This is a genomic window from Micromonospora sp. CPCC 206060 (assembly GCF_036906895.1).
In the GTDB taxonomy this organism is placed as follows: Bacteria; Actinomycetota; Actinomycetes; order Mycobacteriales; family Micromonosporaceae; genus Micromonospora.
Genome location: NZ_JBAKHU010000013.1, coordinates 1 through 114932 on the forward strand (window position 1 = coordinate 1; position 114932 = coordinate 114932).

Sequence of the window (114932 nt, forward strand, 5' to 3'; positions counted from 1 at the left end):
CCCCCGCCGCCCGCCAACCCCGCCCCGGCTAGCCTGCGACCCATGACCGGTTACGACTGGATCAGCTTCACCACCGACTACGGCCTCTCCGACGGGTACGTGGCCGCCTGCCACGGAGTGATCGTCCGGCTGACGCCGACCGCACGGGTCATCGACATCACCCACCTGGTACCGCCCGGTGACGTATCGCGGGGGGCCGAGGTGCTGGCCCAGACGGTCGGCCACCTGCCACCAGCCGTCCATGCGGCGGTGGTCGACCCCGGGGTGGGTACCGACCGGCGGGGCGTCGCGCTCCGCACGCCCGGTGGCCTGCTGGTCGGGCCGGACAACGGGCTGCTGCTCCCGGCGGCGGACGCCCTCGGTGGGGTGACCGACGCGGTCGACCTGACCAACCCGGACTGGCTGGCGCCGCAGGTGTCCCGGACGTTCCACGGTCGGGACGTGTTCGCCCCGGTAGCCGCGCGGCTGGCGTCGGGTGCGCCGCTGGCGCAGGCCGGGACGGCGCTCGACCCGGCCGCCCTGGTACGCCTGCCCGAACCGTTGGTCCGGATCGCCGACGACTGGGTCGAGGCGCCGGTGGCGACCGTCGACCACTTCGGCAACGTTCAGCTCGCGCTCGCCGGCTCGACCCTCGACCGGTTCGGCGGCACGATCCGGGTGGCGCGGGCCGGCGGGTCACCAGCGGGGGATCGCACCGCCCGACGGGGCGGCACCTTCGGCGACGTACCCCCAGGCGAGCTGGTGGCACACGTGGACTCGGCGGGCCGGGTGGCGCTCGCGGTCAACGGTGGCCGGGCCGCCGACCTGTTGGCCGTCATGGTGGGTGACCGGTTGCGGCTGTACCGGTCGACCGTGGGAGACCACCCGGACGACACGATGGACTGAGGGTAGCCTGCCCGTGTCGCGCGGTAGGTATCTGTGAAATGCTCTCCGACGTGGGCGCGCACTCGATGGACACCGCTGCCTGTCCCTGCTGTGGCTTCCGTACCGGCTGCGGCACCTGCCCGGTCTGCTTCTGGACCGACGACGGCCAGAGCGACGCCGACGCCGACGTGGTACGCGGCGGCCCCAACGGCGACCTGAGCCTCTCCCACGCCCGGCTCAACTTCGCCATCTACGGGGCGAGCCATCCCCGCTACCAGGATCTGGTCCGACCGGCCCGGCCGGACGAGCAGCCCTGAGCCAGGATGGGACCGTGCCCGAAGGCGACACCGTCTGGAACACCGCCCGCGTCCTGCACCGCGCGCTGGCCGGCGCCCGCCTGACCGGCTCGGACTTCCGGGTACCGCAACTGGCCACCACCGACCTGACCGGCGCCACCGTGGTCGGGTCGGTGAGCCGGGGCAAGCACCTGTTGCTGCGCCTGACCGGCCCGGACGGCGCTGCTCCGCGTACCCTGCACTCGCATCTGCGAATGGAGGGTGCCTGGCGCGCCTACGCCCCGGATGAGCGGTGGGCGGCCCGACCGGCCCACCTGATCTGGGTGGTGCTGCGCACGGCCGACGCGGTGGCCGTCGGCTACCACCTGCACGAGCTGGCACTGGTCCCCACCGCCGAGGAGGATGCCCTGGTCGGCGGGCTGGGGCCGGACCTGCTCGGCCCGGACTGGGACGTCGACGAGGCGGTCCGCCGGATCCGCCGCGATCCGGACCGGAGCATCGCCGAGGCGCTGCTGGACCAGACCAACCTGGCCGGAGTCGGCAACCTCTACAAGTGCGAGCTGCTCTTCCTGCGGGGAGTGTCGCCGTGGACCCCGGTGGGTGCGGTACCCGACCTGCCCGGCCTGGTCAGCCTGGGTCAGCGACTGCTCGCGGCGAACCGGGGCCGGTGGACCCAGAGCACCACCGGCTCGCTGCACCGGGGGCAGACCAGCTACGTCTACGGGCGGCGGGCGCAGCCCTGCCGGCGGTGCGGTACGGCGATCCGCAAGGCCGAGCAGGGTGAACGGATCACCTACTGGTGCCCGACCTGCCAACCTGATCCGCCAGGCGGGACCGGTGAGCAAAATAGGACGATTGGGTAGTTCCTAACCTCTATCCGGGCATCGCATGCTGCTATCAGGCGCTCACCCGTGGTCAGCGAGCGCTGTCGGGTCGACCTCCGGTGGCGACGACGCCCGGCCGGTCGTGCCCCCGCATCCCGGGGAGTGCCATGGCAATCTTGCGCAAGCTGCTGAACATCCGAATGGCCCGGACGGCCCGCGCCGACCTCGTACCGGCGGCCCGGACCGGTGACGGGCAGCCGGAACAGCCCGGACCGGACCGGCCGGGCCGGGCCACCGCCCTGGACCCGTCCGCCGTGCCGGGCTACTTCGGGCCGGTGCCGTACGTCGCGTACAGCCCCCGGCCACGGCTGGACGGCCATGGCCGGGTCGTCCCCGGCACCGGCATCCGGAAGTTCGTCGACACGCTGCCCCTGCCCACCCGGGACGTCCGCGACGGACCCGGCAACCGGCTGCCGGTCGCGGTCCCGGACACCACCAGCTACCCCGGGTGCGACTACTACGAGATCGGGCTGTGCGAGTACCGCCAGCGGCTGCACCGGGACCTGCCGGCCACCCGGCTGCGCGGGTACCGGCAGCTCAACATGGGTACCGACACCGACGGGCACAACACCGTCCGCCCGCCGGAACGGCCGTACCACTGTGGTCCGGTGATCGTGGCGCACCGGGGCCGGCCGGTCCGGATCAGGTTCGTCAACCAGCTCCCCGTCGGGCGGGCCGGGGAGCTGTTCCTCCCGGTCGACGAGACCCTTCCCGGTGCCGGGCCGGGTCCGTTGCCCGCGCCGGCCCGGTACCCGCAGAACCGGGCGGTGCTGCACCTGGCCGGCTCCGCCACCGGCTGGATCAGCGCCGGGCTGCCGACCCAGTGGTTGACCCCGGCCGGGGAGGTCACCCCGTACCCGGTCGGGCCGGGGTACGCGACCGTGCCGGACATGCCGACGCCCGGCCCGGGTGCGGTGACGCTCTACCACCCGAACGAGCAGAGCGCCCGGCTGATGTGGTTCCACGACAACACTCTCGGCCTGGCCCGGCTCACCGTCCACTCCGGCCAGTTGGGGCTGTACCTGCTGGATGATCCGGCCGAGCGGCGGCTGGTCGCCGACGGGGTGCTGCCGGCGACCCAGATTCCGCTGGTCATCGAGGACAAGACGTTCGTACCGGACGACTCCCAGCTCGCCGTCGAGGATCCGGTCTGGGACCGGGACCGGTGGGGCAGCACAGGATCGATCTGGTATCCGCACGTGTACCTGCCGAACCAGAACCCGTACCGGTCGGACGGCCGCAACCCGGTGGGCCGCTGGGACTACGGCCCGTGGTGCGCGCCGGAGCCGGGCGGCAGCCACCAACCGGGCGGGCCGGAGCACCTGCCGGTACCCAACCCGCACCACGACCCGGTGGCCGGCTCGGACGAGCCGCCGTTGGCGCCGGGCACCCCGCACCCGTCGGCCGCGCCGATGGTGTTCGGCGACACTCCCCTGGTCAACGGGGTCGCGTACCCGTACCTGACGGTCCGGCCCACCGCGTACCGGTTCCGGATCCTGAACGCCTGCGCCGACCGGTACCTGAACCTCCAGCTCTACCGGGCTGCCTCGGACGGTCCGATGTGGCAGCCGGACGGCGCCCTGGGCGACGCCGGTGCCGGGGAGGTGCCGATGGTCGGGGCGGTGCCGGCAGCCGGACGGCCGGCCGGGTGGCCGACCGACGGCCGGGCCGGTGGGGTGCCGGACCCGGCGGCCCGGGGACCGGCGATGATCCAGATCGGCTCGGAGGGGGGTCTGCTCCCCGCGCCGGTCACCCTGGTCAGCCAGCCCGTCGACTTCGGGTACGACCGGCGCGAGGCGACCGTGCTCAACGCGACGCGGTTCACGCTGCTGCTCGCCCCGGGCGAGCGTGCCGACGTGGTCATCGACTTCTCGTCGGTGCCGCCGGGAACGAACCTGATCCTCTACAACGACGCGCCGGCCCCGCTGCCCGGTTTCGATCCCCGGTACGACCACTACACCGGTGGACCGGATCTCACCGGCACCGGCGGCGCCCCACCCACCATGGCGGGGTACGGCCCGAACACCCGGACCCTGCTCCAGTTCCGGGTGGCGGGTACCCCGACCGCCCCGTTCGACCTGGAGACCCTCGCCGAGCGGCTGCCGGCGGCGTACGCGGCCGGCCAGCTCCCGCCGATCGTGCCGCAGCCGGCGTACGACCGGGCGTTCGGCACGGTCACGCCGGTCGACACGTATGTCCCGGCGCACGCCACCGCCGTCACCTTCACCCCGGCCGGGGCAGCCACCCCGGTGACCCTGCCGCTGGCCGGCAAGGCGGTGCTGACCGGTTTCGAGGCCGGACACGGGCGGGTCGCCGGCCGGCTCGGCGTGGCACTGCCGGGCGCCGGCCGGTACGCCCCGGTGTTGCCGTTGGGGGCGCACGATCCGGCCACCGAGGTGCTGCACCCTACCGGGCCGGGGGTGCCGGTCGGCAGCGCGGACGACGGTACCCAGTTGTGGCGGATCAGCCCGTACGGCCGGCAGACCGAGGTGCTGCACTTCCCGTTCGACGTGCAGGTGGTCAACCGGGTGGGCCGGGACGGCCTGATCCGCCCACCGGACGGCAACGAGTTGGGCTGGAAGCAGGCGGTCCGGGTCGATCCGCAGCAGGACGTGGTGGTCGCCCTGCGCCCGGCGCCACCGCTCCTGCCGTTCCGGCTCGGCGACAGCGTACGGCTGCCCGACCCGACCCGGCCGCCGGACGCGGCGGTCCCGCCGGGGGCCGGGAACCGGCTGGCGAACCTCGGTTGGGAGTACCGCTGGCAGGTCGGGCCCACCGGACACCGGGGTGGTGACGCCAGCCGTCCACTGGTGCTGCGGGTCACCCCGCCGGCGCCGACCGGACTCACCGGTACCCCGGCTCCCGGCTCCCCCACCGCCCTGCCGGCGATCATGCTGACCTGGACCGGCAGCCGGAGCGGGGACCGTCCGGCGGCGACCGGGTTGCTCCTGCAACGGGCCACCGACGCCGGGTTCAGCGCCGATCTGACCACCGTCCGGCTGGCCCCGGGTACGGCCCGGTACCCGGACCCGACGGTCGTCCCCGGGGTGGCGTACCACTACCGGGTCCGGGCGGAGACCAGGGCCGGCTACTCGGCCTGGTCGAACAGCGTGTGCGCGGTCGCCGAGTTGTCCCCGCCGAGCGGGTTGACCTCGGTGGTGCCGCCGGTGGCACCGCTGCGGGTGGCCCTGCACTGGACGAACCGCTCGTTCGCCACCGGAGTGGAGGTGCAGCGGGCCACCAATCCGACCTTCACCAGCGGGCCGGGTACGACCACGCTCGGCGTCACCGACCGGTACCCGGACGGCACGGTCGCTCCGGACACCACCTACTACTACCGGGTCCGTACCACGTATCTGGGCGCGGCGTCGCCCTGGTCCAACGTGTCGGCAGTGGTCACCCCGGCCGTTCCGCAGGTACCGACCGGCCTCACCGCGACCGGGCACGGTCCGGTGCCGGACAGCGCCACGGTCCACCTGGGCTGGTCCGCCGACCTGCCGGGCGCGGGAGGTGGTTTCGTGGTGCAGCGTGCCGCCGATGGGCGGTTCAGCCGGGGCGTGGTGACGTTCACCGTGACCGGGCGGGGTTTCCACAACACCGGTCTGGCCCGGGGGTGCACCTACCACTACCGGATCCGCGCCTTCAACGTCGTCGGCACCTCCGCCTTCAGTAGTCCGGTCGCCGTGACCACCCCGGCCTGACCACCCCCGCCCTGACACCCCACGCCCGTCGATCATGGACTTGTGGTGGGGAATAGACACCGGTACGCGGCTTTTGTCACCCACCACAACTCCATGATCGACAACACGGGTGGCGGGCGGACCTCTAGCGCGTACGCCCGGCTTGGCAATATTCTCCGATGCACGCGCAGGCAGTGGCGCTTCTTTACATCCCCGTGGAGCTTCCACACACCCCCGGGCCGGTCTGCGGCCACAGAGGAGAGTCCATGATCTTCGATCACCCCGAACTGGACCGCCGGACGCTGCTGCGGGCCGGTCTCGGCGCCGCTGCGATCGCGGTGGTCGGCACCGAACTCGCACGCCCGGCCGCCGCGTACGCCGCGTCCACCCCGGACCTCGACTGGATCATCAGCTGCGACGAGTGGGGCGCCCGCCCGCCAGCGGCGCCGTTGGCGACCAGCGCCATCCCGACCAACAAGATCATCCTGCACCACATGGCCTTCCCGAACACCCCGGACCTCTCCGAGGCACAGGCAATCAACCTGGCCAGGACCTGCCAGAACCTGCACATGGACGGTAACGGCTGGTCGGACACCGGGCAGCACTTCACCGTCAGCCGGGGCGGGTACGTGCTGGAGGGACGACGCGGCAGTCTGGCGACCCTCACCGAGGGCGAACGCCAGATGGTCTCCGCGCACTGCCCCGGCGAGAACGGCCGGGCCATCGGCATCGAGAACGAGGGCACCTACGTCACCGAGACGCCGCCGCAGACACTGCTCGACTCCCTGGTCCGGCTCAGCACCACCATCTGCCAGCAGTACGGGCTGCACGCACACGACATCTTCGGCCACTGGGACTTCCGGGCCACGCTCTGCCCCGGCGCGGCGTTCTACCGACTGTTCCCCGCGCTGCGGCGCCAGGTCTTCGCCGCGCTCGGCACCGACCTCGCCGACGTGCCGGCCCGCCGCTGGCCGGACATCTGGCGGTTCGTGGGTGGGCCGGTGGTGCGGGTCGCCCAGTACCTGCTCGCCTTCCGGGGTTACCCGGTGACGGTCACCGGCGCCTTCGACGCGGCCACCGTCGCCGCCGTGCAGGACTGGCAGGCCCGCAACGGCATCCCGGTGGACATCGACGCCACCCTCACCGCGCCCACCTGGGAGACCCTTGCCCCGGAACTGGACAGGGAGGCGACCGGCCTGCCGGTCAGCGCGGTGCAGTACATCCTCAACGTCAAGGGGTACGCCGACGTGGCCATCACCGGCGTCTACGACCACCCGACGAAGAAGGCTCTGCAGGACCTCCAGGAACTGCACGGGCTCGACACCAACGGCAAGGTCGGCACGAGTACCTGGTGCGCGCTGGTCGGCGGGGTGGTCCGGCAGTCGTTCCAGCCGGCCTGACCGGCCCGGCCGTCTTACCCCGTGGCGAGCCGGCCTGACCCGGCCGGCCGTCTCGCGACGGGGTGGCGGACGGGCGCTAACGGGGGCCGTACGCGGTGGCCGAGGTCCGGGTCGGGTCACCGACCGCGCGGAACTCGGCCAGCGCGGCGGCCACCCCGTGCAGCAGGTCGGTGGCCTCGGTCAACCTGGCGGCAGCCGGGTGCGCGCCGGCCGGCCGGCTCTCCTCAGCCAGGTAACCGGCGGCAGCGACCACCAGCGCCTCGTACGCGGCGACCCCGTTCTCCAACTGCGCGACCAGCTCGCGGTGCGCCCCGGCCAACTCCGTCCGGCCGTCGGCCGGGGCCAGCCGCAGCGCCCGTTCCACACTGGCCACCCGGTAGGCCAGGTCACGCAGCGAGTGGTCGGCCTCCGCCGCCTCCTGCACCACCGGCTCGGCCGGACCGCTGAGCCGGGATGCCATCCCGGCCAGGGTGAGCGCGGCCCGGTCCAGCCGGGCCCACGGGCCGGCCGCCGACGAGCCGCGCAACGCCAGCCGGGCCCGCTGCCGGCGTACCTCGGCGAGCAGCCCGGGACCGGCGGGGAGCCGTTCCACGGTGGCGAGGATCCGGGCCCGGGAGCGGGCCGCCGCCTCGGCCGGGGTCAGCTCCGGCGGCGCCGGCCGGGCGGCGAGGGCCCGCAGGTCCAGCCAGCGCCACAGCGCCAGTACCACGGAACCACCGGCCGCACCGGCCCAGGCCGCATCGGGCAGCCCGAGACCGGCGTACGGGGTGAGGATCGCGGTGGCGCCACCGAGACCGCCAGCGGCCACGCTCCACCGCCGGGCCGACCGGCGCAGCCGGCCCAGCCGCCGGAAGTAACGGGCCCGTTCGTCCGCCATGCTCCTCACCCCTCCACTGCTCTACCGCCGGTCAGCCGGCGGCGTTGGGATCGCCGGTCGACCGGTTCTGGGACAGGCTGGCCCGGATCTCGTCCAGCCGGGCGGCGGCGGCCGGGTCGGCGGACACGGCCCGCTCCACCGCCGGGCGCTCCGGCGTCCCGGCCAGCTTCTCGCCGGCCATGCTCGACCGGATCTGCTCCAGCCGGGACGAACCCGCCGAGTCGAGGCTGGCCTTCTGGATCTCCAACATCCGGCCCTCGACCGAGTTGCCGGCCAGCTCGGCCCGGCCCATCGCGGTCGCGTACCGCCGCTCGATCTTCTCCCGCACCTCGTCGAGCGAGGGGGTGTTCGCCGGGGCGGCCAGGGCCGACATCGACTCCAGCGAGGCGGCCACCTTCTCCTGCATCTTGGCCTGCTCAAGCTGGCTGAGCAGCTTGGTCCGCTCGGCGAGCTTCTGCTGGAGGATCATCGAGTTGTTCTCCACTGCCTTCCGGGCCTGGGCTGCGGCACCCAGCGCCTGGTCGTGCAGGGTCTTGAGGTCCTCGGCGGCCTGCTCGGCCGAGACGAGCTGGGTGGCCAGGGTCTGGGCGGACTGCTCGTAGCCCACCGCCTTGTCCTCGTCGCCCTCGGCGCGGGACCGGTCGGCCAGCACGAGGGCCTGCCGCGCCATCGCCTGGAGCCGCTCGACCTCGGACATCTGGCGGGAGAGCTTCATCTCCAGCTGACGCTGGTTGCCGATGACCGCCGCCGCCTGCTGGACCAGTGCCTGGTGCTGCCGCTGGGCCTCCTCGATGGCCTGCTGGATCTGTACCTTGGGATCCGCGTGCTCATCCAACCGGGCGCCGAAGAGCGCCATCAGGTAACGCCAGCCCTTGATGAGAGGGTTCGCCATCTTCGCGGTATCTCCCTAGTTGCGTGCTCCGCCGTGACCGTGCCGGCGGACCCGCAGGGCCGGCCGCACGACCATGTCTCCATCGTCCCAGCCGGGCGCCACCCACGGCGCCACCCGCAACCGGGGCCGGCGCCACCGCGTCACCCGTGGATCAACCCTACGCGCCGACCGGTGCCCGGGCCACGGAGCCGCCCGACAGCGGCGAACGGCCGGGCCGCTGCGGTGGGGCCGGCCGGCCCGGGCAGGTTCGGGTCACCTGCCGAAGACCGACCGGAAGCGGATCTCACCCACCCGTCGGACCCGCCCGACGACCGTCCGGAGATCAGCACCGGGCCGGCGGCCAGGCCATCCGGCGGCTGTCCAGATTCCGGGACCGGACCACCGGTGGTCGCCCGGTTCGGGACCGGACCCACAGGGTCGGATCAGGCCGCGCAGACCACGTCGCGGTGCTTGTCGGCGGGACGCACCCGGCGGGTCGTGCGGAGCGTCGCCTTGAGTGGAGAATCCTGCCGGACCGCGACAGAGACCTTTCCGTCGATTGCCACCTGCCGTACCCCACTGGCACCGACCGGACGGACCGTCCGGTCGCCCCGGGCCGCGGTGACCCGGGTGGCCGGCTCGGTACGGCCCGACTCGGTCGACTGCTCGGGCACCGGCACCAGCACCCCGGGCAGTTGCTCGGCCAGGGCGACCGTGTCGCTCACCTCGCGCAGCAACTCGGAGAGTCGGGCCCCGAGCGCGTCACAGATCGCGGCCAGCAGCTCGCTGGACGCCTCCTTCTGACCTCGCTCGATCTCCGAGAGGTAGCCGAGACTGACGTTCGCGGCGGAGGAGACCTCCCGCAGGGTCCGGTGCTGACCCTGCCGGCGCGCCCGCAGTGCGTCACCGATCAATCGGCGTAGCAGGATCATCGCACCTCCCCTGACGGGACTCTGCCCGGCACGGGTCACCGACGTCGGGAGGCGATCCGCCTCCGGCGCCGGGACCTCGCCGGTGCCTTCCCGCAACCGTACCCGCTGGCGGCCCCGGTGACATCCCACCGGATACGGGAAACAGTAGTCCGTCCGCCACTCACCGCTGTCCCACCCCGGCCCGGGGTGCCTCATGGATGCGGTCGGCCAGCATCCGCAGCGCCTCGGTCACCGTCGCCGAGCGGATGAACTCCCGCCCTCCGTCGAGGTCCAGTTCCCGAACCGTGGTACCGGTCGGTCCGGCAGCCGCGATGAAAACCAGGCCCACCGGCTTGCCACCCTGCGGTTCCGGACCGGCCACCCCGGTGGTTGCCAGGCACCAGTCGGCACCGCAGCGGTCCCGTCCCCCCTCGGCGAGCGCCGCCGCCACCTCCGGGTCGACCGGGCCCCGCTCGGCGAGCAGCTCCGCCGGTACCCCGGCCAGCCCGGACTTCAACTCGGTGGCGTACACCACCAGGCCGCCGCGGAACACGCTGCTCACCCCGGCCACCTCGACGATCGCGGCAGCGAGCAGGCCACCGGTGAGCGACTCGACCGCCGCGAGGGTCTCCCGCCGCTCGGCGAGGCTGTGCACCACCGCCGCAGCCGGACTGCCCACCGGGTGCGCCCCGTTCGCGTCGTGCTCCATGCCCACCCTCCCATTGCCTCCCGCTGCTTCCCGTTGCCGACGGGCTAGCCGACGCCCCGGCGGAGGCGTACCGCCTGCACCACGTAGTCCAGGCCGGTCGCCAGCGTGACCAGGAGCGCCGCCGCCATGATCCAGGGACCGACCGCGACCAGGCCGGCCGGGACCGGCCAGAGGTACCAGACGATCGCGAGGATCTGCAGCGCCGTTTTGGCCTTACCCCCACGGCTGGCCGGGATCACTCCGTACCGGATGACCCAGAACCGGATCAGCGTCACCCCCCACTCCCGGACCAGGATCAGGCCGGTCACCCACCAGGGCAGCTGGCCGTACCAGGAGAGCAGCACCAGGGCGGCGCCGGTCAGCGCCTTGTCGGCGATCGGGTCGGCCACCTTGCCGAACGAGGTGACCAGCGCGAACCGCCGGGCGATCCAGCCGTCCACCAGATCGGTGACCGAGGCGAACGCAAAGGTCAGACAGGCGATGATCCGCCAACCCGAATGGACCATCTCGGAGGCCACGACGAGCGCCACGAAGACCGGTACCAGCGCCAAACGCAGGGCGGTCAGCGCGTTGGCGGCATTGAGCACCGGCACCGGGGCGACCACGGCAGCCGGCGTCGAGTCGGTTGCCTCGGCCACCGGCGTCACCTCGTTCCGCTGGGCGCCGCAGAGATCATCTCGTCCGGTACGGCAATCAGGTCGACGCCTTCGGTACCGGTGACCGTGGCGCGGACCAGGTCACCGGGGCGCAGTGCCGACAGGTCCACTCCACCGGTCGGTGGCGCAACCAGCGTGGTCGACCCGTCCACCTCGGGTGCCTGGTGGGCGGCCCGGCCCTCGACCGTCCCGTCGTCGACCGAGTCGACCAGCACCTCCACGGTCGTACCGAGCCGCTCCTCGGCCCGCTGCGAGCAGAGCTCGTCGGCGAGCGCGCTGAGCCGGTCGTACCGGCGCTTGATCGTGGCGGCGGAGACCTTGCCGGGCAGGTCGGCGGCCTCGGTGCCGTCCTCGTCGCTGTAGTCGAACATGCCGATCGCGTCCAGCCGGGCGGCGGTCAGGAAGCGGACCAGCTCGTCGACGTCGGCCCGGGTCTCGCCGGGGAACCCGACGATGAAGTTGCTCCGGGCCCCGGCCTCGGGCGCCAACTCCCGGGCGGCGGTGAGTAGTTCCAGGAACCGGGTGGTCGAGCCGAACCGGCGCATCCGGCGCAGCACCGGCTCGCTGGAGTGCTGGAACGACAGGTCGAAGTAGGGCGCGACCCCGGGCGTGGTGGCGATCGCCTCGATCAGGCCGGGCCGGGTCTCGGCGGGCTGGAGGTAGCTGGCCCGGACCCGGACGATGCCGTCGACCGCCGCGAGCTGCGGCAGCAGCTTCTCCAGCAGACGCGGGTCGCCCAGGTCCTTGCCGTAGGAGGTGGAATTCTCGCTGACCAGGACCAGCTCGCGGACGCCGCTCCTGGCCAGCCACTCGGCCTCGGCGAGCAGCTCGTCCGGCGTGCGGGAGACGAAGGCGCCCCGGAATGCCGGGATGGCGCAGAACGCGCAGCGCCGGTCGCAGCCACTGGCCAGCTTCAGCGAGGCCACCGGACCGGAATCCAGCCGGCGGCGCAGCACCCGGCGCAGGTGGGCCGGGGTGTGCTCGTCGGTGGTGGGCTGCTGCGGGGTGCCGTGCCCGGGCAGCACGACTGCGCTGTCCCGCCGGGAGACCGGGGTCAGCGGGAGCAGCTCCCGCCGGTCCCGGGGAGTGTGCGCGTCGATCCGCTCACCGGCGAGTACCGCGTCGAGCCGGGCACCGATCTGCGGGTAGTCGTCGAAGCCGAGCACCGCCTGCGCCTCGGGGAGGCTGTCGGCCAGTTCCCGGCCGTACCGCTCGGCCATGCAACCGGCCGCGACGACCTTGGCGCCGGTGTCGGCGGCGGCCAGCAGGGTCTGGATGGAGTCCTGCTTGGCCTTTTCGACGAAGCCGCAGGTGTTGACGAGGACCACGTCGGCGCCCTCGCCGTCGGTGGTCACCTGCCAGCCGTCGGCGTGCAGCCGGGCAGCCAGCTCCTCCGAGTCGACCTCGTTACGGGCACAACCGAGGGTGAGCAGCGCGACCCGACGGCCGTCCGCAGCGGAAGGGGAGGTGGCAGACACCATCCGAGGGTACCGGGCCGGTCCGACAGGGCCGGAGACGGCGTACGTACCCGGGCCGGCGTGCACCCGGGCCGGCGTGCACCCGGGCCGGCGTGCACCCGGGCCGGGGTCATCGGCCCGACCGTCCCGGGCTCACCTGCCGGGCACGCCCGCCCGGGCCAGCTCGGCGAGGAGCAGCACCTCGGTACCGGCCAGGCCGACCGAGCAGAAGACGGTCAGCTGCTCCGGCCCGGTCCGCCCGGGGACCGCGCCGGCCAGCACCGCACCCAGCTCGACCAGCCGTTCGGCGTACGGCGGATCGGCGGCGAGCAGCGGCGGGTCGTAGGCGAACGCCTGCGGTCGGCTGTCGGTGACCAACACGTCGGCGGTGTCGAGCAGGTCCCGACCGAACTCCGACCGGTTGCGCTGCTTGAAGCCGACCAGGTTGACGTGGGTACCCGGGGCCAGGTCGGCGGCGCAGACGACGGGGGTGACACTGGTCGTGGCGAGCACCACGACGGCCCGGTCCCGGACCGCCTCGGGCGCGCTGCCGACCGCTCGGACCGCGAGCCCCAGCTCGGTACGGGCCCGGGCGGCGAACGCTTCCCGTCGGCTCCGGGTCGGGCTGAACACGGTGACCTCGCGTACCGGCCGGACCGCGGTGATCGCCCAGAGCTGGGCCCACGCCTGCCCACCGGCACCGACCAGCCCGACCGTGGCGGCGTCCGGCCGGGCGAGCGCGTCGACCGCCACCGCACCCAGTCCACCGGTCCGCCGGGACCCGATCTCGGCACCGACCGCGACCGCCCGGACCTCGCCGGTCGTTGCGTCGTGCAACACGACGACCTGCTCACCGGCCGGGTGCCCGAAGGTGTCGTACGACCGGAAGCCGTACCACTCGTCGGTGAGCTGGCCGGCGGTGAGCACCATCCGTCCACCGGCCAGGGACGCGGCGGCCCGGGGCGGGGCGACAAGTCGGCCGGACCGGGCGGCGAGCAGAGCGGCCCGCATCGCGGCGACCGTGGTGGGGGCGTCCAGCCGGTCCCGGATCTCGTCATCGCGCAGCAGCACAGTCATGGGGACCAATCTTCGGAGTTGAAGCCGACTTCAGGTCAAGTACCCGGTGACGTTGCCCACCAACCTGTCGGGCGACCTGCTCCAGGCGGGGCTGCCGGCGTGGATGGTGGCCGGTGACCGGCCCGGGACGACCCGGTCCGGTGCTACCTTCGCGGACACGTGGCGGGCCGGAAGAGGAGGCGTCGATGGCCTGGGTGGTGCTGGTGCTCTCCGGCGTCCTGGAGACGGTCTGGGCGATCGCGCTGGGTCGCAGCGCCGGGTTCAGCCGGCCACTGCCCTCGGTCGTCTTCGTGGTCGCCCTGCTGCTCAGCATGGCGGGGCTGGCCTGGGCGCTGCGGAGCATCCCGATCGGCACCGGGTACGCCGTCTGGGTGGGCATCGGTGCGGTCGGCACCGCCCTGGTCGGCATGGTGGCCCTCGACGAGCCGGCGACCGCACCCCGGGTGGTGTGCCTGCTGCTGGTGGTGGCCGGCGTGGTCGGGCTCAAGGTCTTCCACTGACCGTCCGCCCCGGGCGCAGTTGCGTGCCGACCTGTGGATCATGGAGTTGTGGTGGTTGATTCACCCCGTTAGGCGAACTTTGCGGGGCACCACAACTCCATGATCGGCGAGGACGGTCGGGGTGAAGCGGGGTTCAGTCCGACCCGACGACGACGTTGGCCGCCTCGATCTGCTCGCGGAGGATGTCGGCGTGCCCGGCGTGCCGGGCCAGTTCCTGGATCATGTGCGCGTAGATCCAACGCAGGGACAGGTCGCCGAGCCGCTCGTGCGGCACCACATGGTCCAGGGGGTAGCGCGCCGCGTTGCGCCGGGACACCGCACAGGCGGCGTCGTACTCGGCGAGCACGTCGGCGACGGTCTCGTCGTCCCGGACGGCCCAGCTGCGGTCGTCGGCGCTGGCCAACCCGTCGATCTGGTCCCTGGGAATGCCCAGCAGCCGGTGCTGGAACCAGTTCCGCTCGACCGCGCAGTTGTGCTTCACCAGCCCGATCAGGGTGGTCAGTGACGGCACCAGCCGGCGCCGGGCATCGGCCTCGGAGACCCCGGTGAGGGTCTCCTTGAGCTCGTCACGGTAGAAGTCGACGAACGACTCCAGCATCTCCCGCTCGTGCGCAGCGGTGACGTTCCTCGGGGACGGTGCGGTCATGCCGGGATGATCCCCGCACCGGGTAGGTGCCGCAAGATCATTCCTCGCCCCGCAGACCGGCCAGCGCCTCGTCCAGTTCATCCGGCTTGACCAGTACGTCCCGCGCCTTGGAACCCTCGGAGGGACCGACGATCCCCCGGGTCTCCATCAGGTCCATCAGCCGACCCGCCTTCGCGAAACCGACCCGCAGCTTGCGTTGCAGCATCGAGGTGGACCCGAACTGCGAGGTCACCACCAACTCGACCGCCTGCACCAGCAGGTCCAGGTCGTCGCCGATGTCCTCGTCGATCTTCTTCTTGCTGTCCTGGGCGGGGGCGAGCACGTCCGAACGGAACTCCGGCTCCCGCTGGTTCTTGCAGAACTTCACCACGTCGGCGATCTCGGCCTCGGTGACCCAGGCGCCCTGGATCCGGACCGGCTTCGAGGCACCCATCGGCAGGAAGAGGCCGTCACCGCGACCGAGCAACTTTTCCGCGCCCGGCTGGTCCAGGATGACCCGGGAATCGGCCAGCGAGGAGGTGGCGAACGCCAGTCGGGACGGCACGTTCGCCTTGATCAGACCGGTGACCACGTCCACCGAGGGGCGCTGGGTGGCCAGGACGAGGTGGATGCCGGCGGCCCGGGCGAGCTGGGTGATCCGGACGACCGAGTCCTCCACGTCGCGGGGCGCGACCATCATCAGGTCCGCCAACTCGTCCACGATGACCAGCAAATACGGGTACGGACGGATCTCGCGCTCGCTGCCCGGCGGCGCCTTGATCTCGCCGTTGCGGACCTTGCGGTTGTAGTCGTCGATGTGCCGGACCCCGTTGGCGGCGAGGTCGTCGTAGCGCATGTCCATCTCGCGGACCACCCACTCCAGCGAGTCGGCGGCCTTCTTCGGGTTGGTCACGATCGGGGTGACCAGATGCGGGATGCCCTCGTACCCGGTCATCTCGACCCGCTTCGGGTCGATCAGCAGCAGCCGTACCTCGTCCGGGGTGGCCCGGGTCAGGATCGAGACCAGCAGCGAGTTCAGGCAGGACGACTTGCCGGCACCGGTGGCCCCGGCGATCAGGATGTGCGGCATCTTCGCCAGGTTGGCCACCACGTAGCCGCCCTCGATGTCCTTGCCGAGGGCGGCCAGCATCGGGTGGAGGTCGGTGGTGGCCGCCCGGGAGCGGAGCACGTCCCCGAGGGCGACGTTCTCCGGGTCGGTGTTGGGGATCTCCACCCCGACCGCGCTCTTGCCCGGGATCGGGCTGAGGATCCGGACGTCCGGTGACTTCACCGCGTACGCGATGTTGCGGGAGAGCTGGGTGATCCGCTCGACCTTCACCCCGTGCCCCAGCTCGACCTCGTACCGGGTGACCGTCGGGCCCCGGGTGAACCCGGTCACCGCGGCGTCCACGTCGAACTGGTCGAAGACCCCGGCGAGGGCGCCGATCACCTCGTCGTTGGCCTTGCTGCGGCTCTTCGGTGCGGCACCGGAGCGGAGCAGGTTGGCCGGGGGCAGGGTGTAGTCGCCGGACAGGCCGGTGATGGCGAGCTGCTCCGCACGGGTCGGTGCCGCGGAGTGCTCCGGCGGCTCGACGACCCGGCGGGCGGCGGGCACCTTCGTCCCCGGTTTGCGGGGCAGCGCGATGGTGTCCTGCATGTCGGGGCCGCCGTCGTACCCGTCCGGCTCGTCGGGGTCGATCGGCTCCGACGGCGCCGGCCGCCGCTTCGCCGGGCTGCGGCGGGTCCGGGCCGGTTTGGCCTCCTCCGCCTCGGTGGCCGCCGCGTCGGCGGAGCCGGTGCCGGCGGAGCCGGTGCCGGCGGAGCCGGTGCCGGCGGAGCCGGTGCCGGCGGCACCGGGCACGATCACCCCGGCGAGCAGGCCCAGCCGCTCGGGGATCTTGTTGATCGGGGTGGCGGTCACCACCAGCAGGCCGAACACCAGCAGCAGGAGCAGCAGCGGCACCGCGACCCAGGCGGTGAACGCCCCCTGGAGCAGGTCACCGACACCGGCACCGACCAGGCCACCGGCATAGTCCCGTTGCGCGTTGTCCACCGGATCCTGCCCGATGTGCAGCAGCGACGCGGTGGCCACCAGCATGGACGTCCAGCCGACCAGTCCCCGCCCCCGGTGGGCCGGGTCGCCCGGCTCCCGCATCAGCCGGACCGCGCCGATCAGCAGCAGCAGCGGCAGTACGGCGGCGATCGCACCGAGGAAGAGCCGGATCGTGTCGGCCAGCCGGGCACCGACCGGGCCGGCACCGGAGAACCAGACCGCCACCGCGCTGAGGATGGCCAACCCGAGCAGGAGCAGACCGGCGCCGTCCCGCCGGTGCTCGGGGTCCAGCTCGCGGGCCGAGGCGGCCTGCCGGCCGGCGGCGCGCACCGCCCAGCCGACCCCGTGCGCCACGCCCATCCACACCGCACCCAGCGCGCGTCCGACGTAGACCGCCGGGCTCGGCCGGGCCGGCTTCGCAGGTTTGCGCCGCGCTGCCGGGGCGGCCTTCTTCGCCGGTTGCCGGGCACGACCGGTCGCGGCACCACGCGGCGACGCGCCGCGTCGCCGGCTCGCCTGAGAGGTACGGCCCGCCATAGAGTCACCGTAACGGCGCGACCCGGGTAACCGCCGCTTTTGCGGGTCGTGTCCGCGTGCCGCAGCACGTGCTCCACCCTGGAGCGTGGTATTTACCACAGCCAGTTGCGACAATCGCCGCAGAAGGGACTTGCATGGCACCCCCGGGCTTCCAGGACCTCCCGGACGGGCCCGTCGGCGGCCACCCGCACACCCTGCTCCCGTTGACCAACGAGCTGATCGCCACCGTGCTGACCAGCCGGGGATACACCTTCCACACCGACAGCGACGGTGACCTGGTCGGTCGCTGGGACGACCACGTCATCTACTTCTTCCGGCTCGGCCCGCAGGGGGAACTGCTCCAGGTGCGTACCACCGCAGCGACCAGCTTCCCGATCGAGGACGTCCCGACGCTCTACGCCCACTGCAACGCCTGGAACCACGACCGGCTGTGGCCCAAGGCGTTCGTCCACGTCGACGACCACGGCACCGCCCGGGTGTGCGGTGAAGTCATCGCCGACCTGGAACGCGGCGTCACCACCCACCAGCTCGACCAGTTGCTCGAACGCGGCATCGCCACCGGCTGCCAACTGGCCGCCGCCGTCGCCACCTGGAAGTCGGCCCGGTGACCGGCACCGAACGGCCGGACCGGTTGGCGGCGGAACTGGCGCAGGCCCGGGACCTGCCCGACGGCGACGAGAAGTTCGTCGAGCTGGAACGGATCGCCGCGGACGCCGACGCCGCCGGGGACGTACGGCTCGGCTTCGACGCCCGGTGCGCCCTGCTCGACGCGTACACCCACCACGGTGCCTGGTGGCGACTTCGGGAACCGCTCGTCAACTGCCTGGCCATCCTGGACGCCGACGCCGAAGCCGACCGGGACGGCACCGGCCCGGCCCGCTTCGACGACGAGGACCGGGCGCTGCTGCGCCACCACCACCGCCGTACCGTGGCCGCCTTCACCGGCAGCAGCCGGGTGGGGCTGGCCCAGAGCGGCACGCTCCTCGACGATCTGGAGAACCGGCTCCGGGACCAGCAGCGCAGCCTGGCCGTCGTGCACGAACTGCGCTGCCGGATCGCCGACCACCTCGGCGACGAGCCGGCCGCCCGGCACTGGCTCGACCGGTGGCGGGCCGGGACCCCGGACGACGACACCGGCTGCCCCGGCTGCGCCACCGCACACCAGGTGGAGCTGCTGGCCGGTTGGGGGCTGTGGAGCGTGGCGGCGCAGACCGCCGAGGCGGCGCCGGTCGACCCGCATCGCTGCCCCGACCAGCCGGAACGCACCCTGGTCGCGCTGGTCCTGCCGTACCTGCGGCTGGGGCGGGTTGAGGAGGCCGGCCGGGCCCACGTCCGGGCGTACCGCCGGCACCGTCGGGAACGCAACGCCTTCCCGCACCTCGCGACGCACCTGCGGTTCTGTGCCCTGACCGGTGACCACATCCGGGGCCTGGACATCCTCGGCGAACAGCTGGGCCGGCTGGACCAGCCGTACGACGAACTGTCCGCGATGGAGTTCGCCACCGCCGGGGCCCTGGTCTGCCGGCTGGCCGAGGAGGCCGGGCTGGGCCGGTGGCTGGTCGCCCGGCCGGGGTACGGCGAACGGGCCGCCGCCGAGCTGACCGTCACCGCGCTCGGCGCCGAGCTGCACGCCACCGCCCGGGACCTGGCCGGCCGGTTCGACGCGCGCAACGGCACCGGTCACCAGTCCGGCCGGGTCGCGGCCTGGCTGGCCGAGACGCCACTGACCGGCCCGCAGCGGCTACCGGACGAGGAGGATCTCGACGGCGACGACGAGCCGGCCGGGGCGTCCGGGGAGGCGAGGGCGGCGGGGTCGTCCGGAAAGGCGGGGGCGGCGGGGACGGCACCCACCGGCCGGGTGGACGACGTTCCGGTACCGCTGAGCGTCACCGCGATCACCGCCGTGCTCGACCGCCGGGGCGACGTGTACCGGGTGGACGCCGACGGCACCGTCGGTGGCCGGTGGGGCGATGCGGTCGTCCAGTTCGAGCTGACCGGTGAGCGGGACGAGATCCTGCACATCCGGATCGTCGCCGGCCGGCGGCTGTCCGGCGACCGGCTCACCGAGGCGTACGAGTTCTGCAACGCCTGGAACCACGACCGGCTGCTGCCGAAGGCGTACGTGCACCAGAGCGGTGACGGCGAGCTGGTGCTGGCCGGCGACGTCACCACCGACCTGGCGTTCGGGGCGACCCGCGCCCAGCTCACCGTGCTCATCCACGCCGCGCTCGCCACCGGTGTCGAGTACGCCACCGCAGTCACCGCGCTGCCGTAGCCGCCGCACATCCCGTCCGGCGGCGGCCTCCGGTGGCGGTGATGTCCGATAACCGCGCGCCGGATGGCTGCCAAGGGTGATCAACTGTCAGCATGACCACCACAGTTGACCGGGCCCGCCTGCTGCACGGCCTGCACCGCGGCCCGGGACCCCTCGTCCTGCCCAACGCCTGGGACGTCGCCAGCGCCCGGATCATCGAGGCCGCCGGCGCCCGGGCCATCGCCACCACCAGCGCCGGGGTGGCCTGGAGTCTCGGCGCACCGGACGGCGACGCGTTGGGTCGGGACCGGGCCGTCGACCTCGTCGCCCGGACCGTCGCCGCCGTCGACGTCCCGGTCACCGCCGACATCGAGAGTGGCTTCGGCACCGACCCGGACGGCGTGGCCGAAACCATCCGGGGCGTACTCGCCGCCGGGGCGGTCGGGGTGAACCTGGAGGACGCCTGGCACGACGGTCCGGCATCGCTGCGCCCGGTCGCCGAGCAGGCCGCCCGGATCGGGGCCGCCCGCCGGGCCGCCGACGCTGCCGGGGTACCCCTGTTCATCAATGCCCGGGTCGATGTCTACCTGCGGAACGTCGGTGACCCGGAGAACCGGCTGGCGGAGACCCTGGACCGGGCGGCGGCCTACCTCGCCGCCGGGGCGGACGGGATCTTCGTGCCGGGTGTGCTCGATCCGGCGGTGCTCACCGCCCTGGTCGCCGGGATCGACGCACCACTCAACGTGCTCGCCGGGCCGGGGGCACCGACCGTCGCCGAGCTGGGGGCGCTGGGTGTGGCCCGGATCAGCGCCGGATCGGCTCTCGCCGAGGCGGCGTACGGACTGGTCCGGCGGGCCGCCGGGGAACTACTCGGGTCCGGCTCGTACGACACGCTCCGCGACGGGATGGACTACCCGGAACTGAACGCCCTGCTGCGGTAACCGGCGCCGGGGTGTTAAGAAGGGCCCCTTCCTTTACCGAAAACGTTAAGAAGGGGCCCTTCCTTACATCTAGACCTCGACGACGGTGGGCACGATCATCGGGCGGCGCCGGTACGCGTCGTTGACCCAGCGGCCGACGGTACGCCGGACGATCTGCTGCAACTGGTGCGGGTCGGTGACCCCGTCGGTTGCGGCCCGGTTCAGTGCCTCGGTGATCAGCGGGACGACCGGGTTGAACGCGGCCGGGTCCTCGGAGAAGCCCTTCGCCGAGACGGTGGGCCCCCCGACCACCTTGCCGGTCACCGAGTCGACCACCACGGTCGCGGCGATGAACCCGCCGTCGCCGAGGATCCGCCGCTCGGTGAGCAGCGACTCGCTGACGTCACCGACGGCGAGTCCGTCGACGTAGACGTACCGGCTGCGGACGTGCCCGACCAGGCTGGCCCGCCCCTCGACGAGGTCGACGACGTCGCCGTCCTCGCAGAGCACCACCCGGTCCGGGGCGACCCCGGACTCGATACCCAGCCGGGCGTGCGCCCGCAGGTGCCGCCACTCGCCGTGCACCGGCATCAGGTTGCTCGGCCGGACCACGTTGAGCAGGTAGAGCAGCTCACCGGCGGGGGCGTGGCCGGAGACGTGCACCTTGGCGACGTCCTTGTGCACGACCACCGCGCCGGCCCGGCAGAGCCGGTTGATCACGCGGTAGACCGAGGTCTCGTTCCCGGGTACCAGCGAGCTGGCCAGTACCACGGTGTCGCCGGGAGCGATGGTGATGTGCCGGTGGTCGCCGCTGGCCATCCGGCCCAGCGCGCTCATCGGCTCGCCCTGCGAACCGGTGGACATCAGCACGATCTGCTCCGGCGGCAGCGTGGTCGCCTCGTCCAGGCCGACCACCAGGCCGGCCGGGATGTTGAGCAGGCCCAGGTCGCGGGCGATGCCCATGTTGCGGACCATGGACCGGCCGATCAGCGCGACCTTGCGGCCGTGGTCGGCGGCCGAGTCGAGCACCTGCTGCACCCGGTGCACGTGCGAGGCGAAGGAGGCCACGATGATCCGCCCCTTCGCCTTCACGAAGATCGAGTCGAGCACCGGACCGATCTCCCGCTCCGGGGTGACGAAGCCGGGGATCTCCGCGTTGGTGGAGTCCGACAGCAGCAGGTCCACGCCCTCGGCACCGAGCCGGGCGAACCCGGCCAGGTCGGTGATCCGGCCGTCCAGCGGGAGCTGGTCCATCTTGAAGTCACCGGTGTGCAGCACCAGGCCGGCCGGGGTCCGGATGGCCACCGCGAGGGCGTCCGGGATCGAGTGGTTGACCGCGAAGAACTCGCACTCGAACGGGCCGAGCCGCTCCCGGCCACCCTCCCGCACGGTCAGCGTGTACGGCTCGATCCGCCGCTCGGCGAGCTTCGCCTCGACCAGGGCGAGGGTGAACTGCGACCCGACGAGCGGGATGTCCGGCTTGTGGGCGAGCAGGTACGGCACCGCGCCGATGTGGTCCTCGTGCCCGTGGGTCAGCACGATCGCCTGCACATCGGCGAGCCGGTCCAGGATCGGGGTGAAGTCCGGCAGGATCAGGTCCACGCCGGGCTGCTCGACGTCCGGGAAGAGCACGCCGCAGTCGACGATCAGCAGCTTGCCGTCGTACTCGAAGACGGTCATGTTCCGGCCGATGGCGCCCAGACCGCCCAGCGGAATGATCCGCAGACCACCCTCGGGCAGAGCGGGAGGCAGCTCGGCGTCGGTGTGGATCTCGCTCATGCCGACAGCTCCAGACCCGCCGCGACGAAGTCGGCGCGCAGCTGGGCGGTCTCCGCGTCGGTGGCGTCCATCAACGGGGAACGGACCGGACCGGCGGGCAGGCCGAGCACGGTGAGGCCGGCCTTGACCAGGATCACGCCCTGGGTGCGGAAGATCCCGGTGAACAGCGGCAGCAGCCGGCGGTGCAGGGCCAGTGCCGTGCCGGTGTCCCCGGTCTCGTACGCGGTGATCATCTGCTTGGTGAGCGCCCCGGTGAAGTGGGTGGAGGTGCCGACCACGCCGACCGCGCCGATGGCCAGCGCGGGCAGGGTCAGCGCGTCCTCACCGCTGTAGAAGGCGAGGTCGGTACGGCTGGTGACCCAGGACGAGGCGACCATGTCGCCCTTGGCGTCCTTGACCGCGACGATCCGCTCGTGCTCGGCGAGCCGGACGAACGTCTCGGTGTCGATCGGCACACCGGCGCGGTGCGGGATGTCGTAGAGCATCACCGGCAGGCCGACCGCGTCGGCCACCGCGGTGAAGTGCCGGACCAGACCGGCCTGTGGCGGCTTGTTGTAGTACGGCGTCACCACCAGCAGCCCGGTGGCGCCGGCCTTCTCGGCCGCGACGGCCAGCTCGATGGTGTGTCGGGTGTCGTTGGTGCCGACCCCGGCGACGACCTGGGCCCGGTCACCGACCGCCTCGACCACGGCACGGATGAGGCGGTCCTTCTCCGAGTCGGTGGTGGTCGGGGACTCGCCGGTGGTGCCGTTCACCACCAGCGCGTCGTTGCCCTGCTCGTCGACCAGGTGACCGGCGAGCCGGGCGGCACCGTCGAGGTCGAGCGAGCCGTCCGGGGTGAACGGGGTGACCATGGCGGTGAGCAGTCGACCGAACGGTCTCGGCGCGCCCGGGTCGGAAGCGGCAGGGTGGTCGTGCGTCATGCTGACAACCTATCGGACCGGCCCACCGGCCCCACCAGGGAAGGGCTCAGGACCTCCGGAGGACAGGGGGTCAGGAGCGCTCCGCGTAGGGGCTGACCGCGACCTCGGTGCCGTCCGGCAGGGTGGAGATGACGAAGTCGGCGAAGACGTTCGGCGCGACCCGCTGCAACTGACGCAGGCACTCCACCGCCAGCTCACGGATCTCCACGTCGGCGTGCTCGGTGGCCCGCATGCCGATGAAGTGCCGCCAGGCCCGGTAGTTGCCGGTCACCACGATGCGGGTCTCGGTGGCGTTGGGCAGCACCGCCCGGGCCGCCTGCCGGGCCTGCTTGCGACGCAGGGTGGGGTTCGCCACATCCGCGAAGCGCTGCTCCAGGCCGGCCAGCAGGTCGTTGTACGCCTGGACGCTCGCCTCGGCCGCCTCCACGAACCGTTTGTGCAGCTCCGGGTCCTCGGCGATCACCGCCGGCTCGACCATGGCCGCGTCCGACTCGGGGACGTACCGCTGGGAGAGCTGCGAGTAGGAAAAGTGCCGGTGCCGGATCAGCTCGTGGGTGAAGGAGCGGGACACCCCGGTGAAGTAGAACGAGACGCTGCCGTGCTCCAGCACCGACAGGTGCCCGACCTCCAGGATGTGCGCCAGGTAGCCGGCGTTGGTGGCGGTGGCCGGGTTGGGCTTGCGCCAGGACTGGTAGCAGGCCCGCCCGGCAAACTCCGCGAGCGCCTGACCACCGTCGGCGTCGGTGGACCAGGGGACGTCCTCCGGCGCTTCGAAGTGCGTCCATGCAATGAGCTTGACCTGCGGCGGGACCATTTCCGGCATGCCTGCGACTGTAGTAGCCGCCGCCCGGGCGACGACCGACCGGGTCGGGGCGGCGTGGCGCCCGACTCAGCCGTCCCGCCCGCCGTCTGCGGTGACCGGTTGATAGTGGGTCAGACGTAGAGCGCGGTGACCGGTTGATAGTGGGTCAGACGTAGAGCGCGGTGACCGGTTGGTAGCGGGTCAGACGTAGAGCGCGGTGAACGGCGCCCAGGGCAGGTTGCGGGCCACCGAGAAGGCCAGCCAGAGGGCGAGGAAGCCGCCGAGCACCTTCGGGCTCAGCTCCAGCTGGGGCAACCGCCAGCCGAACGCCTGCCGCCCCGCCCAGGCGACGAAGAGGTAGGCCAGGAACGGCAGGGCGAAGATGAACAGGAAGTGGTGCCGCGCCGCAGCCGGCAGGTCACCGTGCAGAAAATACCACAGGGCACGGGTGCCGCCGCAGCCCGGACAGTCCAGCCCGGTGGTGAGCTTGAGCAGGCAGGACGGCGCCGCGTCGGGCGCCGACCGGGTGGGGTCGCTGACCAGCGCGTACGCCACGCCGGCCGCGACGCAGCCGAGAGCTGCCAGCGGGACCGCCCAGCGCGGGGAACGGTCGTAGAGACGGGTGACGAAGCGGGTGAACCGGTCCGGTTCGGCCACCTGGTAGGCCGGCGGGTACGCGTGGGAGTGCGGGTCGAACCCCGGGTACGGCTGCCCGGGCTGCTCCGGGGCGGCGGATCCGGTCTCCGGGCTCGGCTGGGCAGCCGGTCCACCAACGCTCGTCATCGCCCACTCCACCTCGTCGGCCAACTCCCGCTCACCGTACACCGGCGGTGCTGGCCAGCGTGGCGGCCAGCGGACCGGCGAGGTCCCCGGCGGCCGGCGGGGCGACCGCGTCCAGGCCGAGCCAGCCGGCCAGCCGGTACAGCTCGGCGGCGAGGGCAACCGCGGTCTCCCCCGGATCGGCGCCGGGCTCGACCCAGGCCGCCGGCACCAGCAGCACCCGGGCCTTCCGGTCGGCCTTCAGGTCGACCCGGGCGGTGAACCGGTCACCCTGCAAAAAGGGCAGCACGTAGTAGCCGTGCACCCGTTGCGGGGCCGGCACGTAGATCTCGATGCGGTAGTGGAAGCCGAAGAGTCGCTCGGCGCGGCCGCGCTCCCAGATCAGCGGATCGAACGGGCTGACCAGGGTGTGCGGCCGGGCCCAGCGGGGCAGCCGGGCGGCGGCGTGCAGGTAGGCCGGCTGCGGCCAGCCCGCCACCGTGACCGGCACCAGCTCCCCCGCCTCGACCAGCTCGGCGACGGCGACCCGGGTGGCGGCGGCCGGCAGCCGGAAGTAGTCCCGCAGCTCCGGCTCGGCGGCCACGCCGAGCGACCGGGCGGCGACCGCGACCAGGGCGCGGTACGCCTGGGCGTCGGTCGGGGTGGGCGCGTCCAGCACCGCCGCCGGCAGCACCCGCTCGGCCAGGTCGTAGCGGCGGGCGAAGGAGCCGGTCCGGTCGGCGGCGGTCACCTCGCCGGCCCAGAAGAGGAACTCCAGCGCCCGCTTCACCGCCGACCAGTTCCACCCCCAGTTGCCGGTCTCCCGGGGCGCGTCGTGCTCGATCTCGGCAGCGGTGAGCGGCCCCCGGGCGGCGACCTCGTCCCGGACCCAGGCCACCAGTTCCGGCTGCTCCTCGGCGATCCGGCGCATGCCGCCCCAGGCCGAGGTGCGGGCCGCCGCCATCCGCCAGCGCAGTGCCGGGTGCAACTCGACCGGGACCAGCGACGCCTCGTGGCCCCAGTACTCGAAGAGGCTGCGCGGCCGTCGGTAGGCGGCGGCGTCGAGCAGCCCGGTCGGGTAGGGGCCGAGCCGGCTGTAGAGGGGCAGGTAGTGCGCGCGTTGCAGGACGTTGACCGAGTCCATCTGGATCAGGCCGACCCGGTCCAGCACCCGGCGCAGGTGGCGGCGGGTGGGCGCCCCGGTCGGCGCGGGGTCGGTGAACCCCTGGGCGGCCAGCGCGATCCGCCGGGCCTGGGCGAGGGAGAGCGATTCGGGTACGGCCATCGCCGGGCACCCTAACCGACAGGTACGACAACCGGGGCGCTCCCGGAACCGACAGGTAGTACGACAACAGCGCCGGTTCCGGTGTGCCGGGCTGGACCGGCGACCCGGCGGAGGACTACAACCATCAAATGGTGATGATCCGCCCGGAGGAACCGGACGACGCCGAGGCGGTCGCCGCAGTGCACGTACGCGGCTGGCGGGCCGGGTACGCGGGGGTGATGCCGGACGAGGTGCTGACCCGGCTGAATCCGGTGGCCTGGGCGCAACGCCGCCGGGACGCGGGCACCGCCGAGCCGGACCACCCGTTCCGGACCCTGGTCGCGGTCGTCGACCGGCAGGTCGTCGGCTTCGCCACCTTCGGTCCGTGCCGCAACAACCAGGACCACGACGACCTGGACCCGACCCACGGGGAACTGCTCAGCATGTTCGTCGATCCGGTCCGCTGGGGGCAGGGGATCGGCCGGGAACTGATGCGGGCCACCCGGGCCGGGCTGGCCGGGCAGGGTCGGGCGGAACTGCGGCTCTGGGTACTGGCCGACAACCAGCGGGCCCGTCGTTTCTACCAGCGGAACGGGTTGACCGCCGACGGGGAGCGGATGACCTACCGGGTGCCCCTGACCGGTGGCCGGACGCCGGTCGGGCTGGTCGAGCTGCGCTACACGGCCCGGCTCGAGGTGGCCTGAACCGGGGCGGGCTCCACCGGGCCGGCCCGGACGTACCCCCGGATCGGCAGCGCCACCAGCAGTGCCACGCTGATCCAGACGTACAGGTTGCCGCCGAGGAAGCCGTCCACCCCGGTGAAGTCCTTCTCCCAGAGCCAGACGAACCGGCTGATCAGGAAGGCGTACCCGACGGCGGCGGCGCCCAGCAGCACCCGGCGCCGGAGGCTGCGCACGGGCGCGGCGTACGCGTTGTCGACCAGCAGGATCAGGCCCGGAATCAGCCACACCAGGTGGTGCACCCAGGTGACCGGGCTGACCAGGCACATCACCACACCGGTCAGGGCCAGCCCGGTGGCCTCGTCCCCGGCCGCCACCGCCGCCCGCGACCGGCGTACCCAGACCACCAGGGTCACCGCCACCAGCAGCAGCCAGGCCGTCGTGCTCGGGTGGTCCGGGTTGAGCCGGGCCACCACGCCCTGCAACGACTGGTTGGAGATGAAGGCCAACTCCCCCACCCGGCCGGTGTTCCACAGCGCCTGGGTCCAGAACTCCCGGGACGCGTCCGGGGCGACCGCGCCGGCCAGCAGGGTGACGCCGGTGGCCGTGGCGACGGCGGTCAGGGCGGCCCGCCACCGGCCGGTGACCAGCAGGTAGACGATGAAGATGCCGGGGGTCAGCTTGATCGCGGTGGCCAGCCCGATGCCCACCCCCGCCCAGCGCCGACCCCGGTCCACCCCGCGCAGCAGGTCCGCGCCGACCAGGAAGAGCAACAGCATGTTGACCTGGCCGAAGTTGACCGTCTCGCGCATCGGCTCGAACGCGGCGGCCAGGCAGAGCGCGATGGCGAGGGCGTACCAGCGGGTCCAGCCGGCCCGCCGGGCGACCGGGTCCAGCAGCCACCAGATCAGCACCGCGCTGACCGTCACGCTGGCGGTCACGCTGAACACGATGGCCAGGTTCCACGGCAGGTACGCCATGGGGAACATGGCCAGCGCGGCGAACGGCGGGTAGGTGAAGCCGTACTGCGTGCCGGGGCGGACCCAGTCGTAGATCTCGCCACCGCCGCGGGCCCAGTGCCACAGGGCGCCGTAGTAGACCTGGAGGTCGAAGAAGCCGTGCCGGACCGCCGCCACGAGCAGGAAGGCGGCCACCGCGACGGCGAGCGCGACCACGACCAGGACCTGCCGACCGGTCCGTACGGCACCCTGCGCCACCGTCGTCTCCCTCACCTTGCGTAGGCTCACGCCCCATGGCACTCGGGTACGTCCGCCCGGCGCGTCCCTCCGACGCCGGCGAGATCGCACGCATCCAACTGGCGACCTGGCGGGTGGCCTACCGTCGGATCCTGCCCCGGCACGTGCTCGACAACCTCGACGAGGCGTGGCTCGGGCGGCGGTGGACCGCCGCGATCGAGGCGCCGCCGTCGTCGGCACACCGGGTGCTGGTCGCCGTTGAGCAGGCCGAGCAATCCTATCTGGTGGGGTTCGTCGCTTCCGGCCCGGCCGACGAGGAGGCCCGCGCACCGGAGGAGCCCGCCGAGGCGCTCGGCGCCGGGGTGGTCGCGGTGACGGACCTGCTGGTCGAGCCGCGCTGGGGGCGGCGCGGGCACGGCAGCCGGCTGCTGGCGGCCAGTGTGGACCTGTGGCGGGAAGACGGCTTCACCACCGCTGTGGCCTGGGCGTTCGACGGGGACGAGGCGACCCGGAAGTTCCTCACCAGCACTGGCTGGGAGCCGGACGGAGCGGCCCGGGCCCTCGACGTGGAGGACATGCTGGTCCCCCAGGTGCGACTGCACGTCGCCATCCCGACCGAGCCGGCCGGTACGGAGCAGGCCGGCACCGGCACGGCCGGGACCGGTACCGGCACGGCTGCGGAGCAGGCCGGCACCGCCTGACCGGAAGCCAACGGATCCCGCGCGTTCCCCCTTTTCTGTCACCGGCCTGGCCTACCGTGGGGCGGTACGGGCGGTAGGCGGTGATCAGGGGTGGTCCAGGTGACGTCAGCGGCGACCGGGCAGGTCGGCAACCGGGTGACCGGGCCGGCCGGGCGGTCCGCGCTGGAGGGGCACCGCCGGGAGCTGACCGGATACTGCTACCGGATGCTCGGGTCGGCCTTCGACGCCGAGGACGCCGTGCAGGAGACCATGCTCCGGGCCTGGCGCGGCGTCGACCGGTTCGACGGCCGGTCGAGCCTGCGGACCTGGCTGTACCGGATCGCCCACCACGTCTGCCTCGATCAGCTCAGCAGCCGGCGACGCCGCGCCCTGCCGGTGGATCTGGGCAGCCCGTCGGCGCCGGTGGAGACGGCACTGGGCGGGCCCCGGTCCGACCAGGGCTGGATCGGTCCGGCTCCGGACCGGTCGGTGCTGCCCGACGTCGGGGACCCGGCCGACCTGGCGCTGGCCCGGGAGTCGGTCCGGCTGGCCTTCGTCGCCGCGTTGCAACACCTGCCGCCGCGCCAGCGGGCCGTGCTGATCCTGCGGGACGTGCTGCGCTGGCAGGCCACCGAGGTCGCCGGGCTGCTGGACGACAGCGTCGCCTCGGTCAACAGCGCCCTGCAACGGGCCCGGGCGACGATGGCCGGCCGGTCCGCCGCCGACGGCACGACGCCGGACGATCTGGATCCGGCCCACCGCCGTCTGCTCGACCGGTACGTCGCCAGCTTCGAGCGGTACGACATCGACACGCTGGTCAGCCTGCTGCGGGAGGACGCCACGCACTGCATGCCGCCGTACCGGATGTGGTTGCGCGGCGCGACGGACATCGGGCGCTGGATGCTCGGACCGGGCCGGGGCTGCCGGGGGTCCCGGTTGCTGCGCGTCTCGGCGAACGGCGGTCCCGCCTTCGCGCAGTACCGACCCGACCCGGCGGGTGGTTACCGACCGTTCTCGATCCAGTTGCCCACCGTCTCGGGTGACCGGATCAGCGGGTTCACCCACTTCCTCGACACCCGGCTCTTCCCCCTGTTCGGCCTGCCGCCCCACCTGGAGCCCTGACCACCGCTTGGAGCCCTGACCGCCACCTGGAGCACGGACACGCCCGATCCTGCTGCCGGCGCACCGATGAGTTCCGGTCCGCATCGCGGTCCACCCCGTCGGACGCAACTGTGATGGGAGTTCGATTGACCACGGACACCGCCGTGCCCGACGCGCCGCCGAGGCGGGCCGGGCGACGGGAATGGACCGGGCTGGCCGTGCTGGCTCTGCCGACGCTGCTGCTCGCGCTGGATCTGAGCGTGCTCTACCTGGCCCTGCCCCGGCTGAGCGCCGACCTCGGCGCGGACAGCACCGCGCAGCTCTGGATCACCGACATCTACGGCTTCATGATCGCCGGCTTCCTGGTCACCATGGGTACCCTCGGTGACCGCATCGGCCGGCGCCGGCTCCTGCTGATCGGCGCCGCCGCGTTCGCCGCCGCCAGCGTGCTGGCCGCGTACGCCACCACGCCGGAACAGCTGATCGCCTGCCGGGCGCTGCTCGGGGTGGCCGGTGCCACGCTGATGCCCTCGACCCTGGCGTTGATCAGCAACATGTTCCCGGTACCGGCCCAGCGGGCGACCGCCATCGGGGTCTGGATGAGCTGCTTCATGGGCGGCATGGCGGTCGGCCCGGTGATCGGCGGCGTGCTGCTGGCCACCTTCTGGTGGGGTTCGGTGTTCCTGCTCGGCGTGCCGGTGATGGTACTGCTGCTGGTGACCGCCCCGGTCCTGCTGCCGGAGTACCGGCATCCGGTGCCCGGCCGGCTGGACCTGGCCAGCGTCGCGCTCTCCCTGGCGGCCATCCTGCCGGTGATCTACGGCCTCAAGGAGCTCACCCGGTACGGCTGGCAGCCGCTTCCCGCCGTGGCACTGACCGTCGGGGTGGGGATGGCGGTGCTCTTCGTCCGCCGGCAGCGGAGCCTGGACCACCCGCTGCTGGACGTCCGGCTCTTCGCCAACCGCACGTTCCGCGCCGCCCTGCTGCTGTCGCTGCTCAACGCGCTACTGATGGGTGGCACGTTCCTGCTGGTCAGCCAGTACCTGCAACTGGTCGAGGGGCTGTCCCCGCTGCGGGCCGGGCTCTGGCTGGTACTCCAGGCGGTCGCCATGATCACGGCAACCATGCTGACCCCGCTGATGGCGCGGCGGATCCGTCCGGCCTACGTGATGGCGGTCGGGCAGGTGGTCACCGCGCTCGGTTTCGGGCTGCTCGCCGTGTTGGAGGGCGAGGGGACGCTGCCCGTGGTGGTGGTCGCCTTCGTCCTGGCGGCGGTCGGCATCGCGCTTCCCTCCCAGCTCGTCACCGACCTGATCGTCGGTGCCGCACCCCAGGAGAAGGCCGGGTCGGCGGCCTCGGTGTCGGAGACCAGCGGCGAGTTCGGGGTGGCCCTGGGGGTGGCCGCCCTGGGCAGCCTGGCGGCCGTGGTCTACCGGGGACGGCTGGCGGAGACACTGCCCGGCGGACTGCCGGCGGAGGTGGTCGGCCGGGCCCGCGACGGGCTCGCCGGTGCCGTCGAGGTGGCCGCCACGCTGCCCGCCGGGGCCGGTGCCGAGCTGCTCACCGCCGCGCGGGCGGCGTACACCGCCGGCCTGAACACCACCGGCGCGATCGGCGCGGTGGTGCTGCTGGCACTCGCGGTCGTGTCGGTGCGGTTGTTCCGCACGGTCCGGCCGTACGACGGCGTCGCCGGGGCGGCCGAGACGCCAGGGACGCCCGGGACCCCCGGGCCGGACCGGGTCCCCGCCGGGGCGGACCGACCGGTGGGCGACAGCACCGACCAATGACGAGAACGGAGGCAACCATGTTCGGCGACACGAAGGCGTTCAGCGGTTTCGCGGTGGACGACCCCGCCCGGGCCCGGGAGTTCTACACCGGCACCCTCGGCCTGCGGGTGTCCCAGATCGGCGACCTGCTCAAGCTGCACCTCGCCGGTGACCGCGACATCGTGGTCTACCCCAAGGCGGACCACGTCCCGGCCACCTTCACGGTGCTCAACTTCCCGGTGCCCGACGTCGACCGGGCGGTCGACGAGCTGACCGCCCGCGGGGTGCGGTTCGAGCGGTATCCCGGCCTGCCGCAGGACGAACGGGGAATCATGCGCGGGAACGGGCCGACCATCGCCTGGTTCACCGACCCGGCCGGCAACATCTTCTCCGTCATCGAACAGGACGGCGCGCGGGGCTGAGCAACCCGGACGGCGCGCGGGGCTGAGCAACCCGGACGGCGCGCGGGGCTGAGCAACCCGGGCCGGTGCGGACGGGACACCGCACCGGCCCGGGTTTGGCGCGACCGGCATAGGGCGGTGGAGGCGAGGCGGGGTCTGGCCGAGGGTGGCAAGGCGGCGGAGGAGGCCATGCCGGTGTTGCATGGCCGACGACGACAACGTCGCCAGCCGACGTGGCGCGCCGCAGCCCCGACAGCCCTGTTGCCGGACGCGCTTACTCCTTGTCGACTCCCTCGTTGGCGCCCCGGACGAAGTAGCGCTGGAAGACCACGAAGAGCACCGCCACCGGGATGGTGGCCAGCAGCGCCGCGCCGAGCTTCAGCGGATACTGGGTGCCGGCCCCGAGCGAGCCGCTGACCAGGTCGGCCAGTCCTCGGGGCAGGGTGAACAGCGCCGGGTCCTGCACCGCGACCAGCGAGTGCGGGAACTCGTTCCAGGAGCCCTGGAACGACAGGATGGTGAGCGTGATCAGCGCCGGTTTCGCCATCGGCAGCACCACCGACCGGAAAATCCGGAAGGTGCCGGCGCCGTCGATCCGGGCCGCCTCCTCCACACTGCGCGGGATGGAGTCGAAGAACTGCTTCATGATGAACACGCCCGCCGCGTCGGCGAGCAGCGGCACGATCAGCGCGGCGTAGCTGTTGTAGATGCCGAGCTGGTTGAGCACCAGGAACTTCGGGATCAGCAGCACCACCCCGGGCACGGCGAGTACCGCGACGATCGCGGCGAAGACCGCGCCGCGCCCGGCGAACCGCAGCCGGGCCAGGGCGTACCCGGCGAGCGAGTCGAGGAGGACCCGGCCGAGCGTGACCAGGACGGTGACCAGCAGCGAGTTGCCCAGCCAGAGCGGGAAGGCGGTCCCCTCGACGATCCGCTGGAAGCTGGTCAGGTCGACCGGGTCGGGTACCGGGGAGAGCGGGTTCGCCGCCGCGTCCGGCTCGGTCTTGACCGAGTTGGCGATCTGGATCACGAACGGGTAGAGGAAGACCAGCCCGAAGAAGACCAGGATGGCGTACCCGACGAAGGTGGTCGCCAGGCCGCGCGGTGCCCGGCCGCCGGGTGCGCCGGACGCCGGTTGCCGGTGCTCCCGCCGGTGCGGGGCCGCCACGGTCATCTCACCGCCTCCCCGGTACGCGTCGACGCCACCGGGGCCGGCGACCGTCCCCGTCCCGGTCCCGCAGCACCTGCCGCTGGACCAGGGTGAACCCGATGATGATCAGGAACAGTACGAACGAGATGGCTGCCCCCGAGCCGTACTCGAAGTCCCGGAACGCGGTGCGGTACGACAGGTACGCCGGGGTGAGGGTGGTCTTGGCCGGGTTGCCCTGGCTCATCACGTAGACCTGGTCGAAGACCTGCCAGGTGCCGATCAGGCCGAGGGTGAGCACCAGGAACAGGGTCGGGCGGATCATCGGCAGGGTGACGTGGCGGAACCGCTGCCACCGGTTCGCGCCGTCGAGCCGCCCTGCCTCGTCCAGGGTCTCCGGGACGTTCTGCAGGGCGGCGAGGAACATCAGCATGAAGGTCCCGCTGGTGGTCCAGACCACCAGCGTGATGATCGAGCACATCGCCACGCTCGGTCCGGCCAGCCAGTCCCACCAGCTCAGCCCGAGGGCTCCGGCACCGGTCAGGGCGGCCGGTGGCGTGTCGACGCCGAGACCGCCGAGAAGCAGGTGCAGGACGCCCCGGGAGTCGGCGAACCACTGCGGACCGTCCACGCCGAGGATGCCGAGCAGCGCGTTGACCGCACCCGAGTTGGCGAAGAGGAAGAGGAACACCACGCTGATCGCCACCGAGCTGGTGACCGAGGGGAAGTAGAACGCGGTCCGGAAGAACGCCTTCCCCTTCAGCATCCGGCTGTTGACCACGACGGCGAGCAGCAGGGCCAGGACGGTCTGCGCGGGTACCACGATCGCCACGTAGTAGACGTTGTTCCGCAGGCTGGTCATGAAGTCCTGCCGGGCCAGCCCGTCGGCGGTGAAGAGCCGGGTGTAGTTCTCCACCCCGACGAATGGCACGTCGCCGGTGAACGGACTGCCCTGACCGTTCCAGTCGGTGAGGCTCACCCAGAACGCCATCAGGATCGGCAGCAGCAGGAACAGCCCGAGGATCAGTACCACCGGCGCCACGAAGAGCCACCCGGCCAGGTTCTCGCCAGCCCGACCGGTAAGGAAGGGCCCCCGCTTAACGGTTCTGGTAGAGGAAGGGCCCCCGCTTAACACGTCAGTTCCCGGCGAGGGCGGCCTGGGCGTTCTTCTGGAAGCGGTCCAGGACCGCCCGGGGGTCCGTGGTGGGCAGCTCGAACAGGGCGGTGTCGAGGTCCCGCAGGACGCTGTCCATCTTGGGGGCGTTCACCGGTCCCTGGGCGTACGTGGCACCGTTGATGAACGGGCCGTCCGCCGGGAAGGCGGCGGTGTACTGCCCGCGTACCGACTCGCGGGACGGCATCACCCCGAACGCCCGGGCGAACGCCAGTTGCTGCTCGCCGCTGGTCATCGCCTCGACGAACCGGATCGCCTGCTCCTTGTTCCGGCTCTTGGCGGCGATCCCCCAGCACTGGGTGAAGGACAGGGTGCCCTTGCCCTTCGGCCCGGCGGGCAACTCGACGACCCGGTACTTCACGTTCGGGAAGTCGCTCTGCAGGGCCCCCTTGATCCAGTTGCCCTCGATGGTCATCACCGCCCGGCCGCGTCCGAACGCCTCACCGCCCCAGCCGGCGTCGAGCTGCTTCGGGTACCGGGCCAGCCCCTCGGTCAGCAGGGTGCGGACGTACGTCAGGGCCTGGATGTTCTCCGGGCTGGTCGCGGTGGCCTGCTTGCCGTCCGGACTGGTCAGCCAGCCACCGGCCTGTACCAGGAAGGCACCGATCCGGTCCCGGGTGTCGGCGATGGCCAGCGGCATCAGCCCGGCAGCCTTGATCTTGCGGGCGGTGGCGGTGAGCTGGTCCCAGGTGGTCGGTACGTCGGCGTCGGTCAGTCCGGCCTTCGCCCACAGCTCGGTATTGATCACCAGGGCGAGGGTGGAGAAGTCCTTCGGTGCGCAGTAGAGCCGGCCGTCGTAGGTGAAGGTCTTCCGCAGGCTCGGGCAGAAGTCGTCCGGGTTGCTGATCCGGTCACCGTACGGTTCGAGCGCTCCGACGCTGGCGTAGTCGGCGAACCGGGCGGCGTCGACGTAGAAGACGTCCGGTGGGGTACCACCGGCGAACGCCTGGCCGAGCTGCTGGGCGAGGTCCTGTGCGGGGGTGACGGTGGCGGTGTTCCCGGACGAGCCGGCCCACCGGGCGGCGGCGTCCTGCACCGCCTTCGTCTCGGCGGCTCCGGACGAGCCGATCAGGATCTGCAGGTTGGCCGGGCCGCTCTGCTGCGGACTGCCCGTGGAGGTGTCGTCGAATCCGCTGCCGCAGGCGGCCGGACCGAGGAGCGCGACCGCGACGAAACCGGCCACGGCCGCGTGGCGCACTGATCGAGGTGCCATCTCGTACTCCTGATCGGTGGTGATGGGTGGGGGTGTGGTGTGGTGGTCAAGCGCTCTGCCGGACGACCAGGGCCGGCCTGAGCAGCACCTGGGTGGCGCCGTCGGCCTGCGGACCGTCCAGGATCCGGGCGAGCAGTTCCATGCAGCCGGCGGCGGCCCGGCCGAGTGGCTGGCTGACGCTGGTCAACCCGACGGCCTCGGCGACCGGCGTGTCGTCGAAGCCGGTCACCGCGACCGGACGGTCCAGGGCCCGCACCGCGCGGAGCGCACCGAGGGCGAGGGAGTCGCTGGCGCAGACCAGGCCGGTGGGCGGGTCGGCGAGGGCGAGCAGGCTCCGGGCGGCCTGGTCACCCTGGACGATCCCGTCGGAGGTCTCCCGGTCCAGGCCGGCCGGGTCGATGCCGACGGCGCGCAGGGTGGCGCGCCAGCCGGACCGCCGGTCGTCGCCGACGCCGGAGCCGGTGGGCCACCCGATGAAGGCGATCCGCCGGTGGCCGGTTTCCAGCAGTCGGTTGGTGGCCTGGGCCGCGCCGCTGGCACCGTCCACGTCGACCCAGGGATGCTGGTTCGGGGTGTCCCAGGGCCGCCCGAAGGTCACGAAGGGCACTTCGCGCTCGGCCAGCCACACGGTCCGGGGGTCGCCGTGGTCGGTGCCGGTGAGCACGAAGCCGTCCAGGTCGTACGCGCCGAGCAGATCGTCGTAGGTGGCCAACTCGGCGGTGTCGTCGGCGGCGGTGTAGAGCATGATCCGGTACCCGGCGGTGGCAGCGGCATCGGTGAGGCCGTGCAGGAAGCGGTCGAGCACCGAGCCGTTGATCCCGTCGCGGGTCGGCTCGATCCGGGTGGCGATCAGCCGGGACCGGCCGGTACGCATCTGCCGGGCGGCCTGGTTGGCCCGGTAGCCGAGCACGGCGATGGCCTCCTGGACCCGCTGACGGGTCTCCTCGCGCACGATGTGCGGCGCGTTCAGCACGTTCGACACGGTCTGCCGGCTGACCCGGGCGTGCCGGGCCACCGTCGCGATCGTGACCTTCTGCGACACAGATCCCCCTTGCCGTCTTGAACGATCCAAGAGAAGTAGGGCAGGATTAGATCGTTCAAGTTCACGAATGTTTCGCACTTTGCACCGCCCGGAACGATCTGTCAAGAACTCCGTTTCCACGTTGGACAGAACTGGAGCCGCTGTGACCGACCGCGCCCTGCAACCGCTGCTGCACGACCTGGTGAGCGTGGTGCGCGCACCGACCAGCGCGCTCAGCGACGCGGCCGGGCAGATCCGGCCGGCCGGTGTGCAGGGCGTCTTCCATGCCGACAACCGGGTGCTCTCCCGGGCCGAACTGCGGGTGGACGGCCGGGAACCGGAAGCGGTCGCGGCCGCCCCGGACGGCCCGCACGCCGCCCGCTTCGTCGGTCTGGTCCGCTGGCTCGGTGACCCCTCGCCCGACCCGACGGTAAGGATCGAACGGCTACGCCGGCTCACCCCCCGGGGGATCGACGAGGAACTGCACCTGGTCTCCACCGCCGCCGTACCGGTACGGGCCACGGTCACCCTGGATCTGGACTGCGACCTGGCTCCGATCGAGGTGGTCAAGTCGGGCAGCCCGGCACCCCCGGCGCCGGTGCCGGTCAGCCGGTCGGGTGGGTTCCGCTGGGCCGCCGACGGCACCACCGTCACCGTCACCGCGGAGTCCGTGACCACCACGACACCCGCACCCGACGCGGGCCCGGCCACCGGCGCCGGACCGGGGACCGGCCCGGACCCTGCCCCCGGCCCGGACCCTGCCGCCGGTCCGGCCGGCACCGCCGGACCGGCGGGCGTCCGGCTGGCCTGGCCGGTCGACCTGCCCCCACGCGGCCGTACCGTCCTGCGCTGGCGGCTGCTGGTGGACGACCCGAAGGCGGCGGTGGTCGCCCCGACCGCCGACACCACCTGGTCCGTACCGGAGGTGACCGCCGACGACCGTCGGCTGACCCGGCTGGTCCGGCGCAGCATGGACGACCTGACCGGGCTGCGCCTCGCCGACGCCGCCAGCCCGCACGAGGTGTTCCTCGCCGCCGGGGTGCCCTGGTTCCTCACCCTCTTCGGCCGGGACAGTCTCTGGGCGGCCCGGATGCTGCTGCCCACCGGCACCGCACTGGCCGGCTCCACCCTGCGGGTGCTGGCCAACCGGCAGGGCGAACGGACCGACCCGCACACCGGCGAGGCCCCCGGGAAGATCCTGCACGAGCTGCGGCGCCACGACTTCACCCTGCCGGCGGACCGGCTGAGCCTCCCCCCGGCGTACTACGGCACGGTCGACGCCACCCTGCTCTGGATCGTCCTGCTGCACGAGGCGTGGCGGTGGGGCCTGCCCGAGCCCGAGGTGGCCGCGCTCCTGCCACACCTGGAGGCGGCACTCGGCTGGCTCGGCGACCATGCCGACCCGGACGGGGACGGCTTCGTCGAGTACGTGGACACCAGCGGCCGTGGCCTGTCCAACCAGGGTTGGAAGGACTCCGGGGACGCGGTGCGCTTCCGCGACGGACGGCTCGCCGCCGCCCCGATCGCCCTGGCCGAGGTGCAGGGGTACGCGTACCAGGCCGCGATGTGCGGCGCCGACCTGCTCGACGCGTTCGACCGTCCGGGTGGGCAGCGGTGGCGGGATCACGCCGGTGCCCTGGCGCACCGCTTCCGGGAGCGGTTCTGGGTCGACGGCCGGTACGGGCCACAGCCCGCGCTCGCGCTGGACCGCGACAAGCGCCCGGTCGACTCACTGACCAGCAACATCGGTCATCTGCTCGGCACCGGGCTGCTCTCCGGCGCCGAGGCGGCCCAGGTGGCGGAACTGCTCACCACCGACGCCCTGGCCGGCGGCTTCGGGCTGCGCACCATGTCCGCCGAGGACGCCGGCTTCAGCCCGCTGTCGTACCACTGCGGATCGATCTGGTCCCACGACACGGCGATCGTGCTGGCCGGACTGGCCCGCGAAGGGTTCCACCGGGCGGCGGCCGTGCTCGCCGAGGGGCTCCTCGCCGCCGCCGAGGCGTTCGACTACCGGCTGCCGGAGCTGTACAGCGGTGACGACCGCAGCGCCCTGGGCCGGCCGGTACCGTACCCGGCGGCCTGCCGCCCGCAGGCGTGGTCGGCCGCCGCCGGGGTGGCGCTGCTGCACGCGGCGGTTGGCCTCGATCCGGACGTACCGGCCGGACGGGTACGGCTCCGGCCGCTGGCCGGCAGGACGCTCGGCGCGGTGTCGGCCCGGGGCCTGCGGGTGGCCGGCGCACCGGTCGACGTCGCCGTCGACCGGGCCGGCCGGGTGGTCCTGACCGGGCTGCCGGCCGGTCTCCGCGTCGAGCCGGCCGGAGCGCAGTGGCCGGTGGCGCCGCGCGGCTCAGTCGAGCAGGGCGTCCAGGCCGACGGTGAGCCCGGGACGCTGGCGCACTGACCGGACCGCGAGCAGCACGCCCGGCATGAAGGAGACCCGGTCGTACGAGTCCTGCCGGATGGTGAGCGTCTCACCGGTGGTACCGAAGATCACCTCCTGGTGCGCGACCATGCCGGCCGAACGCACCGCGTGCACGCGTACCCCGTCGATGTCGGCGCCCCGCGCCCCCGGCACCTCCTCCTTGGTCGCGTCCGGCACCGGCCCCATCCCGGCGGCGGCCCGCACCTGCGCGATCAACCGTGCGGTGTGGGTGGCGGTGCCGCTCGGCGCGTCCAGCTTCCTCGGATGGTGCTGCTCGATGATCTCGACCGACTCGAAGTACCGGGCGGCCTTCGTGGCGAACTGCATCAGCAGCACCGCGCCGATGCCGAAGTTGGGTGCGATCAGCACGCCCACCCCGGGCTTGCGGTCCAGCCAGCCGCGTACCCGGTCCAGCCGCTGCTCGGTGAAGCCGGTGGTACCGACCACCACGCTGATCCCCTGGTCGATGCACCAGTGCAGGTTGTCCATCACCACGTCCGGCGTGGTGAAGTCGACCACCACCTCGGCACCCGCATCGGAGGCGCTGAACAGCCCGTCGCCCTCGTCGATCATCGCCACCAGTTCGAGGTCGTCGGCGGCGTCGACCGCCTTGCAGACCTCGATACCCATCCGGCCCCGCGCCCCGATCACACCGACCCGGATCGGCTCGGCCGGGCTCTGCCGCTGCTCGTCAGTCACGCCGGACAACCTATCGCAGCGCGTTGCGCCACAGTGCCAGGTACGGCACTGTGCCCACCGGTGGTACGGCAGCCGGCCGCGATGGTGGCACGACGGTAAGTCGCACCGGTGGTACGACGATCAGTCGCCGGTACCGAAGTCGCCCTCGCCGAACGGCCCGACCACAGCCAACGACATCGGCGCGGCGAGCAACTCGGCGGCGAGGCTGTTCACCTCGTCCGCGTCGACCGCGTCCACCCGGGCCAGCAGCTCGTCCACCGAGAGCAGGTCGCCGTAGAGCAGCTCGCCCTTGGCCAGCCGGCTCATCCGGGAACCGGTGTCCTCCAGGCCCAGCACGAACGACCCCTTGGTCATACCCTTGCCCCGGGCCAGTTCCGCATCGGTCAGGCCGTGCGCGGCCACCTTCGCCAGCTCGGCCCGGGTCAGGTCGAGCACCTCGTCCACCTTGCCCGGCGCGCAGCCGGCGTAGACGGCGAAGAGGCCGGTGTCGGCGTACTGGCTGGCGTAGGAGTAGACCGAGTAGGCCAGCCCGCGCCGCTCACGGATCTCCTGGAACAGCCGGCTGGACATGCCACCGCCGAGCACGTTGTTGAGCACGCCCAGCGCGAAGCGCCGCTCGTCGAGCCGGTCGATCCCCGGGCAGCCGAGGACGACGTGCGCCTGCTCGGTCTCCTTCGGCTCGACCACGGTCGCCGCGGTCCGGATCCGCACGGCCGGGGTGTTCGGTCGGTGTCCGGCCGGCCCGGCCGGCGCGGTGTCCAGCGGGCCACCGGCCAGCGCCCGGCGGACCTGCTTCACCACCGTCGCGTGGTCCAGGTTCCCGGCCGCCGCGATGACAATCGAGGGTGCGGTGTACCGGCGGCGGTAGAAGCTCTGGATCTGCCGCCGGGTCATCGGGGTGACGGTCTCCTCGGTACCGGAGATGAGCCGGCCGAGCGGATGGTCGCCGTAGACGGCGCGGGCGAAGATGTCGTGCACCTCGTCACCGGGCTCGTCGTCATGCATGGCGATCTCTTCGAGGATGACCCCGCGTTCGGTCTCCACGTCCTCCGGATTGAGCACCGAGTCGGCGACCAGGTCGACCATCACGTCGATCGCCAGTGGCAGGTCCTCGTCCAGCACCCGGGCGTAGTAGCAGGTGTACTCCTTGGTGGTGAACGCGTTGGTCTCACCACCGACCGCCTCGATCTCCGAGGAGATGTCCAGCGCGGTCCGCTTGTGGGTGCCCTTGAAGAGCAGGTGCTCCAGGAAGTGTGAGACGCCGGCCTGCGCCCCGGTCTCGTCCCGGGAGCCGACCCCGACCCAGATACCGAACGACACGCTGCGCATCGTCGGGATGGCCTCGGTGAGCACCCGCAGCCCGCTGGGCAGGACGGTACGGCGGACGGTGCCGCCCAGCGGATCGCCACTCAGCGTACGGGTGACCGTCCGTCCCTGGCTGTCGGCGGGACGGAGCACTCCCCGTCGGCCCTGGCGGGACGGCGCACGGTCGGACCGGCTCACAGGTACTCGCTCCTAGCTGGACGAGGGGGTGGGATGGTGCGGGCCCGTGGGCCCCGACCGTTCCGGTCGGGGCCCACGGGCCGTACTACTGGCTGTCCGGATGCTCAGCTGTGCCGGCTGCGACGCCGACGCGGCTCGCCACCGCCCTCGCCGCCACCGTCGCCCCGCTCGCCACGACCCGGTCCGCGCTCGCCACGCTCCCGGTCACCCCGGTCCCGCGGGGCCCGGTCGCCGCGGTCCCGACCGGCCGGCCGCTCGCCGCCCTCGGCCGCGCCCTCGGCTGCCGGGGCCTCCTCGCCCTCCGGGCGCACCTTGTCCAGGTAGATCTTGCCGCGCGCGTCGATGTCGGCGATCTGGACCTCGACCCGGTCACCGACGTTGAGGAAGTCCTCGACCCGCTCGACCCGCTTGCCGTCGCCCACCTTCGAGATGTGCAGCAGGCCGTCGCGGCCCGGCAGCAGCGAGACGAACGCCCCGAACGCGGCGGTCTTGACCACCGTGCCGAGGAACTTGTCGCCCATCTTCGGCAGGGTCGGGTTGGCGATGGCGTTGATCCGCTCCACCGCCGCCTCGGCCGACGGGCCGTTGGTGGCGCCGACGTAGATCGTGCCGTCGTCCTCGATGGAGATCTCGGCGCCGGTCTCGTCCTGGATGGCGTTGATGGTCTGGCCCTTCGGGCCGATCACCATGCCGATCTTGTCAACCGGGATCTTGACGGTGGTGACCCGCGGCGCGTAGTCCGACATGGTGGCCGGGGCCTCGATCGCCGCCTGCATCACGTCCAGGATGGTCTGCCGGGCCTCGTGGGCCTGCTGGAGCGCGGCGGCCAGCACGTCGGACGGGATGCCGTCGAGCTTGGTGTCGAGCTGGAGCGCGGTGACGAACTCCCGGGTACCGGCGACCTTGAAGTCCATGTCACCGAAGGCGTCCTCGGCACCGAGGATGTCGGTCAGCGAGACGTAGTGCGTCTTGCCGTCCACCTCGTCGGAGATGAGGCCCATGGCGATGCCGGCCACCGGCGCCTTGAGCGGCACACCGGCGGAGAGCAGGGCCAGGGTCGACGCGCAGACCGAACCCATCGAGGTCGAGCCGTTCGAGCCGAGCGCCTCGGAGACCTGTCGGATGGCGTACGGGAACTCCTCGCGCGAGGGCAGCACCGGGATCAGGGCCCGCTCGGCGAGCGCGCCGTGACCGATCTCGCGCCGCTTCGGCGCACCGACCCGGCCGGTCTCACCGACCGAGTACGGCGGGAAGTTGTAGTTGTGCATGTACCGCTTGGACTTCTCCGGGGAGAGGGTGTCCAGCGACTGCTCCATGCGGAGCATGTTCAGCGTGGTGACGCCCATGATCTGGGTCTCGCCCCGCTCGAAGATCGCCGAGCCGTGCACCCGGGGCAGGACACCCACCTCGGCGATGAGCGGCCGGATGTCGCGCGGGCCACGGCCGTCGATCCGGACCTGCTCGCGCAGCACCCGGGACCGGACCTCGGACTTGGTCAGCGAGCGGAACGCCGCGCTGACCTCCTTCTCCCGGCCCTCGAAGCGCTCGGCGAGCGTCTCCTGCACCCGGGCCTTGATCCGGTCGAGCGCCTCCTCGCGGTCCGCCTTGCCGGCGATCTTGAGGGCCTCGGCGACCTCACCCCGACCGGTCTCGGCAACCGCGTCGAAGACGTCGTCGTTGTAGTCCAGGAAGACCGGGAACTCGGCGACCGGCTTCGCGGCGACCTCGGCCAGCTCGCTCTGCGCCCGGCACAGCTCGCGGATGGCCGGCTTGGCGGCCTCCAGACCGCTCGCCACGACCTCCTCGGTCGGGGCGGTCGCACCGCCGGCGACCAGCGCCACGGTGTGCTCGGTGGCCTCCGCCTCGACCATCATGATCGCGACGTCGCCGTCCGGCAGGGCCCGACCGGCCACCACCATGTCGAAGGTGGCGCGGGCCAGCTCCTCGTGGGTCGGGAAGGCGACCCACTGGCCGTCGACGTGCGCCATCCGGGTCGCCCCGATCGGGCCGGAGAACGGCAGGCCGGAGAGCTTGGTGGACATCGACGCGGCGTTGATCGCGACCACGTCGTACGGGTGCTGCGGGTCGAGCGCGAGGACGGTCTCGACGACCTGGACCTCGTTACGCAGGCCCTTGACGAACGACGGGCGCAGCGGCCGGTCGATCAGGCGGCAGGTGAGGATGGCGTCCTCGCTGGGCCGGCCCTCGCGGCGGAAGAACGAGCCGGGGATCCGGCCGGCGGCGTACATCCGCTCCTCGACGTCCACGGTCAGCGGGAAGAAGTCGAAGTGCTCCTTCGGCTGCTTGCTCGCGGTGGTCGCGGAGAGGACGACCGTCTCGCCGAGCTGGGCGATGACGGAACCGGCGGCCTGACGGGCCAGCCGGCCGGTGGAAAAGGTGATCTCGCGGGTGCCGAACGACCCGTTGTCGATCACGGCGGTACGGTGCTGGGTGCCGAGCTTGTTCTCGGTCATGAGTGAGTCGCACTCCTTCGATCGGGGGGCCCACGACGCGGGAGAGCTGCTCAGACGGCCGGTCTTCGATCGAAGCGCCCGGGATGGTCGGCACGGGTGCCGGTACTCCCGGGGGCCACTACCGGAGACCGGTGCGCTGACCGGCTTTCCGTCGGGTGGTCGCGCTGGCCCCTGTTGTGGTGGTGACGTGGGAACGGGGGAGCGGCCGTCGGCCACTCCCCCGTCACGTCACCTGCGCAGGCCGAGCCGCTCGATGAGCGACCGGTAGCGGTTGATGTCCTCTTTCTGCATGTAGTTCAGCAGCCGGCGGCGCCGACCGACCAGCAGGAGCAGACCACGACGGCTGTGGTGGTCGTGCTTGTGCACCTTGAGGTGCTCGGTGAGGTCGGCGATCCGCTTGGTCAGCACGGCAACCTGGACCTCGGGCGAACCGGTGTCGCCCTCGACGGTCGCGTACTCCGCGCGGATCTTGGCCTTGGCTTCCTGGTCGAGCGCCATTTTCTCCCTATTTCAGTGGGTTGTCGTTGATGTCCGACATCCTGTCGTTGGACCGGATGCGGACCCGGCCTCGCACCCGCGGCGTCGTGCAGGCACGCGAGGACGGCCGTCGGTAAGTCGACGTCTCCGCCAGATTACCAGCTCTCTCCGGAATCGCCCGACGAAGGGCACCTCAGCGGCCCGATCCGGGCCACCGGAGCCGTCAACCGAGCACCTGGCGGGTCCGCGCCACGTCCTTGTTCATCTGGGCGATCAACGCGTCGATGCTGTCGAAGCGGCACTGTTCCCGCAGGTGCGCGACGAACTCCAGCGCCATCCGCTCACCGTACAGATCGCCGGAGAAGTCCAACGCGTGGGCCTCGACCCGCCGCTCCCGCCCGGAGAAGGTGGGATTGGTGCCGATGGAGATCGCCGCCGCCAACCGCGGCCGATCGCCACCCCGCTCGGCGGAACGCAGCAGCCAACCGGCGTACACCCCGTCGGCCGGTACCGCCGCGTACCGGTGGCAGAGCAGGTTGGCGGTGGGGAAATCCAGCTCCCGGCCGCGCTGGTCGCCCCGGACCACCACGCCCTCCAGCCGGTGCGGCCGACCCAGCGCCGCCGTCGCCGCGCCCACGTCCCCCGCCGCGATGCAGGAGCGGATGTACGTCGAGGAGAAGACCGTGCCGTCCGCGCTGACCAGCGGTGCCCCCTCGACCCCGAAACCGAAGGTCCGCCCCAGCCTCTCCAGCAGGGCCACGTCACCAGCCGCCCGGTGCCCGAACCGGAAGTTGCTCCCGACCATCACGAGCGTGGCGTGCAGGTGCTCGACGAGCACGTCGTGCACGAACGCCTCGGCGGAGAGCCGGGAGAACTCCGGGGTGAAGGGCACCACGCAGAGCCCGTCGACGCCGAGTTCCTCCACCAGTGCGGCCTTGCGGGCCGACTCGGTGAGCACCGCCGGGTGCGAGCCCGGCCGCACCACCTCGGCAGGGTGCGGGTCGAAGGTGACCACCACCGACCGGACGCCCAGTTCCCTGGCCCGTCGTACCGCGTGCGCGATGGTCGCCTGGTGCCCCCGGTGGACCCCGTCGAAGACGCCGATGGTGACCACCGATCGGCCCCACCCGCCCGGTGTCCGGTCGTGACCCCGCCAGCGCTGCATCCGTCCCCTCCCCGTCCGTCGTCCCGACCCGCCGGGACGATCCCTCCGCCGCCAGGTCGGCGGACGGACGTGCTGTGCGTTCCGGTCAGGCCGGGGCGAGCACGATCTCCGCGCGGGCCCGACCGCCCCGCTCGCTGACGATAGCGATCAACGCGCCGGCCGGATCGAAGACGGCGTACGGGCCGGTGATCCCGGCCACCGTCAGTGGTCCGCCGTGGGAGAGCGCCGCCGCCTCGTCGGCGCTGGCGTCCCGGCGCGGGAAGAACCGGGCGGCGGCCGCGGACAGCGGCAGGTTCACCACCTCGGGGGCCCGTTCCTCCAGCTCGGTCAGGGTCGCCGCCTCGGCCAGGGTGAACCCGCCCACGGCGGTCCGCCGCAGCGCGGTGAGATGGCCGCCGACCCCGAGGGCCAGCCCGAGGTCCCGGGCGACGGCCCGGATGTACGTGCCGGAGGAGCAGGTCACGTCCACATCGACGTCGATCACGTCGGGTCCGTCGCGACGGATGGCGAGCACGTCGAGCCGAGAGATGGTCACCCGACGGGACGGCAGCTCGACACTCTCCCCCTCGCGGACCCGCTTGTACGCCCGCTGCCCGTCGATCTTGATGGCGCTGACCGCGCTCGGTACCTGGTCGATCTCGCCGCTCTGGGCCGCGAGGCCGGCCCGGATCGCGTCGTCGGTCACCGTGCCGGCCGGGGTGGTGGCGATCACGTCCCCCTCGGCGTCGTCGGTGACGGTGGCCTGACCGAGCCGGATCGTGGCGGTGTAGCTCTTGCCGGCCCCGATCACGTAGGTCAGCAGCCGGGTGGCCCGGCCGACCCCGATCACCAGTACCCCGGTGGCCATCGGGTCCAGTGTGCCACCGTGCCCCACCCGCCGGGTACGCGCCAGCCGGCGGATCCGCGCCACCACATCGTGCGACGTCATGCCGCCGGGCTTGTCGACCACGATCAGACCGTCAGTGCTCACGCCCGCCAAGCCTGCCAGAACCCGTTTCCCGGGTTCCAATCGGGCAACCGACACGACCCGGAAGTCGGTGGAGGCCGGCACGCGATCGATGCGAGGATCATCGCTGCTTTCCGCGCCGCGCCGACCGCACCCCGCGGCCCCTCCCCGCCCACTGCGCCTCAGGGACACATGAACAGCGACGACGCCACCCCCGACCGGTCCACCGGTACGGATCCGGCCCCCGCCGGTACGACGCGCATCCCCGACACCGCGACCGGCCGCCGGCCCGACGACACCGAGCCGGCGCGACTGGCGGTACCGGACTGGATGCGCCAACCCGAGCAGGAGCATCCGCTGACCGCCACCGAACGGGTGCGGCTCGGCTGGGAGCACCACTTCGGGCGGACCCTGGGGGTGGTCGGCGGCCTGCTCGTCCTGGCCCTGCTCGCCGGGGTCGGCTGGATCGGCTACCGGGTCCGGCAGCACTTCGGGACCGGGCCGACCGCAGTGGCGGCAACGCCCACCGCCGGGCCGGACGGGAGCCCGGCACCCGGCAGCGACGCGGAGCACTGGGCACGCTACCGGGACCGGTGGGCCGGTACCCCGGCCCAGACCTTCCCGTCCGGCGCCGCCGGCATCGTGCTGCCGCCGGCCCACGCGGTCGGCCCGTACACCGCCGCACAGGTACGCGACGGGCTGGCCCTGGTCCGCCGGGCACTGGTCGAGGCGCGGCTCGGTCCCCGGATGCTGGCCGGCGACAACGGGCCGTTCCTCGCGCTGATGGCTCCCGACGCCCGAGCAGACCTGCGCAAGGAGTTCACCAACGCCGTCGCCCTGAACTACGCGACCCGGATCGGCGGCAAGACCCGCTGGGTGCGGACCGAGACTCCCCGGGTCAAGGGGACCGTCACCTACCGGCCCACCGTGGACGAGTACGGCGTCCGCGTGCTGGAAATCACCACCAACTTCGTCTGGGTCTATCCGTTCGACGTACCGGCGACCGATCCCCGGGACGCCCTGGTGGTCATGCACGACAAGGTGGTCTGGCACGTACCGCACCGCAACGACGTACGGACCGGTTCCCGGGGCCTGTGGCTGTGGTCGGCCACCTCCTACGGATACAACGTCGACTGTGCCGCCTTCCGGCGCGGCTTCCTCGACGTCAGTCCGCCGCTGCCACCGGTCGTCACCGGCTCGACGACGACCCAGACGAACCCCGACGTCTACTACGACCCGCAGCACCCGCTGGACTCGAAGGACCGCTGTTGAACCAGAGCGCCACCGCCCCGGTGCCCCACTGCCACCCCCGATGGAGCAAGACCACCCGCGATGAATGACGGACCGCGCACGCCCCCCGGCACCGACGTCCCGACCACAGCGGCAGCACCGGTTCCCGGGCCGGTGGCCGACCGTCATCCGGTACGGCTGCCGGACTGGTTCCGGGACGCCCAGACCGAGAAGCCACTCGATCGGCGGGACCGGCTCCGGGTATGGCTGGCCAACCGCGACCGCAAGGTGGTGGCCACCGTCACCATCGGCCTGTCGGTCCTCCTCCTGGTCACCGCAGGCTGGATGGTCTCACGCGTCAACGCCCTGCCCCGGGCTGCCGAGCCGGAGCCGACCACGACGGTCGTACCGACCAGCGCGGTCGGCTCCACCGGGCGGAAGGTTGACTACTTCGCGGGCACCCCGGCGGCGGCGTACCTCCCGGGGGCCGCCGGCATCACGACGCCGCCGGCCCGGGCCGAGGGCCCGTTCACCGCCGCGCAGGTCCGCGATGCGCTGGCCACGGTTCAGCAGGCCCTGACCGAGGGGCGGCTCGACCGCAGCATGGCGTCCGGGGACATCGAACCCTTCGTCGCGCTCTTCGCCCCGGCCGCCCAGCCGGAGATCCGCGCGGACTTCACCAGCGACGTGTTCCTGAACTACGCGACCCGGATCGTCACGGGTGCCGACCGGCCCCGGGACGGCACCCGGGCGAAGGGTCGGCTCACCTACCGGGCCACCCGGGGCACCGACGGCGTCCGGGTCCTGGAGATCACCACCAACGTCACCTGGGTGTACGCCTTCGAGGTGGTGGAGCCCGCCGGTGGTGCCGGCCTGGTCGCGGTACGCGACGAGGTGGTCTGGCACGTCCCGCACCCGGCGGACGTGCCGGCGCCCTCCCGGGGGCTCTGGTTGGTTTCGGCGCGAGCGGTGCCGAACAACGTCGACTGCGCCGAGTTGAAGCGGGGCTTTCTCGACGTGGCACATCCGTTGGACCTGCACCTGCCCGACCAGAAAGCGCAGGCCGACGCGGTGTACGACCCCGAGCAGCCGCTACCCACGGCGGCGGCCTGTTGACCGGGTCAGTGGACGGCCGGGGAGAACCGGTGGACGTACCGGCTCTGCCAGGGTGTCTCCACGGCATGCGGGCTGTAGTGCCGGCGCACGTAGGCCACCGCCTGGTCCGCCGGCACCCCGTCGAGCACCGCCAGACAGGCCAGCGCCGTACCGGTCCGGCCCCGGCCACCTGCGCAGGCCAGCTCCACCCGGTCGGTACCCGCCCGGTCCAGGGCCTCCCGGAACATCTCCCGCGCCTGCGCCCGGTCGCTCGGCAGCCAGAAGTCGGGCCAGCGCAGCCAGCGGCTCTCCCAGTCGACTGTCGGCGGCTGCTGACCGAGCAGGTACACGGCGAAGGTCGGTGCCGGTCCCGGTGGCAGCGGCCGGCTCAGGCCTCGGCCCCGGACCAGCCGCCCCGACGGCAGGCGAAGCACCCCCGGACCGGTCGGCTCCCACGCATCGATCACCGGACCACCCTATGCCCACGCATACGACGACCGAAGGACGGCGATGGCTGACGGACGTACCCCGCTGCCGGAGTGGCTGCGCAACCCCGAGCCGCCCCGGATGACCGTCGGACGCCGGTTGTCGACGTGGGTCGATGGTCGGCCGCGGCTGCGGGCCGCCCGCCGCGCCTGGTGGGCCCGGCGCAGCCGGACCCGGTGGTCCGAACGCCATCCGGTGCCGGCGGCGATCATCTCGTTCGTCGTCGTCGGGGTGACCGCCTCGGTGCTGGTGGCCGGGGCGCTCTATCTCTTCTTCCTGGCGAAGGAGAGTGGGCGCTGAGTTCAGCGCACCGCGCCGACCACCGCCCAGCGCCCCGACCGTAGCCGCAGCAGCAGCGCCACCAGCCGTACCACGACGAAGAGGGTCAGCCCGGCCCAGATGCCGCCGAGGCCGAGGTCGAACGCGTGGGCCAGCCAGATCGCCGGCAGGAAACCGCCGAGCGCCGCGACGATGGTCAGGTTCCGCAGGTAGCGCACGTCACCGGCACCGATCAGCACCCCGTCCAGGGCGAAGACCACGCCGGCCAGTGGTTGCATCGCGACGAACCATGGCCAGGCGACCAGCGCCTGGTCGCGTACCTCGGCATCGGAGCTGAACCACCCCGGGACCACGCCGGCCCCGGCGGCGATGAGCAGCGCGAACCCGATGCCGCAGAGCCCGCCGAGCAGCGCGGTCCGGCGGGCCAGCGCCCGTGCCCACGTGTCGTCACCCGCGCCCAGCGCGGCACCGACCAGCGACTGGGCGGCGATGGCCAGGGCGTCGAGGGCCAGCGCGGTGAAGAACCACAGTTGCAGGGCGATCTGGTGGGCCCCGACGGCGGCGGCGCCGAACCGGGCCGCGACCGCGGTCGCGGAGAGGAAGCTGGCCTGGAACGCGACGCCCCGGATGAGCAGGTCCCGGCTGAGTACCAGTTGCGCGACGATCAGCCCCGGTAGCGGCCGCAGCGGCACCCGTTCGCTGATCAGGGCACCGACGAAGAGCAGCCCGGAGATGGTCTGGGCGATCGCGTTGGCGACCGCAGAGCCGACCAGGCCCAACCCGGCGGGATAGACCAGCAACGGGCAGAGCAGTGCGGAGAGCAGATTGGGTCCGAGTACGAACAGCAGCGGGCGGCGGGTGTCCTGGACGCCGCGCAGCCAGCCGTTGCCGGCTGCCGCGAGCAGCAGGCCGGGGGCGCCGAGCGCCGCGATCCGCAGCCACTGCGCGGCGGCGTCGGCCACCTCGGATCCCGGGCCGGCCAGGGTACGCGTCAACGGCCCGGCCACGACCTGGAGGGTGAGCGCGATGAGCAGGCCGACGGTGAGGGCGAGCCAGGACGACTGCACGCCCTCGGTGACCGCGGCACCCCGGTCGCCGGCGCCGAACCGGCGGGCGGCCCGCCCCGTCGTGCCGTACGCGACGACGGTGCCCAGCCAGGCGGCGAGGGTCATCACCTGACCGCCGATGGCGAGGGCGGCCAGCGGCACCCGGCCGAGATGTCCGACCACGGCGGTGTCCACCAGCACGTACAGCGGCTCGGCGGCGAGCACCACCAGCGCGGGCAGGGCGAGCGCGGCGATGCGACGGCCGGTGGCGGCCACCGGCGGGTGCGTGGATACGGGCGGCGACGTCACGTCGACGATCCTGGCAGTACGCCGTAAGGATCGCAATGCGTCATGCCACTTACGGCCCAGCTACCCGGACCGACCGAGCCTTCAGGCGTGGACGGTCGACGGGGCCGGTGGCACCCCGAGCGCGGTACGCCCCGATGTCACCGGACGACCGGCGAGGTCACTGGCGGCGGTCCATCGAGGTCTGCAGGGCGCGACGGGCCTGCTCGCGGGCCTCGTCGGTGGTCTTGTTCTCAGGCTTGGGCATGGTGGCCACGGCAGGGGTCCTTCCAGGGTGCGAGCCGCCGTGTGGCGGCCCGTCTCGGGTCGTTGCGGAAACGCCCTCGCAGACCCTCCGGGATCGCCGGAGCAGCCGGCCGGGCAGCGCGCGCCCGGGTCGGTTGACCCTGGTGGTGGCCGGGGTCCGGGTGAGGCCCCACCACCGATGGCCGACACCGCAATCAGACGTCGACCTGCCCACCCAAGCTATCGTTCAGGTCCACATCGTGCCCATCCTTCCCGTCATATGGACAGGCCGGGCCCAGGTCCGGGTGGTCCCCCAGACCCGCAGTAGGGATCCGCCCCACCGGGCCAGGCACCGGCCGACCGGGCGGTCCAGCAGACGGGTCAGGGCGGGGTCCAACGGGCGACCCAGCGCGGCGCAGGGCAACTCAGCGGGCAAAGAAGTGCCAGCCGAGCCACCACCAGAAGCCGAACACCCCGATCCGGCCGACCGGAACCGGACCGACCTCGTAGCGCATGACGTAGGCACAGAGATCACCGAGCGTGGGGATCCGCGACCCCTCCCGGCGGGCCGCCCACTCGACCACCGCGAAAAGCGCCAGGGCCGTCAGGAAGCCACCGATGGCCAGGGACCGCATCATCGGCGCACCAGTCCCCAGAACGCGGAGAGCCAGGCGAAGTAGGCCGCCGAACGGACCAGGGGGTCCTCCAGCAACGGATCCGCCAACCGGGAGAAGGTCGGGAAGTCGTCGGAGGATCCGAGCACGAAGGTGCCCCCCTCGAAGATGCCGAAGAGCACCGCCGGCAGCATCCACCAGACCACCCCCCGGGGCAACCGGTCCGGGGCCGGCCGGCGGGCCAGCCGGTTGCCGAGGCCCAGCCAGATCAGCGCCCCGCCGGTGCCGAGGGTGTAGAGGTTGGCCTGCGCCGAGAAGGACGGCAACTGGCCGCCGACCAGGGAGAGACAGATCAGTACGGGCACCGAGACGACCGGCCGGTCCCAACTCCGGGGCACCTCGGCAGCAATCTCACGATGCTGCTCCATCCCGCCATGATGCCCGGCGATCACGCCCTGCCGGAAGGCCGACACCCTTCGGAGTCATCGCTGATCACCGCGCCGTCGAGCTGCTCGCGGATCCGGTCCACCACCTCGTCGGCGGTGCCGTGGCCGGTGAAACCCGCAGCGAACCGGTGCCCGCCGCCGCCGAGGGCAACCGCGACCCTGCTCACGTCCACCCTGCCCTTGCTGCGCATGGAGACCGCCCACTCCCCCGGCGCGACCTGTTTGACGACACAGCTCACGTCCGCCTCGGCGGCGCACCGCACCGAGTCGATCAGTGGTTCGAGCACGTACGGGCGCTGGTCGTGGCGGGCCAGGTCGTCCAGGGTCGCATAGGTCCAGACCAGTCCCAGACCGGCCGCCGAAGCCGGCTCCAGGCGGGCCCGCCCCAGCACGTCGCCGTAGAGCCGGACCGCACCGAACGGCCGGGTGTCGAAGATCCGGCGCGAGATCACCCCCGGGTCGATCCCGGTGGCCAAGAGTCGGGCCGCCATCAGGTGCACCGCCGGAGTGGTCGCCGCGAAGCGGAACGAACCGGTGTCCGTGGCGAGGGCGACATAGAAGCACTCCGCGATGGCCGCGTCGAGGGGTACCCCCAGCCGGTCGAGCAGTTCCTCGGCCACCACCGAGGTCGCCGCCGCCGCCGGGTCCACCACGGGCACCGCGCCGAACCGGGTGTTGGAGGCGTGGTGGTCGAGCACCACGCTGGTGCCGGCGGTGTCCAACCGGTCGAGCAGCTCACCCAGTCGGGACTCGCTGGCCGCGTCGAAGCAGATCACCAGATCCGGGGCCGGGTACACCCGGTCCGCCGGGACCAGCAGCTCCGCCCCGGGCAGACCCCGCAACGGCTCGGGTACCTCCGGCGGCCCGGGGAAGGTGGCCTGCAACCGGCGTATCCCCAGCCGGCGCAGGCCCAGCCCGAAGCCGAGCATGCTGCCCAGCGCGTCACCGTCCGGGTTGACGTGACAGATCAGCAGAACCTCGGGATCCTCGGGGAGGTCACGGACCGCCGCCACGGCGGCGGCCCAGTCGGCCTCGGTGGGGCCGGCCACCGGCACCGGCCCGTCAGCGAGCGCGGTGCCGGTTGATCCACCGGAGGATCCGGTCACCGCCGATCCCCGTCGTCGGCGGCGTCCGCACCGTCGGAGTCGTCGGAGTCGTCGTCGGAGTCGTCGTCCTCGTCGAGCTTGTACGGCTGGGCGTCGCCCGCGTACTTCGCCTGGGCTGCCAGGCGCTGCACCTCGGCGTCCCGGTGCCGGGCCTCGGCGAGCAGGTCGTCGATCTGCTTGACCTGGTCCTGTACGTCGTCCAGGACGAAGGTCAGCGACGGCGAGTGCCGGAGCCCGAGCGCCTTGCCGACGGTGCTGCGCAGCAGGCCCTTGGCGCTCTCCAGCGCCGCAGCGGTACCCGCCTGGGCGGCGGTGTCGCCGAGCACGGTGTAGAAGACCGTGGCGTCGCGCAGGTCCGCCGTGATCCGCGCGTCGGTGATGGTGATCATGCCCAACCGGGGGTCCTTGATCTGGGTACGCACCACCGACGCCACCAGCTCACGCACCCGCTCCGCGTGCCGGCGTACCTTGGCCGGATCCGTCATCTCCGCACCTCCACGGCGTCCTGCTCCCGGCCCGGACCCGGGCGCCACAACAGCCCCGGGCCGGACCAGCCATCGTTGTGAACACTACCCGGCACACACCGGCCACCCACACGGCGGCGGTGGCCGGTTGTACCCTCGCCAGTCCCGGGGACGGGACCTCAGTCCTCGGGCCCGTACAGCTGCCGGCGCACCGACAGCAGCTCCGCCTCCGGCCGCCCGGCCACCAGGCGCTCGCAGGAGTCGAGCACCTCCCGGACGTGCGCCGGCTCGGCCGCGACCACGGCGACCGCGATCTGGGCTCGACCGTGCAGGTCGAGCGCCCCCACCTCGGCGGCCGACACCTCGAAACGGCGTAGCGCCGCCACGATCGGCCGGACGTATGACCTCTTCGCCTTGAGCGACCGGGAGTCACCCGGCAGCAGCAGGTCGAACAACGCGGTTCCGGTGAACATCGTCACCGACTGTACCCGTTGGCCCGCCCACATGATCAAGGGGTTTACGCCGGTCGGCGTAAACCCCTTGATCTGTGTCAACCGGCGATCAGGCGCGCGGCTTCTCCCGCATCTCGAAGGTCTCGATGAGGTCGCCGACCTGGACGTTGTTGTAACCAGCCAGGGTCAGACCACACTCGAAGCCCTCGCGGACCTCGGTCGCGTCGTCCTTGAAACGCTTGAGCGAGCTGATCGTGAGGTTGTCCGCGACGACCGCCCCGTCCCGCATCAGGCGGGCCTTGGCGTTCCGTCGGATGACCCCCGACCGGACGATACAACCGGAGATGTTGCCGACCTTGGAGGAGCGGAAGACGTCGCGGATCTCCGCGCTGCCCAGCCCCACCTCCTCGTACTCCGGCTTGAGCAGACCCTTGAGCGCGGCGTCGATCTCCTCGATGGCCTGGTAGATGACGGTGTAGTACCGGATCTCCACGCCCTCGCGGTCGGCGATCTCGCGGACCTTGTTGGCCGCCCGCACGTTGAAGCCGATGATCGTGACCGCCTCGGACGTGGCGCTCGCGAGCATGACGTCGCTCTCGGTGATCGCACCGACGCCCCGGTGGATGATCCTGAGCTGGACCTCCTCGGGGATGTCGAGGTTGAACAGCGCGTCCTCCAGCGCCTCCACCGAACCGGAGACATCGCCCTTGAGCACCAGGTTGAGCGAGGTCTTCTCGCCCTCCTTGAGCTGCTCCATGAGCGTCTCCAGCGTCGCCCGGCCACGGGAGTTGGCGAAGGACGCCGCCCGCCGCCGTGCCTGCCGCTGCTCGGCGATCTGCCGGACCGTACGGTCGTCGGCCGCAGCGAGGAAGGTGTCGCCCGCTCCCGGCACCGCGGTCAGACCGAGCACCAGCACCGGACGTGCCGGACCGGCCTCGCTGACCTGGTTGCCGTTCTCGTCGAGCATGGCCCGGACCCGGCCGTGCGCCCCACCGGCGACGATCGAGTCGCCCGCCCGCAGGGTGCCCTTCTGCACCAGCACCGTCGCCACCGCACCGCGACCCTTGTCCAGGTGCGCCTCGATGGCCACACCCTGGGCCGGCCCGTCGATGGGAGCGGTCAGCTCCAGCGACGCGTCTGCGGTCAGCAGGACCGCCTCCAGCAGTTCGTCGATGCCGATGCCCGGCTTCGCCGCCACGTTGACGAACATGGTGTCGCCGCCGTACTCCTCAGCGACCAGGCCGTACTCGGTCAGCTGCTGGCGGACCTTGTCCGGGTTCGCCTCGGGCTTGTCGACCTTGTTGACCGCGACCACGATCGGCACCTCGGCCGCCTTGGCGTGGTTCAACGCCTCGATGGTCTGCGGCATCACGCCGTCGTCCGCCGCGACCACGAGCACCACGATGTCGGTGACCTGGGCACCACGGGCACGCATGGCGGTGAACGCCTCGTGACCCGGGGTGTCGATGAAGGTCACCGCCCGGTCCTCGCCCTCGTGCGGGACGTGGACCTGGTAGGCACCGATGTGCTGGGTGATGCCACCCGCCTCGCCGGCCACGACGTTCGCCTTACGGATCGCGTCGAGCAGCTTGGTCTTACCGTGGTCGACGTGACCCATGACGGTCACCACCGGGGCCCGGCTGACCAGCCGGTCGGAGGAGACCTCGGCGTCGAGGTCGATGTTGAACTGCGCCAGCAGCTCGCGGTCCTCGTCCTCCGGGCTGACGATCTGCACGTCGAACCCGAGGTGCTCACCCAGCAGCAGCAGGGTGTCGTCGGAGCAGGACTGCGTGGCCGTGACCATCTCACCCAGGTTGAACATCTCCTGGACGAGCGAACCCGGGTTGGCGTTGATCTTGTCGGCGAAGTCGGAGAGCGACGCACCGCGGGACAACCGGACGACCTGCCCCTGACCCCGGGGCGCACCCGAGCTCATGGTCGGGGCCGACAGGTTGTCGAACTCCTGTCTGCGCTGCTTCTTCGACTTACGACCACGGGTCGGCTTACCGCCCGGACGCCCGAAGGCACCCGCGGCGCCGCCGCCACGGCCACGACCGCCACCGCCGGGACGACCACCGCCACCGGCCGGCGCGCCGCCGCCCGGACGGAAGCCACCACCGGCACCGGCACCGGCACCGGCACCAGGGCCACCACGGAAGCCACCGCCACCGCCGCCACCTGGGCCGCCACGGAAGCCACCGCCACCGCCGCCACCACCAGGGCCACCACGGAAGCCACCGCCACCGCCGCCGGGACGACCCGCGCCGCCGCCCGGACCACCGGGACGACCGGCACCGCCACCGGGCCGGGGACCGGGCCGCTGGCTCGGCATGGACGCCGGGCTGGGCCGCGGCGGCATCGACGCCGGGCTGGGCCGCGGCGGCATGTTCGCCGGGTTGGGCCGGGGACCACCGCCACCGGCGGCCGGCGGACGCTGCCCGCCACCCGGAGTGATACCGAACGGGTTGTTACCGCCACTGCGGGCCGGCGGACGGGCACCCGGACGACCGGGACCCGGGGCCGGCGCACCCGGTGCGGGCGCAGCGGGACGCGCGGCCGGAGAACCCGGCCGGGGCGGCATGCTGCCCGGACCCGGCTTGGGTCGGGTCTGGCCGTCGGTCGGCGGTTCCCGCCGGACGTTGTCGCGCTGCTGCTGACGGGCGGCCTGAGCGGCCTTGACCGCAGCCTCCTGCTCAGCCTTCAGGGCGGCGGCGCGGGCCTCCGCAGCCGCCACCTCGATGTCGTGCGCACTCGCCGGCTTGGCGACCGGTGCCGCCGAGGGCGGCGGACCGGGCACCGGACCCCGGGGCTTGGCGCCCGGCGGGGGCCCTGGCCGGCGGGGCGGCATCGGTTTGGCCGAGATCCGGGGTTCGCCCGGGGCGGGCGCGGCCGGGGTCGGCGCGGACGGGGCGGCCGGGCTGGCCGCCGACTGCGCGGCCTGGGCCGGCTGACCCGCGGACGCGACGAACGCACCGCGCAACCGCCGGGCTACCGGCGCTTCGACGGTGCTGGATGCGGACTTGACGAACTCGCCCATTTCCTTCAGCTTGGCGAGAACGGTCTTACTCTCGACCCCGAGCTCTTTTGCCAGCTCGTGTACGCGGGCCTTGCCTGCCACTGCACTCCTCACTCCGAGGCCGTGCGGGCAGCACCCGCAGCGACCTCACTCGTGCACTTGAAGCCTGGTCATTTCAGGGACTTCATCGTGTGCTCATGCTGGTCGTCCTACCTTGCTTGCGACCCTCGCCCGGCCGGATGACCGAACGTAGTGGTTGACGCGTCGATGTACTCGGCCAACTCGCCGGGGTCCGGGACCCCGGCGATGCGCAACGCCCGCCCGAAGGCGCGACGTCGCAGTGCCAGCGCGAGACAAGCCGGATCTGGGTGCAGGTTCGCGCCCCGACCCGGCAGTCTGCGGCTCGGGTCGGGTCGGAGGCTGTGACCAGCCCCGTCACCGACCGCGACGAGTCGCAGCAGTTCGGTGGCCGGCGCCCGCCGCCGGCAGCCCACACAGGTGCGCTCCGGCTGCGCGCGTCGTACCACGAGGTAAGTCTACCCCTACGGACCCGAGATCGCTCCGCCCGGTTCCCGGACGTGATCAGCCCCGCTCCGTGCCGGCCGGCGCGGAGGTGGCCGCCTGCTCGGCGTCCGAACGGATGTCGATCCGCCAACCGGTCAACCGGGCAGCAAGTCGGGCGTTCTGCCCTTCCCGCCCGATCGCCAGCGAGAGTTGGAAATCGGGCACGGTGACCCGTGCGGTACGCGTCGACGCGTCCACCACCTCGACCCGCAGGGCCTTCGCCGGGGAGAGCGCGTTGCCGACGAAGGTCGCCGGGTCGTCGGACCAGTCGATGATGTCGATTTTCTCACCGTGCAGCTCGCTCATCACCGCCCGGACCCGCTGACCCATCGGGCCGATGCAGGCACCCTTGGCGTTGACCCCGGAGGCCGTCGAGCGTACCGCGATCTTGGTGCGGTGACCCGCCTCACGGGCGATCGCACTGATCTCCACGGTACCGTCCGCGATCTCCGGCACCTCCAGCGCGAAGAGCTTCTTGACCAGGTTCGGGTGGGAACGGGAGAGAGTGATCTGCGGACCACGCATCCCCTTGGCCACGTGCACCACCACGCACCGGATCCGCTCACCGTGCCGGTACTGCTCACCGGGCACCTGCTCGGGGGCGGGAAGTACCGCCTCCAGCTTGCCGAGGTCGACGGTGACGATGCCCTTCTCGGTACGCGCCTCGTGCGCCTGCACCACGCCCGTCACCAGGTCGCCGTCCCGGCCGACGTACTCGCCGAAGTGCACCTCGTCGGTGGCCTCCCGCAGCCGCTGGAGGATCACCTGCTTGGCGGTCATCGCCGCGATCCGGCCGAAGTCGTGCGGGGTGTCGTCCCACTCCCGGACCACCGTGCCGTCGTCGTCCAGCTCCTGCGCGTAGACCAGGGCCGCGCCGTTCTTCCGGTCGATCTCCACCCGGGCGTGCGGCTCGGCGCCCTCGGTGTGCCGGTACGCGGTCAGCAACGCGGTCTCGATCGCCGCGAGGATCGTGTCGAACGGGATCTCCCGCTCACGCTCCAGTGCGCGCAGCGCCGCGAGGTCGATGTTCACCTCTCCTCGTCCTCCACATCATCTTCGTCGTCGAAGTCTTCGGTCTCGGTGTCTTCGGTCTCGGTGTCTTCGATCTCGGTCAGGTCCTCGTCGGCAACCTCGTCCAGGCGGTTGAACTCCACCTGGACCCGGCCCGGCCCGAGATCGGGGTAACGCCACTCGGTGGACTGGCCGTCGCAGTCCAGCACCACCGTCTCCTCGTCGGCCGCGACCACCCGGGCGGTGAGCTGCCGCTCACCCGAGGGCTGCTGGCCGCGCTGCCCGGGCAGCGCGGGACCGCCCCGGGCGGTCACCTTCACCAGCCGGCCGACGTTGCGCCGCCAGTGCCGGGGCAGCGTCAGCGGCCGGTCCACCCCCGGGGAGCTGACCTCCAGCTGGTACTCACCGGCGACCAGGTCCGAACCGGTCTCCTCGGCCGCGTCCAGCGCGGTCGAGACCGCCCGGGAGACGTCCGCGACCCGGTCCAGATCGATCCCGCCGTCGCCGTCCACGATCACCCGGACGACGTGCCGGCGACCGGCCCGCGACACGGAGAGATCCTCCAGGTCGTACCCGGCGGCACTGACCACTGGCTCGATCACCGCGCGCAGTCGCGCGCGGTGGGCACCGAGGTCGCTCCGGGGTCGATCACCGACCCGTGGTCCCGCCGTCGACCTGGTGGCACGGCCACGCTGCGTCATCCCGCACCCCATCTCTCGATCGACGGCCGACCCGTCCGGGCAGCCACGTCGGGCCGCCACCGGGGCAGTCGCGTCCGGTGGTTGCGCAGAGCGTAACGCGCCTGGCGACAGATGCAGCGGCCGGCGCACCGACTCCGGTGGCCCACGTCCGCGCCGGCATGGTGTTGACTTAACCCCGTGTTGAGCGGCAGAACAACGCAGCGCCACGGCACGGACGGACATTCCCGGCGTACCGTCCTCCGCGTCGGCGCCCTGGTCACCCTGGCCGGCACCGGTACGGCACTGACCGGCTGTGATCTCTTCGACGGTCAACCGGCACCCGATCCCGCCCCCGACCCGCTGGCCCCGCTGCTCTCCGGCGCGCTCGACCTGGCCGACCGGTACGCCGCAGCCGTCGCCGCCGCTCCGGAGCTGGCCGGCCGGCTCGACCCGATCGCCGAGGCGCACCGGGCGCACGCGGCGGAACTGGCCCGGGTGATCGGTACCACCCCGTCGGGCCGCCCGAGCGGCTCCCCCAGCGGCCCGCCCGCCGGCACCCCGGCCCAGCTCCTGGCCGACCTGCGTACCGCCGAGCAGCAGGGCCGCGACGCGGCGGTGCGGGCCTGCACGGAGGCACCCACCGAACGGGCCGCGCTGCTGGGGTCGATCGCCGCCGCCCGGGCCACTCACCTGGAGGCGCTGCGATGAGCGAGGAGCTGGCCGCCGCGCTGCGCGCCGAGTATGCCGCGATCTGGGCCTACGGGCCGATCGGGGTACGGCTGCGCGGGGCCGCCGTCGACGCGGCCCGGCAGGCGGAGGCGGCCCACCGGTCCCGCCGGGACGCCCTGGTGCTGCAACTGGCGGCCGGGGGCGGAACGGTGCCGACCGGCCAGGCCGGGTACGCGCTGCCGTTCCCGGTGACCGACCAGGCGAGTGCCCTGCGGCTGGCCGTCGAGATCGAGGAGCGGACCGGCGCGTACTGGCGGGCCGCGTTGCCGGTCACCACCGGCGCGGAGCGGTCCCGGGTGCTGGCCGCACTCACCGACTGCGCGGTCCGGGCGACCCGGTGGCGGCGCACCGCCGGGATGACCCCGGTGACGGTGGCCTTCCCCGGCCGCCCCGGCTGACCCCGGAGGCACCCGGCGCGGATCGTCCGGTTTGCGGGAGACATACCGGGTATGCATACTGCCATCCATGTCCATCCGCCACGGTCTGCTCGCCCTGCTCGAACGGGGGCAGATGTACGGCTACCAACTCCGGGCCGCCTTCGAGGAGTCCACCGGAGCCACCTGGCCACTGAACATCGGGCAGGTCTACACGACCCTGGGGCGGCTGGAACGCGACGGTCTGGTGCTCGCCCTGCCCGAGAACGAGGGTGGACAGCGGCCGTACGAGATCACCGACGCCGGCCGGGCGGAACTGGCGTTGTGGTTCGCCACCCCGATCAGTCGTACCGACCGGCCCCGGGACGAGTTGGCGATCAAGCTGGCGCTGGCGCTCACCACCCCCGGCGTGGACGTCCGCGCGGTGGTGCAGAACCAGCGCACCGCCACGATGCGGGCGTTGCAGGAGTTCGGCCGGCTGAAGCGGATCGACGACCGCCCCGACGACCTGGCCTGGCGGCTGGTCCTGGACGCGATGATGTTCCAGGCAGAGGCGGAGCTGCGCTGGCTGGACCACTGCGAGGCGAGCCTGGTGCGCTACCGGCCGAAGCCGGCCAACAGCCCCACCGGCGCGGCGGGAGCGACGGGGCCGGCCGGCACACCGGGACCGGCCGCCGCAGATCCGGCCGCTGGAGATCCGTCCGCTGGAGCCGGACCCCGGGTCGGCGGGAAGCTGCCCCGATGATCCCGGTCGTGCCCGCCGACGACCCGGTGCTGGAACTCCGCGACGTCCACCGCACCCACGGCACCGGACCGGTCACGGTGCCCGCGCTGCGCGGAGTGGACCTGACCGTGGCACCGGGCGAACTGGTCGCCGTGATGGGCCCCTCCGGATCCGGAAAGTCCACCCTGCTCAACCTGGCCGGCGGTCTGGACCGGCCGACCCGGGGCACGGTGCTGGTCGCCGGCCAGCCGCTGGCCGGCCTGAACCGCCGCCAGCTCGCCGCGCTGCGCCGCCGCCGGATCGGGTACGTGTTCCAGCAGCTCAACCTGCTGCCCGGGCTCACCGTCGACGAGAACGTCGCGCTGCCGCTGGAGCTGGACGGCGTACCGGTCCGACGGGCCCGGCAACTCGCGCAGGCCACCCTGGCCGGGATGGAGCTGACCGGCCTCGGTTCCCGGTTCCCGGACGAACTCTCCGGCGGCCAGCAGCAGCGGGTGGCGATCGCCCGGGCCCTGGTCGGTCAGCGTTGCCTGCTGCTGGCCGACGAGCCGACCGGTGCGCTGGACTCACAGACCGGTGAGGCGGTGCTGGGCATGCTGCGCGAGCGGGTGGACGCCGGGGTGGCCGCCGTCCTGGTGACCCACGAGGCCCGGCACGCGGCGTGGGCGGACCGGGTGGTCTTCCTCCGCGACGGGACGGTGGTGGACAGCACGGCCCCGCTGGGCAGCCCCGAGCAGTTGCTGCCCAGCGCGCTGCGGTGAGCCCGGCGGGACCGCTGCGGGTCGGCTTCGGCTCGTGGCGGGCGGCGGTCCGGATCGCCTGGCGGGAGTCCCGCCGGGCCCGGGGCCGTACCGCGCTCATCCTGGCCATGATCACGCTGCCCGTGCTGGCCCTCACCTTCGCGGCGGCGACCTGGGACATGTTCCAGCTCACCCCGCAGGAGGAGGCGGTTCGCCGGCTGGGTGCGGCGGACGTCCAGCTGCGCTGGGCAACCGACGGACCGCTGCGGCAGGTGCCCAACGACGCCAGCTACGGCTCCGAAGCACCGGCCCGGCAGCGGCCGGTGACCGTCGCCGAACTGGCTGCCCTGCTGCCCGCCAACAGCCGGGTGGTCCCGCTGGTCGAGCAGTCCCGCCTCCGGCTGGTCACCCCGGACGGCGTCACCAGCATGCAGGTGAGGGGCATCGAGGTCGGCGACCCGCTGGTCCGGGGCATCGTCCGGCTCCGCTCCGGACGGGCACCCCGCGGACCCGGTGAGGTGGCGGCGACCGGTCCGGCCCTGCGCCGGCTCGGCGTCGCCCCGGGCGGGACGGTGACCCTCGCCGACGGTTCCCGCACGTTCCGGGTGGTCGGGGTGGTGGAGTTCCCCGCCGAGCTCGGCGAGATGCTGGCGGTACCACCGGCCGGGCTGGCGGAACCGCCCGACGTGTGGCTGGCGGACATCCCGGTACCGGTCGGCCCGGACCTGGTCCGTCGGCTCAACGCGCAGGGCGTGCTGGTCGAGACGGCGCCCGGCAGCCCGGTCTACCCGACGGACGAGCCGCCGGCCGTCGGGCCCGTCGACCAGGAGTCGGTCAGCCTGAGTGTCCTCGTCGGCGGGCTCGGCCTGCTGGAAGTGGTTCTGCTGGCCGGCCCGGCGTTCGCGGTCGGGGTACGCCGTCGACAACGGGAACTGGCCCTGGTCGCGGCGAACGGCGGTACCCCCGCCCAGTTACGCCGGATCGTGCTGGCCGACGGCCTGGTGCTCGGTCTGGCCGGCGCCGGACTGGGACTGGCCCTCGGTGCCGCAGCGGCGGTGGCCGCCCGGCCACTCGTCGCCGAACTGCTGTACCAGCACCGCCCCGGTGGCTACCGGTTCTTCCCGGAGGCGCTGGTCGCCATCGCCACCCTGGCCGTGCTGACCGGGGTACTCGCCGCGCTGGTCCCGGCGTACACGGCCGGACGGCAGGACGTGGTCGCCGGGCTGACCGGCCGGCGGGGCGCCACCCGGTCCCGGCGCTGGCTGGTACTCGGACTGTGCCTGGCCGGCACGGGGTCGGTGACCGCCGCGCTGGCCGCCACCCGGGTGAGCACCTGGGGCATCCTGATCGGGCTGGTCCTCGGGGAGATCGGGCTGGTGCTCTGCACCCCCAGCCTGGTCGGGCTGCTCGGCCGGCTCGGCCGGGGGGCGCCGCTGGCGCTGCGGATCGCGCTGCGGGACACCAGCCGCAACCGGGCCGCCGCCGCCCCGGCCATCTCGGCGGTGCTGGCAGCGGTCGCCGGCAGCGTGGCGACCGGCGCGTGGCTGGCCAGCGACGAGGCCCTGACCGCCGCCCGGTACCAGCCCACGCTGCCCCCCGGGTACGTCACGGCGATCCGGTCGGAAGCGGACCCGGGCAACCCGCCGCTCACCCCCGAGTCGGTCGGGGAACTGGCCCGGGGAGCCGGCGTCGCGGCGACCGCCGTGGCGACGCTGAGCGTGCCGGGCTGCGGCCCCGGCACCGCCCCGGGTGCCTCCTGCTGGCTGGCGGTGCGCCGGCCCGCCGTCGCGGCCTGCCCGGAGCCGGCGCGGTGGCCGCCGAGCGCGGCGGAACGCGAGCGGGCCCGGACCGACCCCCGCTGCCGGTCGGCCGACGGCGTCTACTACTACGACACCTTCTACCTGGGCATGGGCACCGTGGTCGACGACGGTCCGGCCCTGCCGCTGATGACCGGCGCCTCCGGCGACGACCTGGCCCGGGCCACGGCGGTGCTACGGGCCGGTGGGGTGGTGATCGCCGAGCCCTGGCTGGTGGTGGACGGGCGGGTCACCGTCGAGGTGTACCGCAACACCGTCGACAGCCGCTCCCCGGAGCTGGTCACCCTTGATCTGCCGGGCTACGCGCTGACCACCGGCCTCCGGGCGTCCCGGGAGATCTACTCCCCCGGTGCGCTCGCCCAGGCCGGTCTCGCCGGGCACGACATCGGCTTCGTGCTGGGTACCTCGGCGGCTCCGACCGACGCCGCCCAGAAGCGGTTCACCGGTGCGCTGGCCCGGCACGACGACTACCAGGTGCTCGTCGGTCCGGACGGCCCGCCCACCACGCCGGCACCGTTCGGCCTGGTACTGGCCGTCGCCGCCGGCCTGGTCACCCTGGGTGCCGCCGGGATCGCCACGGGTCTGGCCGCCGCCGAGGGCCGGGCCGACCTGACCACCCTGGCCGCGGTGGGCGCCAGTCCGGGGGTACGGCGCACGCTGGCGGTCAGCCGGGCCGGGGTGATCGCTGGGGTGGGTACCCTGCTCGGCATCGTCGCCGGTCTCGGTGCGGCCGGCACCATCCTCACCGCGATCAACCGGGCGTACGCCGACACCTGGCCGCCCACGGACCCGTACCCGCTGGTCGTGCCCTGGCTGCCGCTCGGGGTCCTGCTGGTGGTACCCCTGCTGGCGATGCTCGGTGCAGGACTACTCACCCGGTCCCGGCTGCCGATCGAGCGTCGCGTCGACTGACCCGCCGCCCCGCCCGTCGATCATGGACTTATGGTGGGCACTAAACGGCTTTATAGCCGTTTTGTGGGGCACCACAACTCCATGATCGACGGGCGGGGAGAGGGGCCGGGACGGTGTGCCGGCACACTGGACGGGTGTCCGCTCTGGGAAGCCTCACCCGCCGACTCGGCCACCGGCGCTGGTTCGCCGCCGGGGCCCGGCTCCTCGTCCCCGCCGACCGGTTGGTCGGTCGACTCACCCGGGGACGGGTGGTCGCGCTCGGCCTGATCCCATCGTTGATCATCACCACCACCGGCCGCCGTTCCGGGCAGCCGCGCAGCAACCCACTGCTCTACGTCCGCGATGGTGACGGGTACGTGGTGATCGGCTCGAACTGGGGGCAGACCCATCAGCCGGCCTGGGCATTGAACCTGCTGGCCGAGCCGACCGCCGAGGTCGCAGTGGGCGGGCGGCGGATCCGGGTACGGGCCGAGCTGGCCACCGGCGCGGAACGGGACCGGCTCTGGCGGCTGCTGGTGACCGAGTGGCCGGCCTACCAGACGTACGTCGAGCGGGCCGGCGGGCGGGACATCCGGATCTTCCGGCTGGCCCCCACCGGCCCGGCCTGATCCGTCCACGGAAGCGGACGGAACAGGCCGGATCGGCGGCGGGCCGGCCGGTTCAGCCGAGCCCGCCCTGTACCCCGATCAGCCGGCCGACCAGGTAGGTCGCGGCAGCGGCGGCCGCGCCCAGCAGCAGTTGCCGGGTGCCACTGGTCCACCAGGGCCGGTTGGTGAACCGGGCGACCACCGCACCGGCGGCGAAGAGCCCGACCCCGCCGACGCCCAGGGCCAGCCAGAGGCTGGTGAACCCGAGCAGGTAGGTCAGCAGCGGGATCAACGCGCCGATCGAGAAGCAGAGGAACGACGAGACCGCCGCCGACCACGGGCTGGGCTGCTCGTCGGGGTTCACGCCGAGTTCCTCGCGGACGTGTACCCGCAGCGCCTCCTCCGGGTTGCGGGCCAGCGTGGTCGCCACCTCGTGGGCCAGTTCCTCGGACAGCCCGCGGGCGACCCACGCCTCGGCCAGTTCCCGCGCCTCGGCCTCCGGGTGCCGTTCCAGCTCGCGGCGCTCCTTGGCCACCTCTGCGGCCACCTGCTCGTTGGCCGACCGGACGCTGGTGTATTCGCCCAGGCCCATGGAGATCGCCCCGGCGACCAGCCCGGCCGCGCCGGTGAGGACGATGCTGCGGGGGGACACCCCACCGCCGCCTACCCCGGCGATCAGCGCAATGTTGGTGACCAGCCCGTCCATCGCGCCGAACACGGCCGGCCGGAGCCAGCCGCCGGACACATCCGCGTGGTGCGCCTCGCGCAGCGCCGCCGGGGTCTCGGTCACGGCAGTGTCAGAATCTCGTGACCGTCCTCTGTCACCACGATGGTGTGCTCGAACTGGGCGGTCCACTTCCGGTCCTTGGTGACCACCGTCCAGCCGTCGTCCCACAGGTCGTACTGGTGGGTGCCGAGGGTGATCATCGGCTCGATGGTGAAGGTCATGCCCGGTTCCATCACGTCGGTCGGTCGAGGGCTGTCGTAGTGCGGCACGTAGAGCCCGCTGTGGAACGCCTCGCCGATGCCGTGCCCGGTGAAGTCCCGGACCACGCCGTAGCCGAACCGCTTCGCGTACGACTCGATCACCCGGCCGATCACGTTGATCTGCCGCCCCGGCGCGACCGCCTTGATGCCCCGCATCATCGCCTCGTGGGTCCGCTCGACGAGCAGCCGGGCCTCGTCGGAGACCTCGCCGACGCAGAACGTGGCGTCGGTGTCGCCGTGCACCCCACCGATGTACGCGGTGACGTCGACGTTGATGATGTCGCCGTCGACGAGCACCGTGGAGTCCGGGATGCCGTGGCAGATCACCTCGTTGAGGCTGGTGCAGCAGGACTTGGGGAAGCCCCGGTAGCCCAGCGTCGACGGGTAGGCACCCTGGTCGATCAGGAACTCGTGCACCACCCGGTCGATCTCGTCGGTGGTGACGCCCGGCTTGCAGTGCTCACCGGCGAGCTGGACGGCCTGGGCGGCGATCCGCCCGGCGACCCGCATCTTCTCGATGGTCTCGGGTGTCTGCACGTGCGAGCCGCGCCACGGCTGGGGCTGCTTCTTGCCCACGTACTCCGGGCGGACGATGTGCGACGGCACCGGTCGCCACGGGGAGAGCGTGCCGGGGGTCAGCGGAGCACGGACGTTCATGGCCTCAGACTATCGCCGACGACCGCGACCGTTCATCCGCCGGTGACTCCAGCCACTGACCTGCCCGGTCGGTTGTTGCCCGGGCCGGTCCGCTGTGCCATCGTGTCAGGTGTGGATCAAGGTGGCGCGGAACCGGTCTTCTCCGCGACGGCGGAGGTTGACGATGGTCGCCTCATGGTCCGGGTACGCGGCGAGGTCGACATGTCGACTGCCGAGACGATGTACCAGACCGCAGTGCGGGAGCCGGCCGAGCACCTGATGCTCGACCTGCGCCGGGTGACCTTCTTCGACTCGGCCGCGATCCACGCGGTGATCCGGATCGCCCGGCATTTCCCGGACTCGTTGACCGTGCTGCCGTCCCCACCGGTCCGCCGGGTACTGGAGATCGCCGGGCTGATCGGTCAGCCCTGGCTCAGCCGGGACTGACGCCCGACGGGCGGTCCCGGCCGACGGCGGCACTGCGCCAACCACCTGACCGGCCCGACCGGCCGCACTGCGCGAACCAGCCCGACCGGCGTCACCGCGCCAACCAGCCCGAACGGCGTCACCGCGCCAACCAGCCCGAGCGGCGTCACCGCGCCAACCGGCGGCGCAGGGTCACCTCGGTGCCGCTCCCGGTACGGGTGACCGTCACCTCACTGAGCGCCCCGATCAACGCCAGGCCACGCCCCCGGAACCCGGCCCCGCCCGGCTCCCGCCACTGCCCGCTGTCCCGCACCGTGGCGGTCACCGTCCGGTCGGCGATCATCACCTCCACGTCGATGTGCGGCTCGACCGGCTCCACCGGATGCTCGATGGCGTTGGCCGCCGCCTCGGAGATCGCCACGGTCAGATCGAACAGGTCGTCCTCGCTGACGTCGTGGGCGAGGAGGAAGTCCTCCAGGCGCTTGCGGAGCACGCTGAGCTTCGCCGGGTCGGTGGGCAGCCGCAGGGCGAACCGGTTGACGGCCGCCGCCTCCAGGGCCAGCACCGCCACGTCGTCCCGGCGCGGACGCCCGGCCACCCGGTTGACCACGACGCTGACCAGGTCGTCGACATGCCCGCAGACGCTCGCGGCGTCCGCGCGGAGCTGCGCTATGCCCGCATCGATGCCGAGTGACCGGTCCTCGACCAGCCCGTCGGTGTAGAGCAGCAGCCGCGAACCCGGATCGAGACGCCCGTGGACGGTCTCGTACGACGCATCGGGCAGCGCACCGACCGGCGGACCGAACGCGCTGTGGTACAGGAAGCTCACGTCACCCTCCCGGATCACGATCGGGGACGGATGCCCCGCGCTGGCGTACCGCAGCCCTCCGGTCCCCGGGTCGAAGGACAGGCAGACCACGGTGGCGAAGGAGCGGCCCTCGGTCGAGCCGACCAGCCGGTTGAGCCGGGTGAGCGCCTGCCCAGGGTCGTACCCCTCCAGGATGTACGCCCGCAGGGCGTTGCGCAGTTGACCCATCGCCGCGGCGGCGGGCACCCCCTTGCCGACCACGTCCCCGATCACCAGGACCAGTTCGTGGCCGACCCTGGTCGCGTCGTACCAGTCACCGCCGACCTCGGCGTCGGCGGTGCCCGGCAGGTAGCGGCTGGCCACGATGGCCCCCGGCAGGTACGGCAGGGTCCGGGGCAGCGGGCTGTGCCGCAGGGCGTTGCGGTGCAGCACGGTGAGTGGCCCGGTCAGCGGAGCGGGTAGCTCCGGGTCGCCGAGCAGGTCCTCCAGGGGGCCCAGTACCAGGGTGAGCGGGGTGCGGAACTCATGGCTGACGTTGGCGAAGAAGTTGGTCTTGGCCCGGTCCAGCGCCGCCAGTTCGGCCGCCCGGGCGCGTTGCTGCTCGTGGGCCCGCTGCCGGCCGACGGCGGTGGAGATCTGGGAGGCCACCAGGTCGAAGAAGTTGCGGTACTCGTCGGTCAGGGCGAGCCGTTCGCTGGCCCCCACCACCAGCGCCCCGGCCGGCTCGTTGGCGGCCATGATCGGCAGCACCAGGGCCCGCCGGGCGGCGCGCGCAGGGGCGGTCCGGAGGAAGTCGGCGACGTCGGCGGTGCTCGCCGGCCCGCCTGCGGGACCGTCCGGCAGTGCCGGCGGCAACTCGGCGTCGAGCACCCGCACCGGGTCCCGGCCGACCCCGCTGTGGCTGATCAGACAGGCGGGGCCGGTCCCCGCCTCGGTCAGGTAGAGCAGCGCGAACGGGATGTCCGCTCGGTGGTCGTCGAAAACCCGGGACGTTGCCTGCCCCAGTTCGGCGTCGCTGGACACGTCGGCCAGCCGCGAGCCCAGCTCGGTCAGCGCCCGCAGTCGCCGCTCGCCGAGCACCCGACCGGTGGTCTCGGAGCAGATGCAGTAAACCCCGTCGATGCTGCCGTCCTCGCCCCGCAGCGGGTCGTAGGAGACGTCGAAGTAGGTCTCCTCCAGGAAGCCGTACCGGTTGAGCAGGAACGGGTGGTCCCGGCCCTGGTACGCCTCACCGGTGCGGCGGACGGCGACGAGTAGTGGCCCGAGCACGTCCTGCCACATCTCGGACCAGTGTTCCCGGGCCGGCTGGCCGAGCACCGCCGGGTGCTTCCCGCCGATGGTGGGGAGGTAGGCATCGTTGTAGAAGGCCAGGTAGTCGTCGCCCCAGAACATGCAGATCTGGGCCCGCGAGGTGAGTAGGGCGCTGATCGCGTGCCGCAGGCTGGACGGCCAGGAGTCCGGGCCGCCGATCGACGTCGACCGCCAGTCGAAGTCGCGCATCCGGGCGCCCATCTCACCGCCGGCCGCGAACGCGGCGGCCAGCATCGGCGAGACCTCCCCCACCATCGCGTCGCTGCACGGCTGACAGTCCCCGTCCCCCTGGGCCGAGCTCATGAAGCCTCCCGCTCCGGCCGTCGGCAGGTGCCCGCTTGATCCGCCCACCGTGACCGGCCATGTACCCAGGCGGACCAGAAACGTAACGCATTCGGGTCCGGAGACGCTGCTGATCGGGAAGCGGTCCCGGCCCGAGTATCGGCCTGGCCGGGCGGGTGGAACCGGCCCTGGCCTGGCCCGATAGGTGGAACCGGCCCTGGCCTGGCCAGGTAGGTGGAACCGGCCCTGGCCTGGCCGACCGGGTGGCACACACCGGCCGGGCGGCAGGAGTAACCGTCAGAAAACCGGCAGGCCGTCGATGCTCGCGCCGTTGCGGTTGGCCCGGTACTCCACCAGATCCTCGGTGCTCCGTCGGGCATGTGAGGTAATCAACAGGTCACGGTCGCCCTGGTACTCCATCAGCGGGACCGCGTACCCGCAGGAGTCGCTGACCCGCAGCACCTCGACGTCGATCACCGCCCGGACGGCGTGCAGGTCCGGCGGGTCCGGGAACCAGCCCAGCGCCTCGGCGAACCCGGGGCTGTCCACCACCACCGCCCGACCCCGGCCGTGCAGCCGGACCACCTTGGGCGGCCCCTCGAACGCGCAGCACATCAGCGTGATCCGGCCGTTCTCCCGCAGGTGGGCAAGGGTCTCCGCGCCGCTGCCGTGGTAGTCGAGATACGCCACCCGGTGCGGGCCGAGGATCACGAAGGTGCCGCGCATGCCCTTCGGGGAGACGTTGACGTGCCCGTCGACCGCCGCCGGGGCGGTCGCCACGAAGAAGACCGACTGTGCCTCGACGAACTCCCGCAGACGTCCCTCGATGGCCGGGTAGACCTTGCCCATGCCGACGATGCTGCCAGTCGATGACCACCGCCGTCTGCCCCGTTCCCACTGGCAGGGACCCGGCCGCAGGTCGACCGACGCGCCACACGTCGACCAACGCGCCGCAGGTTGACCGACGCGCCACACGTCGACCGACCCGCCGCAGGTCGACCGACCCGCCGCCGGCCGGGCAGCCCGGCCCGCCGGGTCAGTCGGCCGGTACGGCGGCCACCAGGGCACGGAACGGCCGCAGGTCGTCCGCAACCTCCGGGTGCCACTGCACGCCGAGCACGAACCGGCGATCCGGGTCCTCCACCGCCTCGATCACCCCGTCGTCGGCCCAGCCGGTGACGCTCAGCCCACCCGGGTCGGCCACCCCCTGGTGGTGGTACGTGTTGACCTCCCCGCTGCCGGCCATCACCCCGGCGATCCGGCTGCCTGGCGCGAACCGCACCGGGTGGGTACCGAACACGCCCGGCGCGGGCCGGTGCCGATCGTGCCCGACCACGTCCGGCAGGTGCTGGTGCAGGCGTCCCCCGTACGCCACCGCGAGCAGTTGCATGCCCCGGCAGACGCCGAGGACCGGCAGGTCGGTAGCGAGCGCGGCGGTGAGCAGGGTGAACTCCCCGGCGTCCCGTTCCGGGCGGGACTCGGTCCACCGGCCGGGTGGTTCGGCGTACCGGGCCGGGTCCAGGTCGGCCCCGCCGGCCAGGACCAGCCCGTCCAATCCGGCCAGCACGTCGGCGTCGTGGTCGTCGGGCGGCAGCACCACCGCCCGCGCCCCGGCTGCGGTGACCGCCCGAACGTAGGCGTACGGCACCAGCACCGCCGGCAGGTCCCGCCACGGGCCCCAGCCGGCCGGCTCGACGTACGCGGTGATCCCGACCACCGGCCGGCGGCGTGCCCCGACCTCCCGACGGGGTCTCACAGCGGGGTGACGTACGCGCCGGTGATGCCCCCGTCCACCACGAACTGCGCGGCGGTCATGAACGAGGCGTCGTCGCTGGCCAGGAAGGCAACTGCGGCGGCGATCTCCTCGGGTCGGCCGAACCGGCCCATCGGCACGTGCACCAGCCGGCGGGCGGCCCGCTCCGGGTCGGCGGCGAAGAGGTCGAGCAGGAGCGGCGTGGCGATCGGGCCGGGACAGAGCGCGTTGACCCGGATCCCCTCCCGGGCGAACTGCACGCCCAGCTCCCGGGTCATCGCCAGCACCCCGCCCTTGCTCGCGGTGTACGCGATCTGCGACGTGGCCGCGCCCATCAGCGCCACGAACGACGCGGTGTTGATGATCGAACCCTTGCCCTGCCGTTGCATGTGCGGGATGACGTACTTGCAGCAGAGGTAGACGCTGGTGGTGTTCACCCGCAGCACCCGTTCCCAGGCGTCCAGCCCGGTCTCCAGGATCGAGTCGTCGTCCGGCGGCGAGATGCCGGCGTTGTTGAACGCGATGTCCACCCGGCCGTGCCGTTCGGCCACCCCGTCGAACAGCTCCCGCACCGCCGTCTCGTCGGCCACGTCGGCGGCGACGAACTCCCCGCCGACCTCCTCGGCCGCCGCCGCCCCGGCGGTCGGGTCGATGTCGACGCAGACCACCCGGGCCCCCTCGGCGGCGAACCGGCGCACCGTGGCCAGTCCGATGCCGCTGCCCGCCCCGGTGACCACGGCCACCCGGTCCTGCAACCGTCCCTGCACAGTCACTCCTCGGTCTGTTGGCCCGTTCTTACTGGTCCGTCGAGATGAAGACGTTCTTGGTCTCGGTGAAGGCGAGCGGCGCGTCCGGTCCCAGTTCCCGGCCCAACCCGGAGCGCTTCATCCCGCCGAACGGCGTCCAGTAGCGCACCGACGAGTGCGAGTTGACGCTCAGGTTGCCGGCCGCCACCGCCCGGGAGACCCGGATCGCCCGTCCCACGTCCCGGGTCCAGATCGAGCCGGAGAGGCCGTACTCGGTGTCGTTGGCCAGCCGGACCGCGTCCGCCTCGTCGTCGAACGGCAGCACCGAGACCACCGGCCCGAACACCTCCTCGCGCCAGTGCCGGTCGCCCGGCGACCCGGCGAGCAGCACGGTCGGGGCGTACCAGAAGCCGGGTCCGTCCGGACAGGATCCGGTGAACGCCACCGTCGCCCCGTCGACGTAGGACGCGACGGTCTCCCGCTGCCGCGCCGAGATCAGCGGCCCCATCTCGGCCGACTCGCGGGTCGGGTCCTCCACCCGGACCGCGCGTACCGCCGGCTCCAGCAGTTCCAGGAACCGGTCGTACACCGTCCGCTGGACCAGGATCCGGGAGCGGGCGCAGCAGTCCTGGCCGGCGTTGTCGAAGACCGCGTACGGCGCGGTGGCGGCGGCCTTCTCCAGGTCCGCGTCGGCGAAGACCAGGTTGGCGCTCTTGCCGCCCAGCTCCAGGGTCAGCCGTTTCACCTGCGCCGCGCAGCCGGCCATGATCCGGGTACCGGTGGCGGTGGACCCGGTGAAGCAGATCTTGCGGACGCTCTCATGGGTGACGAAGCGTTCCCCGACCACGCTCCCCTCGCCGGGCAGCACGGTGAACACCCCGTCCGGGAGGCCGGCGTCCCGGGCCAGCTCGGCCAGGCGCAGCGCGGTCAGCGGGGTCAGCTCGGCCGGCTTGAGCACCACGGTGTTGCCGGCGGCGAGGGCCGGGGCGAATCCCCAGGCGGCGATCGGCATGGGGAAGTTCCACGGCACGATGATCCCGACCACGCCGAGCGGCTCGTGGAAGGTGACGTCCAGCCCACCCGGTACGGGGATCTGGCGGCCGGTCAGCCGCTCCGGGGTGGCGGCGTAGTAGTCGAGCACGTCGCGGACGTTGCCGGCCTCCCAGCGGGCGTTGCCGATGGTGTGCCCGGCGTTGCGGACCTCCAACGCGGCCAGCTCGTCGAGGTGCGCGTCGACCCGGGCGGCGAAGCGGCGCAGCAGCCGGGCCCGGTCCGCCGGGGCCACCGCCCGCCAGCTCTCGAACGCGGTCGCCGCCCGCTCGATCGCCGCGTCGGTCTCGGCCAGGGTGGTGGCGGCCACCGTGGTGATCACGTCCCCCGTCGCCGGGTTCACCACCTGCATCATCGTCCCGCCCCCTCCGCTGCGCCGTCGATCATCTTTACGTTGATCATGGAGTTGTGGTGCCCCACAGAAGCCGCATAACGCCCGTTATCCCCCACCATAAGTCCATGATCGACGGGCTAGAGGCGCTCGAACCCACGGAACAGCTCCCAGTCGGTGACCGCCGCGTCGAAGGCCGCCAGCTCGACCCGGGCCTGGTTGGCGTAGTGCGCGACCACCTCGCCGCCGAAGGCCGCGCGGGCGATCGACGAGGACTCCCACAGCTCCAACGCCTCCCGCAGGGTCCCCGGCACCCGGGGCGCGTCCGCGTCGTCGTACGCGTTGCCGGTGCACTCCGGCCCCAGCGGCAACTCCGCCTCGATGCCGTGCAGCGCCCCGGCGACCAGCGCGGCGATGGCGAGGTACGGGTTGACGTCCGCCCCGGGTACCCGGTTCTCCACCCGCATGCCCTGGCCGTGCCCGGCGAGCCGGAGCGCGCAGGTCCGGTTGTCGCTACCCCAGCGCAGCGCGGTCGGCGCGAACGAGCCCGGCTGGTACCGCTTGTAGGAGTTGATGTTCGGGGCGAACAGCAGGCTGAACTCCCGCATCGTGGCGAGCAGCCCGGCGAGCACCCGCTGCCCGGTGACCGACAGGTGCCCCGGACCGTCCCCCAGCATCGTGGAGTGGCCGGCGGCGTCGCGCAGCGAGAAGTGGATGTGGCAGGAGTTGCCCTCGCGGGCGTTCGGCTTCGCCATGAAGGTGATCGACATGCCCTCCTGGGCGGCGATCTCCTTCGCCCCGTTCTTGTAGATCACGTGGTTGTCGGCGCAGGTCAGCGCGTCGGCGTAGCGGAACGCGATCTCGTGCTGGCCGAGGTTGCACTCCCCCTTGGCGCTCTCCGGGACCAGCCCCGCACCGGCCATCTCGTTGCGGATCCGGCGCAGCAGCGGCTCGATCCGGGCGGTGCCGAGCAGCGAGTAGTCCACGTTGTACTGGTTGACCGGGGTCAGCTCCCGGTAGCCGCGCCGCCAGGCGTCCTCGTACGAGTCACGGAACGCCACGAACTCCAGCTCGGTGCCGGCGTACCCGGTCAGTCCGTGGCCGGCGAGCCGGTCGAGCTGGCGGCGGAGGATCTGCCGGGGCGAGGCGGCCACGTCCCGGCTACCCGGGCCGTCCCCGGCATCCGGGCCACCCCCGGCACCCGCTGCCCCCGGGCCCCGCCCGTCCGGCCAGGCCAGGTCGGCCAGGACCAGCGCGGTACCGGGCTGCCACGGCACCCGGCGCAGGGTGGCCAGGTCGGGCAGCATCGCGATGTCGCCGTAGCCGCGCGACCAGCCGGACATCGCGTACCCGTCAACCGTGTTCATCTCCACGTCGACCGCGAGCAGATAGTCGCAGCCCTCGCTGCCGTGGTCGAGCACGTGGTCGAGGAAGTACCGCGCGTGGAACCGTTTGCCCTGCAACCGGCCCTGCATGTCGACCAGGGCGAGCAGCACGGTGTCCAGCTCACCGGCGTCGACGGCGGCCCGTAGCTGGTCCGGGCTCATCGGGGCGTTCGTCATCGGCGGGCCTCCATCACCAAGGTCTACTGGCTGACCGGACCCCCGTCAATGCCCGTCGGCCGTGTCCCGGCAAACCGGTGGATCAACTGTTCGGCAGGCCGGGTCACGGCAGGTACCGGGGACGGTTCCAGCCGACGAACCGGTCGTACATGGCCTGCGGGCCGGGCATGTCGTGCGGGTTGAGCCGGTGCAGGTCCCGCATGGCGGCGTGCAGCAGCCCGCAGAGGTACACCGACAGGCCGATCCGGTCGTCGGCGTACTCGGCGCGCAGCGTCAGCCGGGCGGTCGGGCAGGGCCACGGCTGGGCGCAGGGGCGACAGAGCCAGAGCGGCTGGATCGGGGTGTGCGGGGCGACCCGGGCGGACAGCCGCAGCTCACCGCCCATCGCGCACCGTCCGGCTCCGGCCGCCAGTCGGCGCCGGCTCCGTGGCCGGCGCGGGCTCCGTCGGTCCCGCCGGCTCCGTGGTCGGTGCCGGCTCCTTCCTGGGTACGCGGACCGGATTCTGACGTACCGGAAGCGGCTCGTAGTCGCCGGAATATGACATGTGCGCTCCTCGTATTTCCGTTACCAGATCTCCTCCCTCTCGTTCTCCCATCCGACCGCGCAGGTGCGGTACGCATTCCTGCCGTCCGTGCAGTTCAGCCACCTGGCCGGGTGACGTCGGGCAGTACCGGGCGGGAAACGGGCAGAGATTGGGGAAGCAATGGGCAACGTCACCGAATTCATGCTCGACGAACTGCGCCTGCTCCGTTCGGCGCAGAAACTGAGCCAGGACGAGTTCGGGCGCCGGATCAACTATTCGGCCTCGCACGTCAGTGCGGTGGAGACCGGTCAGCGTCCGCCGACCGCCGACTACCTGACCGCGGTGGACGGGGCGTTCGGCACCGGCGGGGTGTTCTGCCGGATGCTGACCCGGCTGGCGAAACTCGACAACGCACCGGTCTGGCTGCGGGAGTGGATCGAGTGCGAGCAGGAGGCGACCACGCTGCGCTGGTTCGAGCTGGCCTACCTGCCCGGCCTGCTCCAGACCGAGCGGTACGCCCGGGCCACCCTCTCCGGCGGCCGGTTCACCGCCGACGAGATCGAGCGGAACGTGGCGTCCCGGCTGGCCCGGCAGGCCATCCTGGACCGGGACGACCCGCCGCAACTGGTGGTGGTGATCGACGGCGGCATCCTGACCCGGCCGGTGCTGGACGCCCCCGGTCTGATGGCCGAGCAGTTCGACCTGCTGATCGCCCGGGCCGAATCCGAGCACGTGCAGGTGCACGTGGTGCCCCGGGACACCGGGATGTATCTGGGGCTGGCCGGGCAGTTCATCATCGCCGAATTCACCGACGGCCGGCGGGTGGCCCATGCCGACAACCAACTCAACGCCCAGATCACCGAGGCACCCGTCGACATTGCCAGGCTGGCCCGGACGTGGGAAATTGTTCGCAACGAGGCGCTCCCCCGTCGCCAGTCGATCGAGCTGATCAAGGAAGTGGCGAAGACATGGAACTGAGCGAGGCCCGGTGGCGGAAATCGACCCGGTCCGGCGGTAACGGCGGCTCCTGCGTCGAGGTGGCGGACAATCTCCCTGGCGTGGTGCTGGTCCGCGACACCAAGGACCGCGACGGCGGCACCCTCGGCTTCACCCCGGACGCCTGGCGCTCCTTCGTCTCCCGGGCCCGCGCCCTCGGCCCACGGAGCTGACCCGCCACTGACGGCCAACGTCGACCGACCGGACCACCCGCCGGCACCGTCCTCAGTAGACTGCCAGCACCCGGCCGACCGGTCCGACGGTCGGCGTACCGCCCCGACCGGTCAGGCCGCGGTGCGGACAGGGAAGGTGGTCGACCCAGGTGAGCCCACTGGAGCCGGAGATCCCCGCCACGGCGTGGCGGGAGCCTACGACTGCGGACCCCTTCGTCCCCGCAGCGGGTCCGATTCCCCACCAGGTCGCCCCGCCGCAGGCGTCAGCCCTGCAACCGGTACGACCGGACGGCGCCGCGCTACCCGGCTGGCAGCCGGTACAGCCGGCGGAGGGGACGGGCCGGGAGGCGGTACGCCGGGCCGGCCGGGCCGTGGCGACCGGGGCGGCGCGTACCGCCCGCACAGCCGCCCATCGGGGAACCCGGCCGGTGGTGAACTTCTTCGCCGGCATTGGCTGCTTCTGGCGGGGAGCGGGCCGGTTCCTCACCAGCCCCGTGCTCTGGCTCTACGCGGCGGCCCCGATCGGCCTGCTGGTGCTGGCCATGCTCGGCATCACCGCTGCGGTGGAGGCCGGTGTCGAGATCGTCGTCCACTGGCTCACCTCGTTCGTGCAGAGCTGGCCGGCGGTGATCTCCGAGGTGCTCGGCGGCATCCTGCTCTGGGGCGCGCGGATCGGCGTACACATCGTCCTCGGTTATCTGGTCCTGCCGCTGAGCATCGTGTTGGGCGCGCCCTGCTACGTCCTGCTCGCCCGGCGGGTCGAGCGCACCCTCGGCAACGCCGGCACCGGAGGCGATCCGCCCTCGCTGTGGCGGGCCTGTGCCGTCACCATCCGGCAGGCCGTACTGGTCACGCTGGTCCTCCAGTTGGGTTGGCTGCTGCTGGTACCGCTGCTGCTGATACCGGGGCTCAACCTGTTCGTGGCGCTCGGCACGGTGATCGTCTTCAACGGGTTCCTGGTGGGACTGCTGATCCTGTCGATCCCGCTGCACCACCACGGCACCACGACGTTCCGCGCCCAACTCGGTACGGCCTGGCGCCACCGGGCGAGCGTGATCGGCTTCGGCGCCATGGGCAGCCTGCTGCTCGGCCTCCCGGTGACCCCGCTCCGGGCGGTCATCGCGCCGATGGTCTTCATCGGCGCGCTGCTGCTGCACCGGCGGATCCGCACCATCGACGGGGCAACGGCGGAACGGGCCGGCGGGCCGCCGCCCGGACCGGTGCCCCCGACACCGCCCGCTCTGCCGGCGGGCCCCTGGTAGCGACCGTCAGGTCAGCACGAGGCCGGCGACCCAGAGGGTGGCGATCATGGCGCCGGCGGTGAACTCGATCAGGAAGGCCAACCCGGCGGCCTGCACGGCCTGCTTCGTCGCCGGCCAGGCCAGCCGGTTGTCACCGAGCCGGAGCCGTTCGGCCAGCCAGATCCCGAGTACGAAGCCGAGCAGCAGACCGACCACCGGGACCACGAAGAACCCGACCAGACCGAGCAGACCACCGGCGAGCAGGGTGGAGTTGGGGACCCCGACACGCTTCAGGTTGCGGCCCGGCCAGGCGTACTTGACCACCGTACCGAGCACCGCGACCACGGTGGCCGCGCCGAGCACCGCCCACCGCTGCCAGCCGCCCTCGGTGAAGATCGCCCAGATCAGCACCCCGCCCCAGCAGAGCGGCAGCGCGGGCAGCACCGGCACCACCACCCCGAGCAGCCCGGCCACGATGGCCACCCCGGCCAGCAACGTCGCCAGGGACTGCGTATCGGTCAGGTCCATCGTCTCCCGCCATCCGTCTCCGCCAACCGGGCGGTGATCTCCGTTGCCTCCACAGGGGAGCCGAAGAGCCGCCCCTGCCCAGTGTCACAGCCCAGGGCACGCAGTCGTGCGGCCTGTACCTCGGTCTCCACCGCCTCGGCCGTCACCCGCAGGTCCAGCGCGTGCGCCAGCCGGACCAGGGCGTCCACGATCTGCTCGTCGCGGTTGTCGGCCGACCCGTCGGGCCCGGCGGACCGGATGCCCTCCACGAACGGGGCGGCCAGCTTGAGGCAGTGAATCGGCAGCCGCCGCAGATAGGCCAGGTTGGAGTATCCGGTGCCGAAGTCGTCGATGGCCAGCCGGACGCCGAGTGCGGAGAGCCGACGCAACGACCGTAGCGGCTCCCCCGTGGTACCCATCACCGCGCTCTCGGTCAGCTCCAGTTGCAGCAGTTCCGCGGGGAGCCCGGTGTCGGCCAACGCCCGGGCCACGGTCTCCACGATCCCCGGGTCGTCGGCCTGCCGGGCGGCCAGGTTGACGCTGACCACCGGCGTCGTGTCCGGGTGGGCGACCAGCCACCCGGCGGCGTCCCGGCAGGCCCGCTCCAGCACCCACTGGCCGACCCGGACGATCAGGCCGGTCTCCTCGGCCAGGCCGATGAACCGGTCCGGCCCGATCAGGCCCAGTTCCGGGTGCCGCCAGCGGACCAGCGCCTCCACGGCCAGCATCCGCCCGTCGGCCAGCGACACGATCGGTTGGTAGTGCACCACGAACTCGTCCCGGTCCAGGGCGCGCGGCAGGCCGGCGGCGAGCGCCGACCGGGCCTGGTCCCGGGCGCTGCGCTCGGGGTCGTAGACCGCCCAGCGGCCCCGCCCCTCCGCCTTGGCCCAGTAGAGCGTGGTGTCGGCGGCCTTCATCAGCCCGGTGGCGTCCGTGCCGGCAACCGCCCCGGAGACGATGCCGATGCTGGCCGAGACGGCGAGCTGCTGGTCGCCGACCTGCACCGGGTCGGCGACGGCGGCCAGGGCCGCCTCGGCGACAGCGACCGCGTCGTCCAGCGCCGGGCACGGGTCGACCAGGATCACGAACTCGTCGCCGCCCATCCGGGCGACCAGGTGTCCCTGCCCGGCGACGCACTCGGCCAGCCGCTGGGCGATCACGACGAGCAGCCGGTCACCCAGGTCGTGGCCGAGGCTGTCGTTGATGGTCTTGAACCCGTCGAGGTCGAGGAAGCAGACGCCGACCCGGTGTTCCGGCGCCGCCGTCGCGAAGACCCGGCCGAGGGTCTCGAAGAACAGGGTACGGTTCGGCAGCCCGGTCAGCGGGTCGTGCAGCGCCTGGAAGCGCAACCGCTGCTGGAGTTCGTACCGTTCGGTGATGTCCTCGATCATCGCCACGGTGAACCGGGGCCGGCCGTCGTCGTACCGGATCAGCGAGACCGCCAGGTCGGTCCAGACGATGCTGCCGTCCTTGCGGTAGTAGCGCTTCTCCACCTGTACGGTGTCGATCCGGCCCTCGATCAGGTCCTGGTACAGCTCCCACATGCCGGCGGCGTCGTCCGGGTGGAACAGCGACGCCACGTTGATCTGCCGCAGTTCGGCGACGGAGTAGCCGAGCATGTCGGCGAAGGACTGATTGACGTCGATGACCATGCCGTCGATCCCGGCGATGCCGATGCCGATGGCCGCCCCGGTGAAGACCGCCCGGAACCGGGCCTCACTGTCCCGCAACGCCTGTTCGACATGGTCCCGGGCCCGCCAGGCGGACCGGGCGATCCGTTCCTGCTGGGTGAAGGTCCGGTCCCGCAGGGCCTGGGCGAAGCCGGCGGCCAGGCCCCCCTGCAACTGGGCGACGCGCTCGGCCGGCCCGGTCGCCATCCGCCCGTCCAGCCCGGCGGCCCGCAGTCCGGACATCCGGGGCGCCGGCCGGCCGGGCAGCACCTGGGCCAGGAACCGGTCCCCGAGCGCCCGCACCGACCAGTCGAGGACACCCGGTTCGGTCAGGTGCGCCTCCACCAGGGCGCGCCCGACGTCCGCCGCCGGTTGGGCGGTGAACGGGTCGGCGAGCAGCGCCCGGGCGAGCCGTACGGTGTGGACCAGCAACAGCCGCTCGGTTTCGGGGCCGCTCAGTGGCACGAACCCCAGCCGGCGGACCGCCCGGGCCCAGTCGGCGGCGTACCGCTGGACACCGGGACGGCTGAACCCTTCGTCGCCTGTGGTGGGCAGCGCGTCACCCATGCCGGGCTAGTCTGTCGGTCGGTCGTACCGGCCGACCCCGCCGAACGCGCCGAACCGCTCCGGGTGGTCGTCCAGGTCGGACGGGGCGTCCGGCCGCCACAGCGGCATGTGCACCACGCCCGGCTCCAGCAGGGTCCAGTCGCCGAAGAAGCCGGTGATCTCGGCGCGCGAGCGCAGGGTGATCTCGGTGTCGGTACGCGCCGAGAGCCGCTGGGCGTCCAGCATCTCCGGTGGCTGGTCCTCATAGGTGGAGTGCGAGATGACCAGGAAGCTGCCGGGCACGGCGGCGGCTCGCAGGGTGGCCAGGACGTCCCCCGGCCGGTCCGTGTCGGGGATGAAGTGCACCACCCCGGCGAGCAGGATGCCGACCGGGCGGGACAGGTCGAGCAGCCCGCTCGCGGTGGCCTCGGCGAGGATCCGCTCCGGCTCCCGCAGATCGGCGTGGATGACCGTGGCGAGATCGTTACCGGCCAGCAGTTCCCGGCTGTGCGCCACCGCGACCGGGTCGATGTCGACGTAGACGATGCGGGCCGCCGGGTTGACCGACTGGGCGACCTCGTGGACGTTGCCGACGGTCGGGATGCCCGACCCGATGTCCAAAAACTGGTCGATGCCCTCGGCGAGCAGCACCCGGACCGCCCGGCGCAGGAACTCGCGCCCGGCGCGCATGGTCGCGGCCAGGTTGGGGGTCATCCGGGCGATCTGCTCGGCGAGCTGCCGGTCGATTTCGAAATTGTGTGCGCCACCGAGGAAGTAGTCGTACACGCGGGCCGCGCTGGGGCGGCTCAGGTCGATCTCGGCGGGGGGTCCGTCCGGCAGTTGCATGGTCCGTCCCAGGGGGGTCGAGGCGTACGGGACCGGCCGGTGCCGTCACCGTGCGACGGCCACCGGTGGACCCGCAGGTCGGATGGTCTGCCCACTCTAGGCTGCGGACTCCATGATGAGGGAGATCCCTTGTCCGACTCCCACGCACATCGTGGCCAGCGCGCGCCGTCCACCCCGGTGCCGCAACTCCAGCGCGGCGGTCAACGCCAGCCGGGCGCCGCTGGCGCCGAGCGGGTGGCCGAGCGCGATGGCACCGCCGTTCGGGTTGACGTGTTCCGCGTCGGTGGGCAGGCCCAGCTCGCGCAGCACGGCCACGGCCTGGGCGGCGAACGCCTCGTTCAGCTCGATGACGTCCAGGTCGCCGATGGCGAGACCGAGCCGGTCCAGCAGCTTCCGGGTGGCCGGTACCGGGCCCATCCCCATGATCCGGGGCGGGACGCCGGCCGCCGCCGCACCGCTGATCCGGGCCAGCGGGGTCAGGCCGTACGCCGCGACGGCCGCCTCGCTCGCCACCAGCAGCGCCACCGCGCCGTCGTTGACGCCGGACGAGTTACCGGCGGTGACCGTGCCACCGGCGCGGAACGGGGTGGGCAGGGCGGCCAGCTTCTCCAGCGAGGTCTCCCGGGGGTGTTCGTCGGTGTCCACCACCCGGGTGCCGCGCCGCCCCTCCGGTACGGTCACCGGCACGATCTCCTCGGCGAACCGGCCGTTCGCCTGCGCCTTCGCGGCCCGCTGCTGGGACCGGACGGCGAACCCGTCCTGGTCGGCGCGGGCGACACCGTACTCGGCGGCCACGTTCTCGGCGGTCTCCGGCATCGAGTCGATGCCCCAGCCACGTTCCATCCGCCGGTTGACGAACCGCCAGCCGATGGTGGTGTCGTGGATCTCCGCCGCGCGGGAGTACGCGGAGGTCGCCTTGGGCAGCACGAACGGCGCCCGGCTCATGCTCTCCACCCCACCGGCCACCATCAGGTCCGCCTCGCCGGCCACGATCGACCGGGCGGCGATGGCGAGCGCGTCCAGCCCGGAGCCGCAGAGCCGGTTGACCGTGGTGCCCGGAACCTCCTCGGGCAGCCCGCCGAGCAGGGCGGCCATCCGGGCCACGTTGCGGTTGTCCTCCCCGGCCTGGTTGGCGCAGCCCAGGACCACGTCGTCGATCCGGGCCCAGTCCACCGTCGGGTGCCGGGCCACCAGCTCGGCGACGACGTGCCCGGCCAGGTCGTCGGGGCGTACCCCGGCCAGGTCGCCGCCGTACCGGCCGAACGGGGTACGGACACCGGACACCAGGTAGGCGACGCTCATCGGACTGCCCTTCGTTCGGGGGATGGGAAGGCATGTCGGGTGCCGACCGGGTCGCGACCGGCACGACGGCCAGGATATCGACGCGCCGCCGGGATAGGTTGGGGCCATGGTGCGGGCCCAGTTCAGCGCAGAGACCGCCGGCAGCGGCGAGTTCGTCCGGCAACCCAACCGGTTCACCGGTCGCGTCACCCCCGCCGCCGACTCGCCGCCCGGCGGCGGGCCGGACGCACAGGGCCGGTGGCCCCTGGAGGCCGGCCGGTACCGGCTGATCTGGTGCCGGGCCTGCCCGTGGGCGCACCGGACGCGGATCGTCCGGGGCCTGCTCGGGCTGGACGACGCGATCAGCCTGGGCACGGTCGACCCGATCCGGGACGAGCGCGGCTGGCGGTTCGCCCTCGACCCGGACGGCCGGGACCCGGTGCTCGGCATCGGGTACCTGGCCGAGGCGTACCGGGCCACCGATCCGGGGTACACCGGCCGGGTGACCGTGCCGGCCCTGATCGACACCGTCACCGGGCAGGTGGTGACCAACGACTACCCGCAGCTCACCCTGGATCTGTCCACGCAGTGGCGGAGCCTGCACCGCCCCGGCGCCCCGGACCTCTACCCCGAGGCGCTGCGGCCGGAGATGGACGCGCTGATGGCCGAGATCCACCGGGATGTCAACAACGGGGTCTACCGCTGCGGCTTCGCCACCAGCCAGTCCGCCTACGAGGAGGCGTTCGGCGCGCTCTTCGCCCGGCTGGACGCGCTCTCGGCCCGGCTGTCCGACCGGCGCTACCTGATGGGTGACGTGATCACCGAGGCGGACGTCCGGCTCTTCACCACCCTGGTCCGGTTCGACGCGGCGTACCACGGGCACTTCAAGTGCAACCGGCAGAAGCTGACCGAGATGCCGGTGCTCTGGGCGTACGCCCGGGACCTCTACCAGACGCCCGGGTTCGGGGACACCGTCGACTTCGACCACATCAAGCGGCACTACTACGGCACGCACCACACGATCAACCCGACCGGGATCGTGCCGGTCGGCCCGGACGAGTCCGGCTGGACGACGCCACATGGGCGTGCCTGACCGGCCCGTCGCGGTCGGCACCGACCGGTCCCGGGTCGCCGCCGCCGGCTCGGCCCTGTGCAGCATCGGTGGCACGGTCGCGGTGACGTTCGCCGTGGTCGCCGGTCCGGGGCCGGGCCTGAGCGGGTACGTCAGCGAGGCCGGCATCGTCGGCAGTCCGTACGCGCTGGCGTACCGGATCGGGGTGCTGGTGCTGGCGGCGGCGCTGCTGCTGCTCGCCGCCGCCCTGCCCCCGGCGCTGCGTCCGGCCGCCGCGCTGCTGGCCGCCGGCGGCCTGGCCACCATGCTCTCCGGCGCGGTCACCTGTTCCGACGGCTGCCCGCTGCCGCCGTTCGAGCGGGCCACCGTGGCGGACCTGGTGCACGGCGGGGCGAGCATCGCCGCAGTCGCGGCGGTGGCCTTCGCGATGCTGATGATGCTGCGTACCCCGGCCGCCGGGCGGACCCTGAGCGGCCTCGCCACGGTCGCCGCCCTGGTGACGTTTCCGCTGGCCGCAGCGGTGGGGCTGGCCATGCTCACGGTCGGGCGGGGCGCGCTGGTCAGTACCCTCGAACGGCTGCTGCTGGCCGTGACGATCGGCTGGGGCTTCACCACCGCCGTGCTGATCGGTTGTTCCCGCCTTCGCCTGTAAGGATCGTCACGGGGTGCACTCCTTCCCCCGCCAGCCGGTCCACGCGTACCGTCGGCGGGCGATGACCAACGTCTGGGATCTCACCGTCCGCCTGTATGTCGATCTGCGACTACAGGCCAGCAGCAGCTGTCCGGCTCAGCCGCCCCGCTGACCGGCACCTGTCCGGTCCGGCCGCCGCTGACCGGCACCTGTCCGGTCCGGCCGCCGCTGACCGGCACCTGTCCGGTCCGGCCGCCCCGCTGACCGTCGACCCGCTCCACCCAGACCGTTTGGAAAGATCAATGGTTACCACCGCGCCCACCGGTGCGCCCGGCGGCGTGCCCGCCCGGCTGCGTCGCACCCTCTCCACCGTCCCCTTCTCCGTCCAGATCCTGGCCGGCCTCCTGCTCGGCGCCGGCCTCGGCTACCTGGCCCGGGTCGCCGACCTGAGCTGGCTCGCCAGCACCCTCGACACCGTCGGCAGCCTCTTCGTCCAACTGCTCAAGCTCGCCGTGCCGCCGCTGGTCTTCACCGCCATCGTGGTCAGCGTGGTCAGCCTGCGCGGGGTGGCCAACGCCGCCCGGCTGGCGTGGAAGACGCTGCTCTGGTTCGGCATCACCGCGCTGATCGCGGTCAGCATCGGCATCGGACTCGGCCTGCTCACCAACCCCGGCCGGGGCGTCGACCTGGACGTCGCCGGGGCCACCGCGCCGAAGCGGACCGGCTCCTGGACCGACTTCCTCACCGGCATCGTGCCGACCAACCCGGTCGCCGCGTTCGTCGAAGGCAACGTGCTCCAGATCGTCTTCCTGGCCCTCGTGGTCGGTACGGCGGCCCTGCTGGTCGGCGCCGCCGCCGAACCGTTCGTCACGCTCAACCGCGCCGTGCTGGAGATCGTGCAGAAGGCGCTGTGGTGGGTGATCCGGCTCGCCCCGATCGGCACCCTGGGTCTGATCGGTCACGCCGTCGCCGCGTACGGCTGGGACCTGCTCGCCCCGCTCGCGCGGTTCACCACCGCCGTCTACGTCGGCTGCGCAATCGTCCTGTTCGTGGTCTACCCGCTGGTGCTGGTGACCGCCGGCCGGCTCAACCCGGTGCGCTTCTTCGCCGGTGCCTGGCCCGCCATCGAACTGGCCTTCGTGTCCCGCTCGTCGGTGGGCACCATGCCGGTGACCCAGCGCTCCGTGGAGCGCCTCGGCGTTCCCCGCGAGTACGCCTCCTTCGCGGTACCGTTCGGCGCCACCACCAAGATGGACGGCTGCGCCGCGATCTACCCGGCCCTCGCGGCGATCTTCGTGGCCCAGGTCTTCGGGGTCGCCCTGAGCCCGGTCGACTACCTGCTCATCGCGTTCGTCTCGGTGGTCGGTTCGGCCGCCACCGCCGGCCTGACCGGGGCCATCGTGATGCTCACCCTGACCCTCAGCACCCTCGGCCTGCCGCTGGCCGGCGCCGGCCTGCTGCTCGCCATCGACCCGATCATCGACATGATCCGTACCGCCACCAACGTCGCCGGTCAGGCCCTGGTCCCGACCATCGTGGCCGCCCGGGAGGGCACCCTCGACCGGGCCGCCTACGACGCCATCGGCGTAAGGAAGGGCCCCCGCTTAACGCTTTCGGTATAGGAAGGGCCCCTTCTTAACACCCCCGACCGCTGAGGAGAGACCGGAGTGAGCCTCCTGTTCAGCCCACTGCCACTGCGTACGGTGACCCTGCCGAACCGGGTGGCGATGGCCCCGATGTGCCAGTACAGCGCCGGTCCGGACGGGTTGCCGACCGACTGGCACCGGGTGCACTACGGCGCCCGCGCGGTCGGCGGCGCCGGCCTGATCATCACCGAGGCGACCGCGGTGCTGCCGGAGGGGCGGATCAGCCCGCAGGACACCGGCCTCTGGTCCGACGCGCACGTCGACGCCTGGCGGCCGATCACCGCGTTCCTCGCCGGGCAGGGAACGGTGCCGGCCGTCCAACTCGCGCACGCCGGGTTCAAGGCATCCACCTACCGGCCCTGGGCGACGCGGCGCGGCGGCGTGCCGGACGACGAGGGCGGTTGGACGCCGGTCGGCCCGTCGGCCGAACCCTTCGTCCCCGGGTACCGGATCCCGGATGCGCTGGACACCGCGGGGATCGCCGCCGTGGTGGAGGCGTTCGGCGCCGCCGCCGGGCGCGCGATCGCGGCCGGGTTCGCCGCCGTGGAGATCCACGCCGCGCACGGGTACCTGCTGCACGAGTTCCTCTCCCCGCTGACCAACCGGCGGACCGACGGGTACGGCGGCGACCTGGCCGGTCGGATGCGGCTGACGCTGGAGGTGGCCCGGTCCGTCCGCGCCGCCGTCGGCGACGACATACCGGTGCTGGCCCGGATCTCGGCGACCGACTGGGTGGACGGCGGTTGGACCGTCGACGACAGCGTGTCCCTCGCCGCTGAGCTGGCCCGGGCCGGGATCGACCTGGTCGACTGCTCGTCGGGCGGGGCGTCGGCCACCGCGCAGATCCCGGTCGGTCCGGGCTATCAGGTGCCGCTCGCCACCCGGGTACGCGCCGGGGCCGGCGTGCCGACCGGCGCGGTCGGGCTGATCACCGAGCCGGAGCAGGCCGAGGAGATCGTCGCATCGGGTGCGGCCGATCTGGTGCTGCTCGGCCGCGAACTGCTGCGGGAGCCGTACTGGCCCCGGCAGGCGGCGGCGAAACTGGGCGCCGGGCCGGGCTGGCCGGCGCAGTACCAGCGCGCCGTCTGACCGGCGCCAGGTGTTAAGAAGGGCCCCTTCCTATGCAGAAAGCGATAAGAAGGGGCCCTTCCTTACACCTCAGAAGAGGATGGTGGCGAGGGTGCCGACGGGGCGGAACCCGCAGCGCTGGTAGACCCGCCGGGCGGGCAGGTTGAAGTCGTTGACGTAGAGGCTGACCGTGGGCGCGACGTGGGCGAGGGCGTCCCGCACCACTGCCGCCATCGCCCCGGTGGCGATTCCCTGGCCCCGCCACTCGGGGTCGACCCAGACCCCCTGGACCTGCGCGGTCCGCCGGGTCACCACGGCCAGTTCGGCCTTGAAGACCACCTTCCCGTCGACGAACCGGGCGTACGCCCGGCCGGCGCGGACCAGCTCGGTCACCCGCCGCCGGTAGCCGCGTCCGCCGTCCTCGGCGAGCGGCGAGACCCCGACCTCCTCGGTGTACATGGCGACCGCGGCCGGGAAGAGCTGGTCGATCTCGCCCGCTCGGACCCGGCGTACGTCGGGGTCGGCGGCCGGCTGCGGCGCCGTCCCGGTGGCCAGTAGCGGCTGGTTGGGGCGTACGTCCCGGGCCGGCCCCCAGCGCGCGGCCAGTCGTTCCCAGAGGCCGAGCACCGCGTCGGCGTGCCCGACGATCGAGGAGCAGATGCGGGGTTCCCCGCTGAGCAGTTCGGCGAAGGCGGCGACGGCCGGTGGTGTGGCGAGCACCGGGGTGAGGTTGCCGCCGAGCCAGCAGATCGACTCCAGGTTGCGGCGGGATCCGTAGCCGAGGACCCGTCCCTCTCCCCGCCACCAGGAGAGTCCATGGGCGGCGACCCGTTCGGCGACCGGTGCGGCACCGTACGGGTCGAGGTCGAGCAGTCGCTCCACGGAGCGCCGCTCCCCTTCCCCCACCCGTCGTACCGGCACCGTCAGCACAGTTACAGCCTGCCAGATGAGTAGGGCGCTCCGCCGGTCGACGGCGGGGTGCCGCCGGGTGGAATGACACCTACCCCGAGCCGACTTGTCGGCGATAGTTTCCCGATATATCGTTGAGCCATCGACGATGGTACGGAGGACATCATGCACTTCCATCGGATGTTCCAGGGCCCGCCCGAGGCACGGATGCGCGGCTTCGGCTTCCCGCCCATTCCGCCGTTCCCGCCCGGTGGTCCCGGCGGCTCCCGTGGTTGGGGCGGTGGCCGGGGACGCGGCGGCGGTCGGGGCCGTCGGGCCGGTGTCCGCAGCGCGGTGCTCGCGCTGCTGACCGAGCGGCCGATGCACGGTTACGAGATGATCCAGGAGATCGACTCCCGCACCGGCGGGGCGTGGCGGCCGAGCCCCGGCTCGATCTACCCCACCCTCCAACTGCTGGAGGACGAGGGCGTCATCACCGGGGTGACCGACCCGGCAGGTGGTGGCCGCCGGCGGTTCGCCCTGACCGAGGCGGGCCGGGAGGAGGCGGAGCGGGCTGCGGCCACACCCCCGTGGGGCGAGTACGCCGAGCAGACCGTGCACAGCTGGCACGAGATCCGGGACGCCGGCTTCCAGGCGATGAACGCCCTGCGGCAGGTGATGATGAACGGCACCGACGAGCAGCGGGAACGGGCCGCTCAGGTGCTCGACGAGACGCGTCGCAAGCTGTACGCCATCCTCGCCGAGTCCGACTGACCCGGCGAGAGATCCGCCCGACCCCGAGAAAAAGAAACCGCGGTGGACCGGTTGCGGACCGGTCCACCGCGATCATGTTGCGGGGACGGTCAGTGCACCGTCACGGTCGCGCCGCCGACCAGGCCGCGCAGTTCCTCGGGCAGTTCGGCGCCCATCTCCTCAGCCAGCCGGAGTGCCTCCTCGATCAGGGTCTCCACGATCTGCCCCTCGGGCACCGTCTTGATCACCTGACCACGTACGAAGATCTGACCCTTACCGTTGCCCGACGCGACACCCAGGTCAGCCTCCCGGGCCTCACCCGGCCCGTTCACCACACAACCCATCACCGCCACCCGCAACGGCACCGGCAACCCCTCCAGACCGGCGGTGACCTCCTCGGCCAACTTGTACACATCCACCTGGGCCCGACCGCAGGAGGGGCAGGAGACGATCTCCAGGCCACGCTCACGCAGGCCCAACGACTCCAGAATCGCCGCACCCACCTTGATCTCCTCGACCGGCGGGGCCGACAACGACACCCGGATCGTGTCCCCGATCCCCTCGGCCAACAACGCACCAAACGCCACCGCCGACTTGACCGTCCCCTGGAACGCCGGACCCGCCTCGGTCACCCCCAGATGCAACGGATAGTCACACCGCGCAGCCAACTGCCGATACGCCCGGACCATCACCACCGGATCGTTGTGCTTCACCGAAATCTTGATGTCCCGGAAACCGTGCTCCTCGAACAGCGAACACTCCCAGAGCGCCGACTCCACCAGCGCCTCGGCCGTCGCCTTGCCGTGCTTGGCCAGCAGCCGCTTGTCCAACGAACCCGCGTTGACACCGATCCGGATCGGCACCCCCGCCTCCCCGGCCGCCTTCGCGATCTCCCGGACCTTGTCGTCGAACTGCCGGATGTTGCCCGGATTGACCCGCACCGCCGCACACCCGGCGTCGATCGCCGCGAACACGTACCTCGGCTGGAAATGGATGTCAGCGATCACCGGGATCTGCGACTTACGCGCAATCGCCGGCAACGCCTCCACATCATCCTGCGACGGCACCGCCACCCGAACGATCTGGCAACCCGCCGCGGTCAACTCGGCGATCTGCTGCAACGTGGCATTGACATCGGAGGTGAGGGTCGTGGTCATCGACTGCACCGACACCGGCGCACCACCACCGACCGGCACCGAACCGACCATGATCTGACGACTGGCCCGACGGGGCGCGAGCGGCGGAGGCGGTACGGCGGGCATACCGAGACTGACAGCGGTCACTTCAGGCACTCACCTTGAGAAGAGCGTTATCGGATTGACGACGTCCGCAGTGACCGTGAGCAGCGTGAACGCACCGCCGACCAGGATCACCGCGTACGTGAGGGGCATGAGCTTGAGGTAGTCGACCCGGCCCGGATCGGGCCGGCCGAGCCGGGCGAAGATCCAGGACCGGACGCGCTCGAACCAGGCGATGGCAATGTGCCCGCCGTCGAGCGGCAGCAGCGGCAGCAGGTTGAAGATGCCGACGAAGAAGTTCAGCGAGATGAAGAGGAAGACCAGGATCTGCCAGACGCCGGCCTCCAGGGCCTCGCCGCCCAGCCGGCTCGCCCCGACCACGCTGATCGGGGTGTCCTTGTCGCGCTCGCCGCCGGTGATGGCGGTCCAGAGCGCGGGGACCTTCTGCGGGATCCGCTTCATCGCCTCGTAGGTGCCGACCGCCAGTTGGCCGGTGTAGTCGGCGGTGGCGCCGAACGCGGCGACCGGCCCGTACGTCACCATCGCCGGCTTCTGCACGTCGAGGTCGACGCCGAACGCGGCGACCGGGCCGACCGGGCCGGCCACGTTCTCCAGCGGCGGGCGCTGCACCTGGGCGAGGGTGACGTCGACGCTGGCCGGGACGCCGTCCCGGACGTAGTCGACCGTGACCCGGCCCGGCGGGGTGGCCCGCAACGTGGTGAGCAGGTCCCCGTAGTTGTCGATCGGGGTGCCGTTGAGCGCGGTGATCAGATCCCCGTCGCGGAGGTTGGCCTGGGCGGCCGGGCTGGTCGGATCCCCCGTCTGGCAGGTGCGGGCGACGTTCTCCACCACCACGCAGTCCTGCACGTTGATGGCCGCCGGCTCCCGGCGGGCCTCGTCGTTGGTGGTGGGGTACTCCGGGTTGGGCAGGCCCATGAACATCGCGGCCAGCCAGATCGCGATCAGCGCGAGGGCGAAGTGGGTGATCGAACCGGCGGACATCACGATCGTCCGCTTCCAGACCGGGAACCGCCACATCGCCCGGTGCTGGTCCTCCGGCTCGACATCGTCGTCCTGCGGCGTCATGCCGACGATCTTGCAGAAGCCACCGAGCGGGATGGCCTTCAGACCGTACTCGGTCTCCCCCCGTCGGAACGAGAACACGGTCGGGCCGAACCCGACGAAGTAACGGGTGACCTTCATCCCGAACCGCTTGGCGGTCAGCATGTGCCCGGCCTCGTGCAGGCTCACCGAGATGAGGATCCCCAGAGCGATGACCACCACCCCGAGCAGGTACAGCATCAGGCTTCCTTCCCCAATCTCGCGATGATCTCCTGGGCGTGCGTTCGCGCCCACGACTCGGCGGCGAGCACGTCCTCGACGGTACCTGGTTCGGTGAAGTCGGGCGCCGCGTCCAGCACCCGTTCGAGGGTGTCCACGATGCCGAGGAAGGGCAACCGGCCGGCCACGAAGGCCGCCACGCACTCCTCGTTGGCCGCGTTGTAGATCGCCGGGCGGCAGCGCCCCGTCTCCCCGGCCGCCTTGGCCAGCCGGACCGCCGGGAAGGCGTCGTCGTCGAGCGGGAGGAACTCCCAGGTGTGCGCGGTCGTCCAGTCGACCGCTGCCGCCGCGTCCGGCACCCGGTCCGGCCAGCCCAGACCGAGCGCGATCGGCAGGCGCATGTCCGGCGGGCTGGCCTGGGCGATGGTCGATCCGTCGACGAACTCCACCATCGAGTGGATCACCGACTGCGGGTGGACCATCACCTCGATGTCCGCGTACGGCACGTCGAACAGCTCGTGCGCCTCGATCACCTCCAGTGCCTTGTTGACCATGGTGGCGGAGTTGATCGTCACGACCGGCCCCATGTTCCAGGTCGGGTGGGCCAGCGCCTGGGCCGGGGTGACGGCGGTCAGCTCGTCACGCCGCCGGCCCCGGAACGGTCCGCCGCTGGCGGTCACCACCAGCCGGCGTACCTCGGCCCGGGAGCCGCCGCGCAGGCACTGGGCCAGCGCGGAATGCTCGGAGTCGACCGGAACGATCTGCCCCGGCCGGGTCTGCGCGGCCCGGACCAGGGATCCGCCGGCCACCAGGGACTCCTTGTTGGCCAGGGCGAGGGTACGACCGGCGCGCAGCGCCGCCAGGGTCGGCGCCAGGCCCAGCGAGCCGACCACGCCGTTGAGCACGATCTCGCACGGCCACGCGGCCAGCTCGGTCATCGCGTCCGGGCCGGCGATGATCTTCGGGATCCGGAAGTCGCCGGTGGCGTACCCGCGCCGGGTCGCCTCGGCGTAGAAGGCCAGTTGCAGGTCCTGGGCGGCCGATGCCTTCGCCACACCGACGACGTCGACCCCCAGTTCGAGGGCCTGGGCGGCGAGCAGCTCGACGTTGCCGCCGCCCGCGCCGAGCGCGACCACCCGGAACCGGTCCGGGTTGCGTCGCACGATGTCGATGGCCTGGGTACCGATCGAACCGGTCGAGCCGAGCAGTACGAGTTCGCGGGGGAGGGTCACCCGGCCATTCTTCCCCAGCGGTGCACCGCGTCCACCGGGAGCCTCAGTCCCCACCGCCGACCGGCTCCTCCTCGATCAGTTCAGCCGCGCCGCAGGACGAACGCCTCCAGTTCCTCACCGCCGTACCAGTCGGTGCGCCGGCCGACGTGGGTCATGCCGAGCCGCCGGGCCACCGCCATCGAGGCGTCGTTGCCGGGCGCGACCACCGCCCAGATCTGCGGCGTACCGGTGGCGAACTCCCGGGTGACCGCCGCGCGGGCCGCCTCGGTGGCGTACCCGTGCCCCCAGGAGTCGGGGTGCAGGTGCCAGCCCACCTCGATGTCGGTGGTGGGTACCGACTCGTCCCGACCGGGCAGCGGCTTGAGCAGCAGGCTACCGACCACCAGCCCGGTGTCGCGGCGCTCGATCGCCCAGGTGCCGTACCGGTCGCCGTGGCCGGCGTGCCGGGCGTGCCAGTACCGCACCCGCTCGACGGCCTGGGCCGGGTCGGTCAGCGGCAGGCCGGGCGCGGTACCGAGCCACCGGACCACCTCCGGCCGGGAGTAGATGTCGTAGACCCGGTCGAGATCCGTCCGGGACCCGCTCCAGTCCCGGAGGATCAACCGTTCCGTGGAGAAAACCGTCATGGCCGGGAAGCCTATTGAATGGCAGAGGTGCCGGCGGGGAATAAACTCGCGATGAGCGACGGGTGGCGGCTACGGCGGGTGACGGCGGCTGCCTTCCGTCCGGTACGCGGTCGGGATCTGTCCCTGCACGCGGCGGCGATCACCTTCTACGGGGCGATCGCCGTGGTGCCGGTGGCCCTGCTGGCCATCTGGATGACCGGGCTGCTGGCGGGTGCCGGGCGGGTACGGCGGCTCACGTCGTACGCGGTGGAGACGCTGCCGGGCGCGATCGGTGCCGACCGGGCGGTGGCCGCGCTGGTCGGCGCCGGGTTGGAGCTGACCCCGCTGCTGGCGCTGGCCGCCCTGCTGCCGGCGTCGTTCTACGGTGAGGGGTTCCGCCGGGCGTTCGTCTCGGTGGCCACCCCGCCGGACCCGGACGAGTCCCTGGTCGGCTGGCGGGGCCGGTTGCTGCTGCTGCCGCTGCTCGCCCCGGCCCCCGCACTGCTGCTGTCGATCCTGATGGCGCTGCCGCTGACCACCCGGCTGGTCCGGCAGGGTGGCTGGACCGGCGCGCTCGGTGTGGTGCTCTCCTTCCTGGCCGTGTGGCTGGTCCTCACCCCGGTACTGCTCTGGGTGTTCCGGGTGGTCGGACCGGCCGCACCGGACTGGCTGTCGGCGCTCGGGGTGGGCTCGTTCACCGCCGCCAATCTCTCCGGATTCCTGCACGGCTTCGTACTGTTCTGCTCGCTGCCGCTGGACCTCGGGGTGCCGTTCGGCGGCTTCGACGAGATCGGCGCCGGGGTGGCCGTGCTGCTCTGGCTCTATCTGTTCCACGTCATCGTGCTGGCCGGCTACTCGGCCACCCTGGCGCTGAGCCGCTGGCGGGCCGCCCGCTGATGCCCCGCCGTCCACCTCGTGGTCAACGGGACGGGTGCACGCCTCGCCGATCGCCAGGCGTACCACGGGGTCAGCGGCGGAAGGGGCCGGTCACCTCGTAGGTCATCCCACCGGTACCGGCGATGTCGCCCGAGGTGCCGCGCTGGGAGGAGAAGTAGAGCCGGGACCCGTCCGGGGAGAACGCCGGCCCGGTGATCTCCGAGGACGACTGCCCGAGGATGCGCAGGAAGGGCGCCACCACCCCGGCCGGGGTGATCATGTTGATCTCCATGTTGCCGCCGTCCTCGGCTACGTAGAGGTCTCCCCCGGCGGTACCGGTGATGTTGTCCACCCCGGTCAGCGGCGCGGTGCCGTCGGGCACCAGCGAGTCGTCGTACGCCAGGTCGATCCGCTGGTTGACCGCGTCGTACGCCCAGACCCGGTTGTCGCCCTTGGTGGTGAACCAGCAGGTGCCGTCGGCGTACCAGCAGCCCTCACCCCCGACGAAGTGCTTCGCCGCGCCGACCTGGTGCCGGGTGGCGACCGGAAAGCCGTCCCGGTCCGGAATGTCCTGCCAGGTCACCGGTCCGGCCACCTGGTCGGCCGGGGCGCAGAGCACCTGCACCCGGCCGGTCCGCAGGTCACCCCAGGTGTCCGGAACGAACCGGTAGAAACAGCCGTCGGACTCGTCCTCGGTCAGGTAGATCACCCGCCGTTCCGGGTCGCAGGCGGCGGCCTCGTGGGTGAACCGTCCCATCCGGGTCCGCTCCTCGGCCGCGCGCCCGCCCTCCGGCCAGGTCTCGAAGACCCGGCCGAGGGGTACCTCCTCGCAGGAGAGCCAGGTGCCCCACGGGGTGGCGCCGCCCGCGCAGTTGACGTTGGTGCCGGACAGGATCCGGTACGCCGACGCGATCGACCCGTCGGCGTGGAACCGGACCGCCGAGGCGCCGCCGAGCAGCGGGATCTCCGAGTTCGACACGTAGATCCAGCCGCTGCCGGACGGGAAACAGGCGCCCCCGTCGGGGGCGGGGTGCCAGAGGTGGGTGGTTCCGGGTACCCGCTGCCCGGAGCGGGCGATCACCCGGCTGGTGAAACCGGCGGGTAGCTGGATGCCGTTGGCGTCGGCGGGCAGCAGGGCGCCGTACGGGCCCGGCCCGGGTTGGGCGACCCCGGCGAACGCCTGCTGCCAGAGCGCTCCGGAGAAGGCGGCGGTGCCGGCGCCGAGGACGGCGGCGCGCAGGACGGTACGACGCTCCACGGTTACCTCCAGATGTGTCGATGCCCCAGCGACAGTAGACCGCCGAGGCATCGACGTTCGCAACTATCTGGTGAACGCGTGGTGACGACTGGCCGCGTCACCGGCCGTTGCCGGACCGGCCCCCGTCGACGCCGGTTCCTCCCCGGCCGGCGCCGGGTGGGCCGACTCCCGGATGCCGTACCGCTGGTAGACCCGGCCGAGCGGCCCCGGCGCCCACCAGTTCCACCGGCCCAGCAGCCGCATGGTGGCCGGCACCAGCAGCGCCCGGACCAGGGTGGCGTCCACCACGATCGCCACGATCATGCCGATGCCGATCAGCTTGATGTACGCCATGCCGCCGGTGGCGAAGCCGGCGACCACCACGACCAGCAGCAGCGCGGCGGCGGTGATGATCCGGCCGGTCTGCTGCAGGCCGGTGGCCACGGCCGTCGTGTTGTCCCCGCTGCGGTCCCACTCCTCGCGGACCCGGGAGAGCAGGAACACCTCGTAGTCGGTGGCGAGGCCGAAGAGGACCGCGAGCATCAGGATCGGGTTGCTCGGCTCGATGAAGCCGGTCGGGGTGAAGCCGAGCAGGTCGGCGAGGTGCCCGTCCTGGAAGATCCAGACCACCACACCGAAGGACGCCCCGATGGAGACCAGGTTCATCAGCACCGCCTTGACCGGCAGCACCACCGAGCCGAAGGCGAGGAAGAGCAGCACCAGGGTGGCCGCCGCCATGATCAGGGCCATCCAGGGCAGCCGGGAGCTGAGGCTGTCCAGCAGGTCCCGGTCGGCGGCCGGCCGGCCGCCGACGAGCACCTCGCCGCCCTCCGGGGCGGGCAGGTCACGGAGTTCGCGGACCACGCGCTGGGCGACGTCCCCGGTCGGTTCGCCGGTGTAGGTCACCGAGAGCAGGGTGGCGTCCCCCCGGTTGGCCACCGGCTGCGCGCCGGTCACGCCGGGCACCCCGGCGACCCGCTGGGCGAACTGTCCGGCCTGCTCGGCGGGTACCCCGGTGAGCAGGACGTCGATCGGTGCGACGGTGCCGCCCGGGAACTCGGCGCGGATCCGCTCGGAGACCACCCGGGCCGGGGCGTCGGCCGGCAGGACCCGCTCGTCGAAGCCGCCGAACTCCATCCGCAGCGACGGCGCGGCCAGCCCGAGCAGCACCACGACCACCCCGACCGCGAAGAGCGCCGGGCGGCGCATGACCACCCGGGCGATCCAGGCCCAGCCGCCGCCGGTCAGCGTCGGGACCGGCCCGGCGGCCTTCCCGCCACGCCGCCACGGCAGGGGTACCCGCAGCGCGTTGATCCGGGGGCCGAGCACGACGAGCAGGGCGGGGAGTACGGTCAGCGAGGCGAGCATGGCGACCAGCACGGCGGCCATCCCGCCCAGTCCCATCGAGCGGAGGAACGCCTGCGGGAAGATCAGCAGGCTGGCCATGGCGACCGTGATGGTGAGCCCGGAGACGAGGACGGTCCGGCCGGCGGTGGCCATGGTCCGGGCGATCGCGGTGGGGGTGTCGTGGCCGGCGGACAACTCCTCGCGGAACCGGCTGACCACGAAGAGCGCGTAGTCGATGGCCATGCCCAGGCCGATCAGCGTGATCACGTTGATCGCGAAGACGGAGACCTCGGTGACCATGTTCAGCAGCCGGACCGCGATGAACGCGCCGAGGATGGCGAGACCGCCGATGAGCAGCGGGGTGGCCGCCGCGACCAGGCCGCCGAAGATCAGGATGAGCAGGACCAGCAGTACCGGCATGGAGAGCAGCTCGGCCCGGGTGACGTCCTCGCTGGTCTGGGTGTTGGCGTCGTGCAGGAACGGCACCGTGCCGCCGACCTGGGTGCGTACCCCGGGGGCGTCGAGCGCGGGCCGCAGCGCCTCGTACGCCTCGGTCTGCGCGTCCTCGTCGGAGGCGGTCAGCCGGATCAGCACGTAGGTGGCCCGGCGGTCGCTGGACAGCAGGGCCGGCGACGGGGTGTCGTACCAGCTGGTCACGCTGGCCACCTCGGGGCGGCTGCGCAGCCCGGTGAGGGTGCTGGCGACCGGGTCGCGGAAGGCCGGCTGGTCGGCGGTGTGGGTGTCGCTGAACCAGAGCACGATCACGTCGGCGCCCTGCCGGCCCAGCGTCTCGGTGATCCGCTCGGCGGCGCGGCTGGACTCGCTCGCCGGGTCGTCGAAGCCGCCGCCGGTGAGCAGCCCGAACACCCCCGCTCCCCAGGTGGCGCCGACCGCCACCAGCAGCAGCGCGGCGCCGAGCGCCGCGTGGCGTAGCCGGACCACGGCGCGCCCCCACCAGTCGAACATTGCGTCCCCCAAGCCGTAAGCTGTAACCATAGATAATCTGAGTGAACGCCGTTAACTATCGCAACGGTGTTCGCTTCCGTCAAGGCGCGTCGGATCACACCTCCGTCGCGCCCGTCAAGGGAGGCCGTCGATGACCGCACCAACCCGGCGGGAGCGGCTGCGCACGGCGACCGTCACCGAGATCAAGGACGGCGCCCGCCGGCTGCTCGTGACCGGCGGGCCGGACGCCGTCTCCCTGCGGGCCATCGCCCGGGACATGGGCATGACCGCGCCCGCCATCTACCGCTACTTCCCCAGCCTGGAGGCGCTGGTCGCGGCGCTGGCCGGCGACCTCTACGACGAACTGCGCAGCACCATCGAAGCCGCCCGGGACAGCGCCGGGGACGACCCGGTCGGGCAACTCATCGCGATGGCCCGGGCCTTCCGGGGCTGGTCGGTGACCCACCCGACCGAGTTCGGCCTGATCTTCGGCGCCCCGACGCCAGGGCTGGACGCGTTCGTCGCCGGCTGCACCGACGCCGATCACCCGGGAGCCCGGTTCGGCGCGGTCTTCATCCAGCCCTTCCTGGACCTGTGGCACCGCACCCCGTTCCGCGCCCCGCCGCCCGAGATGATCCGCCAGCACCTCGGCGACCGGCTGGAACCGCTGCGGCTCAGCCACGGCGAGATACCCATCGAGGTGGCGTACACCTTCCTCTCCGGCTGGACCCGGCTCTACGGCCTGGTCGCGATGGAGGTGTTCCGGCAGGTGACCTGGGCGGTCACCGAGCCGGAGGCGCTCTTCGAGACCGAGTTGGCCATCTTCCTGGACGAACTGGGGAGTTCCACCCAGGGACTGCCGCAGGCAGGCTCCGGCGACTAGGCTCGCCCGCCATGAACGCTGAGCTACCGGCCCGGGCCGATGTCGTGATCATCGGAGCCGGGCACAACGGCCTGGTCTCCGCCGTCCTGCTGGCCAGAGCCGGGCTGGACGTGCTGGTGCTGGAGGCCGCCGACACGATCGGCGGCGCCACCCGCACCGAACAGCCGTTCCCGAAGGTCCCCGGACTGCGCCACTCCACCGGCTCCTACCTGCTCGGGCTGATGCCACCCGAACTGCTCGCCACGCTGGACGTGACGATCCCGGTGCTGCGCCGCGACCCGCACTACTTCCTACCCACCCCGGGCGGCGCCGGCTCGCCGTACCTGCTGGTGGGAAGCGACCGGGCGGCCACCCGGCAGCAGCTCACCGAGTTCTTCTCCCCCGCCGACGTGGCCGCCGACGACGCCATGCAGGCCGAGCTGGCGGCGTTGCGCGACGACCTCGCCCCGGCCTGGCTCGCCGGGCCACTGCCGGTCGAGGAGACCGCCGAGCGGTACGTCCGGCCGGCGCTACGGGAGGTCTTCGTCAACCTGGTACGCGGCTCGGTCGCCGACCACCTGGCCCGCTTCGACTTCCGCTCCGAACTGCTGGTCTCCATGTACGCGGTCACCGACGGCCTCTCCGGGCTGAACGCCGGCCCGGACGACCCCGGCACCGGGCACAACTTCCTGGTGCACAACATGTGCCGGCTGCCCGGCGCGGACGGCACCTGGATGATCGCCGAAGGGGGCATGGGCACCGTCTCCCGGACCTTCGCGCAGGCCGCCCGTGCCGCCGGGGCGACCATCCTGACCGGTACGCCGGTCCGTGCCGTCCAGCTCGACGGCGGCGCGGCCAGCGGGGTGGTCCTCGCCGACGGCCGGGCGGTGGCGGCCTCCGTGGTGCTCGGCGCCTGTGACCCGTACCGGCTGATCGACCTGCTGCCCGACGGCGCGCTGCCGGCACCACTGGGCGAGCGGATGGCGGCGGTCCGCCGGCCCGGCACCACGCTCAAGCTCAACCTGGCGCTGACCGGGCTGCCCCGGTTCCGCTGCCTGCCCGACGACGCGCCGAGCCCGTTCGGCTCGACCATCCACCTGCTGCCCGGCTCGGCCTCCCTGGTCGGCGGGGACGGCACGGCACCGATGGCCGCGCTGCGCGACATGTGGGCGGACGTGCAGGCCGGGCGGCTACCCGAGGAGCCGACCATCGAGTGGTACCTGCACACCACGGTCGACCCGTCGCTGAGCGACGACGCCGGGCACCACTCGTCGGCGCTCTTCGTGCAGTCCGTGCCGTACGCCCCGACCGGCACCACCTGGGACGAGGCGCTCCCCGGTTACGTGGCGAAGCTGGTGGCCATCTGCGAGCGGTACGCCCCGGGCACCGGGGACCTGATCGCCGACGCGGTGCCGCTGCCTCCGCCCGGGATCGAGGCGCACTTCGGTATCACCGGCGGCCACATCCACCACGTGGACAACACCGTGTCGTTCACCGACCGGATGCCGTACGCCACCGGGATCGACGGGGTGTACGCCGGCAGCGCCGGGTGCCACCCGGCCGGCAGCGTGATCGGGGCGGCCGGGCACAACGCGGCCCGCCGTATCCTCGCCGACCTCGGCCGCCGCTAGCCCTTGTCGATCATGGAGTTGTGGTGGGGCAGTTGAGGCGAAAAGCGGCTTCTGCGGGGCACCACAACTCCATGATCGACGGGGTCAGTCAGCGGTGACCGGGGCGTCGGCGCGGTGTGCCCGGATCGGATGACCGACGCTGGTCAGGCAGCGTCCACTGGCCAGGTCGAACTTCCAGCCGTGCAACTGGCAGGTGAGCTGGTTGCCCTCCACGATGCCGAACCGGCTGAGATCCGCCTTCAGGTGCGGGCAGCGCCGCTGCACCACCCAGTCACCGATGGTGATGTCCTCGGCATCGACGTTGCGTTCGTGCTCGTCGTACCAGCCCTCGGCGTACTGCATGCGCTCGCGGGAGAGGCACTTGAAGAAGGCGTAGACGAACTCGTTGTACTGCCCGATCCGGGCCGCCGAGAAGCGGCAGGAGAGGAAGAGCGAGTTGACCCAGTCCACCTCGTCGATGTGCAGCAGGTGCTCGATCAGGGCGCGCTCGGTGCGGAACCGGTACCGGACCTTCTCGTCGGCGTACGGCCGGACCTGCTGCTCGGGGAAGTCGACCACAATGGATTCGACCGACTCGCCGTCGTAGCCGACCAGGTCGAAACGGACCGGGCCGCCCACCCCCTTGGCCAGGTAGACCGACTCCTCCAGCAACGGCTCGATCCGCCGCTTCATCTCCTTGAGCACGTCGATCTCGGGATGCCGCCAGGACGCCTTCTCCGCCTCGATGATCGGGCGCTTGCGCTCCCGCATCTGCTCCAGGTGCGCGACCTTGTTGGCGAAGAACTCCTCCACCGGCTCCGGGTGGGTGGTGGTGCAGCCCTCCGTGCTGACCTCGGCGACGCTGCCCGGCAGCAGGACCACGCCGTTGTTCCCGCCGACCTTGGCGTACTCGGCGAGGAAGACCGACTGGTCGGGGAAGATGTTCCCCTCGTCGCCGTGAATATCGTTGAACTGCCACAACGCGTCGTCCAGGAAGCAGGGCGGACCGGCGATCGGGAAGACGTGCGACGCCTTCAGGTCGTCGATGTAGCGCCAGGTCCGGTCGAACTGCCGCTCCCGTTTCTGCTTGCCGAACGCGGTCTTCGCCGCCGCCGGCAGCTCGTAGACCATCGGGTACCAGATCGCACCGGAGAACTGGAGGAAGTGCGCGTGCACGTGCCCCAGCTCGGCGAAGACGGTCAGGTCGGTCGGGCGGGCGTCGTTCTGGTTGAGCAGCCGGACCCCGTCGTACTCCACCCACAGCGACGAGTCGCCGATCGGGCCGTCGGTCGGGCTGGTCAACGCCTGGATCATGATCTTCAGACCGCCGTCCAGCTCGACGACCTGCTCGTTGGGCGCCCGGAGGAACTTCGTGAAGCCGAGTTCACGTAGCTCGTCCTCCATCTCGGAGGTGGGGAACTCGGGCAGCAGCACGGTGGCCGACTTCGACACGAAATCCCTCAGGTGCGCCGCGTCGAAGTGGTCCCGGTGCAGGTGGGAGACGTAGAGGTAGTCGACCTGACCGAGCGACTCCCAGTCGAGCTGTGAGTTGTCCGGAAACGGGAACCACGAGGCGAAATAGGCGGGATTGACCCACGGGTCGCAGAGGATGCTGCCCGCGGCCGTGTCGATCCGCATGCTGGCATGCCCCGTACCGGTCACTCGCACCGCACTGTCCCCCTAGAGAAGGCAATCAGATGTACGCCACGACGCTACCGGAGCCGCTCCGGGCACCTGCCCGCGACGGGCGTACTCAACACCGCCGGCCATCCCCGCCGGGGTGACCGGGACCCAAGCGGTCGGACCCTGCGCCGGGCCGGCCAGGGGGCGTGCCAGACTACTCCTCAGATCCACGTCAAGAGGGAAGGACCGACAGTGGCAGGAAGCGAGCCGGTAACGTCGCCAGACCAGCGCAAGCCGGGGCACCGCAAGGCGGGTCAGATCGGGGCGGTCGTCACCGCGCTGGCCCTGCTGGCGATGATCTGCGGCAACCACGAGGGCAGGGTCGAGGACATCTGGCTGATCGCCGGTGCGGTGATCCTGCTGTCCATCGTCATCGGCGACGTGGTGCTGCGCCGCAACGGTCTGCGTTCCTGATCCACCCCGGCACCCCGACACGTTCCCCGTAACACACGGGTGAGGTGAGACAGCACGGCGAGGGCCCGCCCCGGTACCGGGGCGGGCCCTCGCCGTTGCACGTCAACGGCCCAGCAGGATGTCCTGTACCTCCTTGAGGGCGGCATCCACCTCGGCCTCGAAGTAGCCGCCCGGCACCAGCCCGAACCGCAGGCTGTCCAACTCCTGCGGGTTCACCGGCATCGGCCCACGGCCGGCCATTCCGGCGAGGAGCCGCTCGAAGAGCTGATCCACCTGGTCCGGGTCGTACCCGCTGCCGAAGCGGCGTACCTGGAAGGTGCGCCGGATCTGGTCCACCCGGTGAAGGTCACTGCCGGGCGGCCCGGCCATCGGGGGGCCACCCGCCGGAGGGCCGGCCACCGGCGGCGGACCGCCGACCGGCGGACCAGCGGGCGGGGGCGCCGACGGGCCACGCCCACGGGGGTCGCGCAGCTCGCGCTCCGGCATCCGGATCTCGGCGGTCATGTCGGCCCGGCCGTGGCGACCCGCCACGAAGCCGTCGAACCGGTCCTCCGGCCCGAAACCCGGACCCGGGCGCCCGGGCGGCGGCGGGCCGGGCGGCAGGCCGGGCCCGCGGGACGGGCCGTCGAAGCCGCCACGCTGGGGCGGACCGTCGAACCCACCGGACGGCGGGCCGTCGAAACCACCCGGCGGCGGGCCATCGAACCCACCACGCTGGGGAGGACCGTCAAACCCACCGGGCGGCGGCGGACCGTCGAAACCACCCGGCGGCGGACCATCGTAGCCACGACGTGGCGGCGGACCGTCGAAACCACCGGGCGGGGGCGGGCCGTCGAAACCGCGACGCTGGGGAGGACCGTCGAAACCACCAGGAGGCGGACCGTCGAAACCACCAGGAGGCGGACCGTCGAAACCACCAGGAGGCGGACCGTCGAAACCACCAGGAGGCGGACCGTCGAAACCACCAGGAGGCGGACCGTCGAAACCACCAGGAGGCGGACCGTCGAAACCACCAGGAGGCGGACCGTCGAAACCCCGACGCTGCGGTGGAGCATCGAACCCACCGGGCGGCGGCGGACCGTCGAAACCACCACGCTGGGGCGGACCGTCGAAACCGGGCGGGGGCGGACCATCGAAACCACGACGTGGCGGCGGGCCGTCAAACCCACCGGGGGGCGGACCATCGAAACCACCACGCGGCGGAGGACCATCGAATCCACCGGAGAACGTACCGGTCGGCTCGTCGTACCGGGCGTCGTACCGGTCCGGCTGGGGCCCACCGGCCTGCGCGGGCATCGGGCGGGGCGGGGCCGGGGCCATGCCCCGTTCCTCCCGCATCGGCGGACCCATCCGCTCCCCGGGCCCCATCCGCTCCGGCATCCGGGGTTCCGGGCCCCGCGCCGCGCCACCCCGCTCCTCCAGCTCGGCGAGCTGTCGCTCGACCCGGTCGAGGTGCAGGTCGACCTGCCACTCGTCGTAGCCGTTGAATCGCACCCGGAAGACGACGTCATGGACCTCCTGGGAGGCGACCGGCGGGCCCACCGGCTCACCGGCGAGTGTGGCCTCGACCCGGTCCAGGAAGGCGTCCACCTCGTCGACCTTGTAGCCCCGGCGGAGCGCCTTGCGCCGGAAACGCTGACCCTGACTCGCCACTATGTCTCCTGGTTTCGTTCGCTACGCCACGTCACGCCGTAGCCTCACTCGACGCCGTCCCGCTTTCGTCCGCGGCAGCGGCCAACTGGCCGCAGGCACCGTCGATCTCCCGGCCCCGGGTGTCCCGCACGGTGGTGGAGACACCGGCATCCCGCAACCGGCGGACGAACTCCCGCTCGACCGGTTTCGGACTGGCGTCCCACCGGCTGCCCGGGGTCGGGTTGAGCGGGATGAGATTCACGTGGGCCAGCCGGTTGGCCAGCAACCGACCCAGCAGGTCGGCGCGCCACGGTTGGTCGTTCACATCCCTGATCATGGCGTACTCGATCGACACCCGACGGCCCGTGCGGGCCGCGTAGTCCCACGCCGCATCCAGCACCTCCGCGACCTTCCAGCGCTGGTTGACCGGGACAAGTTCGTCGCGTAGCTCATCATCGGGCGCGTGCAGCGACAACGCAAGGGTCACCGAGAGGTCTTCGCTGGCCAGCCTGCGGATCGCCGGCACCAGGCCGACGGTGGACACGGTGATGTGCCGCTGCGACAGGCCCAGTCCCTCGGGTGCGGGAGCGCAGAGCCGGCGTACCGCCGCGACGACCCGCGAGTAGTTGGCCAGCGGCTCGCCCATGCCCATGAACACGACATGGGACAGGCGCGGCGGCGAACCGGCCACCGCGCCGGAGGCGGCCACCCCGGCGAGGTAGACCGCCTGGTCCACGATCTCTGCGGTGGAAAGGTTACGGGTCAGGCCGGCCTGACCGGTGGCGCAGAAGGGGCAGGCCATGCCGCAACCGGCCTGGCTGGAGATGCAGACCGTGACCCGGTCCGGGTAGCCCATCAGGACGCTCTCCACCAGCGAGCCGTCGTGCAGCCGCCAGAGAGCCTTGCGGGTGGCACCGTCGTCGCAGGCCAGCTCGCGTACCGGGGTGAGCAGGGTGGGCAGCAACTCCGCGGCGAGCCGGTCCCGGGTGGCGGCCGGCAGGTCGGTCATCGCTGCCGGATCGCGGACCAGCCGCCCGAAGTAGTGGTTCGACACCTGCCGGGCCCGGAAGGCCGGCTCACCCAACCCGGTGACCAGGGCCTGACGACCGGGCAGGTCGAGGTCGGCGAGGTGCCGGGGCGGCATCGAGGCGCGGCGCGCGGCAGGGGCATCCGGACTGCTGGGGATCAAAGGCAGGCTCGTCATGGCCCGTCCAGTCTCCCACGCCGACCGGCGCGGATGACTGACCGGAGGTGCCGTTCCGGACCTGAACCTCTGGACGGCGGCGTCCGGCCGTGACGCACGACTCAGACCACCGGGACCAGCACGGTCAGCAGCAGGTACGCCGTGGGAGCCGCGAACAGGATCGAGTCGAGGCGGTCCATCAGGCCGCCGTGGCCGGGCAGCAGGTTGCTCATGTCCTTGACGCCGAGGTCCCGCTTGATCATCGACTCGCCGAGATCGCCGAGCACCGCGGCACCGGAGACCGCCAGCCCGAACAGCGCCCCCCACCAGGGAGCGACATCGAAACAGGACCAGAGCAGCAGGGCACCGCCCAGTGCGGCGGCCAGCACCGAGCCGGCGAAGCCCTCCCAGGACTTCTTCGGGCTGACCGACGGCGCCATCGGATGCCGACCGAACGAGACCCCGGCCGCGTACCCGCCGGTGTCGGAGAGCACCACAGCCGCGAGGGTCACCAGCACCCGCAGGCGCCCGTCGTCCGGTGCGGCGAGCAGGGCCGCGAACCCCCCGAGGAAGGGGACATACACGGTGATCAGCGCGGTGGCGGTCAGGTCACGCTGGTAGCCGGCCGGACCGTCGGCGAGCCGCCAGACCATCGCGGCCAGCACGGTGACCAGCAGGCCGAGACTGAGCGCGTCGGGGCCGGCCCACCAGGCCAGACCGACCATCAGCACACCACCGGCGAGCAGCGGTACCAGCGGCGGGTTGGCGTCGGCCCGGCGGACCGCCCGGGCCATCTCCCAGCTACCGACGGCGACCGCCACGGCCACCACCGCCAGGAAGGCGGGAGGGAAGAGGAACAGGGGCACCAGGACGGCGGCGGCGAGCGTGACGCCCACCCCGATCGCGGCGGGCAGGTTACGCCCGGCCCGGCTCTGGCTGCCGGCGGCCGGCACGGCGTCCGCCTCCGGTGGGGTACCGGCGGGTACCGACGGCTGGTGCGGGCGACCGGCCCGGCGGCGACCGGCCCGGCGCCTGCCCCGCGACGACCGGGGCGGCTCCGTCAGCGGGTCGGCCGGCGGCGTGCCACCCGGCCCGCCGGCCGGCTCACCCAGGGGGTCGGTGCCGGAACCGTCACCGGTACGGGTAGCCGGGTCGGCGAACGGGTCGGGGTGGTATCCACCCCCGGGACGGGGCGGCGGGTCGGTCAGGTCGGCGCCGTAACCGCCCCCCGGATAGCCGGGCGCCGCCGGATAGCCGGTGTGCTCGCCGGTCGGGTACGCCGGACCGGGCACCTCCCCCGGCTCGTGCGGATGGCCGTTGCGCAGGTCCGGCGGGTAGTCGGGGGCAGCCGGGGCGGACCGCTCGGCCGGCCAGGGCAGGCCGGTGGGCGCGGTCGGACGGTCCCAACTGCGGGGCTCAGCGCTGCGGTAAGGGTCGAGATGGGACATCAGACCTCGATCGGGCGTACTACGAGGCTCGCCACAAAACGCACGATCAAGATCAACCCCTAGGCGACTGATTGTCCTTCTGGTTTTCCCGCCGGCTGCGGGGCTCAGCCCGGGCAGCGGGCCTCACCCGCCGTTGGCGGGACGGATTCCGTGACTTCACCCCGCCGTCACCCGGAATCCCGCCGAGCCTACTGCACCGCGCGCCACCGGGCGGGGACCGATCTGCCCGGCGCCCCACGTCGGGGACCCCGGCGGTCCGACCCGCCCGGCCGCGGGAGCCGCTAGACCTCGAGAAGCTCGGCTTCCTTGTGCTTGACCAGCTCGTCGATGTGCGCCACGTACTTCTGGGTCAGATCGTCGAGTTCCTTCTCGGCGCGGCGGCCGTCGTCCTCGCCGGCCTCGCCGTCCTTGACGATCCGGTCCAGCTCCTCCTTGCCCCGGCGCCGGACGTTACGGACGGCCACCTTGGCCTCCTCGCCCTTCTGCCGGACCACCTTGATCATGTCCCGGCGGCGCTCCTCCGTCATCTGCGGGAGCAGGATCCGGAGCTGGTTGCCCTCGTTGTTCGGGTTGACACCGAGGTCGGAGTCGCGGATCGCCTTCTCCATCGCGGCGAGCTGCGACGCGTCGTACGGCTTGATGAGGGCCATCCGCGGCTCGGGGATACCGACGGAGGCCATCTGGGTCAGCGGCGTGGGGGTGCCGTAGTAGTCAATGATGACCTTGGAGAACATGGCCGGAGTGGCGCGGCCGGTACGAATGGCCCCGAACTCCTCCTTGGCGTGCTCGATCGCCCGCTCCATCTTTTCCTCGGCCTCGAGGAGGGTGTCGTCGATCACCTGTCCCCTCGCCTCCTTCTCTGCGTTGTTGTGGGCTCTGCTGTAGGTCCAACGGCCACTCAGGCGGTGATCAAGGTACCGATCCGCTCGCCGCCCACGGCCCGGATGATGGTGTCGTCCCCCTCGGCGCCGAAGACCAGCATCGGCAGGCCGTTCTCCATGCAGAGGCTGAACGCGGCGGCATCGGCGACCCGCAGGCCGCGACGCAGCACCTCGGAGAAGGTGATCGAGTCGAACTTGCTGGCGTCGGGATCGGTACGCGGGTCGGCCGAGTAGACGCCGTCCACGCCGTTCTTGCTCATCAGCACCACGTCGGCGTGAATCTCCAGCGCCCGCTGCGCGGCCACCGTGTCGGTGGAGAAGTACGGCATGCCGGCACCGGCGCCGAAGATCACCACCCGGCTCTTCTCCAGGTGCCGGATCGCCCGCAGCGGGATGTACGGCTCGGCGACCTGGGCCATGGTGATCGCGCTCTGTACGCGCGTCTCGATGCCCTCCTTCTCCAGGAAGTCCTGGAGGGCGAGGCAGTTCATCACGGTGCCGAGCATGCCCATGTAGTCCGCCCGGGCCCGGTCCATGCCCCGCTTCTGCAACTCCGCACCCCGGAAGAAGTTGCCCCCGCCCACTACGACGGAGACCTGCACGCCGCGGCGGACCACGGTGGCGATCTGCCGGGCGATGGCCTGTACGACGTCCGGGTCGACGCCGATCGCCCCGCCCCCGAACACCTCACCGGAGAGCTTCAGCACAACCCGGCGGGACCGTCCGGGCGGCGGCGCCGTGGGGTCTTCCTCCGCCAGGCTCCGGTCACTCACAACCTGCGTCATCCGCCCCGCCTTTCCGTCGCGGCCACGTCCGACGCGCCGCGTCCTGCGAACCTGCCGCTGCCGACCCTATGTGACGAGGAGGCCGCGGTGCCTGTCACGTACACCAGCGGCCTCCTCGTCGATTTCGTTGCACCCGGCCGGTCCGCGTAAGGCGACCGGCGTACCGGATCAGGCCTGGCCGACCTCGAACCGGACGAAACGGGTCACCTCGATGCCGGCCTCGGCCAGCACCTGCTTGACGGTCTTCTTGTTGTCGGCAACCGACGCCTGCTCGATCAGGACGTAGTCCTTGAAGAAGGCGTTCACCCGGCCCTCGACGATCTTCGGCAGCGCGGCCTCGGGCTTGTTCTCCTCGCGGGCGGTCTGCTCGGCGATCCGCCGCTCCGACTCGACGACCTCGGCCGGCACCTCGTCCCGGGTGAGGTACTTCGGCCGCATCGCGGCGATCTGCATGGCGACGGCGCGGGCGTCCGAGTCGCCGGCCTCGTCGGCCTTGCCGGTGTACTCGACCAGCACGCCGACCGCCGGGGGCAGGTCCTGGCTCTTGCGGTGCAGGTAGACGGCCGTGGTGCCGTCGAGCTTCGCGAAGCGGTTCAGCACCAGCTTCTCGCCGATCTTGGCGGACTGCTCCTGCACCAGGTCGGCCACGGTCTTGCCGTCCAGCGTCGAGGCGAGCAGCTCCTCGGCGTTCGACACGTCGGCGGCCACGCCGTGCTCGACCAACTGCTGGGCCAGCGCGATGAAGGCGTCGGTCTTGGCGACGAAGTCGGTCTCACAGTTGAGTTCGAGCAGCGCCTTGCCGGAGTGCGCGATCAGGCCGTTGGCGGCGGTCCGACCAGCCCGCTTGCCGACATCCTTGGCACCCTTGACGCGCAGGATCTCGACGGCCTTGTCGAAGTCGCCCTCGGCCTCGGTCAACGCCTTCTTGCAGTCCATCATGCCGGCGCCGGTGAGGTCGCGGAGCTTCTTGACGTCCGCGGCGGTGAATTGGGACATGGCTCTCTCTTCGATCGTTGAGGCTGCGGTGGGATGGTCTTGTGCGGATTACCCCGGAGTCCCGTACATACCACCCGGGACTTACCCGGAGCCGGTCCGGATTACCCCGGAACCGCCGACGGTGCACCCCGGACACCCGGACCGGGAGGGACCGGGCCGGCCCGGACACCGGTGGGAGGATCCGGCGAACCTGGTCCGGCCCGCCGGCCGCGACTGCGACCAGCGGACCGGACCGGTGCGGTCACTCCGCCGAGGCGGCCGCCGGCTCCTCGGCCTTCGCCGGCTCCTCGGCCTTCGCCGGCTCGTCCGACTTCTTCGGCTCCTCGAGCAGCTCGCGCTCCCACTCGGCCATCGGCTCGTCGGCGGCGACGACACCCGGCTCGGGCTTCTCGTCGGCGCCCCGGCGACGGCCGGAACGGGCGATCAGGCCGTCGGCCACGGCCGAGGCGACGATCTTGGTCAGCAGCTCGGCCGAACGGATCGCGTCGTCGTTACCCGGGATCGGGAAGTCGACCTCGTCCGGGTCGCAGTTGGTGTCGAGCACCGCGATCACCGGGATGCGCAGCTTGCGCGCCTCGTCGACAGCGATGTGCTCCTTCTTGGTGTCGACCACCCAGATCGCGGCCGGCAGCTTCTGCATGTCCCGCAGACCACCCAGGGTGCGGGACAGCTTGGTCTTCTCGCGGGAGAGCTGGAGCGTCTCCTTCTTGGTGTAACCGGCAGCGGTGCCGCTCAGGTCACCCAGCGCCTCAAGCTCCTTCATCCGCTGGAGCCGCTTGTACACCGTCTGGAAGTTGGTCAGCATGCCGCCGAGCCAGCGGTGGTTGACGTACGGCTGGCCGACCCGGGTCGCCTGCTCGGCGATGGCCTCCTGGGCCTGCTTCTTGGTGCCGACGAAGAGGATGGAGCCACCCTCGGCGACGGTGCCCCGGACGAAGTCGTAGGCCTTCTCGATGTAGTCGAGGGTCTGGCGCAGGTCGATGATGTAGATGCCGTTGCGCTCCGTCATGATGAAGCGCTTCATCTTCGGGTTCCAGCGCCGGGTCTGGTGCCCGAAGTGGACACCGCTCTCCAGCAGCTGACGCATGGTCACTACGGCCATGGTGGGGCTCCGTTTCACGATCCCTGGTTGTCTCGCCCGGCCGGCGGCCGGGCGCCTGGCGCCTGGTCGCCGGCCATGGTGGGCCCGACCGGGGTCGGGACCAGGGGACCGTCGCCCCACGGGAAGACCGTGGGGAGGACGCGCGAGGTCGACCGCCTGAGGCGGTCGCCAGTCGCCCAGTGTACGCCCCCGCCGGCCCACCGACTCACAGGGTGTAAGGAAGGGCCCCTTCTTATCGCTTTACGTAGGTAAAGGGGCCCTTCCTAACCGATCAGCCAGGTCAGCCCACCGCGAGGGCGGCAGCCAGGAAGAGCGCCAGCGCCACGGTGAGGTACGCGGTCGGCGGTCGCAGCCACACCCGCCCCGGCTCGGTCAGCGACACCGCGCCGGTGCCCAGGCCGTAGAGACCGGCGGCGAAGATCGGCAGGCCGCACACCAGGAACGTGCCGGACAGGACGTGCGCCGGCGACACCGGATCGCCGACCGCCCCGCCGAGCAGCACCCGCAGCGCGGGAATCTCGAAGATCAGCACCAGTACCGCGTAGATCACCGCCAGGGCCGGCCGCCGGGTGCGGTAGACCCCGTCCCCCGCCGGACGAATCAGCTCCGGGTCGGCCGGGGGCGGTCCGTCGAGCCGGGGCACGACTGCCGGCATCGGCCCGGTCGGCTGGTCGAGCGGATGCGCGGGAGCGGTCGCCGGCTGGCCACCGTCGGGCCCCGCCGGGCCGCTGCGCGTCGGCTGGATGATCGGGTACGCGGTGAGCCCGGCCGATCGCCCCGGATCGACACCCGGATCATGGTCGGCGCCGGGCACCGCCTCGACCGGGGCACCCCGCTCGGCGGCCAGCCCGTGGTCGGCGGCGCCGTTGCGGCCACCCCTCGACGACACCGCACCACCCAGCGGAGCGACTCCCCCGGTCAACCGGTCGGCGTCGTCACCACCGATCCCGTCCCGCGTGGCGGCCCGGCGCGGCTCACGGTCCCCGCCGAACGGATCGGCCTCCGCCCGCCGGCCGGCCAGAGGATCCGCCTCGGGCAGCCGACCGGAACCCAACGCATCGACGTCGGTCAGCCGGTCGGCACCCAACGGGTCCACCTGGGGCAGCCGACCCGAACCGAGCGCATCCACCTCGGGCAACCGACCGGAGCCGAGCGCATCCACCTCGGGCAACCGACCCGAACCGAGCCGGTCGGAGGCGTGCCGGTCGGAGGCCATCCGCTCAGCGGCCAACCGCTCGGAGCGGCGCGAACGACTGCCGGCGTACGGCTCAGTGTCGAAGGGCTCGGGGCTGAGCACGTCACCTGTGCCGTACCGCCCGGTCTCCGCGTACCGCCCGTTGCCCGGATCGCCCAGATCGGCGTACCGGCCCTCCCCGATGCCACCCCCGCGCTGCTCCGGCACCCGGTGCTCCTCGGCGCGGTAGCGGTCCTCGCCCCCACCGCGCCACTCCGACTCGGCGTAACCGCGTTCGGCGCCGTACCAGCGCGACTCCTGATCTTCGGGATAGCTCCGTTGTCCGTCCACGGTCTGGCACCGTATGTGAACTGTTCACCCGGACGCCATTCGACCCACCGGCATACCACCGAGAGCGTGTTTCCGCTGCTGGATGCGGTTGTCTCACCGTGTTCCCCATAGCACGCCGAGTGCATGATCGTCCGGTTTTCCACAGCGCCCGTTCTTCTCCACAGATCCGCTCCGTCCGGTGGCGCCGGCCGGGTACGCCCGGCACGGTCAGCGCCATGACGAGGGCGAGGCAGGCGGTCGGGGCGTACGGCGAACGGTGCGCGGTACGCCACCTGACCGGGACGGGACTCCGGGTGGTGGCCCGGAACTGGCGCGGCGGGCAGGGCGAGTTGGACATCGTCGCCTGGGACGGTGACGTGCTCGCCTTCTGCGAGGTGAAGACCCGACGCGGCGACCGGTTCGGCAGCCCGGCCGAGGCGGTGGTGGGCAGCAAGGCAGCCCGGTTGCGCCGGCTCGCGGTCGAGTGGCTCGCCGCCACCGGCACCCACGCGGACGAACTGCGCTTCGACGTGCTGTCGGTGTACCTGCCGACCTCCGGCGCCGCCCGGGTGGAACACCTCAAGGGGGCGTTCTGAGATGGCCGTCGAGGCAACCCGGGGTGGGCGGGCATGAGCTACGCCAAGGTGCTCTGCGTGGGGCTGGTCGGGGTGACCGGCCACCTGGTCGAGGTCGAGGCGGATCTGGCTCCCGGCCTGCCGGCGGTGGTCCTCTCCGGTCTGCCGGACACCGCACTCAGCGAGGCCCGCGACCGGGTACGCGCCGCCGTGGTCAACTCCGGGCAGAAGTGGCCCAACCGGCGGCTCACGGTCAACCTGCTCCCGGCCACCCTGCCGAAACACGGCTCCGCCTTCGATTTGGCGATCGCGGCGGCGGTGCTGGGCGCCTCCGGCGAGCTGCCCCTGCTGCCGCTGGCCGGGGTGGTGGTGCTCGGCGAACTCGGGTTGGACGGGACGGTCCGGCCGGTCCGGGGCGTCCTGCCGATGGTGGCCGCCGCTGCCCGGGCCGGCATCGACCGGGTGGTCGTACCGGTCGGCAACGCGGCCGAAGCGGCGGTCGTCCCGGGAATCCGGGTCCGCGCGGTGGACACCCTGCACCGGCTGGTGGCGTTCGTCCGGGACGGCACGCCACTGCTCGAACCGCCCGCCGACCCGCCTACGACACAGCTCCGGGGCGCCGACCTGGCCGATGTCGCCGGGCAGCAGACCGGCCGCCGGGCCCTGGAGGTGGCTGCGGCCGGTGGTCATCACCTGGCGCTGTTCGGGCCGCCCGGAGCCGGCAAGACCATGCTCGCCGAACGGCTCCCCTCGATCCTGCCCGCCCTGGCCGACGACACCGCCCTGGAGGTCACCGCCCTGCACTCGATCGCCGGACTGCTGCCGGCCGACGGGCGGTTGATCCGCCGACCGCCGTTCCAGGCGCCGCACCACACCGCCACGGTGCCGGCGCTGGTCGGCGGCGGGAGTGGGCTGGCCCGGCCCGGGGCGATCTCGCTGGCCCACCGTGGGGTGCTCTTCCTCGACGAGGCGCCCGAGTTCGCCAAGGGCGCGCTGGAGGCGTTACGCCAACCGCTGGAGCACGGTCTGGTCCGCCTGGTGCGCAGCCAGGGCGGTACCGAGTACCCGGCCCAGGTGCAGCTGGTCATCGCCGCCAATCCCTGTCCCTGTGCGAAACCCGCTGGGGATGCGTTCTGCGAGTGCAGCCCGCTGGCCCGGCGGCGGTACCTGGGCCGGCTCTCCGGTCCGCTGCTGGACCGGATCGACGTACAGGTGACCCTGCTACCGGTGCGGGCGGCGGAGCTGATGGAGAGCGCCACCGCCAGCGAACCGTCGGCGGTGGTGGCAGCCCGGGTCCGGGCGGCCCGCGAGGCCGCCGCCACGCGCTGGGCGGCCCTCGGGCGGCAGCTCAACGCGGAGGTACCCGGGCCGGACCTGCGGCGTCCACCGTGGCGGCTGCCGGCCCGGGACACCAGGGAGTTGCGCCGCCGGCTGGACAGCGGCGCCCTTTCGGCCCGGGGCTTCGACCGGGTGATCCGGCTGGCCTGGACGGTCGCCGACCTGGACGGCCGGGACCGCCCCGACGGTGAGGACGTAGCCGAGGCCCTGCAACTGCGGACGGGGGAAGCGTGACCCACGAGCAACGCCTGCAAAACGGCAGAAGCGGGACAGGCGGGAGACAGCAGAAGCGCAGGACGGGAGGGACGTAATGAGCACCATTGAGGAGCGACGGTTGGCCCGGGTGGCGTTGACCTGGCTGTCCGAGCCGGGCACCTGGTCGGTGTGGCGGCTGGTCGAACGGCTGGGCCCGGTAGCCGCCCTGGACCTGCTGGTGGCGGGCGAGGCACCGGACGATCGGCTCCGGGCCGCCGTGGCAGCCCGGATGGCGTCGGGAGAGCCCCGGGCGGTGGCCGCCGAGGCGCTGGGCCGGGCGGAGCGGCTGGGCGCCCGGGTGGTCACCCCGGAGGACGAGGAGTGGCCGGTCCGGGTGGGCGACCTGCGGCTACTCGCCCTGCCGGGTGCGCAGCGCCGGGTCGACCAGGAGACCGCACCGCCACTGGTCTTCTGGGTACGCGGTCAGTGGCCGCTGGCCGAGATCCTGGACCGGTCGGTGTCGGTGGTCGGCGCGCGGGCGGCCACCGGGTACGGCGAGCACGTGGCCACCGGTCTCGGTTACGGGTTGGCCGAGCGGGAGTGGACGGTGGTCTCCGGGGGCGCGTTCGGCATCGACGCGGCGGCACACCGGGGCGCGTTGAACGCCGGTGGGGTGACCGTGGCAGTGCTGGCCTGCGGGGTGGACCGGCCGTACCCGATGGGCAACACCGCACTGTTCGACCGGATCGCCGAGACCGGGCTGCTGGTCAGCGAGTGGCTGCCCGGCGCGGAGCCGTTGCGGCCCCGGTTCCTGATCCGCAACCGGGTGATCGCTGCGGCCACCGCCGGCAGTGTGCTGGTGGAGGCGTCGGCGCGCAGCGGGGCGACGCAGACCCTGCGCCGGGCACTGGCGGTGCACCGGCCGGGGATGGTGGTGCCGGGGCCGGTCACCTCAGCCATGTCGGTCGGCGCGCACGAACTGCTCCGCGAGTTCCCGGCGGCCCGGCTGGTCACCGGGGTGCCGCACGTGCTGGAGGAGGTCGGTCGGATCGGGGCCGACCTGGCCCCACCGGCCCGGGGCCCGGAGCGCCCGCATGACCACCTTGACGACGAGGCCGCCGCCGTGCTGGAGGTGGTGCCCCGCCGTCGGGCGGCCGGCC

102 protein-coding genes and 3 pseudogenes (1 of these 105 running past the window's edge) are annotated in these 114932 nt (G+C 72.5%); 40 read left to right on the top strand and 65 right to left on the bottom strand.

The window, feature by feature from the left end; all coding sequences use genetic code 11:
- Positions 1–42: 42 nt before the first annotated feature.
- The 5 genes from V6U90_RS11765 to V6U90_RS11785 all read left to right on the top strand — a co-directional run bounded on the left by V6U90_RS11765 (position 43) and on the right by V6U90_RS11785 (position 7124).
- The gene (locus tag V6U90_RS11765) at positions 43–885 is read left to right on the top strand and encodes an SAM hydrolase/SAM-dependent halogenase family protein (protein ID WP_334434468.1); all 843 of its coding nucleotides are present in this window, start codon (positions 43–45) and stop codon (positions 883–885) included.
- Positions 886–923: 38 nt separating this feature from the next.
- Positions 924–1181 carry a CPCC family cysteine-rich protein gene (locus V6U90_RS11770; RefSeq protein WP_334434469.1) on the top strand — a complete coding sequence of 86 codons (258 nt, stop codon included), beginning with the start codon at positions 924–926 and terminating at the stop codon, positions 1179–1181.
- 14 nt (positions 1182–1195) lie between these two features.
- Positions 1196–2023 (top strand): DNA-formamidopyrimidine glycosylase family protein, encoded by an 828-nt coding sequence (locus tag V6U90_RS11775; RefSeq protein ID WP_334434470.1) that lies wholly within the window; start codon positions 1196–1198, stop codon positions 2021–2023.
- 128 nt (positions 2024–2151) lie between these two features.
- Positions 2152–5745, top strand: a complete 3594-nt coding sequence (locus V6U90_RS11780) for a hypothetical protein (protein ID WP_334434472.1) — start codon at positions 2152–2154, stop codon at positions 5743–5745.
- Positions 5746–5990: 245 nt separating this feature from the next.
- Complete coding sequence (locus V6U90_RS11785; protein WP_334434474.1) at positions 5991–7124, top strand: peptidoglycan recognition protein family protein; 1134 nt, start codon at positions 5991–5993, stop codon at positions 7122–7124.
- 76 nt (positions 7125–7200) lie between these two features.
- Here the strand turns inward: V6U90_RS11785 and pspM are convergent, their stop codons facing one another.
- The 7 genes from pspM to V6U90_RS11820 all read right to left on the bottom strand — a co-directional run bounded on the left by pspM (position 7201) and on the right by V6U90_RS11820 (position 13682).
- On the bottom strand, positions 7201–8001 hold the full coding sequence (pspM, locus tag V6U90_RS11790) for a phage shock envelope stress response protein PspM (RefSeq protein ID WP_334434476.1): 801 nt from the start codon (positions 7999–8001) through the stop codon (positions 7201–7203).
- Positions 8002–8032: 31 nt separating this feature from the next.
- Positions 8033–8893 carry a PspA/IM30 family protein gene (locus tag V6U90_RS11795; protein WP_334434478.1) on the bottom strand — a complete coding sequence of 287 codons (861 nt, stop codon included), beginning with the start codon at positions 8891–8893 and terminating at the stop codon, positions 8033–8035.
- Between the two features lie 422 nt (positions 8894–9315).
- On the bottom strand, positions 9316–9804 hold the full coding sequence (locus V6U90_RS11800) for a helix-turn-helix domain-containing protein (RefSeq protein WP_334434480.1): 489 nt from the start codon (positions 9802–9804) through the stop codon (positions 9316–9318).
- Positions 9805–9964: 160 nt separating this feature from the next.
- Positions 9965–10492 carry a CinA family protein gene (locus tag V6U90_RS11805; RefSeq protein ID WP_334434481.1) on the bottom strand — a complete coding sequence of 176 codons (528 nt, stop codon included), beginning with the start codon at positions 10490–10492 and terminating at the stop codon, positions 9965–9967.
- 44 nt (positions 10493–10536) lie between these two features.
- Entirely contained in the window at positions 10537–11130 is a 594-nt protein-coding gene (gene pgsA, locus V6U90_RS11810) for a CDP-diacylglycerol--glycerol-3-phosphate 3-phosphatidyltransferase (RefSeq protein ID WP_334434483.1), read from the bottom strand.
- Between the two features lie 5 nt (positions 11131–11135).
- Positions 11136–12629 (bottom strand): 30S ribosomal protein S12 methylthiotransferase RimO, encoded by a 1494-nt coding sequence (rimO, locus tag V6U90_RS11815; protein WP_334434485.1) that lies wholly within the window; start codon positions 12627–12629, stop codon positions 11136–11138.
- Positions 12630–12758: 129 nt separating this feature from the next.
- On the bottom strand, positions 12759–13682 hold the full coding sequence (locus tag V6U90_RS11820) for an ornithine cyclodeaminase family protein (RefSeq protein ID WP_334434487.1): 924 nt from the start codon (positions 13680–13682) through the stop codon (positions 12759–12761).
- A gap of 185 nt (positions 13683–13867) precedes the next feature.
- Between V6U90_RS11820 and V6U90_RS11825 the strand changes: the two genes are divergently transcribed.
- Positions 13868–14182 (top strand): DMT family transporter, encoded by a 315-nt coding sequence (locus V6U90_RS11825; protein ID WP_334434489.1) that lies wholly within the window; start codon positions 13868–13870, stop codon positions 14180–14182.
- A gap of 133 nt (positions 14183–14315) precedes the next feature.
- Here V6U90_RS11825 and V6U90_RS11830 read toward each other — a convergent pair whose 3' ends face one another.
- Entirely contained in the window at positions 14316–14828 is a 513-nt protein-coding gene (locus tag V6U90_RS11830) for a DinB family protein (protein WP_334434491.1), read from the bottom strand.
- Positions 14829–14865: 37 nt separating this feature from the next.
- Complete coding sequence (locus V6U90_RS11835) at positions 14866–17397, bottom strand: DNA translocase FtsK (protein ID WP_334434493.1); 2532 nt, start codon at positions 17395–17397, stop codon at positions 14866–14868.
- 134 nt (positions 17398–17531) lie between these two features.
- On the opposite strand from V6U90_RS11835, the gene V6U90_RS11840 reads away from it, so the two are divergent.
- From V6U90_RS11840 to V6U90_RS11850, 3 genes are all read left to right on the top strand, one after another.
- The gene (locus V6U90_RS11840) at positions 17532–18005 is read left to right on the top strand and encodes a YbjN domain-containing protein (protein WP_334434495.1); all 474 of its coding nucleotides are present in this window, start codon (positions 17532–17534) and stop codon (positions 18003–18005) included.
- Positions 18002–19672 carry a YbjN domain-containing protein gene (locus V6U90_RS11845; RefSeq protein WP_334434497.1) on the top strand — a complete coding sequence of 557 codons (1671 nt, stop codon included), beginning with the start codon at positions 18002–18004 and terminating at the stop codon, positions 19670–19672. Before V6U90_RS11840 ends, V6U90_RS11845 begins: the two co-directional genes overlap by 4 nt.
- A 92-nt stretch (positions 19673–19764) precedes the next feature.
- Entirely contained in the window at positions 19765–20592 is an 828-nt protein-coding gene (locus V6U90_RS11850; RefSeq protein ID WP_334434499.1) for an isocitrate lyase/PEP mutase family protein, read from the top strand.
- Between the two features lie 69 nt (positions 20593–20661).
- On the opposite strand, the gene V6U90_RS11855 is transcribed toward V6U90_RS11850, so the two are convergent.
- The 5 genes from V6U90_RS11855 to V6U90_RS11875 form a co-directional block, all read right to left on the bottom strand.
- Positions 20662–22350 carry a ribonuclease J gene (locus V6U90_RS11855; protein ID WP_334434501.1) on the bottom strand — a complete coding sequence of 563 codons (1689 nt, stop codon included), beginning with the start codon at positions 22348–22350 and terminating at the stop codon, positions 20662–20664.
- Positions 22347–23273: a 4-hydroxy-tetrahydrodipicolinate synthase gene (gene dapA, locus V6U90_RS11860; RefSeq protein WP_334434503.1), complete on the bottom strand. Its 927-nt coding sequence runs from the start codon at positions 23271–23273 to the stop codon at positions 22347–22349. Before dapA ends, V6U90_RS11855 begins: the two co-directional genes overlap by 4 nt.
- 70 nt (positions 23274–23343) lie before the next feature.
- On the bottom strand, positions 23344–24087 hold the full coding sequence (gene thyX / locus V6U90_RS11865) for an FAD-dependent thymidylate synthase (protein WP_334434669.1): 744 nt from the start codon (positions 24085–24087) through the stop codon (positions 23344–23346).
- 189 nt (positions 24088–24276) lie between these two features.
- Positions 24277–24858 (bottom strand): DUF2752 domain-containing protein, encoded by a 582-nt coding sequence (locus V6U90_RS11870; protein WP_334434670.1) that lies wholly within the window; start codon positions 24856–24858, stop codon positions 24277–24279.
- Between the two features lie 31 nt (positions 24859–24889).
- Positions 24890–26119 carry a winged helix-turn-helix domain-containing protein gene (locus tag V6U90_RS11875; RefSeq protein ID WP_334434505.1) on the bottom strand — a complete coding sequence of 410 codons (1230 nt, stop codon included), beginning with the start codon at positions 26117–26119 and terminating at the stop codon, positions 24890–24892.
- A gap of 83 nt (positions 26120–26202) precedes the next feature.
- Here V6U90_RS11875 and V6U90_RS11880 point away from each other — a divergent pair, with 83 nt between their 5' ends.
- Positions 26203–26802, top strand: coding sequence for a GNAT family N-acetyltransferase (locus tag V6U90_RS11880; protein WP_334434507.1), 600 nt, complete (start codon positions 26203–26205; stop codon positions 26800–26802).
- Here the strand turns inward: V6U90_RS11880 and V6U90_RS11885 are convergent.
- Positions 26775–27995: a glycosyltransferase 87 family protein gene (locus V6U90_RS11885; RefSeq protein WP_334434671.1), complete on the bottom strand. Its 1221-nt coding sequence runs from the start codon at positions 27993–27995 to the stop codon at positions 26775–26777. The two genes, V6U90_RS11880 and V6U90_RS11885, sit on opposite strands and share 28 nt — an antisense overlap.
- Positions 27996–28030: 35 nt before the next feature.
- Here V6U90_RS11885 and V6U90_RS11890 point away from each other — a divergent pair, with 35 nt between their 5' ends.
- The 4 genes from V6U90_RS11890 to V6U90_RS11905 all read left to right on the top strand — a co-directional run bounded on the left by V6U90_RS11890 (position 28031) and on the right by V6U90_RS11905 (position 31943).
- Complete coding sequence (locus V6U90_RS11890; protein WP_334434509.1) at positions 28031–28675, top strand: GNAT family N-acetyltransferase; 645 nt, start codon at positions 28031–28033, stop codon at positions 28673–28675.
- A 99-nt stretch (positions 28676–28774) separates the two neighbouring features.
- On the top strand, positions 28775–29776 hold the full coding sequence (locus V6U90_RS11895) for a sigma-70 family RNA polymerase sigma factor (RefSeq protein WP_334434511.1): 1002 nt from the start codon (positions 28775–28777) through the stop codon (positions 29774–29776).
- Between the two features lie 125 nt (positions 29777–29901).
- Positions 29902–31542 carry an MFS transporter gene (locus V6U90_RS11900; RefSeq protein ID WP_334434513.1) on the top strand — a complete coding sequence of 547 codons (1641 nt, stop codon included), beginning with the start codon at positions 29902–29904 and terminating at the stop codon, positions 31540–31542.
- A gap of 17 nt (positions 31543–31559) precedes the next feature.
- Positions 31560–31943, top strand: coding sequence for a VOC family protein (locus V6U90_RS11905; protein ID WP_334434515.1), 384 nt, complete (start codon positions 31560–31562; stop codon positions 31941–31943).
- Positions 31944–32196: 253 nt separating this feature from the next.
- Here the strand turns inward: V6U90_RS11905 and V6U90_RS11910 are convergent, their stop codons facing one another.
- From V6U90_RS11910 to V6U90_RS11925, 4 genes are all read right to left on the bottom strand, one after another.
- Entirely contained in the window at positions 32197–33096 is a 900-nt protein-coding gene (locus V6U90_RS11910; RefSeq protein WP_334434517.1) for a carbohydrate ABC transporter permease, read from the bottom strand.
- 1 nt (position 33097) lies between these two features.
- Positions 33098–34111, bottom strand: a complete 1014-nt coding sequence (locus V6U90_RS11915) for a carbohydrate ABC transporter permease (protein WP_334434519.1) — start codon at positions 34109–34111, stop codon at positions 33098–33100.
- A gap of 94 nt (positions 34112–34205) precedes the next feature.
- Positions 34206–35456: a sugar ABC transporter substrate-binding protein gene (locus V6U90_RS11920; protein WP_334434521.1), complete on the bottom strand. Its 1251-nt coding sequence runs from the start codon at positions 35454–35456 to the stop codon at positions 34206–34208.
- Between the two features lie 46 nt (positions 35457–35502).
- On the bottom strand, positions 35503–36498 hold the full coding sequence (locus V6U90_RS11925) for a LacI family DNA-binding transcriptional regulator (protein WP_334434523.1): 996 nt from the start codon (positions 36496–36498) through the stop codon (positions 35503–35505).
- A gap of 142 nt (positions 36499–36640) precedes the next feature.
- On the opposite strand from V6U90_RS11925, the gene V6U90_RS11930 reads away from it, so the two are divergent.
- Positions 36641–38881, top strand: a complete 2241-nt coding sequence (locus V6U90_RS11930; RefSeq protein WP_334434525.1) for an amylo-alpha-1,6-glucosidase — start codon at positions 36641–36643, stop codon at positions 38879–38881.
- Here the strand turns inward: V6U90_RS11930 and dapB are convergent.
- The 6 genes from dapB to truB form a co-directional block, all read right to left on the bottom strand.
- Positions 38828–39601 carry a 4-hydroxy-tetrahydrodipicolinate reductase gene (gene dapB / locus V6U90_RS11935; RefSeq protein ID WP_334434527.1) on the bottom strand — a complete coding sequence of 258 codons (774 nt, stop codon included), beginning with the start codon at positions 39599–39601 and terminating at the stop codon, positions 38828–38830. The two genes, V6U90_RS11930 and dapB, sit on opposite strands and share 54 nt — an antisense overlap.
- A gap of 120 nt (positions 39602–39721) precedes the next feature.
- Positions 39722–41059, bottom strand: coding sequence for a M16 family metallopeptidase (locus V6U90_RS11940; protein WP_442933573.1), 1338 nt, complete (start codon positions 41057–41059; stop codon positions 39722–39724).
- Positions 41060–41208: 149 nt separating this feature from the next.
- Positions 41209–43578, bottom strand: a complete 2370-nt coding sequence (locus V6U90_RS11945) for a polyribonucleotide nucleotidyltransferase (protein WP_334434531.1) — start codon at positions 43576–43578, stop codon at positions 41209–41211.
- 228 nt (positions 43579–43806) lie between these two features.
- The gene (gene rpsO, locus V6U90_RS11950) at positions 43807–44076 is read right to left on the bottom strand and encodes a 30S ribosomal protein S15 (protein WP_334434533.1); all 270 of its coding nucleotides are present in this window, start codon (positions 44074–44076) and stop codon (positions 43807–43809) included.
- Positions 44077–44278: 202 nt separating this feature from the next.
- On the bottom strand, positions 44279–45220 hold the full coding sequence (locus V6U90_RS11955) for a bifunctional riboflavin kinase/FAD synthetase (RefSeq protein ID WP_334434535.1): 942 nt from the start codon (positions 45218–45220) through the stop codon (positions 44279–44281).
- An 85-nt stretch (positions 45221–45305) separates the two neighbouring features.
- Positions 45306–46190, bottom strand: a complete 885-nt coding sequence (truB, locus tag V6U90_RS11960; protein ID WP_334434536.1) for a tRNA pseudouridine(55) synthase TruB — start codon at positions 46188–46190, stop codon at positions 45306–45308.
- A gap of 168 nt (positions 46191–46358) precedes the next feature.
- On the opposite strand from truB, the gene V6U90_RS11965 reads away from it, so the two are divergent.
- Together V6U90_RS11965 and V6U90_RS11970 are read left to right on the top strand one after the other, a co-directional pair.
- Complete coding sequence (locus V6U90_RS11965) at positions 46359–47438, top strand: hypothetical protein (protein ID WP_334434537.1); 1080 nt, start codon at positions 46359–46361, stop codon at positions 47436–47438.
- Between the two features lie 60 nt (positions 47439–47498).
- The gene (locus tag V6U90_RS11970) at positions 47499–48512 is read left to right on the top strand and encodes a hypothetical protein (RefSeq protein WP_334434539.1); all 1014 of its coding nucleotides are present in this window, start codon (positions 47499–47501) and stop codon (positions 48510–48512) included.
- Positions 48513–48517: 5 nt separating this feature from the next.
- Here V6U90_RS11970 and V6U90_RS11975 read toward each other — a convergent pair whose 3' ends face one another.
- Positions 48518–48955, bottom strand: coding sequence for a protein-tyrosine phosphatase family protein (locus tag V6U90_RS11975; RefSeq protein ID WP_334434672.1), 438 nt, complete (start codon positions 48953–48955; stop codon positions 48518–48520).
- 46 nt (positions 48956–49001) lie between these two features.
- Between V6U90_RS11975 and V6U90_RS11980 the strand changes: the two genes are divergently transcribed.
- The gene (locus V6U90_RS11980; RefSeq protein WP_334434541.1) at positions 49002–49277 is read left to right on the top strand and encodes a hypothetical protein; all 276 of its coding nucleotides are present in this window, start codon (positions 49002–49004) and stop codon (positions 49275–49277) included.
- Positions 49278–49279: 2 nt separating this feature from the next.
- Here V6U90_RS11980 and V6U90_RS11985 read toward each other — a convergent pair whose 3' ends face one another.
- The 10 genes and pseudogenes from V6U90_RS11985 to rimP form a co-directional block, all read right to left on the bottom strand.
- Positions 49280–50611 carry an MATE family efflux transporter gene (locus V6U90_RS11985; RefSeq protein ID WP_334434543.1) on the bottom strand — a complete coding sequence of 444 codons (1332 nt, stop codon included), beginning with the start codon at positions 50609–50611 and terminating at the stop codon, positions 49280–49282.
- A 647-nt stretch (positions 50612–51258) separates the two neighbouring features.
- Positions 51259–51468 carry a DUF6186 family protein gene (locus V6U90_RS11990; RefSeq protein WP_334434674.1) on the bottom strand — a complete coding sequence of 70 codons (210 nt, stop codon included), beginning with the start codon at positions 51466–51468 and terminating at the stop codon, positions 51259–51261.
- On the bottom strand, positions 51468–51875 hold the full coding sequence (locus tag V6U90_RS11995) for a hypothetical protein (protein ID WP_334434545.1): 408 nt from the start codon (positions 51873–51875) through the stop codon (positions 51468–51470). Before V6U90_RS11995 ends, V6U90_RS11990 begins: the two co-directional genes overlap by 1 nt.
- A 20-nt stretch (positions 51876–51895) precedes the next feature.
- The gene (locus tag V6U90_RS12000) at positions 51896–52948 is read right to left on the bottom strand and encodes a DHH family phosphoesterase (protein WP_334434676.1); all 1053 of its coding nucleotides are present in this window, start codon (positions 52946–52948) and stop codon (positions 51896–51898) included.
- A 47-nt stretch (positions 52949–52995) separates the two neighbouring features.
- Positions 52996–53484 carry a 30S ribosome-binding factor RbfA gene (gene rbfA / locus V6U90_RS12005; RefSeq protein WP_334434547.1) on the bottom strand — a complete coding sequence of 163 codons (489 nt, stop codon included), beginning with the start codon at positions 53482–53484 and terminating at the stop codon, positions 52996–52998.
- A gap of 158 nt (positions 53485–53642) precedes the next feature.
- Entirely contained in the window at positions 53643–53936 is a 294-nt protein-coding gene (locus tag V6U90_RS12010) for a DUF503 domain-containing protein (protein WP_334434549.1), read from the bottom strand.
- An 88-nt stretch (positions 53937–54024) separates the two neighbouring features.
- Positions 54025–57033 carry a translation initiation factor IF-2 gene (gene infB / locus V6U90_RS12015; protein ID WP_334434551.1) on the bottom strand — a complete coding sequence of 1003 codons (3009 nt, stop codon included), beginning with the start codon at positions 57031–57033 and terminating at the stop codon, positions 54025–54027.
- Positions 57034–57126: 93 nt separating this feature from the next.
- Positions 57127–57458 (bottom strand): annotated as a pseudogene (locus V6U90_RS12020) (YlxR family protein).
- Between the two features lie 15 nt (positions 57459–57473).
- Positions 57474–58527 (bottom strand): annotated as a pseudogene (gene nusA, locus V6U90_RS12025) (transcription termination factor NusA).
- On the bottom strand, positions 58524–59207 hold the full coding sequence (rimP, locus tag V6U90_RS12030) for a ribosome maturation factor RimP (RefSeq protein WP_334434553.1): 684 nt from the start codon (positions 59205–59207) through the stop codon (positions 58524–58526). Before rimP ends, nusA begins: the two are co-directional and overlap by 4 nt.
- 177 nt (positions 59208–59384) lie before the next feature.
- On the opposite strand from rimP, the gene V6U90_RS12035 reads away from it, so the two are divergent.
- The 6 genes from V6U90_RS12035 (at position 59385) to V6U90_RS12060 (ending at position 65090) form a co-directional block, all read left to right on the top strand.
- Positions 59385–59894, top strand: a complete 510-nt coding sequence (locus tag V6U90_RS12035) for a hypothetical protein (RefSeq protein ID WP_334434555.1) — start codon at positions 59385–59387, stop codon at positions 59892–59894.
- Positions 59891–60313, top strand: coding sequence for a ferritin-like domain-containing protein (locus V6U90_RS12040; RefSeq protein ID WP_334434557.1), 423 nt, complete (start codon positions 59891–59893; stop codon positions 60311–60313). The genes V6U90_RS12035 and V6U90_RS12040 overlap by 4 nt, the downstream gene beginning before the upstream one ends.
- Positions 60314–60380: 67 nt before the next feature.
- Positions 60381–61034, top strand: coding sequence for a PadR family transcriptional regulator (locus V6U90_RS12045; protein ID WP_334434559.1), 654 nt, complete (start codon positions 60381–60383; stop codon positions 61032–61034).
- A complete protein-coding gene (locus V6U90_RS12050; RefSeq protein ID WP_334434561.1) occupies positions 61031–61774 on the top strand; it encodes an ABC transporter ATP-binding protein in 744 nt (247 codons plus the stop codon). The genes V6U90_RS12045 and V6U90_RS12050 overlap by 4 nt, the downstream gene beginning before the upstream one ends.
- Positions 61771–64482: an FtsX-like permease family protein gene (locus V6U90_RS12055; protein ID WP_334434563.1), complete on the top strand. Its 2712-nt coding sequence runs from the start codon at positions 61771–61773 to the stop codon at positions 64480–64482. Before V6U90_RS12050 ends, V6U90_RS12055 begins: the two co-directional genes overlap by 4 nt.
- 134 nt (positions 64483–64616) lie before the next feature.
- Positions 64617–65090: a nitroreductase family deazaflavin-dependent oxidoreductase gene (locus V6U90_RS12060; RefSeq protein ID WP_334434565.1), complete on the top strand. Its 474-nt coding sequence runs from the start codon at positions 64617–64619 to the stop codon at positions 65088–65090.
- Positions 65091–65142: 52 nt separating this feature from the next.
- On the opposite strand, the gene V6U90_RS12065 is transcribed toward V6U90_RS12060, so the two are convergent.
- Together V6U90_RS12065 and map are read right to left on the bottom strand one after the other, a co-directional pair.
- Positions 65143–65859, bottom strand: coding sequence for a VIT1/CCC1 transporter family protein (locus tag V6U90_RS12065; protein ID WP_334434567.1), 717 nt, complete (start codon positions 65857–65859; stop codon positions 65143–65145).
- Positions 65856–66713, bottom strand: a complete 858-nt coding sequence (map, locus tag V6U90_RS12070) for a type I methionyl aminopeptidase (RefSeq protein WP_334434569.1) — start codon at positions 66711–66713, stop codon at positions 65856–65858. The genes V6U90_RS12065 and map overlap by 4 nt, the downstream gene beginning before the upstream one ends.
- 111 nt (positions 66714–66824) lie before the next feature.
- Between map and V6U90_RS12075 the strand changes: the two genes are divergently transcribed.
- Complete coding sequence (locus V6U90_RS12075; RefSeq protein WP_334434571.1) at positions 66825–67139, top strand: STAS domain-containing protein; 315 nt, start codon at positions 66825–66827, stop codon at positions 67137–67139.
- A gap of 145 nt (positions 67140–67284) precedes the next feature.
- On the opposite strand, the gene V6U90_RS12080 is transcribed toward V6U90_RS12075, so the two are convergent.
- The 7 genes from V6U90_RS12080 to V6U90_RS12110 all read right to left on the bottom strand — a co-directional run bounded on the left by V6U90_RS12080 (position 67285) and on the right by V6U90_RS12110 (position 75346).
- Entirely contained in the window at positions 67285–69540 is a 2256-nt protein-coding gene (locus V6U90_RS12080) for a SpoIIE family protein phosphatase (RefSeq protein WP_334434573.1), read from the bottom strand.
- Between the two features lie 276 nt (positions 69541–69816).
- Positions 69817–70368 (bottom strand): pyridoxamine 5'-phosphate oxidase family protein, encoded by a 552-nt coding sequence (locus tag V6U90_RS12085; protein ID WP_334434575.1) that lies wholly within the window; start codon positions 70366–70368, stop codon positions 69817–69819.
- 187 nt (positions 70369–70555) lie between these two features.
- The gene (locus tag V6U90_RS12090; protein WP_334434577.1) at positions 70556–71275 is read right to left on the bottom strand and encodes a gamma-glutamyl-gamma-aminobutyrate hydrolase family protein; all 720 of its coding nucleotides are present in this window, start codon (positions 71273–71275) and stop codon (positions 70556–70558) included.
- Positions 71272–72039 carry a 3-oxoacyl-ACP reductase gene (locus V6U90_RS12095; protein ID WP_334434579.1) on the bottom strand — a complete coding sequence of 256 codons (768 nt, stop codon included), beginning with the start codon at positions 72037–72039 and terminating at the stop codon, positions 71272–71274. Before V6U90_RS12095 ends, V6U90_RS12090 begins: the two co-directional genes overlap by 4 nt.
- Positions 72040–72067: 28 nt before the next feature.
- Entirely contained in the window at positions 72068–73423 is a 1356-nt protein-coding gene (locus V6U90_RS12100; RefSeq protein ID WP_334434581.1) for an aldehyde dehydrogenase family protein, read from the bottom strand.
- Positions 73424–73539: 116 nt separating this feature from the next.
- On the bottom strand, positions 73540–74961 hold the full coding sequence (locus tag V6U90_RS12105; RefSeq protein ID WP_334434582.1) for a glutamine synthetase family protein: 1422 nt from the start codon (positions 74959–74961) through the stop codon (positions 73540–73542).
- A gap of 103 nt (positions 74962–75064) precedes the next feature.
- Positions 75065–75346 carry a hypothetical protein gene (locus V6U90_RS12110; protein WP_334434583.1) on the bottom strand — a complete coding sequence of 94 codons (282 nt, stop codon included), beginning with the start codon at positions 75344–75346 and terminating at the stop codon, positions 75065–75067.
- Between the two features lie 319 nt (positions 75347–75665).
- Between V6U90_RS12110 and V6U90_RS12115 the strand changes: the two genes are divergently transcribed.
- The 3 genes from V6U90_RS12115 (at position 75666) to V6U90_RS12125 (ending at position 77916) form a co-directional block, all read left to right on the top strand.
- Entirely contained in the window at positions 75666–76463 is a 798-nt protein-coding gene (locus V6U90_RS12115; protein ID WP_334434584.1) for a helix-turn-helix domain-containing protein, read from the top strand.
- Entirely contained in the window at positions 76454–76654 is a 201-nt protein-coding gene (locus V6U90_RS12120; RefSeq protein ID WP_334434586.1) for a DUF397 domain-containing protein, read from the top strand. The genes V6U90_RS12115 and V6U90_RS12120 overlap by 10 nt, the downstream gene beginning before the upstream one ends.
- Positions 76655–76803: 149 nt before the next feature.
- A complete protein-coding gene (locus V6U90_RS12125; protein ID WP_334434588.1) occupies positions 76804–77916 on the top strand; it encodes an EI24 domain-containing protein in 1113 nt (370 codons plus the stop codon).
- 6 nt (positions 77917–77922) lie between these two features.
- On the opposite strand, the gene V6U90_RS12130 is transcribed toward V6U90_RS12125, so the two are convergent.
- The 4 genes from V6U90_RS12130 to pcaF all read right to left on the bottom strand — a co-directional run bounded on the left by V6U90_RS12130 (position 77923) and on the right by pcaF (position 82766).
- Positions 77923–78423, bottom strand: a complete 501-nt coding sequence (locus V6U90_RS12130) for a DUF456 domain-containing protein (RefSeq protein WP_334434590.1) — start codon at positions 78421–78423, stop codon at positions 77923–77925.
- The gene (locus V6U90_RS12135; protein WP_334434593.1) at positions 78414–80639 is read right to left on the bottom strand and encodes a putative bifunctional diguanylate cyclase/phosphodiesterase; all 2226 of its coding nucleotides are present in this window, start codon (positions 80637–80639) and stop codon (positions 78414–78416) included. The genes V6U90_RS12130 and V6U90_RS12135 overlap by 10 nt, the downstream gene beginning before the upstream one ends.
- Positions 80640–80645: 6 nt before the next feature.
- Positions 80646–81464, bottom strand: coding sequence for an SAM-dependent methyltransferase (locus V6U90_RS12140; protein WP_334434595.1), 819 nt, complete (start codon positions 81462–81464; stop codon positions 80646–80648).
- Between the two features lie 96 nt (positions 81465–81560).
- Positions 81561–82766 carry a 3-oxoadipyl-CoA thiolase gene (gene pcaF, locus V6U90_RS12145; RefSeq protein WP_334434597.1) on the bottom strand — a complete coding sequence of 402 codons (1206 nt, stop codon included), beginning with the start codon at positions 82764–82766 and terminating at the stop codon, positions 81561–81563.
- Positions 82767–82872: 106 nt separating this feature from the next.
- Between pcaF and V6U90_RS12150 the strand changes: the two are divergent.
- The 4 genes and pseudogenes from V6U90_RS12150 (at position 82873) to V6U90_RS12165 (ending at position 87183) form a co-directional block, all read left to right on the top strand.
- Positions 82873–83924: pseudogene (locus tag V6U90_RS12150) on the top strand (glutathione S-transferase family protein).
- The gene (locus V6U90_RS12155) at positions 83903–84469 is read left to right on the top strand and encodes a DUF998 domain-containing protein (protein WP_442933574.1); all 567 of its coding nucleotides are present in this window, start codon (positions 83903–83905) and stop codon (positions 84467–84469) included. The pseudogene V6U90_RS12150 and the gene V6U90_RS12155 overlap by 22 nt, the downstream one beginning before the upstream one ends.
- A 281-nt stretch (positions 84470–84750) precedes the next feature.
- Complete coding sequence (locus tag V6U90_RS12160) at positions 84751–86070, top strand: dicarboxylate/amino acid:cation symporter (RefSeq protein ID WP_334434605.1); 1320 nt, start codon at positions 84751–84753, stop codon at positions 86068–86070.
- 45 nt (positions 86071–86115) lie between these two features.
- Positions 86116–87183: an NADH:flavin oxidoreductase/NADH oxidase gene (locus V6U90_RS12165; RefSeq protein WP_334434607.1), complete on the top strand. Its 1068-nt coding sequence runs from the start codon at positions 86116–86118 to the stop codon at positions 87181–87183.
- A 69-nt stretch (positions 87184–87252) separates the two neighbouring features.
- Here the strand turns inward: V6U90_RS12165 and V6U90_RS12170 are convergent, their stop codons facing one another.
- Complete coding sequence (locus tag V6U90_RS12170; RefSeq protein WP_334434610.1) at positions 87253–88092, bottom strand: GNAT family N-acetyltransferase; 840 nt, start codon at positions 88090–88092, stop codon at positions 87253–87255.
- Positions 88093–88236: 144 nt separating this feature from the next.
- On the opposite strand from V6U90_RS12170, the gene V6U90_RS12175 reads away from it, so the two are divergent.
- On the top strand, positions 88237–88824 hold the full coding sequence (locus tag V6U90_RS12175; RefSeq protein ID WP_334434613.1) for a PadR family transcriptional regulator: 588 nt from the start codon (positions 88237–88239) through the stop codon (positions 88822–88824).
- A gap of 89 nt (positions 88825–88913) precedes the next feature.
- Here V6U90_RS12175 and ispG read toward each other — a convergent pair whose 3' ends face one another.
- The 4 genes from ispG to V6U90_RS12195 all read right to left on the bottom strand — a co-directional run bounded on the left by ispG (position 88914) and on the right by V6U90_RS12195 (position 93180).
- A complete protein-coding gene (gene ispG / locus V6U90_RS12180; RefSeq protein ID WP_334434615.1) occupies positions 88914–90086 on the bottom strand; it encodes a flavodoxin-dependent (E)-4-hydroxy-3-methylbut-2-enyl-diphosphate synthase in 1173 nt (390 codons plus the stop codon).
- Between the two features lie 9 nt (positions 90087–90095).
- Positions 90096–91343, bottom strand: coding sequence for a M50 family metallopeptidase (locus tag V6U90_RS12185; protein ID WP_334434618.1), 1248 nt, complete (start codon positions 91341–91343; stop codon positions 90096–90098).
- Complete coding sequence (dxr, locus tag V6U90_RS12190; RefSeq protein WP_334434621.1) at positions 91343–92554, bottom strand: 1-deoxy-D-xylulose-5-phosphate reductoisomerase; 1212 nt, start codon at positions 92552–92554, stop codon at positions 91343–91345. The genes V6U90_RS12185 and dxr overlap by 1 nt, the downstream gene beginning before the upstream one ends.
- A gap of 80 nt (positions 92555–92634) precedes the next feature.
- Positions 92635–93180, bottom strand: a complete 546-nt coding sequence (locus tag V6U90_RS12195) for a GNAT family N-acetyltransferase (protein ID WP_334434623.1) — start codon at positions 93178–93180, stop codon at positions 92635–92637.
- A gap of 51 nt (positions 93181–93231) precedes the next feature.
- Here V6U90_RS12195 and V6U90_RS12200 point away from each other — a divergent pair, with 51 nt between their 5' ends.
- Positions 93232–94056, top strand: a complete 825-nt coding sequence (locus V6U90_RS12200; RefSeq protein WP_334434625.1) for a YhjD/YihY/BrkB family envelope integrity protein — start codon at positions 93232–93234, stop codon at positions 94054–94056.
- 70 nt (positions 94057–94126) lie between these two features.
- Here V6U90_RS12200 and V6U90_RS12205 read toward each other — a convergent pair whose 3' ends face one another.
- Together V6U90_RS12205 and V6U90_RS12210 are read right to left on the bottom strand one after the other, a co-directional pair.
- Positions 94127–95293 carry an alkaline phosphatase PhoX gene (locus V6U90_RS12205; protein WP_334434628.1) on the bottom strand — a complete coding sequence of 389 codons (1167 nt, stop codon included), beginning with the start codon at positions 95291–95293 and terminating at the stop codon, positions 94127–94129.
- 63 nt (positions 95294–95356) lie between these two features.
- The gene (locus V6U90_RS12210) at positions 95357–97597 is read right to left on the bottom strand and encodes an MMPL family transporter (RefSeq protein ID WP_334434630.1); all 2241 of its coding nucleotides are present in this window, start codon (positions 97595–97597) and stop codon (positions 95357–95359) included.
- A 118-nt stretch (positions 97598–97715) separates the two neighbouring features.
- Between V6U90_RS12210 and V6U90_RS12215 the strand changes: the two genes are divergently transcribed.
- Both V6U90_RS12215 and V6U90_RS12220 read left to right on the top strand, forming a co-directional pair.
- Complete coding sequence (locus tag V6U90_RS12215) at positions 97716–98447, top strand: TetR/AcrR family transcriptional regulator (RefSeq protein WP_334434632.1); 732 nt, start codon at positions 97716–97718, stop codon at positions 98445–98447.
- 11 nt (positions 98448–98458) lie between these two features.
- On the top strand, positions 98459–100057 hold the full coding sequence (locus tag V6U90_RS12220) for a phytoene desaturase family protein (protein ID WP_334434634.1): 1599 nt from the start codon (positions 98459–98461) through the stop codon (positions 100055–100057).
- An 84-nt stretch (positions 100058–100141) separates the two neighbouring features.
- Here the strand turns inward: V6U90_RS12220 and V6U90_RS12225 are convergent, their stop codons facing one another.
- Positions 100142–101704: a Rieske 2Fe-2S domain-containing protein gene (locus V6U90_RS12225; RefSeq protein WP_334434636.1), complete on the bottom strand. Its 1563-nt coding sequence runs from the start codon at positions 101702–101704 to the stop codon at positions 100142–100144.
- A gap of 207 nt (positions 101705–101911) precedes the next feature.
- On the opposite strand from V6U90_RS12225, the gene V6U90_RS12230 reads away from it, so the two are divergent.
- Positions 101912–102133 carry a DUF2631 domain-containing protein gene (locus V6U90_RS12230; protein ID WP_334434638.1) on the top strand — a complete coding sequence of 74 codons (222 nt, stop codon included), beginning with the start codon at positions 101912–101914 and terminating at the stop codon, positions 102131–102133.
- A 102-nt stretch (positions 102134–102235) separates the two neighbouring features.
- Here V6U90_RS12230 and V6U90_RS12235 read toward each other — a convergent pair whose 3' ends face one another.
- The 8 genes from V6U90_RS12235 to V6U90_RS12270 form a co-directional block, all read right to left on the bottom strand.
- Positions 102236–103786, bottom strand: a complete 1551-nt coding sequence (locus V6U90_RS12235; protein WP_334434640.1) for a DivIVA domain-containing protein — start codon at positions 103784–103786, stop codon at positions 102236–102238.
- 31 nt (positions 103787–103817) lie between these two features.
- Complete coding sequence (gene rlmN / locus V6U90_RS12240) at positions 103818–104969, bottom strand: 23S rRNA (adenine(2503)-C(2))-methyltransferase RlmN (RefSeq protein WP_334434642.1); 1152 nt, start codon at positions 104967–104969, stop codon at positions 103818–103820.
- A gap of 101 nt (positions 104970–105070) precedes the next feature.
- A complete protein-coding gene (locus V6U90_RS12245; RefSeq protein ID WP_334434644.1) occupies positions 105071–106396 on the bottom strand; it encodes a phosphatidate cytidylyltransferase in 1326 nt (441 codons plus the stop codon).
- Positions 106397–106677: 281 nt separating this feature from the next.
- Positions 106678–107235, bottom strand: a complete 558-nt coding sequence (frr, locus tag V6U90_RS12250; protein WP_208813167.1) for a ribosome recycling factor — start codon at positions 107233–107235, stop codon at positions 106678–106680.
- A gap of 59 nt (positions 107236–107294) precedes the next feature.
- Positions 107295–108062 carry a UMP kinase gene (gene pyrH, locus V6U90_RS12255; RefSeq protein WP_334434650.1) on the bottom strand — a complete coding sequence of 256 codons (768 nt, stop codon included), beginning with the start codon at positions 108060–108062 and terminating at the stop codon, positions 107295–107297.
- Positions 108063–108230: 168 nt separating this feature from the next.
- Positions 108231–109058: a translation elongation factor Ts gene (gene tsf / locus V6U90_RS12260; protein ID WP_334434652.1), complete on the bottom strand. Its 828-nt coding sequence runs from the start codon at positions 109056–109058 to the stop codon at positions 108231–108233.
- A 241-nt stretch (positions 109059–109299) separates the two neighbouring features.
- Entirely contained in the window at positions 109300–110160 is an 861-nt protein-coding gene (rpsB, locus tag V6U90_RS12265; RefSeq protein ID WP_334434655.1) for a 30S ribosomal protein S2, read from the bottom strand.
- A gap of 280 nt (positions 110161–110440) precedes the next feature.
- Complete coding sequence (locus V6U90_RS12270) at positions 110441–111685, bottom strand: hypothetical protein (RefSeq protein ID WP_334434657.1); 1245 nt, start codon at positions 111683–111685, stop codon at positions 110441–110443.
- A 215-nt stretch (positions 111686–111900) separates the two neighbouring features.
- Between V6U90_RS12270 and V6U90_RS12275 the strand changes: the two genes are divergently transcribed.
- The 3 genes from V6U90_RS12275 to V6U90_RS12285 all read left to right on the top strand — a co-directional run.
- Positions 111901–112260 (top strand): YraN family protein, encoded by a 360-nt coding sequence (locus V6U90_RS12275; protein ID WP_334434659.1) that lies wholly within the window; start codon positions 111901–111903, stop codon positions 112258–112260.
- Positions 112261–112293: 33 nt separating this feature from the next.
- The gene (locus V6U90_RS12280) at positions 112294–113811 is read left to right on the top strand and encodes a YifB family Mg chelatase-like AAA ATPase (protein ID WP_334434661.1); all 1518 of its coding nucleotides are present in this window, start codon (positions 112294–112296) and stop codon (positions 113809–113811) included.
- A gap of 76 nt (positions 113812–113887) precedes the next feature.
- Positions 113888–114932, top strand: partial view of a DNA-processing protein DprA gene (locus tag V6U90_RS12285; protein WP_334434663.1) — the 5' portion only. Its footprint extends 143 nt past the window's final position; only the first 1045 of its 1188 coding nucleotides appear in the window; its start codon is at positions 113888–113890; its stop codon lies off the right edge, out of view.

What these genes read in the sequence shown, in the direction of transcription:
- V6U90_RS12080 (WP_334434573.1), bottom strand. Translation starts at nt 69,540, where the DNA reads ATGAGCTCGGCCCAGGGGGACGGGGACTGTCAGCCGTGCAGCGACGCG.
- V6U90_RS11835 (WP_334434493.1), bottom strand. Translation starts at nt 17,397, where the DNA reads ATGGCGGGCCGTACCTCTCAGGCGAGCCGGCGACGCGGCGCGTCGCCG.
- V6U90_RS11800 (WP_334434480.1), bottom strand. Translation starts at nt 9,804, where the DNA reads ATGATCCTGCTACGCCGATTGATCGGTGACGCACTGCGGGCGCGCCGG.
- V6U90_RS12040 (WP_334434557.1), top strand. Translation starts at nt 59,891, where the DNA reads ATGAGCGAGGAGCTGGCCGCCGCGCTGCGCGCCGAGTATGCCGCGATC.
- V6U90_RS11840 (WP_334434495.1), top strand. Translation starts at nt 17,532, where the DNA reads ATGGCACCCCCGGGCTTCCAGGACCTCCCGGACGGGCCCGTCGGCGGC.
- V6U90_RS12130 (WP_334434590.1), bottom strand. Translation starts at nt 78,423, where the DNA reads ATGGACCTGACCGATACGCAGTCCCTGGCGACGTTGCTGGCCGGGGTG.
- pcaF (WP_334434597.1), bottom strand. Translation starts at nt 82,766, where the DNA reads ATGAGCGTCGCCTACCTGGTGTCCGGTGTCCGTACCCCGTTCGGCCGG.
- V6U90_RS11855 (WP_334434501.1), bottom strand. Translation starts at nt 22,350, where the DNA reads ATGAGCGAGATCCACACCGACGCCGAGCTGCCTCCCGCTCTGCCCGAG.
- V6U90_RS11905 (WP_334434515.1), top strand. Translation starts at nt 31,560, where the DNA reads ATGTTCGGCGACACGAAGGCGTTCAGCGGTTTCGCGGTGGACGACCCC.
- V6U90_RS11870 (WP_334434670.1), bottom strand. Translation starts at nt 24,858, where the DNA reads ATGACGAGCGTTGGTGGACCGGCTGCCCAGCCGAGCCCGGAGACCGGA.
- V6U90_RS11980 (WP_334434541.1), top strand. Translation starts at nt 49,002, where the DNA reads ATGGCTGACGGACGTACCCCGCTGCCGGAGTGGCTGCGCAACCCCGAG.
- V6U90_RS12010 (WP_334434549.1), bottom strand. Translation starts at nt 53,936, where the DNA reads ATGTTCACCGGAACCGCGTTGTTCGACCTGCTGCTGCCGGGTGACTCC.
- V6U90_RS12200 (WP_334434625.1), top strand. Translation starts at nt 93,232, where the DNA reads ATGAGCGACGGGTGGCGGCTACGGCGGGTGACGGCGGCTGCCTTCCGT.
- V6U90_RS12220 (WP_334434634.1), top strand. Translation starts at nt 98,459, where the DNA reads ATGAACGCTGAGCTACCGGCCCGGGCCGATGTCGTGATCATCGGAGCC.
- V6U90_RS11785 (WP_334434474.1), top strand. Translation starts at nt 5,991, where the DNA reads ATGATCTTCGATCACCCCGAACTGGACCGCCGGACGCTGCTGCGGGCC.
- dapA (WP_334434503.1), bottom strand. Translation starts at nt 23,273, where the DNA reads ATGACGCACGACCACCCTGCCGCTTCCGACCCGGGCGCGCCGAGACCG.
- V6U90_RS11990 (WP_334434674.1), bottom strand. Translation starts at nt 51,468, where the DNA reads ATGCGGTCCCTGGCCATCGGTGGCTTCCTGACGGCCCTGGCGCTTTTC.
- V6U90_RS11765 (WP_334434468.1), top strand. Translation starts at nt 43, where the DNA reads ATGACCGGTTACGACTGGATCAGCTTCACCACCGACTACGGCCTCTCC.
- V6U90_RS12110 (WP_334434583.1), bottom strand. Translation starts at nt 75,346, where the DNA reads ATGGGCGGTGAGCTGCGGCTGTCCGCCCGGGTCGCCCCGCACACCCCG.
- V6U90_RS11805 (WP_334434481.1), bottom strand. Translation starts at nt 10,492, where the DNA reads ATGGAGCACGACGCGAACGGGGCGCACCCGGTGGGCAGTCCGGCTGCG.
- rpsO (WP_334434533.1), bottom strand. Translation starts at nt 44,076, where the DNA reads ATGGCGCTCGACCAGGAAGCCAAGGCCAAGATCCGCGCGGAGTACGCG.
- V6U90_RS12115 (WP_334434584.1), top strand. Translation starts at nt 75,666, where the DNA reads ATGGGCAACGTCACCGAATTCATGCTCGACGAACTGCGCCTGCTCCGT.
- V6U90_RS11795 (WP_334434478.1), bottom strand. Translation starts at nt 8,893, where the DNA reads ATGGCGAACCCTCTCATCAAGGGCTGGCGTTACCTGATGGCGCTCTTC.
- V6U90_RS12120 (WP_334434586.1), top strand. Translation starts at nt 76,454, where the DNA reads ATGGAACTGAGCGAGGCCCGGTGGCGGAAATCGACCCGGTCCGGCGGT.
- V6U90_RS11890 (WP_334434509.1), top strand. Translation starts at nt 28,031, where the DNA reads ATGGCACTCGGGTACGTCCGCCCGGCGCGTCCCTCCGACGCCGGCGAG.
- rpsB (WP_334434655.1), bottom strand. Translation starts at nt 110,160, where the DNA reads ATGGCCGTAGTGACCATGCGTCAGCTGCTGGAGAGCGGTGTCCACTTC.
- V6U90_RS12045 (WP_334434559.1), top strand. Translation starts at nt 60,381, where the DNA reads ATGTCCATCCGCCACGGTCTGCTCGCCCTGCTCGAACGGGGGCAGATG.
- V6U90_RS11995 (WP_334434545.1), bottom strand. Translation starts at nt 51,875, where the DNA reads ATGGAGCAGCATCGTGAGATTGCTGCCGAGGTGCCCCGGAGTTGGGAC.
- V6U90_RS11910 (WP_334434517.1), bottom strand. Translation starts at nt 33,096, where the DNA reads ATGACCGTGGCGGCCCCGCACCGGCGGGAGCACCGGCAACCGGCGTCC.
- rimO (WP_334434485.1), bottom strand. Translation starts at nt 12,629, where the DNA reads ATGGTGTCTGCCACCTCCCCTTCCGCTGCGGACGGCCGTCGGGTCGCG.
- map (WP_334434569.1), bottom strand. Translation starts at nt 66,713, where the DNA reads ATGAACGTCCGTGCTCCGCTGACCCCCGGCACGCTCTCCCCGTGGCGA.
- V6U90_RS12140 (WP_334434595.1), bottom strand. Translation starts at nt 81,464, where the DNA reads ATGCAACTGCCGGACGGACCCCCCGCCGAGATCGACCTGAGCCGCCCC.
- V6U90_RS11830 (WP_334434491.1), bottom strand. Translation starts at nt 14,828, where the DNA reads ATGACCGCACCGTCCCCGAGGAACGTCACCGCTGCGCACGAGCGGGAG.
- V6U90_RS11920 (WP_334434521.1), bottom strand. Translation starts at nt 35,456, where the DNA reads ATGGCACCTCGATCAGTGCGCCACGCGGCCGTGGCCGGTTTCGTCGCG.
- V6U90_RS12185 (WP_334434618.1), bottom strand. Translation starts at nt 91,343, where the DNA reads ATGCTGTACCTGCTCGGGGTGGTGGTCATCGCTCTGGGGATCCTCATC.
- V6U90_RS11770 (WP_334434469.1), top strand. Translation starts at nt 924, where the DNA reads ATGCTCTCCGACGTGGGCGCGCACTCGATGGACACCGCTGCCTGTCCC.
- pspM (WP_334434476.1), bottom strand. Translation starts at nt 8,001, where the DNA reads ATGGCGGACGAACGGGCCCGTTACTTCCGGCGGCTGGGCCGGCTGCGC.
- pyrH (WP_334434650.1), bottom strand. Translation starts at nt 108,062, where the DNA reads ATGACGCAGGTTGTGAGTGACCGGAGCCTGGCGGAGGAAGACCCCACG.
- V6U90_RS12085 (WP_334434575.1), bottom strand. Translation starts at nt 70,368, where the DNA reads ATGGGCAAGGTCTACCCGGCCATCGAGGGACGTCTGCGGGAGTTCGTC.
- V6U90_RS11875 (WP_334434505.1), bottom strand. Translation starts at nt 26,119, where the DNA reads ATGGCCGTACCCGAATCGCTCTCCCTCGCCCAGGCCCGGCGGATCGCG.
- V6U90_RS12275 (WP_334434659.1), top strand. Translation starts at nt 111,901, where the DNA reads ATGACGAGGGCGAGGCAGGCGGTCGGGGCGTACGGCGAACGGTGCGCG.
- tsf (WP_334434652.1), bottom strand. Translation starts at nt 109,058, where the DNA reads ATGTCCCAATTCACCGCCGCGGACGTCAAGAAGCTCCGCGACCTCACC.
- V6U90_RS12050 (WP_334434561.1), top strand. Translation starts at nt 61,031, where the DNA reads ATGATCCCGGTCGTGCCCGCCGACGACCCGGTGCTGGAACTCCGCGAC.
- thyX (WP_334434669.1), bottom strand. Translation starts at nt 24,087, where the DNA reads ATGGTCCCGCCGCAGGTCAAGCTCATTGCATGGACGCACTTCGAAGCG.
- V6U90_RS12160 (WP_334434605.1), top strand. Translation starts at nt 84,751, where the DNA reads ATGGTTACCACCGCGCCCACCGGTGCGCCCGGCGGCGTGCCCGCCCGG.
- rimP (WP_334434553.1), bottom strand. Translation starts at nt 59,207, where the DNA reads ATGACGCAGCGTGGCCGTGCCACCAGGTCGACGGCGGGACCACGGGTC.
- V6U90_RS12175 (WP_334434613.1), top strand. Translation starts at nt 88,237, where the DNA reads ATGCACTTCCATCGGATGTTCCAGGGCCCGCCCGAGGCACGGATGCGC.
- V6U90_RS12135 (WP_334434593.1), bottom strand. Translation starts at nt 80,639, where the DNA reads ATGGGTGACGCGCTGCCCACCACAGGCGACGAAGGGTTCAGCCGTCCC.
- V6U90_RS11780 (WP_334434472.1), top strand. Translation starts at nt 2,152, where the DNA reads ATGGCAATCTTGCGCAAGCTGCTGAACATCCGAATGGCCCGGACGGCC.
- V6U90_RS12215 (WP_334434632.1), top strand. Translation starts at nt 97,716, where the DNA reads ATGACCGCACCAACCCGGCGGGAGCGGCTGCGCACGGCGACCGTCACC.
- V6U90_RS12105 (WP_334434582.1), bottom strand. Translation starts at nt 74,961, where the DNA reads ATGACGAACGCCCCGATGAGCCCGGACCAGCTACGGGCCGCCGTCGAC.
- V6U90_RS11820 (WP_334434487.1), bottom strand. Translation starts at nt 13,682, where the DNA reads ATGACTGTGCTGCTGCGCGATGACGAGATCCGGGACCGGCTGGACGCC.
- V6U90_RS11945 (WP_334434531.1), bottom strand. Translation starts at nt 43,578, where the DNA reads ATGACCGAGAACAAGCTCGGCACCCAGCACCGTACCGCCGTGATCGAC.
- rlmN (WP_334434642.1), bottom strand. Translation starts at nt 104,969, where the DNA reads ATGACGAGCCTGCCTTTGATCCCCAGCAGTCCGGATGCCCCTGCCGCG.
- V6U90_RS12195 (WP_334434623.1), bottom strand. Translation starts at nt 93,180, where the DNA reads ATGACGGTTTTCTCCACGGAACGGTTGATCCTCCGGGACTGGAGCGGG.
- V6U90_RS11955 (WP_334434535.1), bottom strand. Translation starts at nt 45,220, where the DNA reads ATGCAGCGCTGGCGGGGTCACGACCGGACACCGGGCGGGTGGGGCCGA.
- V6U90_RS11970 (WP_334434539.1), top strand. Translation starts at nt 47,499, where the DNA reads ATGAATGACGGACCGCGCACGCCCCCCGGCACCGACGTCCCGACCACA.
- V6U90_RS11850 (WP_334434499.1), top strand. Translation starts at nt 19,765, where the DNA reads ATGACCACCACAGTTGACCGGGCCCGCCTGCTGCACGGCCTGCACCGC.
- V6U90_RS12100 (WP_334434581.1), bottom strand. Translation starts at nt 73,423, where the DNA reads ATGATGCAGGTGGTGAACCCGGCGACGGGGGACGTGATCACCACGGTG.
- V6U90_RS12245 (WP_334434644.1), bottom strand. Translation starts at nt 106,396, where the DNA reads ATGTCCCATCTCGACCCTTACCGCAGCGCTGAGCCCCGCAGTTGGGAC.
- rbfA (WP_334434547.1), bottom strand. Translation starts at nt 53,484, where the DNA reads ATGACGGATCCGGCCAAGGTACGCCGGCACGCGGAGCGGGTGCGTGAG.
- V6U90_RS12280 (WP_334434661.1), top strand. Translation starts at nt 112,294, where the DNA reads ATGAGCTACGCCAAGGTGCTCTGCGTGGGGCTGGTCGGGGTGACCGGC.
- V6U90_RS11965 (WP_334434537.1), top strand. Translation starts at nt 46,359, where the DNA reads ATGAACAGCGACGACGCCACCCCCGACCGGTCCACCGGTACGGATCCG.
- V6U90_RS11825 (WP_334434489.1), top strand. Translation starts at nt 13,868, where the DNA reads ATGGCCTGGGTGGTGCTGGTGCTCTCCGGCGTCCTGGAGACGGTCTGG.